At 72.8% G+C, this 115,343-nt stretch carries 84 protein-coding genes, 1 tRNA gene, 1 rRNA gene, 2 pseudogenes and 1 riboswitch; of the genes and pseudogenes, 61 read left to right on the top strand and 27 right to left on the bottom strand.

What is annotated here, in order from left to right:
• The 3 genes from rrf to ACF09K_RS23720 form a co-directional block, all read left to right on the top strand.
• Positions 1-92: ribosomal RNA gene (gene rrf / locus ACF09K_RS23710) — 5S ribosomal RNA — on the top strand; the annotation flags it as partial.
• Positions 93-206: 114 nt separating this feature from the next.
• Entirely contained in the window at positions 207-869 is a 663-nt protein-coding gene (locus ACF09K_RS23715; protein WP_392246765.1) for a DegT/DnrJ/EryC1/StrS family aminotransferase, read from the top strand.
• Positions 870-944: 75 nt separating this feature from the next.
• A tRNA-Thr gene (locus ACF09K_RS23720) sits at positions 945-1,020 on the top strand.
• A gap of 72 nt (positions 1,021-1,092) precedes the next feature.
• Here the strand turns inward: ACF09K_RS23720 and ACF09K_RS23725 are convergent.
• Positions 1,093-3,834, bottom strand: coding sequence for a SpoIIE family protein phosphatase (locus ACF09K_RS23725; RefSeq protein ID WP_392246446.1), 2,742 nt, complete (start codon positions 3,832-3,834; stop codon positions 1,093-1,095).
• Positions 3,835-4,161: 327 nt separating this feature from the next.
• Between ACF09K_RS23725 and ACF09K_RS23730 the strand changes: the two genes are divergently transcribed.
• From ACF09K_RS23730 to ACF09K_RS23770, 9 genes are all read left to right on the top strand, one after another.
• A complete protein-coding gene (locus ACF09K_RS23730) occupies positions 4,162-9,627 on the top strand; it encodes a HAMP domain-containing protein (protein ID WP_392246448.1) in 5,466 nt (1,821 codons plus the stop codon).
• A gap of 254 nt (positions 9,628-9,881) precedes the next feature.
• Complete coding sequence (locus ACF09K_RS23735; RefSeq protein ID WP_392246450.1) at positions 9,882-10,568, top strand: two-component system response regulator; 687 nt, start codon at positions 9,882-9,884, stop codon at positions 10,566-10,568.
• A 154-nt stretch (positions 10,569-10,722) separates the two neighbouring features.
• Complete coding sequence (locus tag ACF09K_RS23740) at positions 10,723-13,440, top strand: DNA translocase FtsK (RefSeq protein ID WP_392246452.1); 2,718 nt, start codon at positions 10,723-10,725, stop codon at positions 13,438-13,440.
• A gap of 256 nt (positions 13,441-13,696) precedes the next feature.
• Complete coding sequence (locus ACF09K_RS23745; protein ID WP_392246454.1) at positions 13,697-14,527, top strand: helix-turn-helix domain-containing protein; 831 nt, start codon at positions 13,697-13,699, stop codon at positions 14,525-14,527.
• Positions 14,528-14,650: 123 nt separating this feature from the next.
• A complete protein-coding gene (gene rimO / locus ACF09K_RS23750) occupies positions 14,651-16,123 on the top strand; it encodes a 30S ribosomal protein S12 methylthiotransferase RimO (protein ID WP_392246456.1) in 1,473 nt (490 codons plus the stop codon).
• Entirely contained in the window at positions 16,120-16,911 is a 792-nt protein-coding gene (gene pgsA / locus ACF09K_RS23755) for a CDP-diacylglycerol--glycerol-3-phosphate 3-phosphatidyltransferase (RefSeq protein WP_392246458.1), read from the top strand. The genes rimO and pgsA overlap by 4 nt, the downstream gene beginning before the upstream one ends.
• Positions 16,908-17,453: a CinA family protein gene (locus tag ACF09K_RS23760; protein ID WP_392246459.1), complete on the top strand. Its 546-nt coding sequence runs from the start codon at positions 16,908-16,910 to the stop codon at positions 17,451-17,453. Before pgsA ends, ACF09K_RS23760 begins: the two co-directional genes overlap by 4 nt.
• A 109-nt stretch (positions 17,454-17,562) precedes the next feature.
• Positions 17,563-17,943 carry a helix-turn-helix domain-containing protein gene (locus ACF09K_RS23765; RefSeq protein ID WP_073497352.1) on the top strand — a complete coding sequence of 127 codons (381 nt, stop codon included), beginning with the start codon at positions 17,563-17,565 and terminating at the stop codon, positions 17,941-17,943.
• 406 nt (positions 17,944-18,349) lie between these two features.
• Positions 18,350-18,637, top strand: coding sequence for a hypothetical protein (locus tag ACF09K_RS23770; RefSeq protein ID WP_392246461.1), 288 nt, complete (start codon positions 18,350-18,352; stop codon positions 18,635-18,637).
• 285 nt (positions 18,638-18,922) lie between these two features.
• On the opposite strand, the gene ACF09K_RS23775 is transcribed toward ACF09K_RS23770, so the two are convergent.
• Positions 18,923-19,777: an Fpg/Nei family DNA glycosylase gene (locus ACF09K_RS23775; RefSeq protein ID WP_392246463.1), complete on the bottom strand. Its 855-nt coding sequence runs from the start codon at positions 19,775-19,777 to the stop codon at positions 18,923-18,925.
• 51 nt (positions 19,778-19,828) lie between these two features.
• A complete protein-coding gene (locus ACF09K_RS23780) occupies positions 19,829-24,817 on the bottom strand; it encodes an ATP-dependent helicase (RefSeq protein ID WP_392246465.1) in 4,989 nt (1,662 codons plus the stop codon).
• Positions 24,818-25,028: 211 nt separating this feature from the next.
• On the opposite strand from ACF09K_RS23780, the gene ACF09K_RS23785 reads away from it, so the two are divergent.
• Genes ACF09K_RS23785 through ACF09K_RS23795 form a run of 3 tightly spaced genes read left to right on the top strand, consistent with a single transcriptional unit; the run spans position 25,029 to position 26,946 of the window.
• On the top strand, positions 25,029-26,021 hold the full coding sequence (locus ACF09K_RS23785) for an AraC family ligand binding domain-containing protein (protein ID WP_392246467.1): 993 nt from the start codon (positions 25,029-25,031) through the stop codon (positions 26,019-26,021).
• Positions 25,919-26,641 (top strand): AzlC family ABC transporter permease, encoded by a 723-nt coding sequence (locus ACF09K_RS23790; RefSeq protein ID WP_392246766.1) that lies wholly within the window; start codon positions 25,919-25,921, stop codon positions 26,639-26,641. The genes ACF09K_RS23785 and ACF09K_RS23790 overlap by 103 nt, the downstream gene beginning before the upstream one ends.
• A complete protein-coding gene (locus ACF09K_RS23795; protein ID WP_392246468.1) occupies positions 26,638-26,946 on the top strand; it encodes an AzlD domain-containing protein in 309 nt (102 codons plus the stop codon). Before ACF09K_RS23790 ends, ACF09K_RS23795 begins: the two co-directional genes overlap by 4 nt.
• 80 nt (positions 26,947-27,026) lie before the next feature.
• Here the strand turns inward: ACF09K_RS23795 and ACF09K_RS23800 are convergent, their stop codons facing one another.
• Positions 27,027-27,971 (bottom strand): hypothetical protein, encoded by a 945-nt coding sequence (locus tag ACF09K_RS23800; RefSeq protein ID WP_392246470.1) that lies wholly within the window; start codon positions 27,969-27,971, stop codon positions 27,027-27,029.
• Positions 27,972-28,050: 79 nt separating this feature from the next.
• Here ACF09K_RS23800 and ACF09K_RS23805 point away from each other — a divergent pair, with 79 nt between their 5' ends.
• The 4 genes from ACF09K_RS23805 to recX all read left to right on the top strand — a co-directional run bounded on the left by ACF09K_RS23805 (position 28,051) and on the right by recX (position 31,811).
• Entirely contained in the window at positions 28,051-28,245 is a 195-nt protein-coding gene (locus ACF09K_RS23805; RefSeq protein WP_366061110.1) for a DUF3046 domain-containing protein, read from the top strand.
• Positions 28,246-28,304: 59 nt separating this feature from the next.
• Positions 28,305-29,561 (top strand): AI-2E family transporter, encoded by a 1,257-nt coding sequence (locus tag ACF09K_RS23810; RefSeq protein WP_392246472.1) that lies wholly within the window; start codon positions 28,305-28,307, stop codon positions 29,559-29,561.
• A 322-nt stretch (positions 29,562-29,883) separates the two neighbouring features.
• Entirely contained in the window at positions 29,884-31,014 is a 1,131-nt protein-coding gene (gene recA, locus ACF09K_RS23815; protein ID WP_392246474.1) for a recombinase RecA, read from the top strand.
• Between the two features lie 8 nt (positions 31,015-31,022).
• Entirely contained in the window at positions 31,023-31,811 is a 789-nt protein-coding gene (gene recX, locus ACF09K_RS23820) for a recombination regulator RecX (RefSeq protein WP_392246476.1), read from the top strand.
• Between the two features lie 506 nt (positions 31,812-32,317).
• Here the strand turns inward: recX and ACF09K_RS23825 are convergent.
• The 8 genes from ACF09K_RS23825 to ACF09K_RS23860 all read right to left on the bottom strand — a co-directional run bounded on the left by ACF09K_RS23825 (position 32,318) and on the right by ACF09K_RS23860 (position 39,094).
• Complete coding sequence (locus ACF09K_RS23825; protein ID WP_392246478.1) at positions 32,318-32,758, bottom strand: rhodanese-like domain-containing protein; 441 nt, start codon at positions 32,756-32,758, stop codon at positions 32,318-32,320.
• Entirely contained in the window at positions 32,755-33,294 is a 540-nt protein-coding gene (locus ACF09K_RS23830; protein ID WP_392246480.1) for a cysteine dioxygenase, read from the bottom strand. The genes ACF09K_RS23825 and ACF09K_RS23830 overlap by 4 nt, the downstream gene beginning before the upstream one ends.
• 84 nt (positions 33,295-33,378) lie before the next feature.
• Entirely contained in the window at positions 33,379-33,465 is an 87-nt protein-coding gene (locus ACF09K_RS23835; protein ID WP_313960178.1) for a putative leader peptide, read from the bottom strand.
• Positions 33,466-33,906: 441 nt separating this feature from the next.
• Positions 33,907-35,508, bottom strand: a complete 1,602-nt coding sequence (locus ACF09K_RS23840; RefSeq protein ID WP_392246767.1) for an FAD-dependent monooxygenase — start codon at positions 35,506-35,508, stop codon at positions 33,907-33,909.
• 175 nt (positions 35,509-35,683) lie between these two features.
• Positions 35,684-36,583 (bottom strand): amino acid ABC transporter permease, encoded by a 900-nt coding sequence (locus ACF09K_RS23845; protein ID WP_392246482.1) that lies wholly within the window; start codon positions 36,581-36,583, stop codon positions 35,684-35,686.
• Complete coding sequence (locus ACF09K_RS23850) at positions 36,580-37,248, bottom strand: amino acid ABC transporter permease (protein ID WP_392246484.1); 669 nt, start codon at positions 37,246-37,248, stop codon at positions 36,580-36,582. The genes ACF09K_RS23845 and ACF09K_RS23850 overlap by 4 nt, the downstream gene beginning before the upstream one ends.
• 132 nt (positions 37,249-37,380) lie before the next feature.
• Entirely contained in the window at positions 37,381-38,223 is an 843-nt protein-coding gene (locus ACF09K_RS23855; RefSeq protein ID WP_392246486.1) for a glutamate ABC transporter substrate-binding protein, read from the bottom strand.
• A gap of 94 nt (positions 38,224-38,317) precedes the next feature.
• Positions 38,318-39,094: an amino acid ABC transporter ATP-binding protein gene (locus ACF09K_RS23860; protein WP_392246488.1), complete on the bottom strand. Its 777-nt coding sequence runs from the start codon at positions 39,092-39,094 to the stop codon at positions 38,318-38,320.
• Positions 39,095-39,418: 324 nt separating this feature from the next.
• Between ACF09K_RS23860 and ACF09K_RS23865 the strand changes: the two genes are divergently transcribed.
• Together ACF09K_RS23865 and ACF09K_RS23870 are read left to right on the top strand one after the other, a co-directional pair.
• The gene (locus ACF09K_RS23865) at positions 39,419-40,102 is read left to right on the top strand and encodes a response regulator transcription factor (RefSeq protein ID WP_392246490.1); all 684 of its coding nucleotides are present in this window, start codon (positions 39,419-39,421) and stop codon (positions 40,100-40,102) included.
• A 9-nt stretch (positions 40,103-40,111) separates the two neighbouring features.
• Positions 40,112-41,524, top strand: a complete 1,413-nt coding sequence (locus ACF09K_RS23870) for an ATP-binding protein (protein ID WP_392246492.1) — start codon at positions 40,112-40,114, stop codon at positions 41,522-41,524.
• Positions 41,525-41,736: 212 nt separating this feature from the next.
• Here the strand turns inward: ACF09K_RS23870 and ACF09K_RS23875 are convergent, their stop codons facing one another.
• Positions 41,737-42,735 carry a TAXI family TRAP transporter solute-binding subunit gene (locus ACF09K_RS23875; RefSeq protein ID WP_392246494.1) on the bottom strand — a complete coding sequence of 333 codons (999 nt, stop codon included), beginning with the start codon at positions 42,733-42,735 and terminating at the stop codon, positions 41,737-41,739.
• Between the two features lie 100 nt (positions 42,736-42,835).
• Between ACF09K_RS23875 and ACF09K_RS23880 the strand changes: the two genes are divergently transcribed.
• Complete coding sequence (locus tag ACF09K_RS23880) at positions 42,836-43,243, top strand: MazG nucleotide pyrophosphohydrolase domain-containing protein (RefSeq protein WP_392246496.1); 408 nt, start codon at positions 42,836-42,838, stop codon at positions 43,241-43,243.
• Positions 43,244-43,454: 211 nt separating this feature from the next.
• On the opposite strand, the gene ACF09K_RS23885 is transcribed toward ACF09K_RS23880, so the two are convergent.
• Positions 43,455-44,681 carry a cation:proton antiporter gene (locus tag ACF09K_RS23885; protein ID WP_392246498.1) on the bottom strand — a complete coding sequence of 409 codons (1,227 nt, stop codon included), beginning with the start codon at positions 44,679-44,681 and terminating at the stop codon, positions 43,455-43,457.
• Positions 44,682-44,685: 4 nt separating this feature from the next.
• On the bottom strand, positions 44,686-45,171 hold the full coding sequence (locus ACF09K_RS23890; RefSeq protein ID WP_392246500.1) for a cation:proton antiporter regulatory subunit: 486 nt from the start codon (positions 45,169-45,171) through the stop codon (positions 44,686-44,688).
• A gap of 334 nt (positions 45,172-45,505) precedes the next feature.
• Between ACF09K_RS23890 and ACF09K_RS23895 the strand changes: the two genes are divergently transcribed.
• The 6 genes from ACF09K_RS23895 (at position 45,506) to ACF09K_RS23920 (ending at position 52,538) form a co-directional block, all read left to right on the top strand.
• Positions 45,506-46,528, top strand: a complete 1,023-nt coding sequence (locus ACF09K_RS23895) for a sensor histidine kinase (protein WP_392246502.1) — start codon at positions 45,506-45,508, stop codon at positions 46,526-46,528.
• A gap of 76 nt (positions 46,529-46,604) precedes the next feature.
• On the top strand, positions 46,605-47,285 hold the full coding sequence (locus ACF09K_RS23900) for a response regulator (protein ID WP_392246504.1): 681 nt from the start codon (positions 46,605-46,607) through the stop codon (positions 47,283-47,285).
• Between the two features lie 301 nt (positions 47,286-47,586).
• Positions 47,587-47,880 carry a hypothetical protein gene (locus ACF09K_RS23905; protein WP_392246506.1) on the top strand — a complete coding sequence of 98 codons (294 nt, stop codon included), beginning with the start codon at positions 47,587-47,589 and terminating at the stop codon, positions 47,878-47,880.
• 144 nt (positions 47,881-48,024) lie between these two features.
• Entirely contained in the window at positions 48,025-49,806 is a 1,782-nt protein-coding gene (locus ACF09K_RS23910) for a M28 family peptidase (protein ID WP_392246508.1), read from the top strand.
• A 363-nt stretch (positions 49,807-50,169) separates the two neighbouring features.
• The gene (gene miaB / locus ACF09K_RS23915) at positions 50,170-51,699 is read left to right on the top strand and encodes a tRNA (N6-isopentenyl adenosine(37)-C2)-methylthiotransferase MiaB (RefSeq protein WP_392246510.1); all 1,530 of its coding nucleotides are present in this window, start codon (positions 50,170-50,172) and stop codon (positions 51,697-51,699) included.
• Between the two features lie 122 nt (positions 51,700-51,821).
• Complete coding sequence (locus tag ACF09K_RS23920; protein ID WP_392246512.1) at positions 51,822-52,538, top strand: class III extradiol dioxygenase subunit B-like domain-containing protein; 717 nt, start codon at positions 51,822-51,824, stop codon at positions 52,536-52,538.
• A gap of 135 nt (positions 52,539-52,673) precedes the next feature.
• On the opposite strand, the gene ACF09K_RS23925 is transcribed toward ACF09K_RS23920, so the two are convergent.
• The gene (locus ACF09K_RS23925) at positions 52,674-52,955 is read right to left on the bottom strand and encodes an antitoxin (RefSeq protein WP_392246513.1); all 282 of its coding nucleotides are present in this window, start codon (positions 52,953-52,955) and stop codon (positions 52,674-52,676) included.
• 24 nt (positions 52,956-52,979) lie between these two features.
• Positions 52,980-53,267: a hypothetical protein gene (locus ACF09K_RS23930; RefSeq protein WP_392246515.1), complete on the bottom strand. Its 288-nt coding sequence runs from the start codon at positions 53,265-53,267 to the stop codon at positions 52,980-52,982.
• Positions 53,268-53,458: 191 nt separating this feature from the next.
• Here ACF09K_RS23930 and miaA point away from each other — a divergent pair, with 191 nt between their 5' ends.
• From miaA to hflX, 6 genes are all read left to right on the top strand, one after another.
• Positions 53,459-54,397: a tRNA (adenosine(37)-N6)-dimethylallyltransferase MiaA gene (gene miaA, locus ACF09K_RS23935; protein ID WP_392246517.1), complete on the top strand. Its 939-nt coding sequence runs from the start codon at positions 53,459-53,461 to the stop codon at positions 54,395-54,397.
• A 108-nt stretch (positions 54,398-54,505) separates the two neighbouring features.
• Positions 54,506-55,144, top strand: a complete 639-nt coding sequence (locus ACF09K_RS23940; RefSeq protein WP_392246768.1) for a hypothetical protein — start codon at positions 54,506-54,508, stop codon at positions 55,142-55,144.
• 128 nt (positions 55,145-55,272) lie between these two features.
• Positions 55,273-56,142 carry a diaminopimelate epimerase gene (gene dapF / locus ACF09K_RS23945; protein WP_392246519.1) on the top strand — a complete coding sequence of 290 codons (870 nt, stop codon included), beginning with the start codon at positions 55,273-55,275 and terminating at the stop codon, positions 56,140-56,142.
• 300 nt (positions 56,143-56,442) lie between these two features.
• Positions 56,443-58,650: a RelA/SpoT family protein gene (locus ACF09K_RS23950; RefSeq protein WP_392246520.1), complete on the top strand. Its 2,208-nt coding sequence runs from the start codon at positions 56,443-56,445 to the stop codon at positions 58,648-58,650.
• 128 nt (positions 58,651-58,778) lie between these two features.
• Positions 58,779-60,362, top strand: a complete 1,584-nt coding sequence (locus ACF09K_RS23955) for a M1 family metallopeptidase (protein WP_392246522.1) — start codon at positions 58,779-58,781, stop codon at positions 60,360-60,362.
• A 134-nt stretch (positions 60,363-60,496) separates the two neighbouring features.
• Entirely contained in the window at positions 60,497-61,990 is a 1,494-nt protein-coding gene (gene hflX / locus ACF09K_RS23960) for a GTPase HflX (protein ID WP_392246524.1), read from the top strand.
• A 73-nt stretch (positions 61,991-62,063) separates the two neighbouring features.
• On the opposite strand, the gene ACF09K_RS23965 is transcribed toward hflX, so the two are convergent.
• A complete protein-coding gene (locus ACF09K_RS23965; protein ID WP_392246526.1) occupies positions 62,064-63,287 on the bottom strand; it encodes a trypsin-like serine peptidase in 1,224 nt (407 codons plus the stop codon).
• A gap of 466 nt (positions 63,288-63,753) precedes the next feature.
• Here ACF09K_RS23965 and ACF09K_RS23970 point away from each other — a divergent pair.
• From ACF09K_RS23970 to ACF09K_RS23980, 3 genes and pseudogenes are all read left to right on the top strand, one after another.
• Positions 63,754-65,125 (top strand): annotated as a pseudogene (locus ACF09K_RS23970) (aminotransferase class III-fold pyridoxal phosphate-dependent enzyme).
• Positions 65,126-65,151: 26 nt separating this feature from the next.
• Entirely contained in the window at positions 65,152-67,122 is a 1,971-nt protein-coding gene (locus tag ACF09K_RS23975) for an IucA/IucC family protein (protein ID WP_392246770.1), read from the top strand.
• A gap of 326 nt (positions 67,123-67,448) precedes the next feature.
• Positions 67,449-69,422: an ATP-dependent DNA helicase gene (locus ACF09K_RS23980; RefSeq protein WP_392246528.1), complete on the top strand. Its 1,974-nt coding sequence runs from the start codon at positions 67,449-67,451 to the stop codon at positions 69,420-69,422.
• 263 nt (positions 69,423-69,685) lie between these two features.
• On the opposite strand, the gene lexA is transcribed toward ACF09K_RS23980, so the two are convergent.
• A complete protein-coding gene (lexA, locus tag ACF09K_RS23985) occupies positions 69,686-70,465 on the bottom strand; it encodes a transcriptional repressor LexA (protein ID WP_392246530.1) in 780 nt (259 codons plus the stop codon).
• A gap of 644 nt (positions 70,466-71,109) precedes the next feature.
• On the opposite strand from lexA, the gene nrdR reads away from it, so the two are divergent.
• Together nrdR and ACF09K_RS23995 are read left to right on the top strand one after the other, a co-directional pair.
• On the top strand, positions 71,110-71,676 hold the full coding sequence (nrdR, locus tag ACF09K_RS23990) for a transcriptional regulator NrdR (RefSeq protein ID WP_392246533.1): 567 nt from the start codon (positions 71,110-71,112) through the stop codon (positions 71,674-71,676).
• Positions 71,677-71,837: 161 nt separating this feature from the next.
• Positions 71,838-74,741 carry a vitamin B12-dependent ribonucleotide reductase gene (locus ACF09K_RS23995; RefSeq protein WP_392246535.1) on the top strand — a complete coding sequence of 968 codons (2,904 nt, stop codon included), beginning with the start codon at positions 71,838-71,840 and terminating at the stop codon, positions 74,739-74,741.
• 91 nt (positions 74,742-74,832) lie between these two features.
• On the opposite strand, the gene ACF09K_RS24000 is transcribed toward ACF09K_RS23995, so the two are convergent.
• Positions 74,833-75,366, bottom strand: coding sequence for a TerD family protein (locus ACF09K_RS24000; protein ID WP_392246537.1), 534 nt, complete (start codon positions 75,364-75,366; stop codon positions 74,833-74,835).
• Between the two features lie 167 nt (positions 75,367-75,533).
• Between ACF09K_RS24000 and ACF09K_RS24005 the strand changes: the two genes are divergently transcribed.
• The 5 genes from ACF09K_RS24005 (at position 75,534) to ACF09K_RS24025 (ending at position 80,129) form a co-directional block, all read left to right on the top strand.
• Positions 75,534-76,139 (top strand): YdbC family protein, encoded by a 606-nt coding sequence (locus tag ACF09K_RS24005; protein WP_392246538.1) that lies wholly within the window; start codon positions 75,534-75,536, stop codon positions 76,137-76,139.
• Positions 76,140-76,256: 117 nt separating this feature from the next.
• Complete coding sequence (locus ACF09K_RS24010) at positions 76,257-76,937, top strand: histidine phosphatase family protein (protein WP_392246540.1); 681 nt, start codon at positions 76,257-76,259, stop codon at positions 76,935-76,937.
• Positions 76,927-77,832: an ADP-ribosylglycohydrolase family protein gene (locus tag ACF09K_RS24015; protein WP_392246542.1), complete on the top strand. Its 906-nt coding sequence runs from the start codon at positions 76,927-76,929 to the stop codon at positions 77,830-77,832. Before ACF09K_RS24010 ends, ACF09K_RS24015 begins: the two co-directional genes overlap by 11 nt.
• An 888-nt stretch (positions 77,833-78,720) precedes the next feature.
• Complete coding sequence (locus ACF09K_RS24020) at positions 78,721-79,422, top strand: ribonuclease HII (protein ID WP_392246543.1); 702 nt, start codon at positions 78,721-78,723, stop codon at positions 79,420-79,422.
• Positions 79,423-79,490: 68 nt separating this feature from the next.
• Positions 79,491-80,129, top strand: coding sequence for a hypothetical protein (locus ACF09K_RS24025; RefSeq protein ID WP_392246545.1), 639 nt, complete (start codon positions 79,491-79,493; stop codon positions 80,127-80,129).
• Positions 80,130-80,548: 419 nt separating this feature from the next.
• On the opposite strand, the gene ACF09K_RS24030 is transcribed toward ACF09K_RS24025, so the two are convergent.
• Positions 80,549-81,163, bottom strand: a complete 615-nt coding sequence (locus ACF09K_RS24030) for a hypothetical protein (RefSeq protein ID WP_392246547.1) — start codon at positions 81,161-81,163, stop codon at positions 80,549-80,551.
• Positions 81,164-81,594: 431 nt separating this feature from the next.
• On the opposite strand from ACF09K_RS24030, the gene ACF09K_RS24035 reads away from it, so the two are divergent.
• From ACF09K_RS24035 to ACF09K_RS24070, 8 genes are all read left to right on the top strand, one after another.
• A complete protein-coding gene (locus tag ACF09K_RS24035) occupies positions 81,595-83,748 on the top strand; it encodes a RecQ family ATP-dependent DNA helicase (RefSeq protein WP_392246549.1) in 2,154 nt (717 codons plus the stop codon).
• 161 nt (positions 83,749-83,909) lie between these two features.
• Positions 83,910-85,838: a DUF4192 domain-containing protein gene (locus tag ACF09K_RS24040; protein ID WP_392246551.1), complete on the top strand. Its 1,929-nt coding sequence runs from the start codon at positions 83,910-83,912 to the stop codon at positions 85,836-85,838.
• Positions 85,839-86,265: 427 nt separating this feature from the next.
• The gene (locus tag ACF09K_RS24045; protein ID WP_392246772.1) at positions 86,266-88,185 is read left to right on the top strand and encodes a glycogen debranching N-terminal domain-containing protein; all 1,920 of its coding nucleotides are present in this window, start codon (positions 86,266-86,268) and stop codon (positions 88,183-88,185) included.
• Positions 88,186-88,314: 129 nt separating this feature from the next.
• Positions 88,315-89,073 (top strand): NUDIX domain-containing protein, encoded by a 759-nt coding sequence (locus ACF09K_RS24050; protein ID WP_392246553.1) that lies wholly within the window; start codon positions 88,315-88,317, stop codon positions 89,071-89,073.
• A 212-nt stretch (positions 89,074-89,285) separates the two neighbouring features.
• A complete protein-coding gene (locus ACF09K_RS24055) occupies positions 89,286-91,427 on the top strand; it encodes an ATP-binding cassette domain-containing protein (RefSeq protein ID WP_392246554.1) in 2,142 nt (713 codons plus the stop codon).
• A 162-nt stretch (positions 91,428-91,589) separates the two neighbouring features.
• Complete coding sequence (locus ACF09K_RS24060; protein ID WP_392246556.1) at positions 91,590-92,477, top strand: FadR/GntR family transcriptional regulator; 888 nt, start codon at positions 91,590-91,592, stop codon at positions 92,475-92,477.
• A gap of 435 nt (positions 92,478-92,912) precedes the next feature.
• Positions 92,913-94,454, top strand: a complete 1,542-nt coding sequence (locus tag ACF09K_RS24065; RefSeq protein WP_392246558.1) for an RNA polymerase sigma factor — start codon at positions 92,913-92,915, stop codon at positions 94,452-94,454.
• Positions 94,455-94,586: 132 nt separating this feature from the next.
• Positions 94,587-95,474, top strand: coding sequence for a S1 family peptidase (locus tag ACF09K_RS24070; RefSeq protein WP_392246560.1), 888 nt, complete (start codon positions 94,587-94,589; stop codon positions 95,472-95,474).
• A gap of 101 nt (positions 95,475-95,575) precedes the next feature.
• On the opposite strand, the gene ACF09K_RS24075 is transcribed toward ACF09K_RS24070, so the two are convergent.
• Entirely contained in the window at positions 95,576-95,800 is a 225-nt protein-coding gene (locus ACF09K_RS24075; RefSeq protein ID WP_073492764.1) for a hypothetical protein, read from the bottom strand.
• 443 nt (positions 95,801-96,243) lie between these two features.
• Between ACF09K_RS24075 and ACF09K_RS24080 the strand changes: the two genes are divergently transcribed.
• The 4 genes and pseudogenes from ACF09K_RS24080 (at position 96,244) to ACF09K_RS24095 (ending at position 100,803) form a co-directional block, all read left to right on the top strand.
• Positions 96,244-98,367: a type IIA DNA topoisomerase subunit B gene (locus ACF09K_RS24080; protein WP_392246562.1), complete on the top strand. Its 2,124-nt coding sequence runs from the start codon at positions 96,244-96,246 to the stop codon at positions 98,365-98,367.
• A gap of 76 nt (positions 98,368-98,443) precedes the next feature.
• Positions 98,444-98,569: pseudogene (locus ACF09K_RS24085) on the top strand (DNA-binding response regulator); the annotation flags it as partial.
• A gap of 81 nt (positions 98,570-98,650) precedes the next feature.
• Complete coding sequence (locus ACF09K_RS24090; RefSeq protein ID WP_392246563.1) at positions 98,651-99,214, top strand: DUF485 domain-containing protein; 564 nt, start codon at positions 98,651-98,653, stop codon at positions 99,212-99,214.
• Complete coding sequence (locus ACF09K_RS24095; protein ID WP_392246565.1) at positions 99,211-100,803, top strand: cation acetate symporter; 1,593 nt, start codon at positions 99,211-99,213, stop codon at positions 100,801-100,803. Before ACF09K_RS24090 ends, ACF09K_RS24095 begins: the two co-directional genes overlap by 4 nt.
• Before the next feature lie 77 nt (positions 100,804-100,880).
• Here ACF09K_RS24095 and ACF09K_RS24100 read toward each other — a convergent pair whose 3' ends face one another.
• From ACF09K_RS24100 to ACF09K_RS24115, 4 genes are all read right to left on the bottom strand, one after another.
• Complete coding sequence (locus ACF09K_RS24100) at positions 100,881-101,561, bottom strand: response regulator (protein WP_392246567.1); 681 nt, start codon at positions 101,559-101,561, stop codon at positions 100,881-100,883.
• Positions 101,558-103,240: an ATP-binding protein gene (locus ACF09K_RS24105; RefSeq protein WP_392246569.1), complete on the bottom strand. Its 1,683-nt coding sequence runs from the start codon at positions 103,238-103,240 to the stop codon at positions 101,558-101,560. The genes ACF09K_RS24100 and ACF09K_RS24105 overlap by 4 nt, the downstream gene beginning before the upstream one ends.
• A gap of 128 nt (positions 103,241-103,368) precedes the next feature.
• Positions 103,369-104,310 (bottom strand): sucrase ferredoxin, encoded by a 942-nt coding sequence (locus ACF09K_RS24110; RefSeq protein ID WP_392246571.1) that lies wholly within the window; start codon positions 104,308-104,310, stop codon positions 103,369-103,371.
• Between the two features lie 126 nt (positions 104,311-104,436).
• On the bottom strand, positions 104,437-105,693 hold the full coding sequence (locus ACF09K_RS24115; RefSeq protein WP_392246573.1) for a citrate synthase: 1,257 nt from the start codon (positions 105,691-105,693) through the stop codon (positions 104,437-104,439).
• Between the two features lie 98 nt (positions 105,694-105,791).
• On the opposite strand from ACF09K_RS24115, the gene ACF09K_RS24120 reads away from it, so the two are divergent.
• Both ACF09K_RS24120 and ACF09K_RS24125 read left to right on the top strand, forming a co-directional pair.
• Positions 105,792-106,949: a citrate synthase/methylcitrate synthase gene (locus ACF09K_RS24120; RefSeq protein ID WP_392246774.1), complete on the top strand. Its 1,158-nt coding sequence runs from the start codon at positions 105,792-105,794 to the stop codon at positions 106,947-106,949.
• A 474-nt stretch (positions 106,950-107,423) separates the two neighbouring features.
• Complete coding sequence (locus ACF09K_RS24125; RefSeq protein ID WP_392246575.1) at positions 107,424-108,548, top strand: CobW family GTP-binding protein; 1,125 nt, start codon at positions 107,424-107,426, stop codon at positions 108,546-108,548.
• Here the strand turns inward: ACF09K_RS24125 and ACF09K_RS24130 are convergent.
• On the bottom strand, positions 108,545-111,001 hold the full coding sequence (locus ACF09K_RS24130) for a DNA topoisomerase (ATP-hydrolyzing) subunit A (RefSeq protein ID WP_392246577.1): 2,457 nt from the start codon (positions 110,999-111,001) through the stop codon (positions 108,545-108,547). The genes ACF09K_RS24125 and ACF09K_RS24130 overlap by 4 nt on opposite strands.
• Before the next feature lie 364 nt (positions 111,002-111,365).
• Here ACF09K_RS24130 and ACF09K_RS24135 point away from each other — a divergent pair, with 364 nt between their 5' ends.
• From ACF09K_RS24135 to ACF09K_RS24145, 3 genes are all read left to right on the top strand, one after another.
• The gene (locus tag ACF09K_RS24135) at positions 111,366-112,736 is read left to right on the top strand and encodes a M16 family metallopeptidase (protein ID WP_392246578.1); all 1,371 of its coding nucleotides are present in this window, start codon (positions 111,366-111,368) and stop codon (positions 112,734-112,736) included.
• Complete coding sequence (locus ACF09K_RS24140; RefSeq protein ID WP_392246580.1) at positions 112,733-114,121, top strand: M16 family metallopeptidase; 1,389 nt, start codon at positions 112,733-112,735, stop codon at positions 114,119-114,121. Before ACF09K_RS24135 ends, ACF09K_RS24140 begins: the two co-directional genes overlap by 4 nt.
• 212 nt (positions 114,122-114,333) lie before the next feature.
• Positions 114,334-114,501: riboswitch (cyclic di-AMP (ydaO/yuaA leader) on the top strand.
• Between the two features lie 13 nt (positions 114,502-114,514).
• The gene (locus tag ACF09K_RS24145) at positions 114,515-115,270 is read left to right on the top strand and encodes a M23 family metallopeptidase (RefSeq protein ID WP_392246581.1); all 756 of its coding nucleotides are present in this window, start codon (positions 114,515-114,517) and stop codon (positions 115,268-115,270) included.
• Positions 115,271-115,343: the final 73 nt, after the last annotated feature.

The raw sequence follows: 115,343 nt of genomic DNA on the forward strand, positions 1-115,343 counted from the left end.
CGCCCGGTCACATTCCGAACCCGGAAGCTAAGCCTCACAGCGCCGATGGTACTGCAGGGGGGACCCTGTGGGAGAGTAGGACGCCGCCGAACAATTTTTCAAAGGGTTGGGCCCTGAACTTCGGTTCGGAGCCCAACCCTTTTTTGTTTTCGGTCACTTGACGTTCATGTCCGGCGCCCAGCATCCACGGCATGGGTACTGCCGAAATGCTCAGGGCCGCAGGTGTCGGAGCCGGTGACGAGGTCGTCGTGCCGGCGTTCGGCAACCTCGAAGTCGCCGAAGCCGTCATCCGGGCCGGTGCGCTGCCCGCCTTCGCCGACGTGGACCCGGTGACCTACTGCCTGGACACGGTCTCCCTCGAAGCAGCCATGACTCCGCGGACGGCGGCCGTCGTTGCCGTACACCGGTTCGGCCGGCCGGCCGACGTCGGCCGGCTGCGCGAGGTGGGACAGCGGTACGGGCTGCTGGTGCTGGAACAGGCGGAGTCCGACGCGCCGTACGACGAGGTGGCGCAGCGGCGGGAGCGGGCCGCCTACCTCGACGCGCGGTTGCGCGGGGTGCGCACGCCCGACGGCGGGGACGGCCACACCTATCAGCAGTACGTCGTGCGGGTACCGGGGAACGGGCGACCCGATCGGGACGCGTTCGCACGGGCCCTGCGGACCAGGGGAGTTGACTGCCGGGTGCCGGTGAGGACTCCGCTGCACCGGCTGGCCGGCTTCCGCCGCCACGTGTCGCTCCCGCAGAGCGAGCTGGCCGCCGACGAGACGCTGGCGCTGCCGGTCGACGCCTCGCTGACGAAACGGGACATGCAGCGGATCGTGTCCGCCTGCAACGCGCTCGGGGGACTGCTTCAACCCGCCTTCTGAGCGAGTTTGGGAACAGGGCTCCGTTCGGGGTATGATCTATTCCGTTGCCGCGGGGGAAACCCCGACAAGTGACTGGCCCCCTTAGCTCAGTCGGCAGAGCGTCTCCATGGTAAGGAGAAGGTCAACGGTTCGATTCCGTTAGGGGGCTCCACGGAAGAGAAATCCCCCCGCCCTTTCGGGCGGGGGGATTCTTTCGTTCCCGGGCTTCGTCACGCCACGCGCGTCACGCCACGCGCATCGCGAGGATGGCCATGTCGTCCGACGGGGCGTCCGACGCGAAGCGCTCGACCGCGCGCATGATGCGGGCCGCGACCGCGCCCGCCGTCAGACCCGTGCAGGTGGTGAGCACGTCGGCGAGACCGTCGTCCCCCAGCATGCGGGTGCCCTCACGGCGCTCGGTGACGCCGTCGGTGACACAGAGCAGGACGTCGCCCGGATCGAGGGTGACGGTCTCCTCGTACAGCTCCAGGTCCTCCATGACGCCGAGGAGCGGCTGGGGTTCGGCCGCCGGCTCGACCGTGCCGTCCTGGCGCAGCCGCAGGGGGAGGGGATGGCCGGCGCAGACCACCTTCAGCTCCGCGCTGCCGTCGGCCTGCGGGCGCATCTCGCCGTACAGGAGGGTCAGGAAGCGGCTGCGGGCGCCCTCGTCGAGGATCGCGGAGTTGAGGCGCTCCAGGACCGCCGGGCCGCTGAGGCCCTCCCTCGCCAGCAGGCGCAGGGCGTGGCGGGCGAGGCCCGTCACCGCCGCCGCGTTCGGGCCGGTGCCGCAGACGTCGCCGATGGCGAAGCCGTAGGCCCCGTCGCTGATCGGGAAGAGGTCGTAGAAGTCGCCGCCGACCTCGTTGCCCTCGCCCGCCGCGCGGTAGATGACCTCCACCTCGACGCCGTCGATGTCGGGGAGTTCCGGGGGCAGGAGGCTGCGCTGGAGGGACTGGCTGATCGCCGTGCGCTCGGAGTAGAGACGGGCGTTGTCGAGGGCGAGGGCCGCCCTGCGGCTGAGGTCCTCGGCCAGCTCCAGGATCTCCTGGCGGAAGTGCTCGTCGGTGGGCTTGCCCAGGGTCAGCATGCCGATGACGCGGTTGCGGGCGACCAGGGGGAGGACGACGGTCTCGCCGCCCACCGCGGAGGCGGTGGCCAGGGTGGGGCCGATGCCCGAGGACATCTGGTGGGCCGGCCCGCCGGACAGGCCCAGGCTGCGCATCGAACTGCGCAGGGCCGCGTCGTGCGCCGCCTGGCCGGGGGCCGGCCAGACGCGGGCGCCCGGGGTGGGGACCGGGTCCGGCGGGGAGATCTTCGAGAGCAGCGACTTGATGCCGTCGATGAGTTCCTCGTCCTCGTGCAGGACGTACGACAGGTACGGCTCGGAGGCCTGGTCGGCGATCGTGTAGACCGCGCACCAGGTGGCCAGCGTCGGGACCGTCATCTGCGCCATCAGGGCCAGGGTCTGGTCGCGGTCGAGGGTGCCGGCCAGCAGGTCGGAGGCCTCCACGAGGAAACTGAGGGAGCCGCGGCGCAGCCGCTCCAGCTCGCCCAGGCGGGCCGACTCGACGGCCAGCGCGATGCGGTCCGCGGCGAACTGGAGGCGCAGGGCCTCCTCGTTGGAGTAGCGGCCGGGGCCCTCGGCCGCGACGCCCAGGGAACCGGTGAGGCGGCCCTCGACCTTCAGCGGGACCGTGACGACCGAGCGCATGCCGGTGCCGTCGAGGAGGGGGACCGCGCCGGGGACGGCGAGGAGGTCCTCGTGGACGGCCGGCATGCGGGCGGAGCCGTACCGGCCGGGGCCGGCCTCGACGGGGACGCGGGCGAAGCGCTGGCGGGCGGAGGGCAGGCCCGTGGAGGCACGGACCTCCAGCTCCGTCTCGTCGTCGGTCGCGAGGAGGAGGAAGGCGGAGTCGCCGTCGAGCATGTCGCGGGCGCGTTCCACCGTGCGCTGGAGGAGGCCGTCGAGGTCGTCGGGCGCGGGCGAGCCGATGAAGACCTCGAAGGGGTCCGTGCTCTGGCCGTCCGAGGGGCCGGTGTCGGTGGCGGGGACGCGCGTCGGTGACTGCAGGACGGCGCGTTCGTGATCGCGGACGAGGAGGCAGACGGTGGAGGGGGCGCCGCCGGTGTCGCGGACCCGCAGGTGGGAGGCGTAGACCGGGATCACGCGGCCGTCGGCGCCGCGGATGCCGTAACTGCCCTCCCAGCGGGAGAGTTGGAGGGCCTCGGCGATGCCGGTGCTGGTGCCGGGGGTGTGCGGCCAGGCCGCGAGGTCGGTGAGGGGCTTGCCGACGACCAGGTCGGCGGCGTAGCCGAAGAGTTCCTCGGCGTCCTCGTTCCAGGCCGAGACGGCGCCGGTGCGGTCGATCTGGACGACCGCGACGCGGACCCGGCTGTCGGCCAGCGGCAGCAGGTCGGCGGGCAGCGCCGGGCCCGCCGAGCGGGTCCCCACCGGGCGGTCGGGCAGGTCGAGCCGGAACCAGACGGTCTTGTGGGTGGGGGTGTACTCGACGCCCCAGCGGGCGGCGATGGCCGCGCACAGCTGGAGGCCGCGGCCGCCCTCGCGGTCGGGGCTGCCCATGGTGGTGGGGGAGCCCTGGAGCGGGATCTCGCGTTCCGGGTAGCGGTCGGCCACCTCGATGCGGACGGCGTCCTCGTGGCGCAGGCAGAGGAGGTCCGCGTGGGTGCCCGCGTGGACGACCGCGTTCGTCACCAGTTCGCTCGTCAGCACGACGGCGTCGTCGATGATGTCGGCGAAGCCCCAGCCCTGGAGGGTGTCGCGGACGAATCCGCGGGCGGTCGCGACGGATCGCCCGACGGGCTCGAAACTGGCAGCCGCGCGCGCGGTGATCACAGAACTCCTCGGCCGGTCGTCGACGTGCTTGGCATGTTCCCGGCTGTCCTGCTCGCGTCGCTGCCGGGGCGGAAGCGCGCTCGTCGGCCGGGGGTCCGGGGGCTGTCCCCCCGGGATCAGTCCGGTGGTCATGTGTGCGGCCGCCCCTCCGATGCCCGCTCGTGCTCGTGCCACCGCCCAGACCGGACGGGCCGGCGTGGCTGGACAGCCGCATGCAAGGTTACTTACCTTCCCCGTCCCCGCGGGTGCCGGTCAGTGGTCTTTCCGCCTCGGCGTGTGCGGACGGTGTGCGAAAGCTGCCGAACTGTTATGGCCGGGTTCGGCCGGGGTGAAACACTGGGCAGGTTTCTTGTGAAGGTCCGGCAGACTGGGTGTCTTGTGTGTTCGCCGGGCAGCAGCTTCTTGGGCCTGCCTGATTACATCGGCAGTACGACGGTCGACCCCTCCGGGAGGGACAACGTGGAGTCTGGCGCAGCGACGCGGGGCACGAAGGCGCGCGCGAAAGGCGGACAGACCCTGAGCGGGCAGCGATCACCCCGAAGGGGGACCACGACGGTGGACACCGCGGCCCTGAACCGGCTGCTGGCCGCCCTGGTCTCGATGCGGGAGGGGAACTTCCGCAAGCGGCTCACGGTGTCCGGCGACGGCGTGATGTCGGAGATCGCGGCCGTCTTCAACGAGGTGGCCGACCGCAATCTGCACCTCACGGGTGAACTGTCGCGCGTACGACGCATGGTCGGGCGTGAGGGCAAGCTCACCGAGCGGCTGGAGACGGGGGCCTGCGAGGGTTCCTGGGCGGCCGCCATCGACAACTCGAACGCGTTGGTCGACGACCTCGTGCGGCCGGTCTCCGAGGTCGGGCGGGTGCTGTCGGCGGTCGCCGAGGGTGACCTGTCGCCGCGCATGGAGCTGCGGACGCACACCCCCGAAGGGGCGGGGCACCCGCTGCGCGGGGAGTTCCTGAAGGTCGGGCGGACGGTCAACAACCTGGTCGACCAGCTGTCGACGTTCACCGACGAGGTCACGCGCGTGGCCAGTGAGGTGGGCACCGAGGGCAAGCTGGGCGGGCAGGCCCAGGTGCGCGGCATGTCGGGTTCCTGGAAGGACCTGACGGAGTCCGTCAACACGATGGCCGAGCGGCTGACGGCCCAGGTGCGCGACATCGCGCTGGTGACGACGGCGGTGGCCAAGGGCGACCTGTCGCGCAAGGTCACCGTGCACGTCGAGGGCGAGATGCTGGAGCTGAAGAACACCGTCAACACGATGGTGGACCAGCTCTCGGCGTTCTCGTCCGAGGTGACGCGGGTGGCCCGGGAGGTGGGCACCGAGGGCATCCTGGGCGGTCAGGCGCGGGTGTCCGGCGTCGACGGTGTGTGGAAGGAACTCACCGATTCCGTGAACACCATGGCCGGGAACCTCACGGCCCAGGTGCGCGGGATCGCCGAGGTCACGACGGCGGTCGCCAACGGCGACCTGTCGCGGAAGGTGACGGTGCCGGCGCGCGGTGAGGTCGCCCAGCTCGCCGAGACGATCAACCAGATGACGGAGACGCTGCGGATCTTCGCGGACGAGGTCACGCGCGTCGCCAACGAGGTCGGTGCGGCGGGACAGCTGGGCGGCCAGGCGAACGTGCCGGGCGCGGCCGGCACGTGGAAGGACCTCACCGACTCGGTCAACACCGTGTTCCGCAACCTCACGACACAGGTGCGGGACATCGCCGCGGTGACGACGGCGGTGGCCAACGGCGACCTGTCGCAGAAGGTCACCGTGGACGTGGCCGGCGAGATGCTGGAGCTGAAGAACACCGTCAACGGGATGGTCGACCAGCTGTCGGCCTTCGGTGCCGAGGTCACGCGCGTGGCGCGCGAGATCGGTGTCGAGGGCGAGCTGGGCGGTCAGGCGCAGGTGTCGGGCGCGGCCGGGACGTGGAAGGACCTGACGGACTCCGTCAACACGGCGTTCCGGAATCTCACCGGACAGGTGAGGAACATCGCCCAGGTGACGACGGCGGTGGCCAACGGCGACCTGTCGCAGAAGGTCACCGTGGACGTGTCGGGTGAGATGGCCCAGCTGAAGAACACCGTGAACACGATGGTGGACCAGCTGTCGTCGTTCGCCGACCAGGTGACGCGGATGGCGCGGGACGTGGGCACGGAGGGCCGGCTCGGCGGGCAGGCCCGCGTGGACGGCGTGTCCGGCACGTGGAAGGAGCTCACCGACTCCGTCAACTCGATGGCGGGGAACCTGACGTCGCAGGTGCGCAACATCGCGCAGGTGACGACGGCCGTGGCCCGGGGCGACCTGTCGCAGAAGATCGACGTCGACGCGCGCGGGGAGATCCTGGAGCTGAAGAACACCATCAACACGATGGTCGACCAGCTCTCCGCGTTCGCCGACCAGGTGACGCGGGTGGCGCGCGAGGTGGGCACCGCCGGGCAGCTCGGCGGGCAGGCGCAGGTGCCGGGCGTCGCCGGTGTGTGGCGGGACCTGACGGACTCCGTGAACGGCATGGCCGGCAACCTCACCGCGCAGGTGCGCAACATCGCGCAGGTCGCCACCGCCGTGGCCCGCGGTGACCTGTCCCAGAAGATCACCGTGGACGCGCGCGGGGAGATCCTGGAGCTGAAGAACACCCTGAACACGATGGTGGACCAGCTGTCGTCGTTCGCCCAGGAGGTCACGCGCGTGGCCCGTGAGGTGGGTACGGAGGGGCAGCTCGGCGGGCAGGCCGAGGTGCAGGGGGTCTCCGGCACCTGGAAGGACCTCACCCAGTCCGTGAACTTCATGGCGAACAACCTGACCATCCAGGTGCGTCAGATCGCCGAGGTCACGACCGCGGTCGCCAAGGGCGACCTGTCGAAGAAGATCACCGTCGACGCCAAGGGCGAGATCCTCGAACTCGTCACCACCGTCAACACGATGGTGGACCAGCTCTCGTCGTTCGCCGAGCAGGTGACGCGGGTGGCCCGTGAGGTGGGCACCGAGGGCATCCTGGGCGGCCAGGCGCACGTGCCGGGCGTCACGGGCATCTGGAAGGACCTCAGCGGCAACGTCAACCTGATGGCCAAGAACCTGACCATGCAGGTGCGCAACATCTCCCAGGTCGCGGCGGCCGTGGCCAACGGCGACCTGACGCGGCAGGTGACCATCGAGGCGCGCGGCGAGGTGCAGCAGCTCGCCGACACCTTCAACACCATGGTGAGGACGCTGAGTTCGTTCGCCGAGCAGGTCACCAAGGTGGCCCGGGAGGTGGGCACGGACGGGATCCTGGGCGGTCAGGCGCACGTGCCGGGTGTGGCGGGCACGTGGAAGGACCTCACCGACTCGGTGAACGGCATGGCGTCCAACCTGACCGGCCAGGTGCGCAACATCGCCATGGTCACGACGGCCATCGCCAAGGGCGACCTGACGAAGAAGATCGACATCGACGCGCGCGGGGAGATCCTGGAGCTGAAGACGACCATCAACACGATGGTCGACCAGCTGTCCTCGTTCGCCGAGGAGGTCACCCGCGTCGCCCGTGAGGTGGGCACCGAGGGGCAGCTCGGCGGTCAGGCACGCGTGCGTGACGTGGACGGCACCTGGCGCGACCTCACCGAGTCGGTGAACGAGATGGCCGGGAACCTGACCCGGCAGGTGCGGGCCATCGCGCGGGTGGCGACCGCGGTGACGCGCGGCGACCTGAACCTGAAGATCGACGTGGACGCGTCCGGCGAGATCCAGGAACTCCAGGACTACATCAACAAGATGATCGCCAACCTGCGCGACACCACGATCGCCAACAAGGAGCAGGACTGGCTCAAGGGCAACCTCGCGCGCGTGTCCGCGTTGATGCAGGGCCGGCGCGACCTGGAGGACGTGGCCTCGCTGATCATGAGCGAGCTGCCGCCGCTGGTGGCCGCGCAGCACGGGGCGTTCTTCCTGGCGATGCCGACGGCCGACGGCGCGGACGACCGGTACGAGCTGCGGATGCTGGGCTCGTACGGCTACTCGATGGGGTCGATGCCGACCTCGTTCCGGCCGGGTGAGGCGCTGGTGGGCACGGCGGCCGAGGAGAAGCGGACGATCATCGTCTCCAACGCGCCGAGCGGCTACCTGAAGATCTCCTCGGGGCTCGGGGAGGCGCCCCCGGCGCAGGTGATCGTGCTGCCGGTGCTGTTCGAGGGCAAGGTGCTCGGGGTGATCGAGCTCGCCTCCTTCACGTTGTTCACGCAGATCCAGAAGGACTTCCTCAACCAGCTCGCCGAGATGATCGCGACCAGCGTCAACACCATCTCCGTCAACACCAAGACGGAGCAGCTGCTGAAGCAGTCGCAGGAGCTGACCGAGCAACTGCGCGAGCGGTCGGCGGAGTTGGAGCAGCGGCAGAAGGCCCTCCAGGCGTCCAACGCCGAACTGGAGGAGAAGGCGGAGCTGTTGGCCCGGCAGAACCGGGACATCGAGGTGAAGAACACCGAGATCGAGGAGGCGCGGCAGGTCCTGGAGGAGCGGGCCGAGCAGCTCGCGGTGTCGATGCGCTACAAGAGCGAGTTCCTCGCCAACATGTCGCACGAGCTGCGCACGCCGCTCAACTCGCTGCTGATCCTGGCCAAGCTGCTCGCCGACAACGCCGAGGGGAACCTCTCGCCGAAGCAGGTCGAGTTCGCCGAGACGATCCACGGGGCCGGTTCCGACCTGCTCCAGCTGATCAACGACATCCTCGACCTGTCGAAGGTCGAGGCGGGCAAGATGGACGTCTCCCCGACGCGCATCGCGCTCGTGCAGCTCGTGGACTACGTGGAGGCCACCTTCCGGCCGCTCACCGCGGAGAAGGGCCTGGACCTGTCCGTGCGGGTGTCGCCGGAGCTGCCGGCCACGCTGCACACGGACGAGCAGCGGCTGCTCCAGGTGCTGCGCAACCTGCTGTCCAACGCGGTGAAGTTCACCGACTCCGGCTCGGTGGAGCTGGTCATCCGGCCGGCCGGGACGGACGTGCCGGTGGCGATCCGGGAGCAGTTGCTGGAGGCCGGTTCGCTGGCCGACGCGGACGCGCCGCTGATCGCGTTCTCGGTGACCGACACGGGCATCGGGATCGCGGCCGGCAAGATGCGGGTGATCTTCGAGGCGTTCAAGCAGGCCGACGGCACCACGAGCCGCAAGTACGGCGGCACGGGCCTGGGGCTGTCGATCTCGCGGGAGATCGCGCAGCTGCTCGGCGGCGAGATCTACGCCCAGAGCGAGCCGGGACGCGGCTCGACGTTCACGCTGTACCTGCCGCTGCACCCGAGCGAGCTGCCGCCGCAGGGCTACCAGCAGCCCGTGCCCCAGCTGGAGGCCGGCGACCTGGTGGCGTCCGAGAGCGGAACGCGGGAGCGCTCGGAGCTGTCCGGGCAGCAGATCCAGACGCCGGCCGAGGTGCGGTCGTACCAGGACACGCAGAACGGTCCGGCGGCGCTGTTCCGGCGCCGGCGCCGCTCGGTGGCCGGGGGCGAGCCGCAGGTCGGGCGGCCCGAGCAGTGGGCGCCCGTGCGGCAGGAGGCGGCGCCGCAGGAGTCCCGGGGCATCCGGTTCGGCGGCGAGAAGGTGCTGATCGTCGACGACGACATCCGTAACGTGTTCGCGCTGACGAGCGTCCTGGAGCAGCACGGGCTGTCGGTGCTGTACGCGGAGAACGGCCGCGAGGGCATCGAGGTCCTGGAGCAGCACGAGGACGTGGCGGTCGTCCTGATGGACATCATGATGCCGGAGATGGACGGGTACGCGACGACCACGGCGATCCGCCGGATGCCGCAGTTCTCCGGCCTGCCGATCATCGCGCTCACCGCGAAGGCGATGAAGGGCGACCGGGAGAAGGCGATCGAGTCGGGCGCGTCCGACTACGTCACCAAGCCGGTGGACCCCGACCACCTGCTGACGGTGATGGAGCAGTGGATGCGCGCCGAGTGACGGGAATCGTGCGGGGACGGGGGAAAACGGGGGAAGCTGTCGACTCCTGGTGTCCGAGGGCGTGTAGAGGAGTGGGATCCCGGGAACCTTCTGGTCCGCCGCCCCGTTCCCGCTACGTGCACAGTGACATCACGGTGACAGGGTGTGGCGACGGTCGGGGTGCGGCTACCATGACCGGCACAAGGAAGGGCGGCGCAAAGGAGTCGTCCCCAGGGGCGGCGCCCGGTGCACTGCCGGGGCGAGGAGGGCGGGCCATGGTGCAGAAGGCCAAGATCCTCCTGGTCGATGACCGGCCGGAGAATCTGCTGGCGCTGGAGGCGATCCTCTCGGCGCTCGATCAGACGCTGGTGCGGGCATCGTCCGGGGAAGAAGCGCTCAAAGCGCTGCTGACGGACGACTTCGCGGTCATTCTGCTGGACGTTCAGATGCCGGGAATGGACGGTTTCGAGACGGCTGCGCACATCAAGCGGCGGGAGCGGACCCGGGACATCCCGATCATCTTCCTCACGGCGATCAACCACGGTCCGCACCACACCTTCCGCGGGTACGCGGCGGGGGCGGTGGACTACATCTCCAAGCCGTTCGACCCGTGGGTGCTGCGCGCGAAGGTCTCCGTGTTCGTCGAGCTGTACATGAAGAACTGCCAGCTGCGGGAGCAGGCGGCCCTGCTGCGGCTCCAGTTGGAGGGTGGCGGCGGCAAGGCGGCGGCCGGTGACGTCAAGGAGTCGGCCGGGCTGCTGGCCGAGCTGTCCGCGCGGCTCGCGGCCGTCGAGGAGCAGGCCGAGGCGCTGTCCAAGCAGCTCGACGACGAGTCGGCGGACGCGGCGGCAGTGGCCACGGCGGCGCATCTGGAGCGCAAACTCACCGGTCTGCGTCGGGCGCTGGACGCGCTGGAGCCCGGCACCGGAGGCGGCCCGCCTCCCGTGACGTCGCAGGGCTGAACCGGAACGGGCACGGGCCGTGCCGCAGTTGTGCGTGAGCGGATGTCAGCCGGACAGGGCCGCGCGTCAGTTCCGCGCCTCTCCGGGAGCGACACGAACGGGTGAAGCAGCGGTCACGCGTGTCCCCTGCCGTCTCCCCCGGTAACCTCACACCATGGCCTCACGTCCCTCCGCAGCCAAGAAGCAGCCCGCCAAGAAGGCGGTCGCTCCCGCGAAGGCTCCGGCGAGGAAGGCCGCCGCCAGGAAGGCCCCGGCGAAGAAGGCGCCCGTCCGCAGGGTCGCGGCCAAGAAGCCCGCGCCCCGGCCGGCCCCCAGTCCCACCGGGGGCGTCTACCGGATCGTCCGCGCCGTCTGGCTGGGCCTGGCGCACGCCGTCGGCGCGGTCTTCCGCGGCATAGGGAGCGGAGCCAGGAACCTCGACCCCGCCCACCGCAAGGACGGCGTCGCGCTGCTGCTGCTCGGCGTCGCGCTGATCGTCGCCGCGGGCACCTGGGCCGATCTGCGCGGTCCGGTCGGCGACCTCGTCGAGATCCTGGTGACCGGCTCCTTCGGCCGGCTCGACCTGCTCGTGCCGATCCTGCTCGCCGTCGTCGCCGTACGGTTCATCCGGCATCCGGAGAAACCCGAGGCCAACGGCCGCATCATGATCGGACTGTCGGCGCTGCTCGTCGGCGTGCTCGGGCAGGTCCACATCGCCTGTGGCTCGCCCGCCCGCAGCGCCGGCATGCAGGCGATAAGGGACGCCGGCGGCCTCATCGGCTGGTCCGCCGCGACCCCGCTGACGTACGCCATGGGCGAGGTCCTCGCCGTACCGCTGCTCGTGCTGCTCACCGTCTTCGGGCTGCTGGTCGTCACCGCCACGCCCGTCAACGCCGTCCCGCAGCGGCTGCGGCAGCTCGGGGTGCGCCTCGGTGTGCTGCACGAGGCGGCGGCCGAGGAGTACGACGAGTTCGGCGACGACGAGCGGTACGACGAGCAGTGGCGCGAGGCGCTGCCCGCACGCCCCCGGCGCCGCTCCGGCGCCCCCGAGGCGTACGACCCCGGGAGCGCGGAGCAGGAGGCCCTCGGCCGGCGCCGCGGGCGGCCCCGGCGCTCGGCGGTGCCGCAGCCCGCGATGGACCGGCAGAGGGACGCCGTCGACATCGCGGCGTCCGCCGCGGCCGATCTCGACGGGGCCGTGCTGCACGGCATGCCGCCCTCCCGGATCGTCGCCGACCTCACCCAGGGCGTGAGCGCCGGCGACCGCGAGCCCACCACGCCGACGCCCGTGCCGGCCCCCGCCGCCCGCCCCCGGCCGGACAAGCCCGCGGCCGGCATCGTCCCCGACCTGACCAAGGCCGCTCCCGAGGCCCCGCGCGAGCTGCCGCCGCGCGCCGAGCAGCTCCAGCTGTCCGGTGACATCACCTACGCGCTGCCCTCGCTCGACCTCCTCACGCGCGGCGGCCCGGGCAAGGTGCGCAGCGCGGCCAACGACGCGGTGGTCGCCTCGCTCACCAACGTCTTCTCGGAGTTCAAGGTCGACGCCGCCGTCACCGGTTTCACCCGCGGCCCGACGGTCACGCGCTACGAGGTCGAACTCGGCCCCGCCGTGAAGGTCGAGCGGATCACCGCCCTGACGAAGAACATCGCCTACGCCGTCGCCAGTCCGGACGTGCGGATCATCTCCCCGATCCCGGGCAAGTCGGCGGTCGGCATCGAGATCCCCAACACCGACCGCGAGATGGTCAACCTGGGCGACGTGCTCCGGCTGGCCGAGTCCGCCGAGGACGACGATCCGATGCTGGTCGCCTTCGGCAAGGACGTCGAGGGCGGCTACGTCATGCACTCGCTGGCGAAGATGCCGCACATACTCGTCGCCGGCGCCACCGGTTCCGGCAAGTCGTCGTGCATCAACTGCCTGATCACCTCGGTCATGATCCGGGCGACCCCCGAGGACGTCCGGATGATCCTGGTCGACCCCAAGCGCGTCGAGCTGACCGCCTACGAGGGCATCCCGCACCTGATCACGCCGATCATCACCAACCCGAAGCGGGCCGCCGAGGCGCTCCAGTGGGTCGTGCGCGAGATGGACCTGCGGTACGACGACCTCGCCGCGTACGGCTACCGGCACATCGACGACTTCAACCGCGCCGTGCGGGAGGGGACCGTCAAGAAGCCCGAGGGCAGTGAGCGCGAGCTCCAGCCGTACCCCTACCTGCTGGTGATCGTCGACGAGCTGGCCGACCTGATGATGGTCGCGCCGCGGGACGTCGAGGACTCGATCGTGCGGATCACGCAGCTCGCGCGTGCGGCCGGCATCCACCTGGTGCTGGCCACCCAGCGGCCGTCGGTGGACGTCGTGACCGGCCTGATCAAGGCGAACGTCCCGTCGCGGCTGGCGTTCGCCACCTCCTCGCTCGCCGACTCGCGGGTCATCCTCGACCAGCCGGGGGCCGAGAAGCTGATCGGCAAGGGCGACGGGCTGTTCCTGCCGATGGGCGCGAACAAACCGACGCGCATGCAGGGCGCGTTCGTCACCGAGGCCGAGGTCGCCCTGGTCGTGCAGCACTGCAAGGACCAGATGGCGCCCGTCTTCCGGGACGACGTCACCGTCGGGACCAAGCAGAAGAAGGAGATCGACGAGGACATCGGCGACGACCTGGACCTGCTGTGCCAGGCGGCCGAGCTGGTCGTGTCCACCCAGTTCGGGTCGACCTCGATGCTCCAGCGCAAGCTGCGCGTCGGCTTCGCCAAGGCCGGACGGCTGATGGACCTGATGGAGTCGCGGAACATCGTCGGCCCGAGCGAGGGATCCAAGGCACGTGACGTTCTGGTGAAACCCGATGAGCTGGACGGAGTGCTCGCCGTGATCCGCGGGGAGTCCGAAGGGTAGACGTCCGGACAGGGGGAAGGCGGGCGTCCGTGACCCACCCGTTAGACAGGGCCGGGCAACCGTTTTCCCTCGTCGTACGTCAAGTTGAGCGAGAACACGGGTACGGGTCCCGCAGGGGAGCCGTACCCGCCCGTCATCGGCGTGTCCGGCCATACCGATGGCGTACAAAGTCCTACCGCCCGGTTGCCCCTCCCTTTCGTACCCCCCCTAGACTGAACCTCCAGCACAGGTGGCTACACGCTCGAAAGGCGCCCCCGTGTCCATCGGCAACTCCCCTGAAGACGAGCGTCCGTTCGAAGACGTTTCCGAGCCGGCCCACCCCTCCATCGGCCGAGCCATCCAGCAGGCCCGCATCGCGGTCGGGCTCACCGTCGACGACGTCAGCACCGCCACCCGGGTCCGCATCGCCATCGTGCACGCCATCGAGGCGGACGACTTCGCGCCCTGCGGCGGCGACGTCTACGCGCGCGGTCACATCCGGACCCTGGCCAGGGCCGTCCGACTCGATCCCGCCCCGCTGATCGAGCAGTACGACGCCGCGCACGGCGGCCGCCCGGCGCCGACCCCGGCGGCACCCATGTTCGAGGCGGAGCGCATCCGTCCCGAACGGCGCGGCCCGAACTGGACCGCGGCCATGGTCGCCGCGATCGTCGCCGTGGTCGGGTTCGTCGGGTTCACCGCGTTCAAGGGCGGCGACGGCACCACCGACGTCGCCGACGGCACCGCCCCGACGAGCAGCGCGCCCGCCACCCCGACGCCGAAGACCGAGAAGCCCGTCGACGAGAAGCCGGAACCCTCCGACAGCGCCATCGCCGCGGCTCCGCAGGACAAGGTGACCGTCCAGGTCACGGCCACCGACGGCAAGAGCTGGATCTCCGCGAAGGACCACAACGGCCGGCTGCTCTTCGACGGCCTGCTCAAGCAGGGCGAGTCCCAGACCTTCCAGGACAGCGAGAAGGTCAACCTCGTCCTCGGCGACGCCGGCGCGATCCAGCTGTACGTCAACGGCAAGAAGATCGACGACGACTTCAAGCCGGGAGCCGTGGAGCGCCTGACGTACACGAAGGGCGACCCGCAGGCCGGGTGAGGCGGGCGGTGCCCGGTGCGCACAGGGGTCGGCGGTGATCGCCGGCCCCTTCGCCGTGCCCTCCCCGAAGGTCGCCAACCCCGTCGGCAGGGGGTGTCGGCCAGACAAAGTAGTCTTGAGCCCATGCCTGAACGCCGTACCGTCGCACTCGTCACCCTTGGCTGCGCCCGTAACGAGGTGGACTCGGAGGAGCTCGCAGGCCGTTTGGAGGCGGACGGCTGGCAGCTCGTGGAGGACGCCGAGGACGCGGACGTCGCCGTCGTCAACACCTGCGGCTTCGTCGACGCCGCCAAGAAGGACTCCGTCGACGCCCTCCTGGAGGCCAACGACCTCAAGGGCCATGGCAGGACCCAGGCCGTCGTGGCGGTGGGCTGCATGGCCGAGCGCTACGGCAAGGACCTCGCCGAGGCCCTCCCGGAGGCCGACGGCGTCCTCGGCTTCGACGACTACGCCGACATCTCCGACCGCCTCCAGACCATCCTCAACGGCGGCATCCACGCCTCCCACACCCCGCGCGACCGACGCAAGCTGCTGCCGATCAGCCCCGCGCAGCGGCAGGAGTCGGCCGGCTCGGTGGCCCTTCCCGGACACGCTCCGGCGGACCTCCCCGACGGGCTCGCACCGGCCTCCGGGCCCCGCGCGCCCTTGCGCCGCAGGCTCGACGGCAACCCGGTCGCCTCGGTCAAGCTCGCCTCCGGCTGCGACCGGCGCTGCTCCTTCTGCGCCATCCCCTCCTTCCGCGGCTCCTTCATCTCCCGCCGCCCCAGCGACGTGCTGAACGAGACGCGGTGGCTGGCCGAGCAGGGCGTCAAGGAGATCATGCTGGTCTCCGAGAACAACACCTCCTACGGCAAGGACCTCGGCGACATCCGGCTCCTGGAGTCGCTGCTGCCCGAACTGGCGGAGGTCGACGGCCTCGAGCGGGTGCGGGTCAGCTACCTCCAGCCGGCCGAGATGCGGCCCGGCCTGATCGACGTGCTGACCTCCACGCCGAAGGTCGCCCCCTACTTCGACCTGTCCTTCCAGCACTCCGCGCCCGGCGTGCTGCGCGCGATGCGCCGCTTCGGCGACACCGACCGCTTCCTCGAACTCCTCGACACCATCCGGAGCAAGGCGCCCGAGGCGGGTGTGCGCTCCAACTTCATCGTCGGCTTCCCCGGCGAGTCCGAGGCCGACCTGGCCGAGCTGGAGCGGTTCCTGAACCACGCGCGCCTGGACGCCATCGGTGTCTTCGGGTACTCCGACGAGGAGGGCACCGAGGCCGCGACGTACGAGGACAAGCTCCACGAGGACGTCGTCGCCGACCGGCTCGCGCGGATCTCCCGGCTCGCCGAGGAACTCGTCTCGCAGCGCGCCGAGGAGCGGCTGGGCGAGACCCTGCACGTGCTGGTGGAGTCGGTGGACCCCGCCGACGGCGTGTACGGCCGCGCCGCCCACCAGGCGCCCGAGACGGACGGCCAGGTGCTGCTCACGAGCGGCGAGGGCCTGAGCGCCGGTCGTATGGTCGAGGCGAAGGTGGTCGGCACCGAAGGCGTCGACCTGGTGGCCGAGCCCCTCCAGGGCTCGATCGGGTGTAGTGAGGAGGCGGACAGATGACGGGTGTCCCGGCATCGGCCGCGGGAGGCTCCGCGCGGGCCAAGGGGGCCGCCACGAGCCCCGCCCCCGGTGCTCCCGCCCCCGCCGACGCGCCCGGGGCGGTCCCGGAGATGGGCACCGACGTCACCGGCGCCACCCCGGACGAGCAGGGGACCCTCAGGCCCGCGCGGGGCGGGAGGATCGCGGCCGCGGCCGTCAACCAGGCCAGCGTCTGGAACGTGGCCAACCTGCTGACGATGCTCCGGCTCCTCCTGGTGCCCGGCTTCGTCGCCCTCATGCTGGCCGACGGCGGGTACGACCCGGCCTGGCGCGCGTTCGCCTGGGCGGCCTTCGCCGTCGCCATGATCACCGACCTGTTCGACGGGCATCTGGCGCGGACCTACAACCTCGTCACCGACTTCGGGAAGATCGCCGACCCGATCGCCGACAAGGCGATCATGGGAGCGGCCCTGATCTGCCTCTCCGCCCTCGGCGACCTGCCGTGGTGGGTGACGGGCGTCATCCTCGGCCGGGAACTCGGCATCACCCTGCTGCGTTTTCTGGTCATCCGGTACGGCGTCATCCCGGCGAGCCGGGGCGGCAAGCTGAAGACGCTCACCCAGGGCGTCGCCGTCGGGATGTACGTCCTGGCGCTGACGGGCTGGCTGGCCACCCTGCGCTGGTGGGTGATGGCCGCCGCGGTCGTCCTCACCGTGGTGACCGGGCTCGACTACGTGAGACAGGCCGTCGTGCTGCGCCGGCAGGGCATCGCCGAGCGCCGGGCGGCCGCGGAGGAGACACGAGCGTGAATTCCCCGGCCGCCGACGTGGTGCGACTACTGACAGTGAGGGGCGAGACGCTCGCCGTCGCCGAGTCGCTGACGGGTGGCCTGGTCGCGGCGGAGATCACCTCCGTCCCCGGGGCGTCCCGGGTCTTCCGGGGATCGGTCACGGCGTACGCGACGCCGCTCAAGCACGAGCTGCTCGGCGTGGACGCGGGCCTGCTGGCCGCGCGCGGAGCGGTGGACCCGCAGGTCGCGGCGCAGATGGCGGCCGGTGTGCGCAGGGCGTTGGGCGCCGACTGGGGCGTCGCCACCACCGGAGTCGCCGGCCCGGACGCGCAGGACGGCCGGCCCGTGGGGACGGTCTTCGTCGCGGCGGAGGGGCCCTCGGGGCCCGGTTCCGGTTCCGCCTCTGGCGGAAAAGTGGAGGCCCTGCGGTTGAACGGCAGCCGGGCGGAAATTCGTAGAGAGAGTGTACGGAGCGTACTCGCCATGCTTCTGAGAGAGCTGGCGGGCGAACAGACCGGGAATGAGCGGGCACAGGATACGGAACAGAACGGGGGGTTTTGATGTTTGCAGCCCTGAGTGAACACGACATCGCTCCCCGCACGGCCGCAGCGCAAGGCGGTACGGTGGGGCGTGAAGGATGCGGCTACGCGGTCCGAGGAGGGAGCCACCGATGATTCTGCTCCGTCGCCTGCTGGGTGACGTGCTGCGTCGGCAGCGCCAGCGCCAGGGCCGTACTCTGCGCGAAGTCTCCTCGTCCGCCCGAGTCTCACTCGGCTATCTCTCCGAGGTGGAGCGGGGGCAGAAGGAGGCTTCCTCCGAGCTGCTCGCCGCCATCTGCGACGCGCTGGACGTACGGATGTCCGAGCTCATGCGGGAAGTGAGCGACGAACTCGCCCTCGCCGAGCTGGCCCAGTCGGCTGCGGCCACCCCCAGCGGTCCTGTACCGGCGTCGGTTCGCCCGATGCTGGGTTCCGTGTCGGTGACCGGTGTGCCACCGGAGCGGGTGACCATCAAGGCGCCCGCCGAGGCGGTGGACGTGGTCGCCGCGTGACGTGCCCCTGGCCGGGTGTGTCGACCGACGACGAGTACGTGCGTGAGCGAGTACGTGTGTAGGGACGGGTGCGAGTACGTGTAGGCGTACGGCAGCCGTGAGGCCCCGGCCGGGGCCTCTCCGGGAGATCCGGAGGGGTGCGGTCGGGGTTTTTGCGTGGGTGCTCCGCGTCCGTTTGCCGCGGTTGCGGGCTGCTGTCATCGTGGAGGGTCAGGGCGGGTGTGATCGACCCGGAGGTGCGGATGTACGCCGTGAAGAGTCGCCCGGCGGACGCGGCGGACGCGGACCCGCCGCGTCCGCCGTGCCCGGCCTCCGGCGTGCCACGGCTGCCCGGCGTCGTACGTGTGTCCGGTGCCGGCGTGGGTGCGGGCGGTGGGCCGACGGGGGACCCGGTGGTGGGCCGTAGGTGACGGCCGGGGCGGGACCGATAGTGCGCCGGGGGGCCGTGCTCGGGCTCGGGGCGGTGTGGTGGTGGGCCGCGGTGCGTCTCGCCCTCGTGCCCGACGCCGGGGTGCTGGAAGGGGCCGTCGCGGCCGGTGGCTGGGGGCTGAGTCTGCTGCCGGTGCACTGCGTCGCCGAGTCGCGGGCCGCGGGGGCCCTCGCGGCGGGGCGGTGGAGGGGTGCTTGGCGGGGGCAGCGAGCGAGGGCAAGGCAGGGGCGGGGAGAGCTGGGGGGCGGGGCTGAGGCCCCGTGAGCGGGTTCCGCGCGGGTCGGGCGGGAGAACGGGCCGGTCGCCGACGCGGGTGAGGGACGCAGGACGGCCGGGTGCCGTGGGTTCGGTGGCGGGTGGCCGCCCGGGTTGTGGGCGGCGTCCTCGGTTCGCCGGCCCGGTCGGCCCTGCCGGCGGGGACAGGTGGGGACGGGCGGGGCATGCGGGGCTCGGTGTGCGGCTGCGCGCCCGTGCGTCACGCCGCTGCGGGACGTGCGGCTGTGCGCCGGCACAAGGGGCTGCTCCGACACGAGGGCTTCCGGCGGGCCGTCAATCCGTGGTCCGGGGGCGGGGCCGGGTGCGGACGCGGCGCGTGGCGGGGGAGCCCGGTGCCGGGACCGGGCCCGACTGGCAGGCGGGGCACCAGTACGTGGGGCGCTCGCGGGAGCCGTCGCCCTGGTCGGCCACGCGGACCGGGGTCCCGCAGCGCAGGCAGGGGCGGCCCGCGCGGCCGTAGACGAACAGGGCCTGGCCGCTGCGGCCTGTGGTGACGCGGACCGGGCGGTCGCGGTTGGCCTCGAGGAGCCTCTTCGCGAAGGCCGGCAGCGCGGCGGTGCGGTCCGCGGGAAGGGCGCCCACGGGCAGCCAGGGGGTGACACCCAGGAGGAAGCAGAGTTCGCTCTTGTAGATGTTGCCGATGCCGGCGAGGTTGCGCTGGTCGAGGAGGGCCTCGCCGAGGGCTCGGGCCGGGTCGGCGAGGAGGTTGGCGAGGGCCTGGTCGGGATCCCAGTCGGGGCCGAGCAGGTCGGGCCCGAGGTGGCCGACCACGCGTTCCTCGTCGGGGGTGCGCAGCAGTTCGAGCACGGGGAGGCGGTAGCCGACGGCCGTGCGGTCGTGGGTGCCGAGGACGGCGCGGATCTGGTGGGCCGGTCCACCGGTCCAGCGTTGACCGTTCGTGAAGACCTTCCAGGCCCCCTCCATCCGCAGGTGCGAGTGGAGGGTGAGACCGCCCTCGACGCGGGTGAGGAGATGCTTGCCGCGCGCGGTGACGTCGAGGACGACGCGACCGGTGAGGTCGGCGGTGGCGTGCTGGGGAACGCGCAGGTCGGAGCGGGTCAGCACCTTGCCCGCGAGGGCACCGTGCAGCCGTTTCGCGGCCTGCCAGACCGTGTCGCCTTCAGGCATGAGTCAAGGGTGGCACGACGGGAGCGGGGCCTGCGGCCGTCCGGTGGTTCGTCATGCCCGCAGCCTCAGACCGCGGGGCGTCGCGATGAAGCCCGCTCCTTCCAGGACGGCGCCGAAGGGGGAGGTCAGGGCCGAGGCGCCGTTGACGCGCTCCACCGTGACCGTGCCGAGCGATCCCGCACGGGCGGCCGCGGCGAGGGACTCCGCCGCCGCGGGCAGCCGCGGGTCGTCGGCGGGTGAGTCGGCGTGGTCCGCGGCGGCGGGCCAGGCCAGCAGGGTCTTGCCGCCGCGCTCCATGTAGAGCGTCAGCTCGCCGTCCACGAGCACCACGAGGGAGCCCGCCTTGCGGCCCGGCTTGTGTCCGGCGCCGGTCGGCGTCTCGGGCCAGGGCAGGGCGGCGCCGTACGCGTTCGCCGGGTCGGCCGCGGCGAGGACGACGGCACGGGAGGCGGGCGACGGGGTGCGCGGGCGACGGCCGGCGAAGCCGGGCGCGTACGGGGAGCCGCTGCCGCCCCGGGGGCCGCCGGGGCCGGGATGCGCGAAGTCGCGCGGTGAGACCCACTCGCCCGGAGCCGGCGGGGCGCCGGCGGCGCCGCCGAGGCCGGGGAAGTCCCAGTCGATGTCGGCCGGGGGGAATCCGCCGGGGATGCCGAAGGGGTCGTCGGCGCCGGGCCCGGCGTGGGCGCCGTCCGGTCCGTCGCCGCCGCCGGTTCCGTCGGGCCGCTCCGGACCGGTCGGCCGGGACGGGACCGTACCGGGGCCCCACGCGTCCTGGGCGCCGGCCGGGCCCGGCGACGGCTCGCCGCGGTCACGGGCGCCTGCCACCGCGCGGACGCGGTCCACGGCGCCGTCCATCGCGAACTGCGCGGCGCCGAGCCCCTCCACGACATAACCGCGCCGGGCCTGGCCGCTGTCCTCGAAGGCGGACAGGATGCGGTACGTCGCCGAGAAGCCGCCCTCCAGGCCCTCGGCCGCGACCGCGCCCCGGGTCACCACGCCGTGCCGGTCGAGGAGCGTACGGGCGAGCGCGTGGGCGCGGACGGTGGGGTCGGGCTCGTGGGCCGGCAGGAGGGACCAGCGGCCGGCGACGGTCGGGGGGCCGCCACGGGACGCGGAGCGGCCGGCGGGGGAGCCGTACCGCCCGCGGGGGACCGCGCGCTTGGCGCGGTGGGCGGTGGAGCCGGCCGTACGGCCCGAGCCCAGCAGGGCGCGCATCGGCGCCAGCGTGTCGTTGGTGAGGCGGCCGGACCACGCCAGGTCCCAGACGATGTCGGCCAGCTGGGGGTCGCCGGCCTCGGGGTGGGTGGTGGCACGGACCTGGTCGGCGATCTGGCGGAAGAACAGGCCGTAGCCCCCGGCGAGGGCGTCCAGGACGGACTGGTGCAGTGCCGTCAGCTCCAGGGGGTGCGGCGGGGCCAGGAGCAGCGGTGCCGCGTCCGCCAGGTACAGGGACACCCAGCCGTCCTTGCCGGGCAGGGCGCCCGCGCCGACCCAGAGGACCTCCCCCGCGGCGGTGAGTTCGTCGAGCATCGCCGGCGTGTAGCCCCTGACGCGGGACGGGATGACGAGCCTCTCCAGGGCGGAGGCGGGCACGGAAGCGCCCTGGAGCTGCTCGATCGCGCGCACCAGGCCGTCGACGCCGCGCAGGGAGTGGCCCGCGCCGATGTGCTGCCACTGGGGCAGGAACTGGGCGAGCGCGGCGGGCGGGACCGGTTCGAGCTCCTGCCGCAGGGCGGCCAGGGAGCGGCGGCGCAGCCTGCGCAGGACGGTCGCGTCGCACCACTCCTGGCCGATGCCGGCCGGGTGGAACTCGCCCTGCACGACGCGGCCGCCCGCCGCGAGCCGCTGGAGGGCGCCCTCGGTGACCGCGACGCCTAGACCGAAGCGGGCGGCGGCGTCGGCCGAGGTGAACGGGCCGTGGGTGCGTGCGTGACGGGCGAGGAGGTCGCCGAGCGGGTCCTTGACCGGTTCGGTGAAGGCCTCCGGCACACCGACGGGCAGTGCCGTGCCCAGGGCGTCGCGCAGGCGGCCCGCGTCCTCGACGGCCGCCCAGTGGTCGACACCGGCGATGCGGACCGCGATGGCGCGGCGGGCCGCGGCCAGATCGCGCGCCCAGTGCGGTTCGGCGCCCCGTTCGGCCAGTTCCGCGTCGGTGAGCGGGCCGAGCACGCGCAGGAGGTCCGCGACGCCCTCGGCGTCCTTCACCCTGCGGTCCTCGGACAGCCACTGGAGTTCCCGCTCCAGTTCGGTGAGCACCTCGGCGTCGAGGAGTTCGCGCAGCTCCGCCTGGCCGAGCAGCTCGGCCAGCAGCCGTGAGTCCAGCGACAGGGCGGCGGCGCGGCGTTCGGCGAGGGGGGAGTCGCCCTCGTAGAGGAACTGGGCGACGTAACCGAACAGCAGGGAGCGGGCGAAGGGGGACGGCTCCGGGGTGGTGACCTCGACCAGGCGCACCCTGCGGGACTCGAGGTCGCCCATCAGCTCGACGAGCCCGGGGACGTCGAAGACGTCCTGGAGGCACTCGCGGACCGCTTCCAGGACGATCGGGAACGAGCCGAACTCGCTCGCCACCTGGAGCAGCTGGGAGGCGCGCTGGCGCTGCTGCCACAGCGGGGTGCGCTTGCCGGGGTTGCGGCGCGGCAGCAGCAGCGCGCGGGCGGCGCACTCGCGGAAGCGGGCGGCGAACAGGGCCGAGCCGCCCACCTGGTCGGTGACGACCTGGTCGACGTCGCCCTTGTCGAGGACGACGTCCGCCGCGCCGATCGGGGCCCGGTCGGCGTCGTACTCCGTGCCGGCTTGCGGGGGCGGCTGGTCGAGCAGGTCCAGGCCCATGAGATCGGCGTCGGGCAGCCGCAGGACGATGCCGTCGTCGGCGTGCATCACCTGGGCGTCCATGCCGTACCGCTCGGACAGCCTGGCGCCGAGGGCGAGCGCCCAGGGGGCGTGCACCTGGGCGCCGAAGGGGGAGTGCACGACGACCCGCCAGTCGCCCAGCTCGTCGCGGAAACGCTCCACGACGATGGTGCGGTCGTCGGGGACGTGGCCGCAGGCCTGGCGCTGTTCGTCCAGGTAGGAGAGGACGTTGTCGGCGGCCCGGGCGTCCAGGCCGGCGGTGAGCAGGCGCCGCCGGGCGTCCTCCCCGGGCAGCGAGCCGATCTCGCGCAGGAACGCGCCGACCGCGCGGCCCAGTTCCAGCGGGCGGCCCAGCTGGTCGCCCTTCCAGAACGGCAGGCGGCCCGGCACGCCCGGGGCGGGCGAGACCAGGACGCGGTCGCGGGTGATGTCCTCGATGCGCCAGGAACTGGTGCCCAGGGTGAAGACATCACCGACGCGGGACTCGTAGACCATCTCCTCGTCCAGCTCGCCGACCCGGCCGCCGCCCTTCTTGGGATCGGCGCCCGCGAGGAACACGCCGAACAGACCGCGGTCCGGGATGGTGCCGCCGGAGGTCACGGCGAGCCGCTGGGCGCCGGGACGGCCGGTGATCGTGCCGGCCACGCGGTCCCACACCACGCGCGGGCGCAGCTCGGCGAAGGCGTCGGACGGGTACCGGCCGGCGAGCATGTCCAGGACCGCCGTGAAGGCCGACTCGGGGAGGGACGCGAAGGGCGCGGCGCGGCGGACGAGGGCGAGCAGGTCGTCCAGCTGCCAGGTGTCCATCGCGGTCATCGCGACGAGCTGCTGGGCCAGCACGTCCAGCGGGTTCGCCGGGATCCTCAGGGACTCGATGGAGCCCGTGCGCATGCGCTCGGTGACCACCGCGGCCTGGACCAGGTCGCCCCGGTACTTCGGGAAGACCACACCGGTGGAGACCGCTCCGACCTGGTGGCCCGCGCGGCCCACGCGCTGGAGGCCGGAGGCCACCGACGGCGGGGACTCGACCTGGACGACCAGGTCGACCGCGCCCATGTCGATGCCCAGCTCCAGACTGGAGGTGGCGACCACCGCGGGCAGGCGACCGGCCTTGAGGTCCTCCTCCACCAGGGCGCGCTGCTCCTTGGAGACCGAGCCGTGGTGGGCGCGCGCGATGACCGCGGGGGCGCCCCGGGCCGCCCCCGAGCCGCCCATCAGGTCGGCCGGGGCGTGGTGCTCGCCGAGGGGCTCCCCGGTGGCCCGCTCGTGGGCGATCTCGTTGAGCCGGTTGCACAGGCGCTCCGCCAGGCGGCGGGAGTTCGCGAACACGATCGTGGAGCGGTGGGCCTGGACCAGGTCGGTGATGCGCTCCTCGACGTGCGGCCAGATCGACGGGCGCTCCGCGCCCGCGGAGCCGTCGGCGACCGGGGAGCCGCCCAGCTCGCCCAGGTCCTCCACCGGGACGACCACCGAGAGGTCGAACTCCTTGCCCGACTCGGGCTGCACGATCTCGACCTTGCGGCGCGGGGAGAGGTAACGGGCCACCTCGTCGACCGGACGGACCGTGGCCGAGAGGCCGATACGGCGGGCCGGCCTCGGCAGGAGCTCGTCCAGGCGCTCCAGGGAGAGGGCGAGGTGGGCGCCGCGCTTGGTGCTCGCCACGGCGTGGACCTCGTCGAGGATCACCGTCTCGATGCCGGTCAGCGCGTCGCGGGCCGCCGACGTCAGCATCAGGAACAGGGACTCCGGGGTGGTGATCAGGATGTCCGGAGGGCGCGTGGAGAGCGCGCGGCGCTCGGCGGGCGGCGTGTCACCGGAGCGGATGCCGACCTTGACCTCGGGCTCGGGCAGGCCCAGGCGCACGGACTCCTGGCGGATGCCGGTGAGGGGGCTGCGCAGGTTGCGCTCGACGTCGACCGCGAGGGCCTTGAGCGGTGACACGTACAACACGCGGCAGCGCTTCTTCGGGTCGGCCGGCGGGGGCGTCGAGGCGAGCTGGTCCAGGGCCGCCAGGAACGCGGCCAGTGTCTTGCCGGAGCCGGTCGGGGCCACCACCAGGACGTCCGACCCCTCTCCGATGGCCTGCCACGCGCCCGCCTGGGCGGCGGTGGGCGCGGAGAACGCCCCCGTGAACCAGGCGCGGGTCGCGGGGGAGAAGCCGTCCAGGGCTCGGTGTGTGTCGCCGACCATGGGTCCATCCTGCACCCGAGCACCGACAATGCGTCTGACCTGCGACTTCGCGTCGCGATCCGGGCCGGAGGCGCGGATGCCGGCGCGGGACGGTCCGAAACGGCGGTGGGCCGCGAGTCCGGCGAGGGCGGCCCGGGTGGGCGGGGTGGGCGGGGTGGGCGGGGCGGCCCGGGCCGGAGGTCTCCGGTCCGCTTCGCGGAGAATGGGGAATGTGGCGGGAACTCGTGAGGTGGCGCGGCACTGGCAGTACGCGGAACTGCCCGGTGTGGACCTGCTGCGGGCCCGGTACGTGCGGAAGAGCTTCGTGCGGCACACGCACGAGCACTTCGTGATCGCCGGGATCGCGGAGGGACTGGAGGTCTTCCAGCACCGGGGCGGGGACCAGTACGCGGGCGCGGGATCGCTCGCTCTGGTCAATCCCGACACCCCGCACACCGGACGGGCCGGCGTGCCCGAGGGCTGGCGGTACGGCGCGGTGTACCCGTCGCCCGAACTGGTGGCCGGGATCGCCGCCGAGACGACGGCCCTGCGGGGCGCTCCGGGTTTCGTCAGCCCCGTGCTCGACGATCCGTACGCCGTCACGCTCGTGCACCAGGTGCTGCGGGCCGCCGACGAGGGCAACGCGCTCGCCGCCGACACCCTGCTGCGGGTCGCCGTGACGCGGCTGCTGCGGCTGAACGGCGGGACGCTGCCCGACCGGCAGGTGCGCACGGCCGGGGCGCGCACGGCGGCACGCGCGCGTGCCGTGCTGGAGGAGCGGCTCGCCGACCCGCCGGCCCTGGAGCGGCTCGCGGGCGACCTCGGGACGAGCCCCTTCGCCCTGCTGCGGGCGTTCCGGGACGCCTACGGGATGCCGCCGCACACCTGGCTCACCGACGCCCGGGTCAGGCGGGCGCGGCGCCTGCTGGACGCCGGGACCGCCCCGGCGGAGGCGGCGCTCGCCGTGGGTTTCACCGACCAGCCGCACCTCAACCGTCACTTCGCCAGGATCGTGGGCGTGCCGCCGGGGGCGTACCAGCGAGAGCGCAAGAACGTACAAGACGCGCGGCGGCGGCCCCTCGTACCGTTCGACGGGTGGCAGAACAGACAGCTCTCGCAGACATACGGGACCACGACCGGGAAGGCAGGCCGGACACTGCCGTCGTCCGCGACGCCCTCGGGGTCGGGATCGCCGTCGGACTCTCCGGGTTCGCGTTCGGGGTGACCTCGGCGGGCGGCGGACTCACGGTGTGGCAGACCTGCGCGCTCAGCCTCCTGGTGTTCACCGGCGCGTCCCAGTTCGCGCTCGTCGGGGCGCTCGCGGCGGGCGGCAATCCGCTCACGGCGGCCGCCGGCGCCTTCTTCCTCGGCGTACGCAACGCCTTCTACGGGCTGCGGCTGTCGCAGCTGCTGGCCCTCCCGCGCGCGGTGCGCCCGTTCGCCGCGCAGTGGGTGATCGACGAGACCACGGCCGTCTCGCTGGCGCAACGCGATCGACGGGGCGCGCGCATCGGGTTCGCCGTGACCGGACTCAGCCTGTACGTGCTGTGGAACCTGACCACCCTGCTGGGCGCCCTCGGCGCGGAAGCCATCGGGGACACCGACGCGTGGGGGCTCGACGCGGCCGGCCCGGCCGTCTTCCTCGCGCTGCTCGCGCCCATGCTGAAGTCCACCACCGAGCGGGCCGCCGCGGCGCTCGCGGTCCTGCTGGGCCTCGGTCTGCTGCCCGTCCTGCCCGGCGGCGTGCCCGTCCTGGTGGCCGCTCTGGCCGCGCCCCTCGCCCTGTGGGCCGAGGGCCGGCGCCAGGGCCGCGTGCGGAGCGCGGCGGAGGGGGAGGGCCGGTGAACGTCTGGATCGCGATCGGCGTGACCGCCCTCGGCTGCTACGCCGTCAAGCTCACCGGCCTGCTCGTGCCCGCCGGGGTGCTCGAACGGCCCCTCGTCCGGCGGCTCGCCGCCCTGCTCCCCGTCGCCCTGCTGGCCGCCCTCACGGCCCAGCAGACCTTCGCCGACGGCCGGTCCCTCGTGCTCGACGCCAAGGCCGCCGGGCTCGCCGCGGCCGCCGTGGCGCTCGTCCTGCGAGCGCCGTTCCTGCTCGTCGTCGCGGCGGCCGTGGCGGTCACGGCGGGGGTACGGGCCCTGGGCGGCTGAGGCGGCTGAGGCGAGTGTGCCGGTCGGGCCGGTCGGGGCGGGTGTCCTCGTGAGGCCCCGCCCCGGGCCGGCGCGCCGGGTCAGCCGATGGCGCGGCCGTACGACCGGAGGGTGCTCAGCGCTTCGATCGTCACCACCGGGCGGGACTCCAGCTCCGTGCCCGGCGCCCACCGGCGCCACCGGACCGGCCAGCCGCCGTCCTCCCGCTGCTCGCCGGCGAGGAAGTCCAGGGCGCCCGCCATCTCGGCGTCGGTGAACCACGCGCGCGCGAGCGAACCCGGTGTCCTCGCGTAGTCGTACGGGAAGTGGTGCTCGCCGGGCGCGTAGCCGGGGGCGACGGGGTACGCGTCCCGGCGGTCCGGGTCGAGCACGGCGAGCCGCTGCTCGCGCACCAGGCGGCCCAGGCGGTCGGCGGCCGCCTCCGCGCGCGGGCGGTCCGGGGCGGAGTCCAGAAAGGCCACGGCGGCCTGGATCTCGTACGGGTGGGACGTCTCCAGGGCGTCGACCGCCTGCCAGCAGAAGTCCGTGGCCCTGAACAGCCAGGCGTGCCAGACCCCGTTGCGGTGCAGCAGACCGACCACCGGGCCGGTCGCCAGCAGCTCGCCGGGAGGATCGTCCACGACCGGGACGAACGGGGCGGTGGGGTAGCCGCGCTGGCTGGGGAGGACCGCCGGGAGCGCCCCGTCGGCCGTGGAGACCGAGGTGAGGTAGCGGCACACCCGTTCCGCGCGCTGCCCGCCGCAGCGGCCGAGCGAGTCCAGCACGTGCAGCGCGCGGGCGGTGTGCAGGGGCTGGCTGACGGGGCCGCGGAGATCGGGTTCGAGCGCGTGGCCGTATCCGCCGTCCTCGTTGCGGTACGCGTCGAGCGCCGTCTCCACGGGGTCGGCGGCGCCACGGAGGAAGTGGTGGGCGAAGAGGCGCTGTTCCAGCACGCGCGCGGTGAGCCAGACGAAGTGCTCGGCACGGAAGAGCGGGGAACGCGCCGACGGCGCCGGGGGGAGTGGGGATGCTCCGGGTTCGACCATGCGTCAGACCGTAGGCCGCGAAGCGGTCCCCGCAGGCGGTCCCGGCCGCGGCCACCCCCGGGGGCGGGATACTGGTGGCATGCGGTTGACGGTCTTCTGGCAGCGGATGGCGGAGCACTTCGGCACGGGGTACGCCGAGACCTTCGCGCGCGATCACGTGATGACGGAACTCGGCGGGCGCACCGTGCACGAGGCGTTGGCGGCCGGCTGGGACGCCAAGGACGTCTGGCGCGTGGTGTGCGCGGTGATGAACGTTCCGCGGGAGAGGCACTGATCCGAGGAGAAGACCGCAGGGGGTCACCGATTGTCCGTGGCGTGGGCGAGACTTGGTCCGTGGCACCCATTGACGAGACCGGGCACGTCGGCCCGCAGGCACCCCCGTCGGGCCCGACGACACCCACTCGGCCACCGTCCGGCCCCGACACCGCGCCGGGCGCGCGCATGCCGCGCTGGCTCCCGCGCGCGATGCTGCTCGCACTCGCCCTGGTCGGCGCGTTCCAGCTGGGCACCTGGGCCTTCCACCAGGTCATCGGCCTGCTGACCAACATCCTCATCGCGTTCTTCCTCGCCCTCGCCGTCGAACCGGCGGTGAGCCGCATGGCGGCGCGCGGCATACGCAGGGGGCTCGCCACCTTCCTCGTCTTCTTCGGTCTGCTGATCGTGTTCGCGGGCTTCTTCACGCTGCTCGGCTCGATGCTCGCCGGGCAGATCATCAAGATGATCGAGGGCTTCCCGCAGTACCTCGACTCGGTGATCAACTGGGTCAACACCACGTTCCGCACCGACCTCAGGCGGGTCGACATCCAGGAGGGACTGCTCCACTCCGACTGGCTGAGGAAGTACGCGCAGAACAGCGCGGCCGGCGTCCTGGACGTCTCCACGCAGGTCCTCGGCGGGCTCTTCCAGCTCCTGACCATCGGACTGTTCTCGTTCTACTTCGCCGCCGACGGGCCCCGGCTGCGGCGCGCCCTGTGTTCCGTCCTGCCGCCCACCCGGCAGGCCGAGGTGCTGCGCGCGTGGGAGATCGCCGTCGACAAGACCGGCGGCTACCTGTACTCGCGCGGCCTGATGGCCCTGATCTCCGGCGTGGCGCACTACGTGCTGCTCCAGATCCTCGGCATCCCGTACGCGCCCGTGCTCGGCGTGTGGGTCGGCGTCGTCTCGCAGTTCATCCCCACCATCGGCACCTATCTCGCGGGCGCGCTGCCCATGCTGATCGCCTTCACGGTCGATCCCTGGTACGCGCTGTGGGTACTGGTCTTCGTCGTGGTCTACCAGCAGTTCGAGAACTACGTGCTGCAGCCGAAGCTCACCTCGAAGACCGTCGACATCCACCCCGCCGTGGCCTTCGGCTCGGTCATCGCCGGCACCGCGCTGCTCGGCGCGGTCGGCGCACTGATCTCCATCCCCGCGGTCGCCACGCTCCAGGCGTTCCTCGGCGCCTACGTGAAGCGCTACGACGTCACGGACGATCCCCGCGTGCACGGCCACCGGAGACGGGGTGAGGGGCCGAACCCGCTCACGCGCGCACGGCAGCTGTGGACGAGGGCGCGGGAGCGGACGTCCGGCCCGGGGGAAGGGACTCGCTGACACCCGGCGCGGGCCCCCGACGGGGCCCGTCGTGACGAGGGTCCCCCGTGCGGGGGCCGGGGCGAGGTCCGGGGTGGGGTCCGGGGCGTTGCGGAGGCGCGGACGCAGGCTCGGGGGTGCCGCGTGGCGCGCTTGACACGAAAATCGAACATCCATTCTGATGGAAGTTCCAGTGAGGCTCTCGGTGGGTACTTTGCCCCGATTTCAAGGAGTAAATGCCCGAGTTGTCCACAGGCTGGACCGGCGTCGGGGCGCGTTGTCAGTGGCAGGCGTTAGCGTCTTTGACGTGAAGCGATCGACTCAAGCAAATCGGGTGGAACCCATGGCAGGCACCGACCGCGAGAAGGCGCTGGACGCCGCACTCGCACAGATTGAACGACAATTCGGCAAGGGCGCGGTCATGCGCATGGGTGACCGCTCGAAGGAGCCCATCGAGGTCATCCCGACCGGGTCGACCGCGCTCGACGTGGCCCTCGGCGTCGGCGGTCTGCCGCGCGGCCGTGTCATCGAGGTCTACGGACCCGAGTCCTCCGGCAAGACGACCCTGACCCTGCACGCGGTGGCGAACGCCCAGAGGGCCGGCGGCCAGGTGGCGTTCGTGGACGCCGAGCACGCCCTCGACCCCGAGTACGCGCAGAAGCTCGGCGTGGACATCGACAACCTGATCCTGTCCCAGCCGGACAACGGCGAGCAGGCCCTGGAGATCGTGGACATGCTCGTCCGCTCCGGCGCCCTGGACCTGATCGTCATCGACTCCGTCGCCGCGCTCGTCCCGCGTGCGGAGATCGAGGGCGAGATGGGCGACAGCCACGTGGGTCTGCAGGCCCGTCTGATGAGCCAGGCCCTGCGGAAGATCACCAGCGCGCTCAACCAGTCCAAGACCACCGCGATCTTCATCAACCAGCTCCGCGAGAAGATCGGTGTGATGTTCGGCTCCCCGGAGACCACGACCGGTGGCCGCGCGCTGAAGTTCTACGCCTCCGTGCGGCTCGACATCCGCCGCATCGAGACGCTGAAGGACGGCACCGACGCGGTCGGCAACCGCACCCGCGTCAAGGTCGTCAAGAACAAGGTCGCGCCGCCCTTCAAGCAGGCCGAGTTCGACATCCTCTACGGGCAGGGCATCAGCCGCGAGGGCGGCCTGATCGACATGGGCGTGGAGCACGGCTTCGTCCGCAAGGCCGGCGCCTGGTACACGTACGAGGGCGACCAGCTCGGCCAGGGCAAGGAGAACGCCCGCAACTTCCTCAAGGACAACCCCGACCTCGCCAACGAGATCGAGAGGAAGATCAAGGAGAAGCTGGGCGTGGGCGTGCGTCCCGAGCAGCCCGCCGAGGCCACGGACGCGGATGCCCCGGCCGCCCCGGGCGCACCGGCGGCCGACGCGGCCAAGCCGGTTCCCGCTGCCGCGGTCAAGGCCACCAAGACCAAGGCCGCGACCGCCAAGAGCTGAGCCGACCCGTGACACGACGAACGGACTGGGCCGAGTACGACGCCCACCCCGGCCCCTCCCGCCTGCCGGGGAGCGGGGACGGCGGCGGCCTGGCCCGGGGCGGTGAGGACCGGCCGGGCGGCGGATCCCGCGGGGACGACGGAGCGGCCGGCGCAGGCAGGCCCCGTGGCCGCCGCGGGGGACGCGGCGGCGAGGACGGTCCGCGGGGCGCGCGCCGCCGCCGCGGCTTCGGAGAACCGTCCACCGAGGACGAAGACGCCTCTGCCTCGTCGAGGGCCGAGAAGGGGGAGTCTTCAGGGGACCCGGCTGAGCGGGCACGGGCGATCTGCCTGCGCCTGCTCACCGGGACCCCGCGCACCCGCAAACAGCTCGCCGACGCCCTGAGCAAGCGGCAGATCCCGGACGACGTGGCGGAGGAGGTGCTCTCGCGGTTCGAGGAGGTCGGACTGATCGACGACAGCGCCTTCGCGGACGCCTGGGTGGAGTCCCGGCACCACGGCCGCGGTCTGGCCCGGCGGGCCCTCGCGCAGGAACTGCGCACCAAGGGCGTCGACCCGACCCTGATCGGTGAGGCGGTCGCCCGGCTCGACTCCGAGCAGGAGGAGACCACCGCCCGCGAACTGGTCGCCCGCAAGCTGCGCTCGACCCGCGGCCTCGACCGGGACAAGCGGCTGCGCCGTCTCGCCGGCATGCTCGCGCGCAAGGGCTATCCCCAGGGCATGGCCCTGCGAGTGGTCCGGCAGGCGCTCGAGGAGGAGGGCGAGGACACGGAATTCCTGGAGGACGGGGACTTCTGACCCCCTGCTCCCGTCGCCCCTTCCTGACGATCCGTCAGGTCAGGTGGCCGTGCCGTGCCTCGCCGGCTTTCCCGCAGGGCGGGGCAGCCCCCGTGAAGGCGTCCCCCCGGCCGTCGGAGCCTCCGACGACGCCAGGGGCTCGCGTGACGGGTGAGGCCCTCGGACGCGCGGGGTCGCCTCGCGGTCCCGGAGGGTTGCTCCCGTTCGGGCCGCGAATGCCGTCTGCTGCCACCCGCGGATCCCTCCCCGTACGGGCGTCGTCTCCCCGTGCCGCCACGGGAAGGCCGACAGGCAGGACCGACAAGACCCGGGTGCGGTGGGTGGCCAAGGACGACGCGGACACCGCCCCGCCGCACTGCCCACCCGAGGACTGCTCCTCACACGCGCGTGCCGCGCCCCTCCGCGCCCCTCCGAGCTCCGAGGAGTTTCCCTGAGGCCCCCGGGGAGGGCCCTGAGAGGAACCCCGGGAGGACCTGCTCGAGGCGGTCGTTCCCGAGGCGCCCGCTCTACCGGGTCACCGGCAGCCCCGCGGACCGCCACGCCTGGAAGCCGCCGATCAGGTCGGTGGCCCGGCCGAGTCCCAGCTGGTGCAGGGAGGCGGCCGCCAGGCTCGACGCGTAGCCCTCGTTGCAGATCACGACGATCCGCAGGTCGTGACCGGTGGCCTCGGGGACACGGTGGCTGCCCCGGGGATCGAGCCGCCACTCCAGTTCGTTGCGCTCGACGACCAGGGCGCCGGGGATCAGCCCGTCGCGCTCGCGCAGGGCCGCGTACCGGATGTCCACGAGGAGTGCCTCGCCCGCGCGGGCGGCCTCGTGAGCCTCCCGCGCCTCCACGCGCGTGTACCCGGCGCGGACCCGCTCCAGCAACTCGTCGATTCCCACGGGCCGTTCGTCCTTCCTCGCGGCACCCTTCACCACGTCACCGCCCGCCGTGCCGCCGCTCACTGCCAGTCCTCGGGGCGCTCGACCTGCTCCAGGCGCAGCACCTGGTCCGTGCGGCTGTACCGCCGGATCCGCGGCAGGGGCGGATAGTAGGCGTGCACGGAGACCGCGTGCTCGTCGAGGGACTCGTTGAGGACCTCGTGGACGTGGTGGCGTCCGAAGGAGCGGCCCCTGCCGGCCGGCAGTCGGCGTTCCCGGTCCACGCCCTCCGACAGTTCCAGGGTCTTCCAGCCGTCCGTGGGCAGCCGCGCGGCGAGCGCGTTCTCCTTCAGCTCGCCGCGGGCGGTGAGGAAGGCGCCCACCGAGTCGGCGTGGTCGTGCCAGCCGGTGCCGGCGCCGGGCGTCCAGCCGATCAGCCAGGCCTCGCTGCCGCCGGGCCCCTCGAGACGCACCCAGGTGCGGCCTTCCGGGTCGAGGGGGAGCGAGGCGATCAGCGCGGTGTCGGCGGCCGTACGCCGTGCGAAGTCGAGGAGGGCCGCCTGCGTGGGCGGGGCGGCTGATGCGGACAGAGCGGGGGAAGCGGAGGGGAAGACAGACACGGGTACCGTCCTGGGGCGTTCGCGGGAGCGCCCGGCCGCACGAGAGCGCGGCGGTGCGCGCCGGGGGTGAAGGGGGGTGCGAATTCAGCAGGACGGACGACACACGCAGCCCGCATAGCGGACGAGGTCCATATGGACCCTCCGCCACAGGCGCACACAGGTGTCGGTCACGATCGGGAGTAGACCATGCCGGGGTGAGCCGGTCAACCGACCGCCACCCTGTGGACCGCGGTGCGCCGGTCGGGCGGATCAGCCGATCACCGCACCGGACGGGACCGCCCGGCACCGCACCGGACGGGACGGGACCGCCCGGCACCGCGTCGGTGGCACCGTCCGCCCCAGGCCCTCCCGGTCACGTCACCCGACCTCGACCCCGGCTTTCCCGGCCCGGCGCCTCACCTGGCCCCGGCTCCTCGGCCCGACCTCGACCCCCGCTTTCCCGGCCCGGCGCCTGACCTGGCCCCGGCTCCTCGGCCCGACCTCGCCCCCAGCCCCGGCCTCGACTCCGGTCCCCGACCCTCACTCACCTGGCCCTGGCCCCGGTTCCCGGCCTCGGCCTTGGTTCCGGCCTCGACTCTGGTCCCGGCCCCCGCTCCGGTCCTCGCTCCTCACTCACCTGACCCCGGCTCCCGCCTCCGCCCCCGCTTCCGCGGTGCCTCCCACGGCCGCCTCCGCCGCCGCGTACAGATCGGCCGGGCGCACCCCGCTCAGCGCGGTGACCAGGTGGCCGTCGGGCCGGATCAGCAGGACGGTGTGGGCGGCCGCGCCCGGATAGCTCTCGGCGACCAGCAGCTCGGCCGGGCTCGGCAGCGCCGTCACCGCGGCGGCGAGCCGGGGCATGATCCCGGCGCCCACCCAGTGCCGGCGCTCCCAGACACCGGTGCCCGGCGCGATCAGCAGGACGATCAGGGCTCCCCGGCCGAACCGGTCCCGCAGACGCACGAAGGAGCCGTCCTCGTCGGTGACGCGGACGTCCGTGACCGGTGCGCCGGGGAGCGTGTCCACCGGCGCCTCCGCCTCCAGGCTCCGGGGCGCGAGCGGGGAGCCGGCGTACGAGCCCGGCGCGCCCAGCCGGCCGCGCCCCAGGTGGCCGTCGGCGAGCAGGGCGTCGTGGGCGCGGGTGGCGCCGGGGACGTACGCCCTTATGCCGGGGCCGCCGCGGAGTACCGGCAGGATCTGGTCGGCGGCGCGCAGCCGGGCGGCGACGACCGCCCGCCGCTCCGCCTGGTAGCTGTCGAGCAGCGCCTCGTGCGGCCCGTGGTGCCAGGCCAGGGCCAGCTTCCAGGCGAGGTTGTCGGCGTCCCGCAGGCCCTCGTCCAGCCCCTGGGTGCCGAAGGCGCCGAGGAGGTGGGCGGCGTCCCCGGCGAGGAAGACCCGTCCGGCGCGCCAGCGGCGGGCCAGCCGGTGGTGGACGGTGTGCACACCGGTGTCGAGCAGCTCGTACGCCGGCGCGGTGCCGCCGTTCCAGCCCGCGAGGGTCTCGCGGACGCGGGCGACCAGCAGCTCGGGGGTGACGAGGTCCTTGCCGGGCGGCAGCAGCCAGTCCAGGCGCCAGACGCCTTCCGGCAGGGGACGTCCGGTGATCTCCCCGGCGGAGGGCCCCGAGGTCCGCCACGGCGGTGCCCGGTGGAGCAACGCCCGGTCGGGCCAGGGGAGTTCCGTGCGCAGCGCGGCGACGGCGTGCCGCTCCACCGCCGTACGGCCGGGGAAGCGGATGTCGAGGAGCTTGCGGACCGTGGAGCGGGGGCCGTCGCAGCCCACCAGGTGACTGCCGCGCCACCAGGTGCCCTTGGGGCCGCGGGTGCGGGCCGTGACGCCGGAAGGTTCCTGCTCGATCCCGTCCAGGCGGCTGTCCACGACGACGCGGACGAGCCGCTCGCCGGCCAGGGCCGCGCGCAGGGCGTCGGTCAGCAGGTGCTGGGGGAGGTGCAGCGGAGCCGGATCGGCGTCGTCGAACGTGATCTCCTGCGTCACCTGCTTGCGCCGCATCGACCGCCAGCCGGCCCAGCGGACGCCCGCCCCGGCGAGCGGGGTGCCGGTGAGCCGTTCCATCAGGGCGGTGGTGTCCTCGCGGAGCACGACCGTGCGCGCGAGCCGCGGCTCGTCCTTGCCCGGCCCCTCGTCGAGGACGACCGAGGGCACCTCCTGACGCGCCAGCGCCAGGGCGAGCGTGAGCCCCACGGGCCCCGCTCCGACGATGATCACCGGGTCCACGAGGTGGCGCCCCCTGCCCGTGACGGTGTCCTGAGGGACGTAGGTGAACAAGGGGTAGGAGCAGGGTGCACGATCACAGAACGTATGCAACCCATTGCCACAGCCCGCGTCAAGTGACGGAGGCAGCGGCGCGCACGCCACTGCCTCCGTACAGGTCACGCCGGGTGGGCGGGCGTCAGACGGCCTGGCCCGTTCCGTGGGTGCCGGCGATCGCGGCGGGGTTGTCCTCGACCTCGTCCGGGTCGAGCACCGCGCCCGTGCCGCGCTTGCTGCGGCGCAGCCGGGCCTCCAGCCAGGAGGCGAAGGAGGTGAGGACGAAGTTGACGACGATGTAGATGAGCGCCACGACGACGAAGCTGGGGACGACGTTGGCGTAGTTCGCCGCGAGCGTGCTGCGGGCGTTGAGCAGCTCGGTGAACCCGAGCAGCACGCCGCCGAGCGCGGTGTCCTTCACGATGACCACGAGCTGGCTGACGATGGCCGGCAGCATCGCCGTGACGGCCTGCGGCAGCAGGATGCTGGTCATCGTCTGGCCCTTGCGCAGGCCGATCGCGTACGCGGCCTCCGTCTGGCCCCTGGGCAGGGAGAGGATGCCGGCCCGGACGACCTCGGCGAGGACCGAGGCGTTGTAGAGCACGAGGCCGGTGACGACCGCGTACAGCGGACGGTCCTCGCTGGTGATGTCCGAGGAGCGGACGTACAGCTCGTTGGCGAACAGCATCAGCAGCAGCACCGGGATGGCCCGGAAGAACTCGACCACCGCGCCGGCCGGGACGCGCACCCAGCGGTGGTCGGACATCCGCAGGATGCCGAGGAGCGCGCCCAGGGGAAGGGCGATGACCATGGCGAGCGCCGCGGCCTTCATGGTGTCGGCGAGGCCCGGCAGCAGGTAGGTCGTCCAGGCCTGGGACGTGGTGAACGGCTCCCACAGGGCCCATTCGAGCTGCTTCTTGTCGTCCATCTTCTGCCACACCCACCACAGGACCAGGGCGAGGAGGACGAAGAAGACGACGGAGAGGACCAGGTTGCGCCGTTTGGCGCGGGGCCCGGGGGCGTCGTAGAGGACCGAGCTCATCGCTTCACCGCCAGTCGCTTGCCGAGCCAGCCGAGCAGCAGGCCGGTGGGAAGGGTAAGGACCACGAAACCGAAGGCGAAGACCGCGCCGATGGCCAGTGTCTGGGCCTCGTTCTCAATCATTTCCTTCATCAGGAAGGCGGCTTCGGCCACGCTGATGGCGGCCGCCACGGTGGTGTTCTTGGTCAGGGCGATCAGGACGTTGGTCAGCGGGCCGATGACCGAGCGGAACGCCTGCGGCAGGATGACCAGCCGCAGCGTCTGGCTGAAGCTCAGCCCGATCGCGCGTGCCGCCTCGGCCTGGCCGAGGGGCACGGTGTTGATGCCGGACCGGATCGACTCGCAGACGAAGGCCGCGGTGTAGGCGACCAGACCGAGCACCGCGAGGCGGAAGCCCTGGAGGGCGAAGTCGTCGGAGGCGCCCATCGTCATGCCGAAGATGTCGGCGAGACCGAGCGAGGTGAAGACGATGATGACCGTCAGAGGGATGTTCCGGACGATGTTGACGTAAGCGGTGCCGAACCCGCGCATCAGCGGGACCGGGCTGACGCGCATCGCGGCCAGCAGGGTGCCCCAGACCAGGGAGCCGACGGCGGAGAAGACGGTGAGTTTGACCGTCATCCAGAACGCCGCGAGGACGTCGTAGCCTTCAAGAAAGTCGAACACGATCTCCCGCGCTTCCGGGTGTGTGGCGTACGTGGAGGGCGTGGCGCGCCGTCCGCCGTGATCGCGACGACGGACGGCGCGCCCGCGGAACCCCACGCCGGGCGCGGGATTCCTGAGGCGGCGGGTGCCGGGTTACTTGACGATGACGCCGATCTTCGGGGCCGGCTCGTTCTTGTACTCGGCCGGGCCGAAGTTCTCCTGGACGGCCTTGTCCCACGAGCCGTCGCTGACCATCTTCTCCAGCGCGGCGTTGATCTTGTCGACGGTGGCTTTGTCGCCCTTCTTGACGCCGATGCCGTAGTTCTCGTTCGAGAGCTTCTCGCCCACGAGCTTGAACTGGCCCTTGTACTTCTCCTGCGCGGCGAAGCCCGCGAGGATCGAGTCGTCGGTGGTCAGCGCGTCGACGGAACCGCTCTGGAGAGCGGAGATGCACTCCGAGTAACCGCCGAGCTGCTTCAGGTTGGCCTTCGGGGCGATCTTGTCCCGGACGTTCTGCGCCGACGTCGAACCGGTCACCGAACACAGGTTCTTGCCGTTGAGGTCCGCGCCCTTGGCGATCTTGGAGTCCTTCTTCACCAGCAGGTCCTGGTGGGCCAGCAGGTACGGGCCGGCGAAGTCGACCTTCTTGGCGCGCTCGTCGTTGATCGAGTAGGTCGCCGTGATGAACTTGACGTCGCCGCGGGAGAGGGCGTTCTCGCGGTCGGCGCTCTTGGTCTCGACGAACTGGATCTGGTCGGGCTTGTAGCCGAGCTCCTTGGCCACGTAGGTCGCCACGTCCACGTCGAAGCCGGAGAAGGAGCCGTCGGGCTCCTTCAGGCCGAGACCCGGCTGGTCGTACTTGATGCCGATCTTGATCTTGTCGCCGCCGCCGGAGCCGCTGCTCGTGTCGTCCTTGTCGTCGGAGCCGCAGGCGGTGGCGGCGAGGGCGAGGGCGAGGACGGCGGCCGAGGCGGCGGAGGCCTTGCGAAGCTTCATGATCAACTTCCTTTGGGAGATGCCTTCGGTGAAGAAGGGGACGTGCGAGCCGTCGGGAGGCGGGTGACGTGGGTCGCGGGCGCGCGGGGCGCGGTCAGTGATGCAGGATCTTGGACAGGAAGTCCTTGGCGCGGTCGCTGCGCGGATTGCTGAAGAACTGGTCCGGCGAAGCCTGCTCGACGATGCGGCCGTCCGCCATGAACACCACGCGGTTCGCGGCCGATCGTGCGAAGCCCATCTCGTGGGTGACGACGATCATGGTCATGCCGTCCCGGGCGAGCTGCTGCATGACCTCCAGCACCTCGTTGATCATCTCCGGGTCCAGGGCGGAGGTCGGCTCGTCGAAGAGCATCACCTTGGGGTTCATGGCCAGGGCGCGCGCGATGGCGACGCGCTGCTGCTGGCCGCCGGAGAGCTGGGCGGGGTACTTGTCGGCCTGGCTGGCCACGCCGACGCGGTCGAGCAGGGCGCGCGCGTTCTCCTCGGCCTTCTTCTTGTCGGCCTTGCGGACCTTGACCTGGCCCAGCATCACGTTCTGCAGCACGGTCTTGTGCGCGAACAGGTTGAACGACTGGAAGACCATGCCGACGTCGGCGCGCAGCCGGGCCAGCTCCCTGCCCTCCTGGGGCAGCGGCTTCCCGTCGATCGTGATCGCGCCCTCGTCGATCGTCTCCAGGCGGTTGATGGTGCGGCACAGCGTGGACTTACCGGACCCGGAGGGTCCGATGACCACGACGACCTCACCGCGCTCGACGGTCAGATCGATGTCCTGGAGAACGTGCAACGCGCCGAAATGCTTGTTGACGCTCTTCAGGACGACCAGTTCGCCGGGTGCGGCCGCGTCCACCTTGGCCACCGATACTTCGGTCATCGCTTTCGGGCTCCGTCCTCCTCGGTTTCGGAGGACAGTAGTGACCACGCGCGACCAGCGTCATTACATCTGAGGGGAATCTGAGCATCACGATCCGATAGCAATCGGACACGTGTCGTAGCGCGGGGGCCCGGGACCGTATCGGGCGGATAACGGAAGTCCCGCGCAACCGGAACCCTCTTGACGTCGTCCTCGTCCATCAGCGTGACTGCCATCGTGCACGCGCGCGTGCGCCGCGCTTTTCACCCACCGACACCGTACGCCTGGGTCGTACGACTTTGTACAGAACCAGAGGGTACGCCCGATGAACCGGAGGAGGCCGGGATGAGACTGCTGCTCGTCGAGGACGACAACCACGTCGCCGCCGCGCTGTCCGCGGTCCTGAGGCGGCACGGTTTCGACGTCACCCACGCGCGCAGCGGCGAGGAGGCCCTCCAGGCGCTCGTCCCGGAGGGGCCCGGATTCGGGGTCGTCCTGCTCGACCTGGGCCTGCCCGACCAGGACGGCTACGAGGTCTGCGGCAAGATCCGCAAGCGCACCGCCACCCCCGTGATCATGGTGACGGCCCGCTCCGACGTGCGCTCCCGCATCCACGGCCTCAACCTGGGCGCCGACGACTACGTGGTGAAGCCGTACGACACCGGTGAGCTGCTCGCCCGCATCCACGCCGTCAGCCGGCGCACCGTCCCCGAGGACGCGGCGGCCGCGGGGGACGGCGAACTGCTGCTCGGGCCCGTGCACATCGAACTGCCCACCCGGCGCGTCACCGTCGAGGGCGCCGTCGTCCAGCTGACCCGCAAGGAGTTCGACCTGCTGGCGCTGCTCGCCCAGCGTCCCGGCGTGGTCTTCCGGCGGGAGCAGATCATCAGCGAGGTGTGGCGCACCAGCTGGGAGGGGACCGGACGGACCCTGGAGGTGCACGTGGCCTCCCTGCGCGCCAAGCTGCGCATGCCGGCCCTGATCGAGACCGTGCGCGGCGTCGGCTACCGGCTCGTGGCCCCGGCCTAGCGGGGACCGTTGCGCACACGTCTCCTGCCGCTGCTCATCGTCCTGATGGCGGCCGTGCTGCTCGCGCTGGGCGTGCCGCTGGCGGTCAGCGTGGCCGGCGCCGAGCAACAGGACGTGGTCGTCGACCGCATCGACGACACGGCACGCTTCGCCGCCCTCGCCCAGTTCGTCACCGTCCCGGCCGGTCCCTCCGACCCGGTCTCCACGACCACCGACGAGCGGCGCGCGACCCTGATCCGCGAGCTGGCCAACTACTACGACGTCTACGGCATCCGTGCCGGTGTCTTCTACGGCAGCGACACCCCCATGGCCCACGCGCCGAGGGACTGGTACCTCCCCGAGAAGGGCGAGGTGCGGGACGCGTTCGAGGAGGCGCTGCTGAGCCGGCGCAGCCACGACCCCCGGCAGGTGTGGCCCTGGCAGCGCAACCGGCTCGTGGTGGCGTCCCCGGTGATCCGGGACGGCGACGTCGTCGCGGTCGTCGTCACCGACTCGCCCACCGGGGCGATGCGTTCGCGCATCCTGCACGGCTGGCTGGTCGTCGGCGCCGGCGAGATCGCGGCGATGCTGCTCGCCATCGGGGCGGCCCTGCGCCTGACCGGCTGGGTGCTCAGGCCCGTGCGGGTCCTGGACGCCACCACCCACGACATCGCCACCGGCCGCCTGAAGTCCCGGGTCGCGGTCGCGAGCGGTCCGCCGGAACTCAGGAGGCTCGCCCGGTCGTTCAACGAGATGGCGGACAACGTCGAGGACGTGCTGGAACAGCAGCGCGCCTTCGTCGCCGACGCCTCGCACCAGCTGCGCAACCCGCTCGCGGCCCTGCTGCTGCGCATCGAACTGCTCGGTTACGAACTTCCGGAGGGCAACGAGGAGATCGCGTCCGTGCAGAACGAGGGCAGACGCCTCGCCCAGGTCCTGGACGACCTGCTCGACCTGGCCCTGGCCGAACACACCCAGGCCGACCTGCGGGTCACCGACATCGGCGCGCTGACCGCCGAGCGCGTCGCCGCCTGGGCACCCACCGCCGAGGCCAAGGGCGTCCGCCTGACCGGCGACTGCCCGCCCACCACGGCCTGGGCCGACCCGGTCACGCTCTCCAGCGCCCTGGACGCGGTGATCGACAACGCGGTCAAGTTCACGCCGGAGGGCGAGGGCGTCGAGGTGACGGTCGCCGTCGTCGGCGAGACCTCGACCGTCGTCGTCACCGACCACGGTCCCGGCCTCACCGACGAGGAACTCCAGCGCGTCGGCGACCGCTTCTGGCGCAGCGGCCGGCACCAGAACATCAAGGGCTCCGGCCTCGGCCTGTCCATCTCCCGCGCCCTCCTCGCGGCCGGCGGCGGCACGATCGCGTACGACCACCACGAGCCCACCGGGCTGAAGGTGACGGTGTCCGTGCCCAGGACGAGGCCGGTGGGCTGAGACCGGCCCCGCCGGTGGCGGTGGAGCGGTGTCGCTCCCGTGGCCGCTCCCGTGGCCGTGGTGCCGGCCCTCGTGGCGGTGGCGTCCGGTTCCGGTGCCGGTCGCCGCGGCGGCCGGCTGCGGTGCCGGCCGGTTCGGTGCCGGTCCCCGCGGCGGTGGCGGCCGGCCGTGGGGACCGGCACCGCGTCTCCGGCACGGTCCGCGGACGGGCCCTACGGCTTGACGGAGCGGTAATAGCGCCGGGCGCCCTCGTGCAGGGGGAGGGGGTCGGTGTAGATGGCCGTGCGCAGGTCGACCAGCTGGGCGGAGTGCACGTGCCGTCCGATCCCGTCGCGGCTCTTGATCACGGTCCGGGTCAGCCACTCGGTGAGCCTGGGGTCCACGTCCGTGCGGGTCACCAGCAGGTTGGACACCGCGATCGTCGGCACCGTGGAGCCGTTCTGGATGATCGGGTAGGCGGACTCGGGCATGTTGGTGGCCCGGTAGTAGCCCGTCGCGTCGTCCTGCCGGTGCATCTCGGCCACCAGCGCGGCGTCGATCGGCACGAACCGGAAGGTGAAGCCGTCGGCCAGCTTCTCCAGTCCGGCCGTCGGCACCCCGCCGGACCAGAAGAACGCGTCGATCTTCCGCTGCTTCAGCCGCTCCGGGCCGGTGTCGATGCCCTCCGACACGGCCCTGATGTCCTTCGCCGGATCCACGCCCGCGGCCCTGAGGACCCGCTCCGCGATCAGCCGCACCCCCGAACGGGGCAGCCCGGTCGCGACCGTCCGCCCCTTGAGGTCGGCCACGGTCCGCACGTCCGAGTCGCGCGGCACGACCAGCTGCACGTAGTCGTCGTACAGCCGGGCCACCCCGCGCAGCCGGGCGACCGCGTCGGGGTGTTCCCGCTCGTACGTCTCCACCGCGTCGGCCGCGGCGATGGCGAAGTCGGCCTGCCCGGTCGCCACGCGCGCGACGTTCTCCTGCGAACCGTTGCTGGCGGTCAGGTTCACGTCCAGGTCGGGCATGTCCTCGGCCAGCTCGGTGCGCAGTCGGCTGCCGTACTCGTAGTAGACGCCGCTCGTGGTGCCCGTGCTGAGGGTGATGGTGCCGCTCGGCGGGTCCTCGCCCAGGGGCAGCAGCCACCACAGCAGCAGCCCGAGGGCGACGACGGCGGCGGCCGCGCCCTGCACGGCGCGGCGCCTGCCGACGGGAGGGAACACCTTGGACATGCGCGCGATCCTGCCAGGTGGGACGGCGAACTGGCCAGGGCGGGGCACGCCGCGGCGGTGCCGGGCGGGGCGGTCGCCGGTCGTCGTTACAGTCGGTCGCATGAGTTCCTCCCCCGCCGACCTGGTCCGTCAGTTCCACCTCGCCTTCGGCCTCGACGTGCGCGACACGCCCACGCAGGTGTCGGCCGGCCTCGCCGCGCACCGCGGGGAACTGCTCGCCGAAGAGGCCGCCGAGGTGGCCGAGGTGTCGGTGGACGGGCCCTTGGACCGCCTCGCGCACGAACTGGCCGACGTCGTCTACGTGGCGTACGGCACGGCTCTGGTGCACGGGATCGACCTCGACGCGGTGATGGCGGAGGTCCACCGCTCCAACATGACCAAGCTCGGCCCCGACGGGCAGGTCGCCCGCCGGGCGGACGGCAAGGTCCTCAAGGGCGAGCACTACGAGGCACCGGACGTGTCGGCGGTGCTGCGCCGCCAGGGATGGGTCCCCGGCGGCGCCGCCTGACGGCCCCGGGAGGCCGTGGGGCGTCGTCGGCCGGCGGGGCCCCACCGGCCGGCGGGCGGCGGGCACGCCCCGCGGCCGGACGCCGAGGGGCGGTCCTCCGCCCGGCGCCGGGGAGCGCCCTCATGCGGGAACTCCCACGTGAGAGCGGTCGGCGCCCCGCCGCCCGGGTGCCCGGGGCGCGTGCGTGCCCCCGCGCGTGCCGTCCCGCCCCTCAGTCGCCCACCGGCGCCTCCGCCCGCGCCTCGGCCGCCGGCTCCGGCGACGGGAGCCGGCGTGCCTCGCGCAGGCGGGTCCAGCGGGTCGCCAGGGGTTCCGTGTAGCGGGCGGTGAGCGGGCCCACGACGACCAGGATCAGGACGTACGCCGTCGCCAGCGGGCCCAGGGACGGTTCGATGCCGGCGGTGACCGCCAGCCCCGCGATGACGATGGAGAACTCCCCGCGGGCCACCAGGGCGCCGCCCGCGCGCCAGCGGCCCTTGACCGAGATGCCGGCCCGCCGCGCCGCCCAGTGCCCGGTCGCGATCTTCGTCGCGGCGGTCACGACGGCCAGCACCAGGGCGGGCAGCAGCACCGGGGGAATGCTGGCGGGATCGGTGTGCAGCCCGAAGAACACGAAGAACACGGCCGCGAACAGGTCCCGCAGGGGACTCAGCAGGGTGTGCGCGCCCTCCGCCACCTCACCGGACAGCGCGATGCCGACCAGGAACGCGCCGACCGCCGCCGACACCTGGAGCTGCTGCGCCACCCCGGCGACCAGGATCGTCAGCCCCAGGACCACGAGCAGCAGTTTCTCCGGGTCGTCGCTCGAGACGAAACGGGAGATGATCCGGCCGTAGCGCACCGCCGCGAACAGGACGAGTCCCGCCGCGCCCAGCGCGATCGCCAGGGTCACGCTGCCGGCCGCCAGTCCCACGCCGGCCACCAGCGCGGTGACGATCGGCAGGTAGACCGCCATGGCCAGGTCCTCCAGCACCAGGACGCTGAGGATCACCGGCGTCTCCCGGTTGCCGACCCGGCCCAGGTCCCCCAGCACCTTGGCGATCACCCCGGACGAGGAGATCCAGGTGACGCCCGCCAGCACCACCGCCGCCACCGGGCCCCAGCCCAGCAGCAGCGCGGCGGCGGCGCCCGGCAGCGCGTTGAGGGTGAAGTCCACCAGACCGGAGGGGTAGTGCGCCTTGAGGTTGGAGACCAGGTCGCTGGCCGTGTACTCCAGGCCGAGCATGAGCAGCAGCAGGATGACGCCGATCTCGGCGCCGGTGGCCACGAACTCCTCGCTCGCGCCCAGCGGCAGCAGCCCGCCCTCGCCGAAGGCCAGGCCGGCGAGCAGGTAGAGGGGGATCGGCGAGAACCGGAAGCGGGCGGCGAACCGGCCGAGCAGTCCGAGGGCCAGGATGATGGAACCGAACTCGATCAGCAGGACCGCGGAGGAGTGCACCGGTTCACTCCCGACCGAGGATCGCCGCGGCCGCGTCCACGCCCTCGCGGGTGCCGATCACGATGAGGGTGTCGCCGCCCGCCAGCCGGAAGTCCGGCGTCGGCGAGGGGATCGCCTCGGCCCGCCGCAGCACCGCCACGATCGACGCGCCGGTCTCCGTGCGCATCCGGGTGTCGCCCAGCAGCCGCCCGTTCCAGCGGGACGTGGCGGCCACCTCGATGCGCTCGGCGACCAGCCCGAGGCCGGTGGTGTACAGCAGGTTCGCGCTGTGGTGGGACGGCTTCAGCGCGTCGATCAGCGAGCCGGCCTCGGCGCCGGACAGGCGCAGCGACTGGGCGCAGGAGTCCGGGTCGTCGGCCTGGTACACGCTCACCGTCCGGGTCCCGTCGCGGTGGGCCACCACGGACAGGTGGCGCTGCTCCCGCGTCACGAGGTCGTACTGGACGCCGATGCCTGGCAACGGCGTCGTCCGGAGGCGTGGAGCGGACACGGTTTCTTCCCCTTGAGGTCGTGGACGGCGAACGGCGGCGCCGCCGCGGGTGCGGATGTGGCTGCTCCGCGGCACCGTACCGGTGCCGGAAGTGCGCCGATGCGCGGTGCCGGACCGGTCCTCGGGACCGTCGGTCAGCAGTGCGCCGACGCGTCATGCTGCCATCCCGCCGTACGGTGACGACATGGGTGTCGTTACGGATGGACAGGGCCGGCGCAGGACGGAGATGCTGGTCAGGGCGGTGCCATGGGCCCGGACGGGCCGGCCGGACGCGGCCCGGCAGCCGCGGGAGGCCCGGCCGACGACGAGGACCGGGGGAGGAGGAGGCGCGCACGTGTCGTTGTTCTGGCGGATCTTCGCCCTCAACGCCGTCGGCCTGGTGGTGGCCACCGCGCTGCTCCTGGGCCCGGTCACCGTCTCCACGCCCGTCCTGCCGGCCGAGGCGTTCGTCGTCGTGGCGGGACTGGCCTCGCTGCTGGCCGTCAACGCGGTCGTGCTGCGCGTCGGACTGGCCCCGCTCGGGCGGCTGGGCCGGGCCATGGGCGACGTCGACCTGCTGCACCCCGGTGCCCGCGCCGTCGTCTCCGGCCCGGTCGAGACGGCCGAGCTGATCACGACGTACAACGCCATGCTCGACCGGCTGGAATCGGAGCGGGCGACCAGTGCCGCCCGCGCCCTGTCCGCGCAGGAACGCGAGCGCCACCGCATCGCCCGCGAACTGCACGACGAGGTCGGCCAGACCCTCACCGCCGTACTCCTCCAGCTCAAGCGCGTCGCCGACCGGGCCCCCGACGACCTGCGTGACGAGGTGGGACAGGCGCAGGAGGCCACGCGCGCGGGGCTGGACGAGATCCGCCGGATCGCCCGCCGGCTGCGCCCCGGTGTCCTGGACGAGCTCGGACTGGTCAGCGCGCTGCGCTCGCTCGCCGCCGAGTTCACCACCCACGGGCTGACGGTCCGCCCCGACCTGCGGCCCGGCCTGCCCCCGCTGACCGAGGAAACCGAACTGGTGCTCTACCGGGTCGCCCAGGAAGCCCTGACCAACACCGCCCGGCACGCCGGTGCCGACCGCGCCGAACTCCGTCTCCGTCCCGTCGCCGACGGCGTCGAACTCCTCGTACGGGACAACGGCCGGGGACCGGGGCCGACCGCGGGGGAGGGGGCCGGGGTCCTGGGGATGCGGGAGCGGGCGCTGCTGATCGGAGCGACGTTCGGCTTCGGGCCCGGCCTCGGCGGCGGGACCGCCGTCCGCCTGCGGACCACGCCGTCCGCCGCCGCTGTTCCGCCGGTCACCGCGCCGTCCGGCACCGCCGAACCGCCCGCCGCCGTGCCGCCCGCGGGGGGCGGCCTCCGGTGACCGGGGTCCGTCCGTCCCGGCGCGGGGCGTCGCCGCCCAGCCGGCACTCCCGCCCCACCGTCCCCGGAGGCCGCCGATGACCGACGAGTCCGCACCGACCCGACCGACCCGCGTGCTCCTCGCCGACGACCACACTCTCGTGCGCCGCGGAGTGCGGCTCATCCTGGACGGCGAACCCGACCTGACGGTCGTGGCGGAGGCGGGCGACGGGGCCGAGGCGGTCGAGCGGGCCCGCGCGGGGGACATCGACCTGGCCGTCCTGGACGTGGCCATGCCGAGGATGACCGGCCTCCAGGCGGCTCGCGAACTCTCCCGGCGGCTGCCCGGCCTGCGCATCCTGATCCTCACCATGTACGACAACGAGCAGTACTTCTTCGAGGCCCTCAAGGCCGGCGCGGGCGGATACGTGCTGAAGTCCGTCGCCGACCGGGACCTCGTCGAGGCGTGCCGGGCGGCCGTGCGCGACGAGCCGTTCATCTACCCGGGCGCGGAGCGCGCGCTCGTGCGGTCGTACCTCGAACGGCTGCACCGCGGCGCCGGCGTGGACGGCCTGCCCGACCGTCCCATCACCGAGCGCGAGGAGGAGATCCTCAAGCTCGTCGCCGAGGGGCACACCTCCAAGGAGATCGGCGCGCTCCTCTTCATCAGCGCCAAGACCGTCGAACGGCACCGAGCCAACCTCCTCCAGAAGCTCGGCATGCGCGACCGCCTCGAACTCACGCGCTACGCCATCCGGGCGGGCCTGATCGACCCGTGAGCCCGCCCCGGCTCCGACCTCCTGGTTGCGGTTCCGGTTGCGGTCCTGCCCCGGCTCCGATCTCCCGGTTCCGTACCGGCTCCGGCTCCGGCCCCGCCCCGCGTGGGTACGCGCGCTCACGCACCCGCGTGCACGTATAGAAATTGACATGTCCCTAACCAATTGGACGGGGACTCGTACTCGGCCGCAACGATCCGCCTCCCCGCCGCGAACGGAGCACGGCGTTGCGTCCGGCCGGAGCCGCCGTCGCCGCCGCTGCTGCTGTCGTTGCCGCGTCGCTGTCGCCGTCGCCGTCGCCGTGGTGGTCCTGGAGCTCTCGGCGAGCCCCGCGGTCGCCCTCACCCTCGCCGTTCCCGCCGCCGCGGTCCGGGGTGTCGAGCCGCTTCCGGGGCGCGGCGGGCCCCTCGCTCCCGCCGCCGGCGAGGCCGTGACCGGTGGCTCCGGTGAACTGCGGCGCGGCGCCCGCGAAGCCCTCGTCCGCGCGACGGTCATCCCGTTCCCGTTCCCGTTCCCGTTCCCGATCGCGAAACGGATGACCGACTTCCGCCGCCCCGCGCCCCGCATGGCCAACTCCTGCCGAACCGCACCCCATTGACGCGACCCCGCGGCTGCTGCGACCGTCCCCACGACAGGCATGGTCATGTCATAAAAACCGGCTTTCTCTTCCCCGGGAGGAGCCAAAGGCGGCACCCCGTCAGGCCCGCGCCACCTCCCCACCTCCACCACACAAGGAGCCCCGGTGCTACGAAGACTCAGCCTCGCCGGCCTTTCCCTGGCCGTTACCCTGGGACTGGCGTCCCTGCCCGCCGCGTCAGCGGCCGCCTCGTCGTCGGCGAGCGGCCCGACGGCCCGGCTCGACACCGCCGGCACAGCGGCCGGCGCGGCGGCCGCCGGGCTCGCCGCGGCCGCGCCCGACATCGACGTCTCCAAGGTCCAGGCGCACCTGGCCGAGTTCAGCCGCATAGCCACCGCCAACGGCGGCAACCGGCGCTCGACCGGCCAGGGCTACCGCGACTCCCTCGCGTATGTGAAGGGCAAGCTCCAGGGGGCCGGTTACACGGTCACCGAGCAGCCCTGCACCTCGGGCTGCACCACCAACGCCGGACCGAACCTCATCGCCGAGTGGCCGGGCGGCGACGCCTCGAAGGTGTACATGTTCGGCGCCCACCTGGACAGCGTCTCGGCCGGGCCCGGCATCAACGACAACGGGTCCGGCAGCGCCGCGATCCTGGAGACGGCGCTGACCCTCGCCGCGAACAACCCGCAGATGACCAACCGGGTCCGCTTCGCCTGGTGGACCGACGAGGAGCAGGGCCTCAACGGCTCGGACTTCTACGTCCGTTCGCTGACCTCGACGCAGCGCGCGACGATCAAGGCGTACTACAACTTCGACATGATCGCCTCCACCAACGGCGGCTACTTCATCAACCACATCACCTCCACGGCCGCCCAGCCGATGAAGGCCTACTGGGACTCGCTGAACCTCCAGCCGGAGGAGAACACCGAGGGCGCGGGCCGCTCCGACGACTACCCGTTCGAGCAGTACTCCATCCCGACCTCGGGCTACGCGATGGGCGCGAGCGCCCGCAAGACCTCCGCGCAGGCGGCCAAGTGGGGTGGCACGGCGGGCTCCGCGTACGACCCCTGCTACCACCGGTCCTGCGACACCGTCAACAACATCAACGCGACCGGGCTCAACCGTGCCGCGGACGGCATCGCCCACACCCTGTGGACGGCCGCCGTCTCCCAGCAGACGCCGGTCGACGACTTCTCCGTCGCGGCGAGTCCGGCCTCCGGCACCGCCGACCAGGGCACCTCGGTGACCGCCACCGTCGCCACGGCCACCACCAACGGCTCGCCGCAGACGGTGAACCTCTCGGCCTCCGGCGCACCGTCCGGCGTGAACGTCTCCTTCAGCCCGGCCTCGCTCACCTCGGGCCAGTCGTCCACGGCGACGTTCACGGTGGGCTCGTCGGTCGCCCCGGGCACGTACCCGATCACCCTCACCGGCAGCGGTGCCGTCACCCGCACCGCCACGTACACGCTGACGGTCAGGGGCACCGGCACCTGCCAGCCCGGCCAGCTCGTGGGCAACGGCGGCTTCGAGAGCGGGACCTCGCCGTGGACCGGTGACACCGGGGCGATCGGCGCCCACTCCGGCCAGTCCGCGCACAGCGGCACGCGCTTCGCCTGGCTGGGCGGTTACGGCAGCACCGGGTCCGACAGCCTGAGCCAGACGGTGACGGTGCCCTCCGGGTGCGCCAAGGCCACCCTGACGTACTGGCTGCACATCGACACGGACGAATCCGGCAGCACGGTCTACGACCGGTTCACGGTCAAGGCGGGCACCACCACGCTGGCCACCCTGTCCAACGCCGACGCGGCGAGCGGCTACGTCCAGCGGACCCTGGACCTGAGCCCCTACGTGGGCCGGCAGGTCACGCTGTCGTTCACCTCGACCGAGGACGCCAGCCTCCAGACCAGTTTCGTGCTGGACGACGTGAGCGTGCAGACCGGCTGACACCGGGCCGTCCGGCACCGGGCTGGCTGACACGGGGACCGTCGGGCACCGGGCCGTCGGGCACCGGGCCGTCGGGCACCGTCGGCGGGAGCGTACGGGCCTTCGGGTCCGCCCGCCCCGCCGTGGTGCCGGACGGTGCCGGGAGACGGCGGCCCCGCCGGTGAGGCGCCGTCCTCCTCGCTCCGGGCCAGTTCCCCGGGAACCGCCGTCCGCCACGGCCGTGCCACGAGGCGCCCCGCGTCCGGATCAGGCACGGTCACGGTGCCGCCGCCAGGAGGGGCGTCCGAGGACGGCGACCGGTGCGCCCGGCCCGCGCAGGAGCGCCGGGCGAGGCGCACCGCGGGGCCGTCTAACCTTGAAGGCATGACCAGCAGCAGCGACCGGAGCCTCGCAGTGGACGTTCCCGCACCCAAGAGCTACGAGATCCGCACCTACGGGTGCCAGATGAACGTCCACGACTCCGAGCGGTTGTCCGGGCTGCTCGAGGACGCCGGCTACGTGCGCGCCCCCGAGGGGTCGGACGGCGACGCGGACGTCGTCGTCTTCAACACGTGCGCCGTACGCGAGAACGCCGACAACCGGCTGTACGGCAACCTCGGCCGCCTCGCGCCGCGGAAGGCCTCGCGGCCCGGCATGCAGATCGCGGTCGGCGGCTGCCTGGCCCAGAAGGACCGCGACACCATCGTGAAGAAGGCCCCCTGGGTCGACGTCGTCTTCGGCACCCACAACATCGGCAAGCTCCCTGTCCTGCTGGAACGCGCGCGCGTGCAGGAGGAGGCGCAGGTCGAGATCGCCGAGTCCCTGGAGGCGTTCCCCTCGACGCTGCCCACGCGCCGTGAGAGCGCGTACGCCGCATGGGTGTCCATCTCCGTCGGCTGCAACAACACCTGCACGTTCTGCATCGTCCCGGCCCTGCGCGGCAAGGAGAAGGACCGCCGCACCGGCGACATCCTCGCCGAGATCGACGCCCTGGTGGGCGAGGGCGTCAGCGAGATCACGCTGCTCGGCCAGAACGTCAACGCCTACGGTTCCGACATCGGCGACCGGGAGGCCTTCAGCAAGCTGCTGCGCGCGTGCGGGACGGTCGAGGGCCTCGAACGCGTGCGGTTCACCTCGCCGCACCCGCGCGACTTCACCGACGACGTCATCGCCGCCATGGCCGAGACGCCGAACGTGATGCCGCAGCTGCACATGCCGCTCCAGTCCGGCTCGGACACCGTCCTGAAGGCGATGCGCCGCTCCTACCGCCAGGAGCGCTACCTCGGGATCATCGAGAAGGTCCGCGCGGCCATCCCGCACGCCGCGATCACCACCGACATCATCGTGGGCTTCCCCGGCGAGACCGAGGAGGACTTCGAGGAGACCCTGCACGTGGTGCGCGAGGCCCGGTTCGCCCAGGCCTTCACCTTTCAGTACTCCAAGCGGCCCGGCACCCCGGCCGCCACCATGGAGGACCAGATCCCCAAGGAGGTCGTCCAGGCGCGCTACGAGCGTCTCGTCGCCCTCCAGGAGGAGATCTCCTGGGAGGAGAACAAGAAGCAGGTCGGCCGCACCCTGGAGCTGATGGTCGCCGAGGGTGAGGGCCGCAAGGACGGCGCCACCCACCGCCTCTCCGGCCGCGCCCCCGACAACCGCCTGGTCCACTTCACCAAGCCCGACCGGGAGGTCCGCCCCGGCGACGTCGTCACGGTCGAGATCACCTACGCCGCCCCGCACCACCTCCTCGCCGAGGGCGCCGTCCTCGACGTGCGCCGCACGCGCGCGGGTGACGCCTGGGAGAAGCGCACCGCGGAGAAGGCGGCCGCGCCGGCCGGCGTCATGCTGGGCCTGCCGAAGGTCGGCGCCCCCGCGCCGCTCCCGGTGGCGAGCGGCAGCGGCTGCGGCTGCGACTGACCGGCACCGGCACAGGCCCCGGCACCGGCCTCGCCCCATAGACCCGCCCGCCCCGCACCCCGCGCGCGTACGCCGATACCGGCGCGCGCGGGGCCGGCGGCTCGGGGGTTACCCTGCCGATCATGCTTGTCGCCGCCGCAGTCTGCCCCTGTCCGCCCCTGCTCGTGCCCGAGGTGGCCGCGGGCGCCGCACCCGAGCTGGACGCCGCGCGCACCGCCTGCTCGGACGCGCTGTCGGTGCTCGCCGCCGCCCGGCCCGACCGCCTCGTGGTGATCGGCCCCGCGGGGGAGGACGGGCAGGGCGCGTACCCCGCGGGCACGCCGGGCTCCTTCCGCGGCTTCGGCGTGGATCTCGCCGTACGGCTCGGCGGGGCCGGCACGGAGGCGGCGGCCGAGCGCGACCTGCCGCCCTCCCTCGCCGTGGGCGCCTGGCTGCTGCAGCGGGCCGGCTGGTCGGGCACCCCGGTCGAGGGGCTCGGCGTGGGGGAGTCCCTCACGCCCGGCCGATGCGCCGGGACCGGCCGGGAGATCGCCGCCCGGCCCGGCCGGACCGCGCTGCTCGTGATGGGCGACGCGAGCGCCTGCCGCACGCTGAAGGCGCCGGGCTACCTCGACGAGCGGGCGGCCCCTTTCGACGCCGAGGCCGGGCGGGCGCTCGGCGCCGCCGACGTCGCGGCCCTGGAGGCCCTCGACGCCGGACTGGCCCGTGAGCTGAAGGCGGCCGGACGGGCCCCGTGGCAGGTGCTCGCGGGCGCGGCGCGGGACGCCGGCCTGTCCGGCACCCTGCTCTACGAGGACGCGCCGTACGGCGTCGGGTACGTGGTCGCGGCCTGGTCGTAGCCCCGGCCGCGACCGGCGCCGGCGTCCGGGGAACGGCGGACGGCCGGGTGCGCGCACGCGGATGCGCGCGTGGACCGCGACCGTCCGTCCGCCTGCGCGTCCGTCCGTCTTCGCCGTGCCGCCGCCGACCGTCGTTCAGGACGTCGGCGGGGGCGTCGGTGGAGGCGTGCCGGGGGGCGTGAACGTGTCGCCGCCCGCCCCCGGCTCGTCCTTGTGGGCGAGCCGGTCCACCGCGCCCTTGGCCTTGCCGGTGCCCGACTGGATCTTGCCCGAGTACTTGCCCTTCGTCTTCTCGTCGACGACGTGGGCGGCCTTGTCGATCCCGTGATGAATCCTGTCCCCGTGCTGGTGCGCGAGGCCGGACACCTTGTCCTTGGCAGGGCTGAGCCTGGCCTTCAGGTGGTGCAAAAGACCCATGGGTCACCTTCTCTGGCGGGTCCGTCAGGTGCGGGCGCTCTCGCCGGCCTCACGGTCGGCGGCCTCGCCGGACGACTGCTGTCGCGGGATACCGGCAGCGTCCTCGGCGGATTTCTCCGCCCCGGTGCCGCCCCCGGACGAACCGGCCGGTGCGCCGGCGGCCGCCGTCTCCCGCGCGGCCGTCTCCCGCGCGGTCGCTTCCTTCGTGACGGTCTCTTCCGCGGCCGTCTCCTCCTCGGCCGTCCCGTCCGTGACCGCTTCCTCCGCGGCCGCCTGCCGTGCGGCCTTCGACCTACGGAAAAGCCGTGCCATAACGCCCATATTCACTCCATACGGTACTCGTGCGAGCGAAATCCCGCGTCGCCCGGTGCGTCCGTTCGCGTCACCGGGTCGCGCCGCCCCGTGAACGGGCGACGGGAATCCCGCAACGGGCAACGACCCGGGGCGAGTCCTGTCACCTCACTCGTTCGAGGGCACGGGGTGACGTTTGGGAGACTGGTGCGGTGAGCAGCGCACCCCCCACCCCCCGGGTCATCGCCGTCGTCGGACCGACCGCGGCCGGAAAGTCCGATCTGGGCGTCTTTCTGGCTCGACGGCTCGGAGGCGAGGTCGTCAACGCCGACTCCATGCAGCTGTACCGAGGGATGGACATCGGCACCGCCAAACTGACGCCCGAGGAGCGCGGCGGCGTCCCGCACCACCTCCTCGACATCTGGGACGTCACCGTCACCGCCTCGGTCGCCGAGTACCAGCGCCTGGCACGGGCCCGCATCGACGCCCTGCTCGCCGAGGGGCGCTGGCCGGTCCTCGTCGGCGGCTCCGGGCTGTACGTCCGCGGCGCCGTCGACAACCTGGAGTTCCCCGGCACCGACCCCGAGGTGCGGGCCCGGCTGGAGGAGGAGCTGACGCTGCGCGGCTCCGGCGCCCTGCACGCCCGCCTGGCGGCCGCCGACCCGGGGGCGGCGCAGGCGATCCTGCCGAGCAACGGCCGCCGCATCGTCCGCGCCCTCGAAGTGATCGAGATCACCGGGAAGCCCTTCACGGCCAATCTGCCGGGGCACGACTCCGTCTACGACACGATCCAGATCGGTGTCGACGTCACCCGGCCCGAACTCGACGAGCGCATCGCCCGACGGGTCGACCGGATGTGGGACGCGGGGCTCGTGGACGAGGTGCGCGCGCTGGAGGCGCGAGGCCTGCGCGAGGGGCGCACGGCCTCCCGCGCGCTCGGCTACCAGCAGATCCTCGCGGCACTGGCCGGCGAGTGCACCGAGGACGAGGCGCGAGCGGAGACGATCCGCGCCACCAAACGCTTCGCGCGCCGTCAGGATTCCTGGTTCAGGCGCGATCCACGGGTGCACTGGCTGAGTGGGGCCGCGGCGGACCTCGCGGAACTTCCGCGGCTCGCGTCGGCGTTGGTCGAACGACCGGTCACAGCCTGATCACGTCATGGCATCGGGACGCTCAGGCCGTCATCCGGGCCTCCGGCACCGTGCCATCATCGAGCTTCGATCGACCAAGTGGAGTCCGAGTGGGGAGGGCGCGTGGCGATGGAGGCCGGCCCTCGTGACACCGCACAAGGCACCGGGCACGTCACCGGCGAGCACGGCGAACCGGAGCCGGTGGACGGCCGTCCGGGTCCCGTGGGACCGGACGGTGCCGACCACTCGGACAGCGACGCCGGCACGGACGGCGCCGACGGCTCGAACGACATGGGCGACATCGGCGTCGACGGCATCCAGGACGTCGACGGCATCCACGGCATCCACGACGTCGACGACGACACGGACGAGGTCGAGGACGGCGTGACCGCCGACGGCCCCGAGCCGGAGGAGATGTTCGCCGGCGGCCCGGAGGTCGAGGTCGAGCTGCGCCCCCAGCGCAGGCTGCGGATCTGGCAGCTCGCCCCCATCGTCGCCCTGGCCGCGACGGGCTCCCTGATGTTCGCCTTCCCGCTCGCCTTCGACTTCGGCGACAGCGGCGCCGTGATCGCCATGCTGGGCCTGCTGATCTGCTCCTGCGCGGCGGGCTGGGGGATGATGGCCGCCCGCCGCGTCGGACACACCTGGCCCGGTCTGCCGCAGCGCGGCTCCGGCCGCCGCCCCGACTGGCGCGTCGTCCTCGCCTACGTCGTCCTCGTCGCCGCGGTCGTGGTCCTGGCCGTCTGGCGGGTCGCACGCCTGCGGTAGACCCCGCCGGACCGGATCCGCCCGCCCGGATCCGCCCCCTTCCCTCCCCGTCCCGTCCCGTCCCGCCCGGACCCGCGCCGCCGTCGCCGCCGCGCGGGACCGCCGTAACCACCCCGTACGATCGGGGGATGAGCACGCGGATCGCCTTCCTCAAGGGACACGGCACCGAGAACGACTTCGTGATCGTCCCGGACCCCGAGAACGCCATCGACCTCTCCCCGGCCGCCGTCGCCGCCCTGTGCGACCGCCGCGCGGGCATCGGCGGCGACGGACTGCTGCACGTCGTGCGCTCCGCCGCGCACCCCGAGGCGAAGGACCTGGCGGCCGGGGCCGAGTGGTTCATGGACTACCGCAACGGCGACGGCTCGATCGCCGAGATGTGCGGCAACGGCGTCCGGGTCTTCGCCCGCTACCTCCGGCACGCCGGCCTCGTCCCCGAGGGCGACCTCGCGATCGCCACGCGTGCGGGCGTGAAGAGCGTGCACCTCGCCAAGGACGGCGACGTCACCGTCGGCATGGGCCGGGCGCGCCTCCCCGAGGGCGACGTCACGGTCGGCGTCGGCGAGCGCGGCTGGCCCGCACGGAACGTGAACATGGGCAACCCGCACGCCGTCGCCTTCGTCGACGACCTCGCGCACGCGGGCGACCTGCACGCCCCGCCCTCCTTCAGCCCCGCCTCCGCCTACCCGGACGGGGTCAACGTCGAGTTCGTCGTCGACCGCGGCCCGCGGCACGTCGCGCTGCGCGTGCACGAGCGCGGCTCCGGCGAGACCCGCTCCTGCGGCACGGGCGCGTGCGCCGTCGCCGTGGCGGCCGCCCGCAGGGACGGTGCCGACCCGGCCGTCACCGGTGTACCGGTGACGTACACCGTGGACGTCCCCGGCGGGCGGCTCGTGATCACCGAGCGGCCGGACGGCGAGATCGAGATGACCGGTCCCGCGGTGATCGTCGCCGAAGGCGAGATCGACTCCGCGTGGCTGGAAAACGCCGCCCGCTGAGGAGGGGGGCGGCTTGGCATCGGAGGCGGCGGCGACCCGGCACGCGCAAGGAGTGCCGCCGGGCCCGTGGCTGTGAGTTCGAAATCAAGACCGGCCCGGTGCCGTGCGGCGCGAAACCGTAAACCTCAAAGGCTTCGCTCGAATGGGTGATCCGTTTCACGCTCGGCGAGAGGCGGTCGGTCGGGCGTGATGGGCTCGGTAGCATCAAGCACCGGCCCGGACGGGGGACCGTCGCCAGCCCCCTGAGCCGTGTCCGCCCTGGGGCACCCCGTCCGCCGGTCCACGCAGCCGGAGGTGCCCATGAGTGCGGAGGCCACGAACCCCGCGACCCCAGGCCCGGTAGTGCCTGCCGCGCCCCGCAGGCGCAGCCGCCCCCGGATCGACCTGCGCCGTCTGGGCCGGGCGGCCCTGCTCGGCCCCGCCTCCCGGGGCAGGCTGCCCGACGCGATCGGCCACGTGGTCGAGGCCCACCGCTTCCACCACCCGGACGCCGACCTCGAACCACTGCGCCGCGCCTACGTGCTCGCGGAGTCCTCCCACCGCGGCCAGATGCGCAAGAGCGGCGAGCCGTACATCACGCACCCGCTGGCCGTGACGCTGATCCTGGCCGAACTCGGCGCCGAGACCACCACGTTGACGGCCTCACTGCTCCACGACACCGTGGAGGACACCGATGTGACGCTCGATCAGGTCGGCGACGAGTTCGGCGCCGAGGTGCGCTACCTCGTCGACGGCGTGACGAAGCTGGAGAAGGTGGACTACGGCGCCGCCGCCGAACCCGAGACGTTCCGCAAGATGCTCGTGGCCACCGGCAACGACGTCCGCGTGATGTCCATCAAACTCGCCGACCGGCTGCACAACATGCGCACCCTCGGCGTGATGCGCCCCGAGAAGCAGGAACGCATCGCCAAGGTGACCCGCGACGTCCTCATCCCGCTCGCCGAACGCCTCGGCGTCCAGGCGCTGAAGACCGAGCTGGAGGACATGGTCTTCGCCATCCTGCACCCCGAGGAGTACGAGCAGACGCGCAGGCTGATCGCCGACAACGCCGCGCGCGCGGACGACCCCCTCGCCGAGTTCGCCGACGCGACGCGAGCGGTGCTGCGCGACGCCGACATCCAGGCCGAAGTCCTCATCCGGCCACGGCACTTCGTCTCCCTGCACCGCACCGCCCGCAAACGCGGACGCCTGCGCGGCTCCGACTTCGGCCGCCTGCTCGTCCTCGTCAACGAGGACGCCGACTGCTACGCGGTCCTCGGCGAACTGCACACCTGCATGACGCCCGTGGTCTCGGAGTTCAAGGACTTCATCGCCGTCCCCAAGTTCAACCTCTACCAGTCGCTGCACACCGCCGTCGCCCTCCCCGGGACCCGGACGGACCCGCCCGCGGGCGCCCCCGCCGACGTCCAGGTCGCCGAAGTCCTCATCCGCACCCACCAGATGCACAAGGTCGCCGAGGCCGGGGTCGTCGCGCTCGGCAACCCCTACGCCCCGCCGGCGGAGGAGCAGGGCACGCCCGAGGGCGAGCGCGTCGACCCCACCCGCCCCGGCTGGCTCTCCCGCCTCCTCGACTGGCAGGAGGCGGCCCCCGACCCGGACACCTTCTGGTCCACCCTGCGCGAGGACCTCGCCCAGGACCGCGAGATCACCGTCTTCCGCCCTGACGGCGGCACCCTGGGCCTGCCCGAGGGCGCCACCTGCGTGGACGCCGCGTACGCGCAGTACGGCGAGGACGCCCACGCCTGCCTCGGCGCCCGCGTCAACGGCCGCCTGGCGACCCTGAGCACCGTGCTGCGGGACGGCGACAGCGTCCAGCTCCTCATGGGCCAGGACCCCGCCTCCGAACCCTCCAGGGAGTGGCTGGAGCACGCCCACACGCCCGCCGCGCGCATCGCCATCCAGCGGTGGCTCGCGGCGCACCCGGGTACGGACGGCGCGCCCGCCGAGGCCGACGGCACGAAGGCCGGCCCGGTCCGGCCCCCCTCCGACGGCGCCCCGGCCCGCCCCGCCCCGGACGCTCCCGCGCCCGAGGCACCCGCACCACGCCCCGGCGCCGGGGCGATCACCGTCGTCGACCGCCCCGGCGCCGGAGTGCGGCTCGCCGGGTGCTGCACGCCCGTACCGGCCGACGAGGTCACCGGCTTCGCCGTACGCGGCGGCGTGGTGACCGTGCACCGCGTGGAGTGCGCCGCAGTGGCGCGCATGGCACAGGCGGGGCGCGCGGCGGTCGACGTGCGCTGGGGGGACACCACCGAGTGCCGGGTCACCCTGTTCGCCGAGTCGTTCGGCCGTCCCCACCTGCTCGCCGACCTCACCGAGGCGATGGCCCTGGAGGGCGCCGAGATCGTCTCCGCGACCGTGGAACCGCCCAGCCGGCAGCGGGTCCGCCACACCTACACCGTCCAGCTCCCCGACGCGGGCCGGCTGCCCACCCTCATCCGCGCCATGCGCGACGTCCCCGGCGTGTACGACGTGGGGCGCGCGCACCACCGGACGCCGTTCTCCTGATCCCCCCCAGGCACGGTCCGGGGCCTTCCCGCCCCGTCCGTCACCGCACGCGCGCGTGCGCAACCCGTTCGGGTGGGCCGGTCGCGCGTCGGCGCCGCCCGGGCGGGACGCGCTGGTAGCCGTGGTCCATGCTGCTCTCCCCCCGCGCCCAGGCCCACCGGGTCGGCACCGGCACCGGCCGGCCCCGCACCACCCGCTCCCGCCGCCTCGCCCTCGCCCTCCTCGCCCCGGCCGTCTCGGTCTGCCTCGTCGCCGCGGGCGCCCCGCCCGTCCCGCTCGGCGTCGGCGACCGCCTCTACCCCCACCTGGGCAACCCCGGCTACGACGTGGCCTCGTACGACCTGGCCCTCACGTACTCCGGAAGCAACGACAAGCCGCTCCAGGCGGTCACGACGATCGACGGCTGGACCACCGGCGCCCTGGACCGGATCAACCTGGACTTCGCCCACGGCGAGGTCCGGTCCGTCGAGGTCGACGGGGAGCCCGCCGGTTTCGCCACCGCCGGCGAGGACCTGGTGATCACGCCGGCGCGCCCGCTGCCCCGCGGCGACTGGATGCGCGTCACCGTGCGTCACACCAGCGATCCGGTGAGCCCCGGCGACCGGGACGGCGGCTGGGTGCGGACCGCGGACGGGCTCGCCATGGCCAACCAGGCCGACGCCGCGCACCTGGTGTTCCCGTGCAACGACCACCCCTCCGACAAGGCCATGTTCACCGTCCGCGTCACCGCGCCCGACGGCTACACGGCGGTCGCCAACGGGTTGCCCACCGACGTCGACCGGGCGGCCCGCGCGACGACCTGGACGTACCGCACCCTGCACCCGATGGCCACCGAACTCGCCCAGGTCTCCATCGGCCGCTCCGCCGTCCTGCACCGCGAGGGACCGCGCGGACTGCCCGTGCGCGACGTCGTCCCCGCCAAGGACCGCGAGGCCCTCGAACCCTGGCTGCGCAAGACCCCCGACCAGATCGCCTGGATGGAGAGCAAGGTCGGCCCCTACCCCTTCGAGACGTACGGCGTGCTCGTCGCCGACACCGCCACCGGCTTCGAACTGGAGACGCAGACCCTCTCCCTCTTCGAGAAGGGCCTGTTCACCGAGCCCGCCTACCCCGCGTGGTACGTCGAGTCGATCATGGTGCACGAGCTGGCCCACCAGTGGTTCGGCGACAGCGTCAGCCCGCGCACGTGGTCCGACCTCTGGCTCAACGAGGGCCACGCCACCTGGTACGAGGCCCTGTACGCGCAGGAGAAGGCCGACCGCACCCTGGAGGCCCGCATGAAGGCGGCGTACGGCGCCTCCGACCGCTGGCGCACGGCCGGCGGCCCGCCCGGCGCCCCCAAGCCGCCGAAGCCCGGGCAGAAGATCGGCATCTTCCGCTCCAACGTCTACGACGGTGCGGCCCTGGTGCTCTTCGCCCTGCGCCAGGAGATCGGCCAGGAGGCCTTCGACCGGCTGGAACGGAGCTGGCTGGACGGCCACCGCGACGCCACCGCGGGCACGGCCGACTTCGTCCGCCTCGCCGCCCGGATCTCCGGCCGTGACCTCGGGAGCTTCTTCCAGCACTGGCTGTACGACGAGAAGACCCCGCCGATGCCCGGACACCCGGAGTGGAAGCCGGTCGCACCCGCGGCCAGGGCCCCCGCCTCCGCGGCCAAGACCCCCGCATCCGTCGCCAAGGCCTCCCGACCCGCCGCCGAGGCCTCCGAATAAGGCGATGACGAGACGGGCCGTACCGTGCGACCATCGACGGGTCGGCAGGACACGGGACGCGGGAATCTCCCGGACCCCTCGTGCGTTGTGCACTATGACCGCCGAACCGGCATCCCCAACGACGTAAGGACCCAATGACCTCCTCTTCTTCCCCTTCCCAGGACACCCAGCGCCTCGCGCACGCCTACCCCGAAGGTCTTCGGGCCGATGCCCTGATGGAAGAGGACGTCGCCTGGAGCCTCGACACCGACGGAGACCGGGACGGCGACCAGTTCGACCGCTCCGAGCGGGCGGCCCTGCGCCGCGTCGCCGGTCTCTCCACCGAACTCGAGGACGTCACCGAGGTCGAGTACCGTCAGCTCCGCCTGGAGCGGGTCGTACTCGTCGGCGTCTGGACCTCGGGGACCGCACAGGACGCGGACAACTCCCTCGCCGAGCTGGCCGCCCTCGCGGAGACCGCGGGCGCGCTCGTGCTCGACGGCGTGATCCAGCGCCGCGACAAGCCCGACGCGGCCACCTACATCGGCTCCGGCAAGGCCACCGAACTGCGGGACATCGTCCTGGAGACCGGCGCCGACACCGTGATCTGCGACGGTGAGCTGAGCCCGGGCCAGCTGATCCACCTCGAGGACGTCGTCAAGGTCAAGGTCATCGACCGCACGGCCCTGATCCTCGACATCTTCGCCCAGCACGCCAAGTCCCGAGAGGGCAAGGCACAGGTCGCGCTCGCGCAGATGCAGTACATGCTGCCGCGACTGCGCGGCTGGGGTCAGTCGCTGTCCCGTCAGATGGGCGGCGGCAAGGGCGGCGGCCTCGCCACCCGCGGTCCCGGTGAGACCAAGATCGAGACGGACCGGCGCCGGATCCGCGAGAAGATGGCGAAGATGCGCCGGGAGATCGCGGAGATGAAGACCGGCCGCGAGATCAAGCGCCAGGAGCGCAAGCGCCACAAGGTGCCCTCCGTCGCCATCGCGGGCTACACCAACGCCGGCAAGTCCTCGCTGCTCAACCGCCTCACCGGCGCGGGCGTGCTGGTCGAGAACGCCCTGTTCGCGACCCTCGACCCGACCGTGCGCCGGGCCGAGACCCCGAGCGGCCGGCTCTACACGCTGGTGGACACCGTCGGTTTCGTCCGCCACCTCCCGCACCACCTGGTCGAGGCGTTCCGCTCCACCATGGAGGAGGTCGGCGAGTCCGACCTGATCCTGCACGTGGTGGACGGCTCGCACCCGGCCCCGGAGGAGCAGCTCGCCGCCGTGCGCGAGGTGATCAGGGACGTCGGCGCCACCGGCGTGCCCGAGATCGTCGTGATCAACAAGGCCGACGCGGCCGACCCGCTCACGCTCCAGCGGCTCCTGCGCAACGAGAAGCACTCCATCGCCGTCTCGGCCCGCACGGGCCAGGGCATCGGCGAACTGCTGGCGCTCATCGACGACGAGCTGCCCAGGCCGTCCGTCGAGGTCGAGGCGCTCGTGCCGTACACCCACGGCAAGCTGGTCGCGCGCGCCCACGCCGAGGGCGAGGTGATCTCCGAGGAGCACACGGCGGAGGGCACCCTGCTGAAGGCACGGGTGCACGAGGAACTCGCGGCGGATCTCGCGCCGTACGTTCCCGCGCCGCTCGCCTGACGCACCGGTCCGCCCGAAGGCCCGCCCCCCGCTCGTCGCGGTGGGGCCGGGCCTTCGCCGTGCGCGGGCGGACCTACCGGCCGGCGAACTTCCCGCTCACCGAGTCGTACACGCCCTCGGCCACCTTGCCCAGCCGCGGCCCCGCGAGCCAGCCGGCGTCCACCGGGCCGATCGAGGTGTTGGACACCAGCGCGGGCTTGCCGTCCGAGCCCGTGGCGACCCAGCCGCCGCCGGACGAACCGCCGGTCATCGTGCACCCGATGCGGTACATCGTCGGGTCGGTGCCGTTGAGCGACAACCGCCCGGGCTTGTCCTGGCACTGGTACAGCGTCTGCCCGTCGTACGGCGCCGCCGCCGGGTAGCCGGTCGCGGTGACGCTCCTCACCTTGGTCGCCGCCGGGGCCGCGAAGTCCACCGGCAGTGCCGAACCGACCGTCTCCTCCAGCGACTTGCCGGAGCCGCCCTCCTCGGGCGTCACATGGATGACGGCGAAGTCGTACGAGGCGCCGTCGCCGCCGGTCTGCCCGCCCTGCGCGATCCACTGGTCGGACGTCTGGGCCCAGTCGCCCCACCAGACCCCGTACGGCGCGACCTCTTCCTTGGCCGCCGTCTTCAGCTTCGCGGCCGACATGCCCGAGTCGTTGTACGACGGCACGAAGGCGATGTTGCGGTACCAGCCGCCCTTCTTGCCGGCGTGCACGCAGTGGCCCGCCGTCCACACCAGGTTGGACTTGCCCGGGTGGGCCGGGTCCCGCACGACCGTGGCCGAGCAGACCATCGTGCCCTCGGGGGAGTCGAAGAACACCTTGCCCGCCTCGGGGGCGTTGGCGTGGTAAGCGGCCGGCACGGCCGCCGCGTCCACCGCCGCCGGCTCCGGGTCGGTCACACCCTGGTCGTCGGAGAGGTCGTTCTCGTCGACGCTGCGGTCCGGGTCCTCCGCCTCACGCATCCGGTCCGGGTCCCACAGGCCCGCGATGATCGGGTTGACGTAGTCCTGTGCCTCGCGCAGCCAGTCGTCCCTGTCCCAGTTCTTCCAGGCGCCGTTCTTCCACTTGTCCAGATCGATCCCGTGCTCCTTGAGCCGGTCCTTGATGTCGTCCGGGATCGTGATCTTCCCGTCGCCCGAGCCCGCGGCCGAGGCGGAGGCGTCGGCCTGGGCGTCGGCGCCGCCCGAGTCGCAGGCGGTCGCGGTGAGGGCGAGCACCGAGGCCAGGGCGACGGCACCCAGCGCGGGGGAGATCCTGCGTGAGGCGTTCCTCCCCCGCCGGGCGCTGAAGGACGGCCGTATGGATCGCATGGTGTGACTCCCCGTGGTGTCAAGGAACTTGGCGCGGCGGCCGTGCGCACCGCGGGAACCCGGCGTCCTCGCGTGCCTGGTTCGGGCGGGTCCCACGGCCGGGTGGGACGGCATCACACGATATGCGTTCGCTGTGGGGGAGCGCCGACGGAACAGCAACGGTTCCGTCACGGCAAGGATCTTGGAGCAACCCGTAACCCGCGGGACCGTCGGCGGTTGGTAGCCGTGGGGCGGCGGTCCGTGCGCGGCCCTTCGAGCGGGAATCCCCCGAGGCCGCGGCGCCGCCGCCCTCGGCCGGGCGCGCCGGCGGGGGCCCCGCGGCGCACCGACTCGCCTGTGGACAGCGGGAGGACAGGAAATCGTGGTCGTGACGCAGCCGGTGCCGGGGAAGACGTCCGCGGGACGCGACGGCGGCGGGGGACCCGCTGTGGGGGCCCCGGCGTGCGGGAGCCCGGCCGGTGCGGAGATCCCCGTGCCGGGCACCCCCGCGCGCGCACGCCCCGGCCGGGACCTCCCGCGCGGGCGGTCGGCACGCGAACCGGCGGCGCGGGGCCGCGCCCGGGCCCTGCCGATCGTGCCGGTCCGGGCCCGGGGGCTGACCATCGAGGGGGGCCGACGGCCGCCGCTACCTCGACTGCGTCTCGGGCGCCGGGACCCTCGCCCTCGGCCACAACCACCCCGTCGTCCTGGAGGCGGTCCGCGAGGTCCTCGACTCGGGCGCCCCGCTGCACGTCGCCAGTCTCGCCACGCCGCTCGAGGAGGCCTTCGTCACCGAGCTGCTGCACACCCTGCCGCCGGGACTGGCCGGCCACGCGCGCGTGCGGTTCTGCGAACCGGCCGGCCCGGACGCCGTGGCAGCCGCACTCGCGCTGGTCCGGGCCGCCACGGGCCGCACCGGAGTCCTGGCGTTCACCGGCGCCCGCCACGGAACGACCCCGGGTCCCCCCGAAGCCCCGGGCGGCGATCCGGACGTGCGGGTGACCCGGCTGCCGTACCCCCAGGACTACCGCTGCCCCTTCGGCGTCGGTGGCGAGCGGGGCGCCGAACTCGCCGCCCACCGGGCCGAGTCGGCCCTCGGCGCCCCAGGGTCGGGGGCGCGCCCGCCGGCCGGGCTGATCCTCGAACCCGTCCAGGGCGAGGGAGGTGTGATCCCCGCCCCGGACGCCTGGACGCGCCGCGTGCGCCGCCTCACCGCCGACCGCTCGATCCCCCTGATCGCCGACGAGACCGAGACGGGCGTCGGGCGGACCGGTGCCTTCTGGGCCGTCGACCACAGTGGCATCACCCCCGACGTGATGGTCCTGTCCCAGGCCGTCGGCGGCGGTCTGCCCCTGGCCGTGATCGTCCACCGGGACGACCTCGACGTCCGGGAGCCCGGCGCCCCCGCGGGCACGTTCCGCGGCAACCAGCTCGCCATGGCCGCCGGCAGGGCCACCCTCGCCCACGTCCGCGCCCACGGCCTCGCCGGACGCGCGGCCACCCTGGGCGACCGCCTCCTGCGCCGGCTCCGCGGCCTGGCGGACGACTTCCCGTGCGTCGGGGACGTACGGGGGCGCGGCCTGATGATCGGGGTGGAGATGGTGCACCCGGAGGGGATGCCGGGCGGACGGGGCGCCGCCGCCCGGGGGACCCCTCCCGCGTCGCCCGAACTGGCCGCGGCCGTCCGGCGGGAGTGCCTCAGCCGCGGCCTGCTCGTCGAACTGGCCGGACGCCGGCCGGGCGTCGTACGCCTGCTGCCGCCCCTGACGGTCACCGACGAGCAGGCGGCGGCCGTACTCGACCGATTCTCGGACGCGGTGCACGCCGTGGCCCGCACGCGAGCAAAGGAACGACCGTGAACACCCCGCCCCCGCCGCCGTCACCCATGTCGGTCCTCCCGGCCCCCCGCGGACAGCAGGGCACCGCTGCCGACCCGCTGCACCACCCCGACCCCCGTCGGGCGGCCCGGGCGGCGACCGTGGAGAACCTGCTGCGCTGCTGGGTCCGCGAGAGCGGCCTGTCCGCCCCCGACGACGGTGTCCTGCGCATCCCGCTGCCCGCCACCGGCACCGCGCTCCTCGTCCCGGTGCGCTACTGGTCACCCACCGGCTGGCACCGTTTCGGGCCGCCGCGCCCGGCCGGCGCCCCCGCCCGTTCCACGCCCGTGGACGCGGTCACGGTCGCGGCCCTGCTCAGCCGTGAGGCGTCCGCCGGGCCCGGCAAAACGCCCGGGGCCGCACCCGGCGGAGTCCTCCGCGAGGAGGACGCCGTGCCCCCGGGCGCGGCACGGGACGACGACCTCGTCGTCCGGGTCGCCGACTCCGTCCGCCGCACGGCCGCCTTCATCGACGCGTACCGAGAACGCCGCGCGCACCGGGAAGCCCCCGCCGACCGGCAGCGCCCCGCGGAGCGAACGGACCTCTTCCTCTCGGCAGAGCAGGCCCTCACCCTCGGGCATCCGCTGCATCCGGCTCCCAAGAGCCGCGAGGGCCTCTCCGACGCGGAAGCCCGGCTGTACTCACCCGAGGCGCACGGCTCCTTCCCCCTTCACTGGCTGGCGGTCGCGCCCCGGGCGCTGGCCGCCGGCTCCGCCTGGACCGAGCGCGGCCGTCCCGTCCCCGCCCCCGCGCTGACGGCCCGGCTCGCCGCCGCCCCGCTGCCGCTGCCCGACGGGTACGCCGCCCTGCCCGTGCACCCCTGGCAGCTCCGCGAGGTCCGCCGCCGCCCCGAGGTCGCGGCCCTGCTCGACGCCGGCCTGCTCCGGGACCTCGGCGCCCACGGCCCCTCGTGGCACCCGACCTCCTCCGTGCGCACGGTTCACCGCTCCGGCGCACCGGCGATGCTCAAGCTCTCCCTGGGACTGCGCATCACCGACTCCCTCCGCGAGAACCTCCGCAAGGAACTGCACCGGGGGGTCGAGGTCCACCGCCTGCTGCGCACCGGCCTCGGCGGGCGGTGGCGGGCGGCCCACCCGGGCTTCGACATCGTCCGGGACCCCGCCTGGCTCGCCGTGGACGGACCGGACGGCCGTCCGGTGGCGGGGCTCGACGTGGTGATCCGGCACAACCCGTTCGCCCCGGCCGACGACGTCTCCTGCCTCGCCGGACTCGTCGCCCCCCGCCCCGACCCCCACCGGGCCGAGGACGGCGGCCCCGCGCCCTCCCGGCTCGCGGCGCTCGTCGGGCGGCTCGCCGCCGTGACGGGCCGGCCGCGCGAGACCGTGGCCGCCGAGTGGTTCCTGCGCTACCTGGAGCGGGTCGTCCGCCCCGTGCTGTGGCTCGACGGTGCGGCGGGGATCGCGCTGGAGGCGCACCAGCAGAACACGCTGGTGCTGCTCGACCCCGACGGCTGGCCGAGCGGCGGCCGTTACCGCGACAACCAGGGCTGCTGCTTCCGCGAGTCCCGCCGCGCGGACCTGGACGCCCGGCTGCCCGGCATCGGCGAGGCCGGCGAGACCTTCGTCCCGGACCAGGTCGCCGACGAGCGCTTCGCCTACCACCTCGGCATCAACAACGTGCTGGGACTCGTCGGGGCCTTCGGCTCCCAGCGGCTCGCCGACGAACACATGCTGCTCGCCGCCTTCCGGCGCTTCCTCACCACTGCCGACGCGGATGCGGACGCGGATGCCGAGGCCGGCGCGGACGCCCACGCCGGCTCCCGTACCGGTCCCGGCCCGCGCCCCCGCACCGGTGCCGGCCGCCGGACACGGAGTTTGCTGCCCGCCCGGCTGCTCGACTCACCGCATCTGCGCTGCAAGGCCAACCTCCTCACCCGCCTGCACGGCCTGGACGAACTCGTCGGCCCGGTCGACACCCAGTCCGTCTACGTCACCATCGCCAATCCCCTGTACCGCTGAACCCCGCTTCCCGAGAGGAGGGGAACCGTGCCCGCCGCCGATGCCCGGGACGCCGCGGAGCCACGTCCGCCCGACGGCCCCCACTTCGCGCACCTCACCGGGGGAGGGCGCGAGCAGGACGCCACCCGCACCCGCACCCGCCGCGTCCGGTACGGCCGTCCCGCGCCCTGGACCAGGCCCCACCGGCCCGGGGGCCCCGATCGGTCGCTCACGCGCCGAAACCGGCGCCCCGTACCGCCCACCGGGAGGCCCACCGTCTTGATCGCGTCGCTCCCGTCCCCCGTGACCACACGTTTGTCAGTGCCGCCCCGTAGGGTGGTCGCGCTATGACGAAGCCCTCACTCCCCGAACTCCTGCACGCCGCCGTCGCCGCCGTCGGCGGCACGGAGCGCCCCGGCCAGGTGGCCATGGCCGAAGCCGTCGCGGAGGCGATCGACGACGGATCCCATCTGCTGGTCCAGGCCGGCACCGGCACCGGTAAGTCGCTGGGGTACCTCGTGCCCGCACTCGCGCACGGCGACCGGGTCGTCGTGGCGACCGCCACGCTGGCGCTGCAACGCCAGCTCGTGGAGCGCGACCTGCCGCGCACGGTCGACGCCCTGCATCCGCTGCTGCGCCGCCGCCCGGAGTTCGCGATGCTCAAGGGCCGGTCGAACTACCTGTGCCTGCACCGGCTGCACGAGGGCATGCCCCAGGACGAGGAGGAAGGCCTCTTCGACCAGTTCGAGGCCGCCGCGCCCACCAGCAAGCTGGGCCAGGACCTGCTGAGGCTGCGCGACTGGGCCGACGAGACGGAGGACGGCGACCGGGACGACCTGACCCCCGGCGTCTCCGACCGCGCCTGGGGCCAGGTCTCGGTCTCGTCCCGCGAGTGCCTCGGCGCCACGAAGTGCGCGTACGGCGCCGAGTGTTTCGCGGAGATGGCCCGCGAGCGGGCCAAGCTGGCCGAGGTCGTCGTCACCAACCACGCCCTGCTGGCCATCGACGCCATCGAGGGCGCTCCCGTCCTCCCCCAGCACGAGGTCCTGATCGTCGACGAGGCCCACGAGCTGGTCTCGCGGGTCACCGGCGTCGCCACCGGCGAGCTGACCGCGGGCCAGGTCAACCGGGCCGTACGCCGCGCCGCGAAGCTCGTCGACGAGAAGGCGGCCGATCAGCTCCAGACCGCCGCCGAGGGCTTCGAGCGGCTGATGGAGCTGGCCCTTCCGGGCCGCCTGGAAGAGATCCCGGAGGACCTCGGGTACGCCCTCATGGCGCTGCGCGACGCCGCCCGCACGGTGATCTCCGCCATCGGCGCGACCCGCGACAAGTCCGTCCAGGACGAGGACTCGGTCCGCAAGCAGGCACTGGCCTCGGTGGAGAGCGTCCACGACGTGGCGGAGCGCCTCGTGAACGGCTCCGAGTACGACGTCGTCTGGTACGAGCGGCACGACCGCTTCGGCGCCTCCCTGCGCGTCGCCCCCATGAGCGTCTCCGGCCTCCTGCGCGAGAAGCTCTTCGCGGACCGCTCCGTGGTCCTGGCCTCGGCGACCCTGAAGCTGGGCGGCGACTTCAACGGGGTGGGCGCCTCGATGGGGCTCGCCCCGGAGGGCACCCAGGGCGAGGACGTCCCCCAGTGGAAGGGCATCGACGTCGGCTCCCCCTTCGACTATCCCAAGCAGGGCATCCTGTACGTCGCCAAGCACCTGGCCCGCCCCGCGCGCGACGGTGACCGCGCGGACATGCTGGACGAGCTGACGGAGCTGATCCAGGCGGCCGGCGGACGCACCCTCGGTCTCTTCTCCTCGATGCGCGCCGCCCAGCTGGCCGCGGAGGAACTGCGCTCCCGCATTCCCGAGTTCCCGATCCTGTTGCAGGGCGAGGAGACGCTCGGGGAGCTGATCAAGAACTTCGCGGCGGACCCCGAGACCTGCCTCTTCGGCACGCTGTCGCTCTGGCAGGGGGTGGACGTGCCCGGCCCGAACTGCCAGCTGGTGGTGATGGACAAGATCCCCTTCCCGCGCCCCGACGACCCCTTGATGAGCGCTCGCCAGAAGGCGGTCGAGGAGGCCGGCGGGAACGGCTTCATGGCGGTCGCCGCGACCCATGCCGCGCTGCTGATGGCCCAGGGCGCGGGCCGGCTCGTCCGCGCGTCGGGCGACCGCGGAGTCGTCGCCGTGCTGGACCAGCGGCTCGCCACGGCCCGCTACGGCAGCTACCTGAAGGCCTCGATGCCCGATTTCTGGTTCACGACGGACCCCCAGCAGGTCCGCAGGTCGCTGGCGGCGATCGACGCGGCCGCGAAGAAGGCCGACACGTAGGGCCGGGGCCACGGGGAAAGGGGACCGCCTCCTCGAGGACCGGTCCCCTTTCCGTGCCGTCGGATCCGACGGATTCGTCAGGTCCGTCGGCGGCAGGACCGCCTCACCGCACAGGCCTCACCGCACAGGACCGCCCGGCGTCCCGACCGCCCGGCGCCCCCCGACCGCCCGGTACCCGGACAGCACAGGGCCCCGGAACCGGCGCAGGGATCCCGGGGCCCAGTCAGGGGGGGGCGGTCGAGGAGGCCCGTCCGCCGCCGCACTCAGACGCGGCGCAGAACGGCCACCACCTTGCCGAGGATGGTCGCGTCGTCACCGGGGATCGGCTCGTACGCCGCGTTGTGCGGGAGCAGCCAGACATGGCCGTCCTCGCGCCGGAAGCGCTTCACGGTCGCCTCACCCTCCAGCATGGCGGCGACGATGTCGCCGTTCTCCGCGACCGGCTGGCGGCGGACGGTGACCCAGTCGCCGTCGCAGATCGCGGCCTCGATCATCGAGTCGCCGACGACCTTGAGCACGAACAGCTCACCGTCGCCGACGAGCTGCCGGGGGAGCGGGAAGACGTCCTCCACCGACTCCTCGGCCAGGATCGGGCCGCCGGCGGCGATCCGGCCGACCAGCGGGACGTACGACGCGGCGGGCTTGCCCGCGGTGTCCGTGGGCTGCACCGCCGAGGCCTGGTCGGACCCGCGCACCTCGTACGCGCGCGGGCGGTGCGGGTCACGGCGCAGGAAGCCCTTGCGCTCCAGTGCCATCAGCTGGTGTGCGACCGACGAGGTGCTGGACAGGCCGACGGCCTGGCCGATCTCCCGCATCGACGGCGGGTATCCGCGCCGCTGCACGGAGTCCCGGATGACCTCGATCACCCGCCGCTGACGGTCGGTGAGTCCCGAGCTGTCCGCCCGGATACCTGGAGGTCGGCCCGGCAGGGAGCGCTTGTGCCCCTCCGGGTTCACGGGTTCGTTCATCGCGCGCACCGGCTCGAGTCGGCCCTGGGAGCGGTCCTGGGCAGTGATGGTGGCACTGTCTGCGGTGGTGGTCACGTCGGCCCCTCTCGGTTGTCTCCCTGCTGGACAACGGTAGTTGCTTTCGAAAGGTTGCGCCAAACACACGTTCGAGTGAAAAAGCGTGGATAGCCTGACTTGATCACGTCTTGAGGTGTATAGCTGACGCGCTGCCCGTCGGACGCGAGAGCCGTTTGTTGTACTCTTCGCCGCCGGGGCCGATCACCTTGTGGGGTGGCCCCAGTCTGTCATTCGCGCCCCGGCGTGCCGGGGGTCCGGCCCGGCCCTGTGCGAGAGTCCCACCTCTCCTCCTTCCGGCGCTCACGGTATCCCCGCGCGCGGCCCGGCGACCCGGCCGTGCGGCCGCGCGCGGGACGGCCGCACCGCCGTACGCGCGCGACGGCATGTCCGTACGCGCGCGTGCGCAGTGACTCCCGCACGGCAGCTTCCGTGTGCTCGCCGTGACCGCCGGAACGCGCCCTGTGAGGGCCGTCGGCGCGACACGCGACACGGCCTGGGTGAATGAGGCAAGCCCTACATCTAGTGGTTGGATGTCCTTCGCGGCCCACAAGTTGTGTTCCCCCGGGACTTAGCACCCTCTGGAATCGCCTATGCTGAGGGCTGCTTCGAGGGGCCCGTGAGGCCCGCGAGGCCATGGAGACCGCCGTGAGGAGGGATGGATCGTGCACTGCCCCTTCTGCAGGCACCCCGACAGCCGTGTCGTCGACAGCCGTACGACCGACGACGGCACGTCGATCCGCAGGCGCCGCCAGTGCCCTGACTGCTCCCGTCGTTTCACGACCGTGGAGACGTGCTCGCTCATGGTGGTCAAGCGGTCCGGGGTCACCGAGCCCTTCAGCCGCACCAAGGTCATCAACGGCGTGCGCAAGGCCTGCCAGGGGCGGCCCGTCACGGAGGACGCCCTCGCCCAGCTCGGTCAGCGGGTCGAGGAAGCCGTGCGGGCCACCGGGAGCGCCGAGCTGACCACCCACGACGTGGGGCTGGCCATACTCGGCCCGTTGCAGGAGCTGGACCTCGTCGCCTATCTGCGATTCGCCTCCGTCTACCGGGCGTTCGACTCGCTCGACGACTTCGAGGCCGCGATCGCGGAACTCAGGCGGGCGCGGCACCCCGACGCGGACGACGGTGACCGCGAGGACGCGGCGGACACCGCCGCGAGGGGCCGGGAGGACGACGGCGGGCGCGGAGGGACCGTGCAGGTCCCCGAGCCCGCCCACTCCGCCGACTGACCGCGGGCCGGCACCGGAGCGCAGGCTCCGGACCGGGCCGGGCGGTGGCGGACGAGACCTGCTGCGGGTGTGGCGAGTGGTGCCCGCAGCACAAGACAGAACACCGTGTCACGGGAACAACGTGGCATTTCAGGGCGTTTTCGCCCGTACAGGGAGGCGGCATGACAGAGACGGCGAGCGGTCCGGCACGGGGTTCCCGAGCCAAGGGCGCCAAGGCGACCAAGGGCCTGCGTATCGAGCGCATCCACACGACCCCCGGCGTGCACCCGTATGACGAGGTGGCCTGGGAGCGCCGGGACGTCGTCATGACCAACTGGCGCGACGGCTCGGTCAACTTCGAGCAGCGTGGCGTCGAGTTCCCCGACTTCTGGTCGGTGAACGCGGTCAACATCGTCACCAGCAAGTACTTCCGGGGCGCCGTCGGCACCCCGCAGCGCGAAGTCAGCCTCAAGCAGCTGATCGACCGCATCGTGAAGACCTACCGGAAGGCCGGCGAGGACCACAAGTACTTCGCGTCGCCCGCCGACGCCGAGATCTTCGAGCACGAGCTGGCGTACGCCCTCCTGCACCAGATCTTCAGCTTCAACAGCCCCGTCTGGTTCAACGTCGGCACGCCGCAGCCCCAGCAGGTCTCCGCCTGCTTCATCCTGTCCGTCGACGACTCCATGGAGTCGATCCTCGACTGGTACAAGGAAGAGGGCATGATCTTCAAGGGCGGCTCCGGCGCCGGCCTGAACCTCTCCCGCATCCGCTCCTCCAAGGAACTGCTCTCCTCCGGCGGCAACGCCTCCGGCCCGGTCTCCTTCATGCGCGGCGCCGACGCCTCCGCCGGCACCATCAAGTCCGGTGGCGCCACCCGCCGCGCCGCCAAGATGGTCGTGCTCGACGTCGATCACCCCGACATCGAGGACTTCATCCAGACGAAGGTCAGCGAGGAGGAGAAGATCCGCGTCCTGCGCGACGCGGGCTTCGACATGGACCTGGGCGGCGACGACATCACGTCCGTCCAGTACCAGAACGCCAACAACTCCGTCCGCGTCAACGACGAGTTCATGAAGGCCGTCGAGCAGGGCGGTAAGTTCGGCCTGCGCGCGCGGATGACCGGCGACGTGATCGAGGAGGTCGACGCCAAGTCGCTCTTCCGTAAGATCGCCGAGGCCGCCTGGGCCTGCGCCGACCCGGGCATCCAGTACGACGACACCATCAACACCTGGCACACCTGCCCGGAGTCCGGCCGGATCACCGCGTCGAACCCGTGCAGCGAGTACATGCACCTGGACAACACGTCCTGCAACCTCGCCTCGCTGAACCTGATGAAGTTCCTGAAGGACGACGGCCAGGGCCACCAGTCCTTCGAGGCCGACCGCTTCCAGAAGGTCGTCGAGCTGGTCATCACCGCGATGGACATCTCCATCTGCTTCGCGGACTTCCCGACCCAGAAGATCGGCGAGAACACCCGCGCGTTCCGCCAGCTCGGCATCGGCTACGCCAACCTCGGCGCCCTGCTGATGGCGACCGGCCACGCGTACGACTCGGACGGCGGCCGCTCGCTGGCCGGTGCCATCACCTCTCTGATGACGGGCACGGCCTACCGCCGCTCCTCCGAGCTGGCCGCGGTCGTCGGCCCCTACGACGGCTACGCCCGCAACGCCGACGCCCACAACCGCGTCATGAAGCAGCACTCCGACGCCAACCGGAAGGCCGTCGGCATCGACGACCTGGACAGCCCCGTCTGGGCCGCCGCCACCGAGGCCTGGCAGGACGTGCTGGACCTCGGCGAGAAGAACGGCTTCCGCAACTCCCAGGCGTCCGTGCTCGCCCCGACCGGCACCATCGGTCTGGCGATGTCCTGCGACACCACCGGTGTCGAGCCCGACCTCGCCCTGGTCAAGTTCAAGAAGCTGGTCGGCGGCGGCTCGATGCAGATCGTCAACGGCACCGTGCCGCAGGCCCTGCGCCGCCTGGGTTACCAGGAGGAGCAGATCGAGGCGATCGTCGCCCACATCGCCGAGCACGGCAATGTGATCGACGCCCCCGGCCTCAAGCACGAGCACTACGAGGTGTTCGACTGCGCCATGGGCGAGCGCGCCATCTCCCCGATGGGCCACGTCCGCATGATGGCCGCGATCCAGCCGTGGATCTCCGGCGCCATCTCCAAGACGGTCAACATGCCGGAGACGGCGACCGTCGAGGAGGTCGAGGAGATCTACTTCGAGGCCTGGAAGCTCGGCGTCAAGGCGCTCGCGATCTACCGCGACAACTGCAAGGTCGGCCAGCCCCTCTCCGCCAAGAAGAAGGACACCAAGGAGCAGGAGAAGGCCGAGATCACCGAGAGGGCCGAGGACGCCATCCGCACCGCGGTCGAGAAGGTGGTCGAGTACCGCCCGGTCCGCAAGCGTCTGCCCAAGGGCCGTCCCGGCATCACGACGTCGTTCACCGTCGGCGGCGCCGAGGGCTACATGACCGCCAACTCCTACCCGGACGACGGTCTCGGCGAGGTCTTCCTGAAGATGTCCAAGCAGGGCTCGACGCTCGCCGGCATGATGGACGCCTTCTCCATCGCGGTCTCCGTCGGCCTCCAGTACGGGGTGCCGCTGGAGACGTACGTCGCGAAGTTCACCAACATGCGCTTCGAGCCGGCCGGTATGACGGACGACCCCGACGTGCGGATGGCCCAGTCGATCGTCGACTACATCTTCCGCCGCCTGGCGCTCGACTTCCTGCCCTTCGAGACGCGCTCCGCGCTCGGCATCCACTCCGCCGATGAGCGTCAGCGCCACCTGGAGACGGGTTCGTACGAGCCGTCCGACGAGGACGTCGACGTCGAGGGGCTGGCCCAGTCGGCCCCGCGCGCCCAGGACCTCAAGGCCGTGGCCACGCCGAAGGCCGAGGTGGAGGCCGCCAAGCCGGCCCCGCAGCAGGCCCACACCAGCGCCGAGCTGGTGGAGATGCAGCTGGGCATCCACGCCGACGCCCCGCTGTGCTTCTCCTGCGGCACGAAGATGCAGCGCGCCGGTTCCTGCTACATCTGCGAGGGCTGCGGCTCGACCAGCGGTTGCAGCTGATACCGGGCGATCCCGGGCGGTAGGGCCCGTCAGGGGTGAACGACCTGGTGGGAGCGGTGGAGCCGGTTTCCGGTTCCACCGCTCCCGGCGTTCAGGAGCGGCGCAGCCCGCCCATGATCCTGGTGAAGGCCGCCGGGTCCTCCTCGTAGCCCTGCACGCCGTCGCGGAGGGACCAGCCGTCGGCCGGGTCGCGCACGAACTCCGCGACCGTGGCCGCCGTCGCGCCGAGCACGGTGCCGAAGTCGTCCTCGGCCAGCACGGTGTAGCCCTCGCGTATCCGGAAGGCCGGGTTGCGCACGCTGACGAAGGTCCGCTCCGCGGGACGCTGCTGGATGACGACGCCGACCAGCACGCGCCCGTACCGGGCGTCCAGCCGGTCGAGTTCGAGCGTCATGACCTCGTCCCAGCCGAAGCCCCTGCCGTCCGTGCTGTCGCGGTGGAGCGTGATGGTGCCGTCGGGGGAGCGGCTGTCGAAGTGCACCACGTAGGCGGGCTCCCCCCGCGGGTCGTCCGCGAGGTAGGTGCCGGCCACTATGTCCAGGTCGGTGGGCGGCTCACCCGCCGGACTCGGGTCCCACCTCAGCGCCATCTCGACCTTGCGGATCCCCTTGTTGAGGCCGTTCACCGGTCTTCCCCTCCCCGTCCCCGTCTGCTGTCGCGGTCTGCTGTCGCGCTGAACTGGCCGCTCGTCAGGGCCGGTTGTCCATCCTGCCACGCGCGTGCGGCGGCCCGCACGAGTGCCGGGTGCCCAAGGGCGACCTACGTCACGCCCTTCGGCCGTACCATGGCGCGGTGCTGGTCAAGTGGATTCGCTGCACCGTGGTGGACCGTCGCGGGTTCGAGCGGGGGCAGCGGAAGTGGGCGGGGCTCCCGGGGGAGCCGGGGTTCCGGGGACAGGGCGGGGGCTGGAGCAGGACACGGCCCTCGGTCGCGCACGTCTTCGCCTTCTGGGAGAGCCGCGCCTTCTACGACTCCTTCATGGCGCGTTCCCACGACCGGCTCGCGACCGCCCAGGCGGGCACCTTCAAGGACGCCCAGGTCCGTCTGTTCGACTACCGCTTCGACGTGAAGACGGGCTTCGAACCCCGCTTCACCGACTGCGACCTCGTACGGGTGGCCCTGTGCCGGGTCCACGAGGAACGCGCCGAGCACTTCACCCTGATGCAGGAGAAGGTGTGGAACCCGGCCATGGCCGGATCACCCGGCATGATCCGCGGCCTGTTCGCGGAGGCGCCGGGACACGAGTTCCTGGTCCTGTCGATGTGGCGCTCGCAGGCCGAGCACGGCAAGTACCGCACCGAGCGGGTGGAACGGCTCGCCCTGCGCGCCCAGACGGAGGCGGACGTCTCGGCCATGACCGGCGACATCGTGGAGCTGGAGCCCACCTGGACGGTGTGAGGGGCCGCGGCCCCGCACCGCGCGCCGACGCGCCCCCGGGCGCGGATCCGTGTGACCTACGCCGTATGCGGGCCTCACGAGTGCTCGATCGGCCGCCACTCGATCTAGTGTTTTCGCATGGCAAGACCACGGCGCATCGTCCTTGTCCGGCACGGGGAGTCAACGGGCAATGTTGATGACACCGTCTACGAGCGTGAACCCGACCACGCGCTGGCCCTGACCGAGCGGGGCCGGCACCAGGCGGAGGAGACGGGCAGGAGACTGCGGGAGGTGTTCGGCGACGAGCAGGTCAGCGTGTACGTCTCGCCCTACCGGCGCACCCACGAGACCCTCCGCGCCTTCCACCTGGACCCCGACCGCATACGCGTGCGGGAGGAACCCCGGCTGCGCGAGCAGGACTGGGGGAACTGGCAGGACCGCGACGACGTCCGCCTCCAGAAGGCCTACCGCGACGCCTACGGGCACTTCTTCTACCGCTTCGCCCAGGGCGAGAGCGGGGCGGACGTCTACGACCGGGTCGGCGGCTTCCTGGAGAGCCTGTTCCGCAGTTTCGAGGCCCCCGACCACCCGCCGAACGTGCTGATCGTGACGCACGGCCTGGCCATGCGGTTGTTCTGCATGCGCTGGTTCCACTGGACGGTCGCCGAGTTCGAGTCCCTGTCGAATCCCGGGAACGCCGAGATGCGGATGCTCGTTCTCGGGGACGACGGCAAGTACGCCCTCGACCGGCCGTTCGACCGGTGGCGCGTTCCGGAGCCGTACGGGATCACTGGAGAGTGGCAGAGCGATGACCGTTGACTCCTCCCCCGAGGGGCGCCTGGGGCGCGCCCTGGCAGCGCTGCGCGGACTCGCGGTGGGGGACGCGCTGGGTTCGCAGTTCTTCGTGCCGGCGAACTACCCGCTGCTGAAGCACCGCGAACTGCCGCCGGGACCCTGGCAGTGGACGGACGACACCGAGATGGCCTGCTCCGTCGTCGCCGTCCTGGCCGCCCACCAGCGCATCGACCAGGACGCCCTGGCCCACTCCTTCGCCGCGCACCACGACTTCGACCGTGGTTACGGTCCCGCCGTCAACCGGATGCTGAGACTGGTCCGGGAAGGCGGTGACTGGCGCGAACTCGCAGCGGCCCTGTTCAACGGCCAGGGCTCCTGGGGCAACGGCGCCGCCATGCGGATCGCCCCCCTGGGCGCCTGGTACGCCGGCGATCCCGAGCAGGCCACCCACCAGGCGGAGATCTCCGCCTACCCCACGCACCAGCACCGGGAGGCCGTGGTGGGCGCCATGGCCGTCGCCGCGGCCGCCGCGCTGGCCGGTGCGCCGGGAGGTCCGCCCGGCGCCGACGCCCTCCTGGAGGGCGTCATCGGCCTCATGCCCAGAAGTGCTGTGACGGCGGGGCTGCGCCGTGCCCGGGACATGCTCGACTACGACGACGCCGGCACCGTCGCGGCGGTGCTGGGCTGCGGACGGCGTACGACGGCCCACGACACCGTGCCGTTCGCGCTCTGGTCCGCCGCCCGCTCCCTCGGCGACTACGAGAAGGCCTTCTGGACCACCGCCCAGGCCGGCGGGGACGTGGACACGACCTGCGCCATCGTCGGCGGCGTCCTCGCCTCCGGGAAGGCCGGGGCGCCCCCCGCCACCTGGGCGGAGCAGGTGGAGGCACTGCCGGCCTGGGTGCCCTCCGCGTCCTGAGCGTCGCCCCGTACCGCCGCCCCCCTGTCGTCGGGTGGTTTCCGCCTCCGTCCGCCGCCGACCCGGGCGAACGCTGCGTGTTCACCGGGAACTCTGCGTGATCGGCCGTCCGTTGTCCGTACAGCCGCCCCGCGATCGGTGGGGCCGGGAGCGAGGCGACGGCCGAGCGGCTGGACGGAGGCGTGGTGAGCATGGGGTTCGCGGTAGGGGTGGTCGTGATGGTGGCCGCCGTCGCCTGCGGGGTGTTCGGCGGGCGGGACCACGTCGGACGGGAACGCGATGGGTGGGAGCGCGTCGGCCGGGGCGGGGTGAGGCGCAGGGCGAGCGGCCGCGGACGCGCACCCATGAGGTGCGTCGGTGTCCGTGGGCACTGCGGCGAAGCCTCCGAAGGCCCGGTTCCGTTCCGGCCCTCGCGGAAGGTGGTGGTGATGAGCGCCGACGAGGTCGGCGGGGTGATGGCGCCTCCGAGGCCCCGGGGGGTGCCGCGTACTCCGGGCCGGTTTTCGCGCCGCGCTCGATCGTCCACGAGTGCGATCCGAATAGGCGGAGCGCTTCCGTGCCCTGATCCTCGAAGGGGTCGTCGGGTCGACCGTGCAGCTTCTGTGTGAGGTCGTCAGGCGTGGGATCGAGAGAGGTGAGACGCGTGCCGGCGCGATGAACGGCCGTGTGCTGGATGCCGTTCCGGCCATGATGACGTACCGCTCCGAGGTGTGCGGCAGCGAATGGGGCGATCGAGGGAGCGAGGAGGCGACCGACCGGTTCATGCTGCCGCCGCTGCGGCCGGAGGCGGGCTGGGCGAGCCGCCGGCGGGTCCTTCGGCGATCACGCGCGAGGTCATGCCGACCGGGGTGTCGCAAGGGGATCCGGGCGGCGTAGGCTAAGGCCGCCATGCCGTACGAACCACCCACTCACACCGTCGAGCGCTCCCTGCGCGCCACGACCGGAGCCAAGGTCGTCGCCGGTGTCGACGAAGTGGGCCGCGGTGCGTGGGCCGGTCCCGTCACCGTCTGCGCGGCGGTCACCGGACTGCGCCGGCCCCTCGTCGGCCTCACCGACTCCAAGCTCCTCTCCGTCAAGCGTCGCAACGAGCTTGCCGTGGAACTGGAGGAGTGGGTGACCTCGTACGCCCTCGGGCACGCCTCCCCGGAGGAGATCGACGACCTGGGGATGACCGCCGCTCTGCGGCTCGCCGCGGTGCGCGCCCTGGACGCCCTGCCGGTGCGCCCCGAGGCGGTGATCCTCGACGGCAAGCACGACTACCTCGGCGACCCCTGGAGGGTCCGCACGGTGATCAAAGGCGATCAGTCGTGCGTGGCCGTCGCGGCGGCCTCGGTGCTCGCCAAGGTGCAGCGCGACAAAATGATGGCCGAACTGGGTATCGACCATGCAGACTTCGGTTTTGCGGACAACGCCGGGTATCCGTCGCCCGTCCACAAGGCCGCACTGGAGGAGCGGGGCCCCACCCCGTACCACCGGTTGTCGTGGGCGTATCTTGATGCGCTGCCCCAGTGGCGGCACCTCAAGAAGGCCCGCAGCTGGGCGAACGGAAGCGCGCCGAAGATCGAGGGCCAGCTCGGCTTCGACTTCTGACGATTCCGCTCGCACTGATGTGCCACCCGCTGGCGCGAGCCGCACCACCGTTTGATAGACATCAGCCCATGCCTCTCATTCCCGAGGAGCCTCAGATTCACGAGAGTGCCCAGGGTCCCCGCGCCACTCCGGCCAGTGGCCGCACCGCGCCGACCCCTCGACCCGTACCCGGTCCCCGTCCCGCGGCTCCGTCGCGTCCCGGTCGGCCTGGTCCTGTCCGGCCCACGCCGCCCGTGCAGCGCACGCCGCGCGATGTGGCCCCCGTGCCCGGGCCTTCGGTCCCGGTCACCCCTGCCGCTTCCCCTTCCGTACCCGCTTCGGGGGCCCCTCAAATCCAGCTGATCCCGGCCTCGGCCGCGGGTGCGCTGGACGCCGCCGAGGAGGCCGTCGACCTGCTGCTCGAGTCGGGCCGCTCCCCGGGTGAGGTGCTGGTGGTCACCACCGGCGAACAGCACCCGTGGGCCGCGCACGAACTGTCCTTCGGTGAAGCGTCCTACTGGGCGCAGCACGACTCGGGGGACGACGTCTTCTACGCCGATGCCTCCGCGTTGGAGCGGGCGGCGGTGCGGCCCGTGGTCGTCGTCGCGGTCAACGGGGGTACCGGTGCAGCCACCGCCCTTCCGGCGGCCCACGCCCGGGCCGGTGCCCTGCTGATCGTCTGCGGTGACCCGCAGCAGATCAACTCGGTGCTCGGCGCGGGCATCTGAACCCGCTCCCGGTCGTCCGGGGGAACACCCGGGGGTGGGGAGGGGCCGTTCCGCGGCACCTCCCCGACGGTCTTCGGACGCGCGGACCCGGAAGTCCGGGTGCGCCCCTCGGCGTGCGCGCGGCCGCGGACTCGCCGGGCCCTGCCTCGCGCGGCGCGGACGAGCCGGGACGCGGCGTCGTTCGCGGACGTCATGAAGCGTTGCGCGCGACACCGTGGCGCGCCGACGCGTGACGTGCGGTGCCGGCACGCGATGTGCCGTGCCGACACGTGACACTCGGCGCCGGCACGCGACACACGACGCCGGCGTCCGGTGTCACGCGGTACGACGCGGCATCACGCGGTCGGCTCCTCGTGACCACCCCCCGATGGAGGCGGATCGTTTCTGCTCTGCCGACCCGGCGGGGGAGTCGGCGGCCCTCAGCGCGCGGCCGCGCGGCGCAGCACCTCCGAGGCTGCGCCGCCGGTCCGCGGCAACGGCGGCGCCTCGGACAGCGCGAAGGGCTCGGGCGGCGAACCCGCGTGGGGGCGACGGCCTCCGCGGCCCTCGCCGAGCACCTGCCAGCCGTCCCGGGTCAGCGTGATGTACGCCCCGCAGCGCAGCCCGTGCAAGGTGCAGGCGTCGCGCAGACCCCACATCCAGGCACCGTCCTCCTCCGTCCAGCGCGCGTCGCCCTCGCGGCAGTAGAGCAGCACGGCGGTGCGCACCGGCGTGCGGCGCCGCAGGTCGTGCGGGATGACCCGGCGCAGCTGGGCGAGCAGCGCGTTGCGGAACATCCAGCCGTCGGCCTGCGCCTGGCGCCGCGTGAACGAGGCACTGGCCAGCAGCCGTTCGTCCGGATCGAGCACCGCCACGATCGCGGTGGCCGGCTTCGGCAGATGGCGCGCGTGGAGGCCGCTGACGACCTCCCGCGGGTTGCGCAGCAGCGGAATGCCGGCCGAAGCCCACTCCGCGGGTTCGAGCAAGCGGTTGGCGGAAGCGGCGGACGTGGACGTCGACAGCGATGCCGACGACGGAGCGAATCCGAGGGTCACGAGCCTCCCTTCGGCTACGGCCCACACCTGCGGGCGGGTCGGATTCGGGGGCACGCACACCGCAGCAGAGCCCTGCCGGACCACGGGCGAGCCGTGCGGGGAGCGGAACTCAATTCTTCCTGTCGAACTTGGATGCGGCAACGAGCAATTGGGGCCACCGACCCTTATGTGGCGGAGAGTGTCTTATATCCTTACCCCATGAACGCAGGGTGACGCGTGTGCCGGCCGTACACCGTCGGTTCACCTGTCCGAGGGGCAGTGTTCTCCGGCCGTCGCGCGCGAGGCCTCCCCCGGTCGACGCGCAGGCCGTGCCGACGGACGCGTGCGCCGTGCCGCCCCTCGCTCCGCGATTCCGCACGTACGGACGTGCCACGTTCGCTCACGCAGGGTGAGGTGGCCGATTGTCAGTGCCATCGGGTTGCATGGGGGGCATGGACAACCTGGAGCTCCGCACCGAAGCAGACGCCATCCTCGCCGAACTGGTCGGTGTGCCGGGGGCGCGGCTTCGGGAGGACCAGTGGCAGGCGGTGGCGGCCCTCGTCGAGGAGCGCCGACGGGCCCTGGTGGTGCAGCGCACCGGCTGGGGCAAGTCGGCGGTGTACTTCGTCGCCACCGCGTTGCTGCGCCGTCGCGGTTCCGGGCCGACGGTGATCGTCTCGCCGCTGCTGGCGCTGATGCGCAACCAGGTCGAGGCCGCGGAGCGGGCGGGCATCCAGGCGCGCACCATCAACTCGGCCAATCCGGAGGAGTGGGCCGCGATCTACCAGGAGGTCGAGCGCGGCGACACCGACGTCCTCCTCGTCAGTCCGGAGCGCCTCAACTCCGTCGACTTCCGGGACCAGGTGCTCCCCAAGCTGGCGGCCACGACCGGTCTGCTGGTGGTCGACGAGGCGCACTGCATCTCCGACTGGGGCCACGACTTCCGCCCCGACTACCGCCGGCTGCGGGCCATGCTCGGCGACCTCGCTCCCGGCGTGCCGGTCCTCGCCACCACCGCGACCGCCAACGCGCGCGTCACGGCCGACGTGGCCGAGCAGCTCGGGACCGGCGCCGGCGAGGCCCTGGTGCTGCGCGGCCCGCTGGAGAGGGAAAGCCTCCGCCTCGGAGTCGTCCGGCTGCCGGACGCCGCGCACCGCCTGGCCTGGCTCGCCGAGCACCTGGACGAACTGCCGGGCTCCGGGATCGTCTACGCGCTGACGGTCGCCGCGGCCGAGGAGGCCACCGCCTTCCTGCGGCAGCGCGGCTACACGGTGGACTCGTACACGGGCCGCACGGAGAACGCCGACCGGCTCCAGGCCGAGACCGACCTCCAGGAGAACAGGGTCAAGGCGCTCGTGGCCACTTCCGCGCTGGGCATGGGATTCGACAAGCCGGACCTGGGATTCGTCGTCCATCTCGGCTCGCCCTCCTCGCCGATCGCCTACTACCAGCAGGTGGGCCGCGCGGGCCGAGGCGTGGAGCACGCCGAGGTGCTGCTGCTGCCGGGCAAGGAGGACGAGGCCATCTGGCGCTACTTCGCCGACACCGCCTTCCCGCCCGAGACGCAGGTGCGCCAGACCCTCTCGGCTCTCGCCGACGCGGGGCGGCCGCTGTCCGTGCCCGCCCTGGAGGCGATGGTGGACCTGCGGCGCACCAGGCTGGAGACGATGCTGAAGGTCCTCGACGTGGACGGGGCCGTCAAGCGGGTCAAGGGCGGCTGGGAGAGCACGGGGCGGCCCTGGACGTACGACACCGAGCGCTACTCCTGGGTTGCCCGGCAGCGGGCCGTCGAGCAGCAGGCCATGCGCGACTACGTGAACACGACCGCGTGCCGGATGGAGTTCCTGCGCCGGCAGCTGGACGACGAGGGCGCGGCCCCGTGCGGCCGTTGTGACAACTGCGCCGGCGCCTGGATCGCTTCCTCGGTCTCGGCCGAGGTCCTCACCGGGGCGGCGAAGGAACTGGACCGCCCGGGGGTGGAGGTCGAGCCGCGCCGCATGTGGCCGACGGGCATGGCCGCCCTCGGCGTCGACCTCAAGGGGCGCATCCCCGTTCGCGAGCAGTGTTCCACCGGGCGTGCCCTGGGCCGCCTCTCGGACATCGGCTGGGGCAACCGCCTGCGCCCCCTGCTGGCCGAGAACGCATCCGACGGACCCGTCCCCGACGAGGTCCTCAAAGCCGCGGTGGCCGTCCTGGCCGACTGGGCGCGCTCCCCGGGCGGCTGGGCCACCGACGCCCCGGACGCCTCGGCCCGGCCGGTGGGCGTCGTCGCGGTCCCGTCCCTGTCCCGCCCGCAGCTGGTCGGCTCCCTCGCCCAGGGCATTGCGGCCGTCGGACGCCTCCCCTTCCTGGGTACCCTGACGTACACCGGCCAGGGCGGTGCCCACGCGGTGCGCCGCAGCAACTCCGCCCAGCGCCTCAGGGCGCTCTCGGAGGCCCTCACGGTCCCGGAGGAGCTGGCCGCCGCCCTGGCGGCCGCTCCGGGCCCCGTGCTGCTCGTGGACGACTTCACCGACTCCGGCTGGACCCTGGCGGTAGCCGCCCGCCTCCTTCGCCGGGCAGGCGGCGAGGCGGTCCTTCCGCTGGTCCTCGCCGCGGCGGGCTGAGCGTCCCCGGCGACCGCTCCCGCGCACATCCCCTCCGAACGGCTCCCGCCCGCGCGGAGGGGCGTCCGGCGGGCAGCCGGACCTCGCGTCGATGACGTGTCCCTGGCCAGACTTATCCACAGGCCCAACCGGAATTCCACGGTCCGCGAGATCGTCGACTCATGACGAACCACAGCGAAGCGACCGGATCCTCCGGAAACAGCGACATCACCGGACGCGGGGGACGCACCGGTCCCCGAGCACACGAGGACCGGAGCGCGCACGACCACGGGACGGCCTGCGGCCGTGGGGCCTCGTACGACCACGAGGCCCCACCCGCTCACAAGGCCTCACCCGCCCATGAGACGGAGTACGAGGGTGAGACCGAGTACGACCGCGAAGCCGCCTACGAAGGTCACGTCCCGTACGGCGGGCGCCCCGCCCACAGCGGCGGCACCCTCTCCCACCAGGTCACCCTGCGCACCCCGGCCGAGCTGGCCGACGCCCTGCCCTACCTGCTCGGATACCGGCCCGAGGACAGCATCGTTCTTGTCGCCCTCCACGACCAGGGCGGCCGGGGCAGGTTCGGCGGCCGGGCCCGCCTCGGCATCCCGGCCCACCCGGAGGACTGGCCCGCGGTGGCCCGGCAACTGGCCCAGGGGCTCGTGGCCGGCAGCGAACGCAGGGGAACCCGCCCCGCACAGATCGTCGCCTACCTCTGCCAGGAACCGGCGGCGGACGAGACGGGCGATCGGGTCAGGGAGCGACTCCAGCCGCTCGCGCACGCGCTCCGTGTCGAATGCGGCCGGCTCGACATCCCGGTGATCGAGGCGCTGTGCATCTCGGGCGGCCGCTTCTGGTCGTACTGCTGCTCCGGCGAGGGCTGCTGCCCGGTCGAGGGGGTGCCGATGGGCCTGCCGGGCACATCCGTGCTGGCCGCGGCGGCCACCTATGCCGGCATCCAGGTCCGCGGCACGCTGAGGGAGCTGAGGGCCCGGCTGCTTCCGCTGGAGACGGGTGTCGCCGTGGAGCAGGAGTTGGCCCTCGACACGGCGGGCATGGACCTGCTTCCCCGGATGATCCGCGACACGAGCCGCGCGGCCGTCGCGGAGGAGACCATCGCGCTGGCCGCACGGGTGATGCGCAGGCTCTCCGCAGCGCCCTCGGTGACGGGCGCCCTCCCCGCGGACCGCCGCGACGACGAGCTCGTGGCTTCCGACGAAGCCGCTGCCCTCATTCTGGGCCTCCAGGACCGGGTGACCCGTGACCGCGCCGCCGAGTGGATGGAGGGGGACGAAGCGGCCCCCGCCCTGCGGCTCTGGCGAGCGCTGGCCCGCCGCTGTGTCGGTCCCTACGGCGAGCACGCGGCGGCCCCGCTCACTCTCGCCGGTTGGGTCGCCTGGTCCAGCGGCGACGAACTGGAGGCCCGTGAGGCCCTCGCCATGGCCCTGGGCGCGGACCCCGGCTACCTCTTCGCCCGCCTCCTGCACCATGCCTGCAACGAGGGTCTGGACCCCGAATCGGTCCGCCGCTGCCTGCGCACCGAGCGCGAGGCGCGTGAACAGCGGGTCGGAGGAGGAACCGAGCGTCCGGCCGAGACCGGGGCCGGGGCCGGGGCTGGGCCCGGAGCCCGGGACGGGGCCGTGTCCGGGACTGGTGACCGCGGCCGGGCCGCTGCTCGAGCCCATGCGGGGACGCGGGCCCGGGCAGGCGCGCGGGCCGTCCGGACCGGCGCCGAGAGTCACGAAAGCGGTGCCGAGCGGACCGCCGACGGGGGCGCGGGCCGGACCGACGCGGCATCGGACGCCGACGGCACGACCGGTTCCGCTCCGGTACCGGGACGGTCCTCCTCCCCGAGCGTCGGCCGACGCCGACGCCGTGCGCGTTCCGCCGGTCCCGTCGGCTCCCCCGCGAGGACGACAGCGGCGACGGCGGGGGAACGGGGAGCGAAGGTCCCCGGCGCCCGTGCGGCCGGCTCGACGCGCCCCACCGCTTCCGGGCCGACCGGGACGCGCTCGCGCACCCGCACTTCCGGCGAGGCCGCCGCACTGCGGCGGAGCGGCTGCGTCGACGGCGACACCGACGGCGGCGAGAGCGACGGGCAGAGGTGAGCCGGCACCCACGCGGAGCACGGAGACAGGAGGCTCCCGGCCGTTCGCCGTACCGGGCCGGCCGGGAGACCGCTCACGGCCGGGCATCCGCGGGAGCGGCCGCTCGCCGCACCAGCGCCGTTCGACGGGCCGCCGCCCGCACGGGCGTGACCTGGTGGAGCCCGGTTCCGTTCCCTGTGTGGCGGCGCAGCCCGCCCGGGTGGCGCCGCCGCGCCCTGCCGGGGACGGCCGTCGACCACGCCCGAGGCGTCCAGAGAGCAGAGGAAGTCACCTCATGCGTCAGCCGACTCCGCCCTCCGCCACCGACGAGCGCCGCCCGGTGCTCCCGCCGCCCGGTCCGGCACCTCGGCCGACGCGACGGGAGACGTCACCGGCTCGGGGCGCGCCCCCGCGCCGCCCCGCCGATCTGCCACCCGTCCACAAGGCGATGATCTGCGTCTCCCTGCCCGGTCTCGCCATCTCCACCGACGAGGGACAGCTGACCGGCCGCGGACTGGAGGGGTTCTACCGGGCGGGCCGGCGCGTCCTGTCCCGCTGCCAGGTGCGGGTCGCCGGACACGAACCGCTCGTCGTCCAGGCACGGATGACATCGGCCGACCGGGCCCGTTTCGTCGGAACCCTGCGGGCCACGCCCCACGGGGGACCTGACCCGGACGTCGTCGTCGAACGGACCCGCTCCGCGGACGGCGTCGAGCGGATCACGTTGCGCAGCGCCGCCACGCGCCCCCTGCGCCTGCCGGTGGAGGTGACCCTCGGCACGGACCTGGCCGACCTGGGCGCCGTCGCGGCCGGCACCGCCGGGCCCGAGCTGCCCGCCGGCGTGCACGAATCCGGCCTGCGCTGGACCGGCCCCACCGGGAACGCCTGCGTCACGGCCGACCCGCCACCCACCGACGCGCTCGCCTCCGCGGGGCTCCTGCGCTGGGAGTTCGACGTGCCTCCCGGCGGCAGCGTGACCGTCGAGCTGAGAGTCCGGCTGGAAGGCGCGGGGCCGGTACGGGCCGTGGGCCGGACTGCGACGAACCTCTTGGCCGCCGCGCGGGCGACCGGCGACGACCCCCGGCTCCGTCCGTTCCTGGACACGAGCATCGAGGACCTGCGGGCCCTCCTCGTGCGGGACCCCGCCCACCCCATGGACGTCCAGCTCGCCGCCGGAGCACCGTGGCGTTGCGGACCGGCGCCCGCCGAGGCCCTGACCGCGGCCCGCATGGCACTGCCTCTCGGCACGCGGCTCGCCGCCGGCACACTGCGCGCCCTCGCCCGTACCCAGGTCAGGGGCGAAGGACCACGGACGGGCATGATCCCGGGACCCCGGCGTGACGCGGGCGCACACCTGCCCCCGGCCTGCACCGGGACGGAGGCGACGCTGCTCTTCCCCGTACTCCTGGCGGAAGCCCGCCGGTGGGGGCTTCCCGATCGGGAGACGGAGGAACTGCTGCCGACGGCCGAGCGCTGTCTGGCCTGGCTGCGGGCCGCGGTGGGGGAGGGCCCGTACCTGTGCGATCCCCGGCCCGGCGGGCCCGTCCGGTGCGAGACGCAGGCCCGGGCCCACCGCGCGGCACTGCTCGGCGCCGACCTGCTCGACGCCCTGGGCAGACCGGGCGGCAACGGACTGCGGGAATGGGCGCGGGCCCTGCGGGCCGCGTTCCGCGAGGACTTCTGGATCGACGATCCGGCAGGCGGTCGCCCCGCCGCCGCCCGAACCCCGGACGGCCGCCCGGTGCTCCCTCTGGGAGCGACTACCGTCCACCTCCTGGACACCGGCCTGCTGGGCGGCGGGGAGTGCGCCCCGGGGCTCCTCGACAAGGTGCGCACCGAACAGCTCGCCCGGCTCCTCGGCAGCCCGGGCATGGACTGCGGCTGGGGGCTGCGCGGACTCGGCGTGAGAGAGACCGGCCACAACCCCTTCGGTCATCGCGGGGGCGCCGTACGGGTCTCCGAGACGGCGACCGCCGTCTCGGGGCTGGCGGCGGCGGGGTACGAGAAGGAGGCGGGGTCCCTGCTGCGGGGCGTGCTGGCCGCGGCCGAGGCCTTCGGCCACAGGCTCCCCGAGATGTACGGCGGGGAGCAGCGAACCGAGGGGAGTGCTCCGCTGCCCCACCCGGCGGCCTGCCGCCCCGCCGCCACCGCGGCCGCCGCCGGGGTCCTCCTCGTCACCACGGTGGCGGGCGTCCGGCCCGACGTCCCCGCCGGGACCGTGACCCTGCGTCCGCTGCGCGGCGCACCCCTGGGCGAGGTCGGTCTGACGGGTCTGCGGGTCTCCGGTGCCCCCTTCTCCGTACGGGTCAGCCGGCTCGGACCGGTCATGGTCGAGGAGGCGGCCGACGGGCTGCGACTGGGCACGTGACCTGGCGGGACGGGGAACGCACCGACGACCCCGGGTGTGAGGGCGGCGGCGCGGGACCGCGGTGGACCAGCCGCCGATGCGGCGGGCGAAGGGCGTGTTTATCGTCAGGAAGACGACTATGATCGCCGCATGCCCTACGACCCGTCAGCGTTTCCGCCCTTCGCCGTCACCGTGGACCTGGTCGTGCTGACCGTGCGCCGCCATGCCCTGTGCGCGCTGGCGGTGCGCAGGGGCGAGCCGCCGTTCCAGGGACGGTGGGCCCTTCCGGGCGGCTTCGTGCGGGAAGACGAGGACCTCTCCCGGGCCGCGGCACGCGAACTGGCCGAGGAGACCGGACTGCGCGCCCACGGTCCCGCCGCTCCCGACCAGGACAACGGCGCTCACCTGGAACAGCTCGCCACCTACGGCGATCCCGAGCGCGATCCCCGGATGCGCGTGGTCAGCGTCGCTCACCTCGCCCTCGCCCCCGACCTGCCGGCACCGCGCGCCGGCGGCGACGCGAGCAACGCGCGCTGGGCCCCGGTCGAGGAACTGCTGCAGCAGGGCGGTCACGGCCGTGACGGCGAACCGATGGCGCCCCTCGCCTTCGACCACACGCGGATCCTTGCCGACGGGGTGGAGCGAGCCCGCTCCAAGATCGAGTACTCCTCGCTGGCGACCGCGTTCTGCCCCACCGAGTTCACCGTCGGCGAGCTGCGGCGGGTGTACGAGGCGGTGTGGGGCGTGGCGCTGGACCCGCGGAACTTCCACCGCAAGGTGACGGGCACGCCGGGCTTCCTGGTGCCCACCGGTGGCACCACCACCCGCCAGGGCGGCCGCCCCGCGCAGCTCTTCCGCGCCGGTGGCGCGACCCTGCTCAACCCGCCGATGCTGCGTCCCGAGGTGTGATCCCGGCGCACGTACCAGGACGTGCCGGCCGGGCCGTGACCGCTCCCGGGGCGCCGCCCGCCCGCCCGGTGCTCACTTCGCGCCTTCCTCGGACCGGGTGTCCGTGCCGATCGCCGTGCCGGTCGGGGTGGTTGGCGCACCACGACGATCGGGATTCCACGGCCAGCCGTGCTGCCCCGCAAAACGGGACATAGCGCGCTATCTTGCTGCGGGTGATCCAGGCCTTCGGACTGACCAGCAATCCCCGCAAGGGCCTCCCGCTCGCGCTCGACGACGTCTCCTTCGAGGCGCGCGCGGGACACGTCACCGTGCTGCTCGGAGCGCCGGGCGCGGGTAAGACCACGGCACTGAGACTCATGCTCGAACTCCAACAGGGCCGTGGCCTGACCTACTTCAGAGGCCGCCCCCTGCACCGCATCGCCCATCCGTCCCGGGAGGTCGGTGTCCTCCTGGGCGATGTGCCGGGGCATCCGGCCCGCACCGTCCGCGGCCATCTGCGCATGTTGTGCGCGGCCGCCGGTGTCCCGGTCCGACGGGCCGACGAAGTCCTGGAGGCGGTCGGCCTGGTCAGCCTGCGCGACGAACGCCTGGGCACCCTCTCCCGCGGCATGGACCGCCGGCTCGGCCTCGCCTGCGCCCTCCTCGCCGATCCGCACACCCTCGTGCTCGATCACCCGGCCGACGGGCTCTCCGAGCGTGAAAGCCGGTGGCTGCACGGTCTGCTGCGCGCGCACGCGGCCCAGGGCGGCACCGTGCTCTCGACCACGACCGACCCCAAGGAGGCCGCCCGCACGGCCGACCGGGTCGTCACCCTGGACCGGGGCAGGCTCGTCGCCGACCAGGAGGCCCCACGCTTCGCCCGCACCCGGCTGCGGCCCCGTGTCGCCGTCCGCAGCCCGCACGCCACGCGCCTGGCGGCCACGCTCGCCAAGGAAGCCCGTACCGCTCGCCGCTCCGTCGAGGTCGTGCAGGAGGACGGCAACCGCCTCTCCGTGTACGGCAGCACCTGTGCCGATGTCGGGGAGGCCGCGTTCCGGCACCGCATCCTCGTCCACCAACTCGCGGACGAAGTCGGCGACATGGGCCCCGGAGCCGACGGCGGCGACGTGGACCCGACACGCGCCGGGCAGGAGATCGGCGGTCAGGAGGATGAGCCCGGCCCGGCCCACGCCCGCGACGGTCGGCCGTCCGGCGACGCACCCCACGAGGAGCAACCCACCGCAGCGGCCGACACCCCCTCCCCGCAACCGGCCCCCCCGACCCCGGACCCGCCCTCCACCTCCACCCCCCTCCGCACCGGAACCGCTCCGGGCCCGGCCGCTCCGGGCCCGGCCGCTCCGGGCCCGGCCGCTCCGGGCCCGGCCGCCCCGGACCCGGCCACCCCAGGCCCAGCCGCCCCGGGCCCGGTCGTCGCAGCCGCGACGGCGCCCCCCGTGCGCCCGGCCCCGCCGGAAGGCGTCACCGACGGCTCCACGGTCCCCGCCGCTCGATCCGCCCGCACCCCGGTCAGGGGCCCCTCGGGCCCCTCCCGCGCTCTCGAGGGCGCCCTGCCGGCCCTGCCGCCCCCCATCGCCGTCCGTTCCGCCCCCAGCCCGCTGCGTCCCCTCCGCTACGAACTGCGCCGCGCCGCCGGTGTCAGCACCGGCTTCGTCACCGGCGGCGTCGTCCTGCTCGTCTCCGCCCTCACCTCGCTCGTCCTGGCCCGTGTCGGCCACACCTCGCAGGCACGCCTGCTGGCCGCCTGGCCCGTGCAGATGCCGTTGCCCCCGGCGGCGCTCGGCGCGGGACTGCTCGGCGCGCTCGCCTTCGGGGACGAGTTCCGCCACCCGGCCCTGGCGGCGGACCGCGGGAGCGTGCCGCGCAGACTGGGCCTGCTCGTCGCCAAGCTCCTGGTCTCCGCTCTCACCGCGCTGATGCTCGCCTTCCTCACCGCGGGCTGTGACGCCGAAGCGCTCTATCTTTTCTACGGAAGGGAGTTCACGCAGGTTCCCGCCGACTGGTTGCAGCTGGGCGTGGGTTGGCTCGCGCTCACGGTCGGCTGCGCCTGGGCCGGCGTCCTGGCCGCGGGCGTCTTCCGGTCCACCACGGCCGGACTCGCGGCGGTGGTCGCCGTACCGGTGGCCGTCGTACCGCTCGTACAGAAGGCCGTGGAGAGCGCATCCGTGCGGACCGCCGCCGGATTCCCGGTGCGGCTGCGTGAGGTACTGCTGTCGCAATGGCCCTTCGGCGGAGACCGCTATGTGGCGGCCGTGCTGCGCGTGATCACTCAACCCGTGGGTGGAGCTTTGACGTTGTCGCTGAGCGGTCTGCTCTGCGCGTATCTGCTCACAACCCTGCGCAGTCGTGCCCGATGACGACCGCCGGGTCCCGTCTGGGAGTGGATTGTGCGCAACTCCCCGCAGAACGTCCATTTCTTTCCGATAAGGCGTCAATTGCGACGGGGTGAGCGATCACCCTTTCGTGTGCTTTTCACCAAAGACCTCAAGGCAGTTGGAGACGGCGCCGACAAAAGATGCGTGAGTACCCTTGCGCACACCATGATGACCACCGCCCGCTCCGCCGACTCCGGTCTGACCGGCCCGGGCGAACTCGACCGCTACCCCTTCGGGGAGGGTTCCGTCGCCGATCGCGTCGGCGCCCCCGTCTGGGAGGGCGCGGATCCCGAGCTGGGCCGTGTGGGCCGGCGCGGCGCGGGCAGCCGCGGACGCGGGCTGCACGGTCAACTCGTCCAGCAGCTCGGCCAGATGATCGTCTCCGGCGACCTGGGTGCGGACCGTCCGCTCGTGCCGGAGGAGATCGGTCAGCGCTTCGAGGTCTCCCGCACCGTCGTCCGCGAGTCGCTCCGGGTCCTGGAGGCCAAGGGGCTCGTCAGCGCCCGCCCGAACGTCGGTACGCGCGTGCGTCCCGTGAGCGACTGGAACCTTCTCGACCCGGACATCATCGAGTGGCGCGCCTTCGGCCCGCAGCGCGACAACCAGCGGCGCGAGCTGAGCGAGCTGCGCTGGACGATCGAGCCGCTCGCCGCCCGCCTCGCCGCCGGGCACGGGCGCGAGGACGTCCAGCAGCGCCTGTCGGACATGGTCGAGATCATGGGGCACGCCATGGGGCAGGGGGACGCGCTCACCTATTCCCGGGCCGACGCCGAGTTCCACTCGCTGCTCATCCAGGTGGCGGGGAACCGCATGCTGGAGCACCTCTCCGGCATCGTGTCCTCCGCGCTCCAGGTGTCCGGCGGTCCGGTCACGGGCTGTGACCGGCCGACCGAGGCGTCGCTGGGCCACCACGGCAGGATCGCCGACGCCCTCGCCGCGGGTGACGGAGCCGGTGCCGAAGCGGCCATGCGTCAGCTGCTCACCGTCCACCCCGAGGTGGAGCGGGTCGTCCCGGCGCCCCGCGAGCACTGACCGCACATCGCGGTCGGCGCGGCCGGGGATGTCCGCCCCCTCTTCCTCCTCCCGTGTCGTGCCCCGCCTTCCCACCCTCCCGTCGGACCCCGCACGACCCGGACCCGGGTCTGCGGGGTCCGATCGTGCGTCGGGGCCGATTGACTCGCAACGGTGTGGGTAGACACTGCGAGTGACCTTATCTGCCCGCGTCTGACCGCCTTTGAGCGCTTACGGGGTGTGACTCGGGCCACGAAGATTGGGCGTAACGCTCAGGGAAGCAACGCGATGACCTAAGAGGTGGCAGCCGCGGAGGGAATACGGACGCCAGAGAAGGCGCTGTGCAACTTCCCGGCCCCCACCCGCCCCGTCGGCCCACCCCCAAGGCCGGTGGTCGGCTCCTGTCCGTCGTGGACGGGGCCGGAAGCCGTTTTCCAACGTTCCGAGAGGTTGTTCGTGTCGGCCAGCACATCCCGTACGCTCCCGCCGGAGATCGCCGAGTCCGTCTCTGTCATGGCGCTCATTGAGCGGGGAAAGGCTGAGGGGCAGATCGCCGGCGACGATGTGCGTCGGGCCTTCGAAGCTGACCAGATTCCGGCCACTCAGTGGAAGAACGTACTGCGCAGCCTCAACCAGATCCTCGAGGAAGAGGGTGTGACGCTGATGGTCAGTGCCGCGGAGCCCAAGCGCACCCGAAAGAGCGTCGCAGCGAAGAGCCCGGCCAAGCGCACCGCCACCAAGACGGTCGCGGCGAAGACGGTGACCACCAGGAAGGCCACCGCCACCTCCCCCGCCGCTCCGGCCGCCCCCGCTGTGGACGACCCCACAGACGAAGCCGCCACCGCCAAGAAGGCGGCTGCCAAGAAGACCACCGCCAAGAAGGCGACCGCGAAGAAGGCCGCCCCCGCCAAGAAGACGGCGGCGAAGAAGACCGCCGGCAAGAAGGACGACGCCGAGCTGGTCGAGGACGAGGTCCTCGAGGACACCCCCAAGACGGGCGACGAGCCCGAGGGCACCGAGAGCGCCGGATTCGTCCTCTCCGACGAGGACGAGGACGACGCGCCGGCCCAGCAGGTCGCCGCCGCCGGCGCCACCGCCGACCCGGTCAAGGACTACCTCAAGCAGATCGGCAAGGTCCCGCTGCTCAACGCCGAGCAGGAGGTCGAGCTCGCCAAGCGCATCGAGGCCGGTCTGTTCGCCGAGGACAAGCTGGCCAACGCCGACAAGCTCGCCCCCAAGCTCAAGCGCGAGCTGGAGATCATCGCCGAGGACGGCCGCCGCGCCAAGAACCACCTCCTGGAGGCCAACCTCCGTCTGGTGGTCTCCCTCGCCAAGCGCTACACCGGCCGCGGCATGCTCTTCCTGGACCTCATCCAGGAGGGCAACCTCGGTCTGATCCGCGCGGTCGAGAAATTCGACTACACCAAGGGCTACAAGTTCTCCACGTACGCCACCTGGTGGATCCGTCAGGCGATCACCCGCGCCATGGCCGACCAGGCCCGCACCATCCGCATCCCGGTGCACATGGTCGAGGTCATCAACAAGCTCGCGCGTGTGCAGCGCCAGATGCTCCAGGACCTGGGACGCGAGCCCACCCCGGAGGAACTGGCCAAGGAACTCGACATGACCCCGGAAAAGGTCATCGAGGTCCAGAAGTATGGCCGCGAGCCCATCTCGCTGCACACTCCGCTGGGCGAGGACGGCGACAGCGAGTTCGGTGACCTCATCGAGGACTCCGAGGCCGTCGTCCCGGCCGACGCGGTCAGCTTCACGCTCCTCCAGGAACAGCTGCACTCGGTCCTCGACACCCTGTCCGAGCGCGAGGCCGGTGTGGTCTCCATGCGCTTCGGTCTCACCGACGGTCAGCCGAAGACCCTCGACGAGATCGGCAAGGTGTACGGCGTGACGCGCGAGCGCATCCGTCAGATCGAGTCCAAGACGATGTCGAAGCTGCGCCACCCGTCGCGTTCCCAGGTGCTGCGCGACTACCTCGACTGAGTCGACTCCGTACGACACCGAAGGCCCGGCCCCCCGCGGGGAGCCGGGCCTTCGCCCTGGCGTCCGGGTGCGCGGCGCCGGGAGCTGGATCACTCTGGGTGTTCCTTGATCACTCCAGAGTGAGGAGCGCGCATGCGTCGTCCCCTGGTCCGGGTGCTGACCCGGCCGCTGGTCCTGGCGGCCGCGGCCATGGCCATACCCCTGGCCTCCACCGCCGCCTCTGCGGTCCCGGGGGGCCCTGGGACCCCCGACGGTGTCGTCGTGGGCGGCTTCCCGGTCGACGTGTCGGACAGCCCCTGGACCGTCGCCCTGTCCAGCCGTGACCGGTTCGGAGGTATGCGGTCCGGGCAGTTCTGCGGGGGAGTGGCCGTCGGCCCGACCACGGTGCTCACCGCCGCCCACTGCATGGGTGAGGAAGCCCTGGGGAGCCCCCCGGACCGGGCGCACGACCTGAAGGTCGTCGCGGGCCGCACGGACCTCCGCTCGGACGCGGGCCGGGAGATCGCCGTGAGCGAGATCTGGGTGAACCCCGCCTATGACCCCTACGGCAACTCGGGTGACTTCGCCGTGCTCGGCCTGGCCGAGCCGCTGCCGCGGACTTCGGTCGTCGCGATGGCCGGCGCCGGCGATCCGGCGTACGAGCCGGGAACCGAGGCCATGGTCTACGGCTGGGGGGACACCACGGGGGGCGGCTCCTACGCCCATGGTCTGCGGGCCGCCCGCCTGCACGTGCTGCGGGACAGCGTCTGCGCGAACGCCTACCCGGGGCCGGCCGACGGCACCTACCGGGCGCAGACCATGCTGTGCGCGGGGGAGGCCCAGGGGGGTCGCGACTCGTGTCAGGGGGACAGCGGCGGGCCGCTGGTCGCCCAGGGCCGGCTGATCGGTCTGGTGTCCTGGGGGGACGGATGCGGGCGGGCCGGGAGCCCCGGCGTCTACACGCGGGTGTCCGACATCGTCAGCACACTGCGCTGGGAGGCCGCACTGCCGGGCGCCGCCCGGACGCCGGGCAAGGGCTGAACCGGGACGACGAACGAGTGCGGGCGGCCGCCCCTGGGACGCAGGGGCGACCGCCCGCTACCAGCCTGTGCCGGTCTTGGCTCGTCGTCGAACGCGATCTGTCAGCGCTCTTCTTCTGAGGCGGGAACGGCGGTCAGTCGCTCCGTCTCGTCCTGTATCTCAGCGGCGATCTTCTTGAGTTCCGGCTCGAACTTGCGACCGTGGTGGGCGCAGAAGAGCAGTTCTCCGCCGCTGAGCAGGACGACGCGCACGTACGCCTGGGCGCCGCAGCGGTCGCAGCGGTCAGCGGCCGTCATCGGGCTCGCGGGGGTCAGAACAGTAGTCACGTCGCCTCTTCTCTAGCTCGACGAGCTGTCGTACCAGGGTCAACATCCAACCAGCCCCAAACGTTCCCGCTCGTGGCTTCTCCTCGAAAAAATCTTCCGAGGCGGCCGGCTGCTGCCGGTCTGGCGGCGAATGTGCCGTATTACGTGTCTGTCGTGTCGTACGGTTTCGCGCTGTCGGTCATGGTCCCGTCCTCCCGGCTGGATTGCCGGTTCGTTCATGAGGACGTGCCCGGAGCCTAAATGGTTCATGCCCCGAAGGGAACGTGATATGTACTTCACTCCATCGAGGGATCGAACATGCATGCGACGCTGGACTAGTGTGAGTTCCGGGGCAGGGTGGCGTGACAACGGCTCTACCAGGCCTCGGTACCCTCTTTGCGGCGACCGAAGCCGCGCCCTTACCCCGTGAGGGCCCATCTGAAATTCAGCGAGGAGCGAACCGCGTGACCGCCGATACGTCCGTGCCGTCCACAGCGCTGCTGGCAGGAGCAGACCGGGACGGTTCCAACTACACCGCGCGGCACCTGCTCGTCCTCGAAGGCCTCGAGGCCGTGCGCAAGCGCCCGGGTATGTACATCGGGTCCACCGACAGCCGTGGCCTCATGCACTGCCTCTGGGAGATCATCGACAACTCCGTCGACGAGGCCCTCGGGAGCTACGGCGACCACATTGAGGTGATCCTCCACGACGACGGCTCCGTCGAGGTGCGGGACAACGGCCGGGGCATCCCCGTCGACGTCGAGCCCAAGACCGGTCTGTCCGGTGTCGAGGTCGTCATGACCAAGCTGCACGCCGGCGGCAAGTTCGGCGGCGGCTCGTACGCCGCCTCCGGCGGTCTGCACGGTGTCGGCGCCTCGGTGGTGAACGCCCTGTCCGCCCGGCTCGACGTCGAGGTCGACCGCGGTGGACACACCCATGCGATCAGCTTCCGCCGCGGCGTCCCCGGGGCGTTCGCCGGCGCCGGGCCCGACGCGAAGTTCGAGCCCGCGAGCGGGCTGCGCAAGACCAAGCGGATCCCCAAGACCCGCAGCGGCACGCGCGTGCGCTACTGGGCCGACCGGCAGATCTTCCTCAAGGACGCCAAGCTCTCCCTGGAGCACCTCCACCAGCGCGCCCGCCAGACCGCTTTCCTGGTGCCCGGCCTGACGATCGTCGTGCGCGACGAATACGGGCTGGGCGACGGCGGCAGCAAGGGCGAGGAGTCCTTCCGCTTCGACGGCGGCATCAGCGAGTTCTGCGAGTACCTCGCCTCCGACAGGCCCGTCTGCGACGTCCTCCGCTTCACCGGGCAGGGCTCCTTCAAGGAGACGGTGCCCGTCCTCGACGACCACGGCCAGATGACGCCGACGGAGGTCACCCGCGAGCTGGGCGTCGACGTCGCGCTGCGCTGGGGCACCGGGTACGACACCACCCTCCGGTCCTTCGTCAACATCATCGCCACCCCCAAGGGCGGCACCCACGTGGCGGGCTTCGAGCAGGCCGTCGCCAAGACGATGAACGAGGTGCTGCGCACCAAGAAGCTGCTGCGCGTCGCCGAGGACGACATCGTCAAGGACGACGCCCTGGAGGGCCTGACCGCCGTCGTCACGGTCCGGCTCGCCGAGCCGCAGTTCGAGGGCCAGACCAAGGAGGTCCTCGGCACCTCGGCGGCCCGCCGCATCGTGAACACCGTGGTCTCCCGGGAGCTCAAGGCGTTCCTGACCTCCACCAAGCGGGACGCGGCGGCCCAGGCGCGGGTCGTCATGGAGAAGGCCGTCGCCGCCGCCCGCACGCGTATCGCGGCCCGGCAGCACAAGGACGCCCAGCGCCGCAAGACGGCTCTGGAGTCCTCCTCCCTGCCCGCCAAGCTCGCGGACTGCCGCAGCGACGACGTCGACCGCAGCGAGCTGTTCATCGTCGAGGGCGACTCGGCGCTCGGTACGGCGAAGCTCGCGCGGAACTCCGAGTTCCAGGCCCTTCTGCCGATCCGGGGCAAGATCCTCAACGTTCAGAAGTCGTCCGTGACCGACATGCTCAAGAACGCCGAGTGCGGTGCGATCATCCAGGTCATAGGGGCGGGCTCCGGGCGGACCTTCGACATCGACGCGGCCCGTTACGGCAAGATCATCATGATGACCGACGCCGATGTGGACGGCTCCCACATCCGGTGCCTGCTGCTGACGCTGTTCCAGCGGTACATGCGGCCCATGGTGGAAGCGGGCCGGGTGTTCGCGGCGGTGCCGCCGCTGCACCGCATCGAGCTCGTCCAGCCCAAGAAGGGGCAGGAGAAGTACGTGTACACGTACTCGGACCGCGAGCTGCGGGACAAGCTCATGGAGTTCCAGAGCAAGGGGGTCCGGTACAAGGACTCCATCCAGCGCTACAAGGGTCTCGGCGAGATGGACGCCGATCAGCTGGCCGAGACCACGATGGATCCGCGGCACCGCACCCTGCGGCGGATCAACCTCTCCGACCTGGAGGCGGCCGAACAGGTGTTCGACTTGCTGATGGGGAACGACGTGGCACCGCGCAAGGAGTTCATCTCCAGCTCGGCGGCGACGCTGGACCGGTCGCGGATCGACGCGTAACGGCTGACGCCGGGCCGGACGGCCCACCGGGCGGGGCCGACCCGGCGTGCGGGTCGGCCCCGCCCGGCGTTCCGGTCACTCGCGGTCGGCGACGGTGAAGACCCACATCGACAACATGTTCACCAAAACGGGGCCCAAGGACCGTGCGCAGGCGGTGCGTTACGCGTTCAGGAAGGGACTGGTGCGGCCGCCGACCGCGTAAACGGGGCTTTTCGTCACCTGATGGGGTGAAGGGGAAAGGGAAGGAGAGTCGGGGATCTTCCCGTTCTGTCCATCCTTGGGCATGCAGTCAAGCAACGGCCGTGCCCGCGGCAGTGAGCAGGGTTTCGAGAGTCCGGGCGACCGATGGCAAGGCGCGGGCCTGGCATCCGTCGAGGCACCCGGAGAGGTGCGGTACGACGACCCCTGGTACGACGCTCTGGCCTCCGGCTGGGGCGAGTCGGGCACCATGAGCCCGCCCGCGACCGAGGCTCCGGCAGCCCGCCGCCGGCGGCGTACGGACGGGGCCGACGCAGCGGCTCTCGTGTACGTCGAGGTGCAGCGGAGCGAAGCGTTCCAGGAGGTCCGCAGCCGGTATCGACGGTTCGTCGTTCCCGCGGTCATCGGATTCTTCCTCTGGTACGTCACCTACGTCGTGGCGGCGACGACCGCGCCCGCGGTCATGGCCCGCCCCGTGTGGGGCGCGGTGAACGTGGCGCTCGTGGCGGGACTCGGGCAGTTCCTCAGCACGTTCCTGCTCACCTGGGCCTACTCCCGGCACGCGCGGCTGCGCAGGGACCGTGCGGCCCTCGAACTGCGCTGGGACACCCAGGAACTGACGCGTGAGGCTCGAGGCGGTGCGGCGTGACCGGTGACCACCAGACGCTGGCGTTGCTGCTGTTCAGTGTCTTCGTCGCGATCACCCTGGGAATCACGACGTGGGTGAGCCGCAGCCGGCACGGTTCGGCGGAGGAGTTCTACGCGGGCGGGCGGTTGTTCTCGCCCATGGAAAACGGTTTCGCCATCGCGGGCGACTACATGTCGGCCGCCTCCTTCCTGGGCATCTCCGGGCTCATCGCCCTCTTCGGCTACGACGGGCTGCTGTACTCGGTGGGCTTCCTCGTGGCCTGGCTCGTCGTGCTGTTCCTCGTGGCCGAACTGGTGCGCAACTGCGGGCGCTTCACGCTCGCCGACGTCATCGCCGCGCGGATGAGGGAACGCCCCGTGCGGATCGCGTCGGGAACGGCCTCGGTCACCGTGTCGATCCTCTACCTGGTCGCGCAGATGGTGGGCGCGGGCAGCCTGGTCGCGCTCCTGCTCGGCGACACGGGCGAGGCCGCCCGGGCGTGGGCGGTGATCGGGGTCGGCGCGCTCATGGTGATCTACGTGTCGCTGGGAGGGATGCGGGCCACCACCTGGATCCAGATCGTGAAGGCGGTCCTGCTGCTCGGCGGCACGATCGTGCTCACCGTGCTCGTCCTGGTGCACTTCCACGGGGATTTCGACCGGCTGCTGCGCACGGCGGCCGAGCGCAGCGGGCACGGGGCCGCGTTCCTGGCACCCGGACTGAAGTACGGCGGGGACTGGGTCGCACGATTCGACTTCATCAGTCTGGGGCTCGCACTGGTACTGGGGACGGCGGGCCTGCCGCACATCCTGTCCCGCTTCTACACCGTGCCGACGGCGCGGGCCGCCCGGCGTTCCGTCGTCTGGTCGATCGGACTCATCGGCGGCTTCTACCTGATGACGATCGTCCTCGGCTTCGGCGCGGCGGCGATCGTCGGCCCGGACGCCGTACGCGGCTCCCATGCCTCCGGCAACACGGCCGTACCGCTCCTGGCCCTCGACCTGGGCGGCGGAGCCGGCTCCACGGGCGGGACGGTGCTGTTCGCGGTCGTGGCGGCCGTCGCCTTCGCCACGATCCTCGCCGTGGTCGCGGGGATCACGCTCGCCTCCTCGGCGTCGGTGGCCCACGACCTGTACGCCTCCCTGTGCCGCAGGCGCGGCGCGCCGCGCGGCGAGGTGACGGTGGCCCGGACCGCCGCGGTCGGCATCGGTGCGACCGCGATCGGCCTCGGCCTGCTGGCCCGCGACCTCAACGTCGCGTTCCTGGTGGGGCTCGCCTTCGCCGTCGCCGCGTCGGCGAACCTGCCGGTCCTGCTCTACTCGCTGTTCTGGCGGGGCTTCACCACCCGCGGTGCCGTCTGGGCGATCTACGGCGGGCTGGTTCCGTCCCTGGTGCTCGTCGCGCTGTCGCCGGTGGTCTCGGGCAACCCCCAGGCGCTCTTCCCGGACGCCGACTTCCAGGTCTTCCCGCTCGAGAACCCGGGGCTGGTCTCGATCCCGCTGGGCTTCCTCGCCGGCTGGCTCGGCACGGCCACCTCGGCCGAGGCGCCCGACGGGGCCAAGCACGCGGAGACCGAGGTCCGGTCCCTGACGGGTGCGGGGGCCGTCTGAGGACTTGCCCCGAACCGCCGCGGCCGTCCCGGACGAGAAGGCCCCGGGCTGCCGTACGCCGTCCACGGGCCGCTTCCTCAGGCGCGGGTCGCCCACACGTAACGGTGTTCGGGGCGGCCCGCGTCGCCGTACTTCAGGGTGAGCCGGGCTCTGCCGGTGCGTTCCAGGAGCTTCAGATAACGCTGCGCGGTCTGGCGGCTCACCCCGGTGCGCTCGGCGATCTCCAGGGCGGACAGGGGCCCCTCGGCGCTCATCAGGGACTGGCGCACGAGTTCCGCCGTGGTGGGGGAGTGTCCTTTCGGCAGCCCCGGCTCCGAGGGCGCGGACAGGGCCCCGAAGATGCGGTCGACGTCGGCCTGTTCGGCCTCGACGCGGCTGTCGAGCGTACGGCGCAGCTCCGCGTACGCCTCCAGTTTGCCGCGCAGGCCCGCGAAGCTGAACGGCTTGACCAGGTACTGCAGGGCGCCCTGCCGCATCGCTGCCTGCACCGTCGTGACGTCCCGGGCGGCCGTGACCATGATCACGTCGGTCTGGCGTCCGCGTCCGCGTATCTCCCGGACGACCTCCAGGCCCGTCCCGTCGGGAAGGTGGTGGTCGAGCAGGATCAGGTCGAGCCGCGGCAACCGCTCCACCTGGCGGAGCGCCTCGGCCGCACCGTGCGCCACGCCGGCGACGTGGAAGCCCGGCACCTTCCCGACGTAGGCGGCGTTGACCCGGGCGACCCCGGTGTCGTCGTCCACGACCAGGACCTCGATCATCGCGTCTCCTCCTCGACAGTGCTCCGCCTGGACGCGGCCGGGGCGGGTCCGGCCCCGGCCCCGGCCGGCGACCCGGCCAACGCCTCGGGCAGTACGACGGTGAACTCGGCGCCCCCGCCGCGCGCGTCGCTCACGGATGCACGCCCGCCCTGCCGTTCGGCGAGCCTGCGCACCAGGGAGAGGCCGATGCCGCGCTTGCCGTGGGCCGGCGGTCTCTTCGTGGACCAGCCCTCCGTGAAGATCAACTCACGTTGTTCGGGCGGGACTCCCGGCCCCGTGTCCCGTACGCGCAGAACGGCGGTGCGGCCCTCGGCGAGCAACTCGACCTCCACGCGCGCGTGGACGGTGCCCGCCACGGCGTCCAGGGCGTTGTCCACCAGGTTTCCCACGACCGTCACCAGCCCGCGCGGGTCGACCAGCCGGTCGGGCAGCCGCGTGCCGTCCGAGATCCGCAGCGCCACGCCGCGTTCGGCCGCGACGGTCGCCTTGCCGACCAGCAGGGCGGCGAGCAGCGGATCCCCGATCTTCTCCGTCACCTGCTCGGCCGTCGCCCGGTGGTCGCCGACGACCTCGCCGACGAAATCCACGGCGTCGTCGTACATCTCCAGTTCGAGCAGCCCCAGGAGCGTGTGCATGCGGTTGGCGTGCTCGTGGTCCTGGGCCCGCAGGGCGTCGATCAGCCCGTGCGTGGAGTCGAGCTCCCGGCCCAGCTGCTCCAGCTCGGTGCGGTCGCGCAGGGTGGCCACGGCGCCGCCGTCGTCGGTGGGCATCCGGTTGACGACCAGTACGCGCTGCCCGCGGACGGCGATCAGGTCCGTGCCGGTCACCCGGCCGGCCAGGACGTCGGACGTGCGGCCCTCGCCCAGCGCTTCGTCCGGTGACCGGCCCACCGCCTCGTCCCCGATGCCCAGGAGGCGCTGTGCCTCGTCGTTCAGGAGGCGGACGCGGCCGGTCCGGTCCAGTGCCACGACGCCCTCCCGGATGCCGTGCAGCATCGCCTCACGCTCGGCGAGCAGCGCCGAGATGTCGGAGAACGCCAGGTCCCTGGTCTGTCGCTGAACCCGCCGGGAGATCAGCCAGGCGGCCAGCGCCCCCACGGCGAGCGCGCCTCCCGCGTAGGCGAGCAGCCCCGGGATGGCGTGGACCAGCCGGGCGCGCACGCTGTCGTACTCGATGCCGACCGAGACCGCCCCGACGATCCGGCCCGTGCTGTCGCGCAGGGGCACCTTGCCGCGGGCCGAGCGGCCCAGAGTGCCGTCGTCGATCTCCATGACCTCCCGGCCGGCCAGGGCCTCGCTGGGATCCGTCGAGACGTGGCCGCCGACCTCCTGGGGCTCGGTGTGGGACCAGCGCACGCCACGGAGGTCCATCACCACCACGTACTCGGCCCCGCTCGCCGCACGGATCCGTTCCGCCTCGCGCTGCACCGGACCGTCGGCCGTCGGCCGTGTGCGCCGCAGGTCCTCGGCGATCTGGGGTACGGCGGCGGTGGTCTGCGCGATGGCGAGCGCGCGGCGCATGGCCTGGTCGTCCAACTGCTCGCCGAGCGGTGCCAGGAACAGCCCGGTCGCGAGCACGGCGACCCCCGCGGCGATCGCCAGCTGCATGAGCAGGACCTGCGAGAAGACGCGCCGGGGCATGCCGAGGCGCAGGCGGCGGACGGGGGAAGCGGGACTCATACCCACGACGGTACGTGGGCGGTCCCGCGGAGCCGTAGGGGTGTGCGGTGCGGATCTCTTGATCCACTCAAGAGGAGACGGTTCGACGGCCGGCTCGCGGCGTGAGCCGGCCGGCACGGACCGGCCGCTCAGCCGACCAGTACCGCGGGCCTCAGTTCGCGCACCGCCACCACGTCCATCCGCGCGGGTGATCCCAGGACCGCCGCTCCGCAGCTCTCCGGGCGGGGCGGCAGGGACTCGCCCCGGGCCACGGCGACCCGCCAGTGCCGGCCGTCGGCGTGGGCGACGGTCACCTCCCAGCGCGGGGCCTCGCCCTGTGTGCGCACGACGGTGAGGGCCTCGGCCGCGTACTCGCCGGTCGCCCTGCGTACGGCCAGCTCCGCCGCCTGGGCGGGCCGTTCCCAGGCCGAGCTCCCGCGGCAGCCGTCCACGACGATGCGGCCCTCCCGGGCGCCGCGCAGCACCTCCTTGACGGAGTCGGCCCGAGCGCGGCCGTAGGCGTAGCCGTACGGCAGGACGAGCACGGTCGGCGAGAACCGGTGACCGCCCAGGTGGGTGACCTCCCAGACGCCGTCCGCGCCCGACGCCGCGAGTTCGGCGGCGAGGGGGCGGCCGAGAAGGGCGCAGCAGCGGTCGCGCTTGCCGTTGGTGCAGACGAGGGCGAGCGGGTCGCCGGTGTGGGGGGTGCCGCCGAGCGCGGTGCCGAAGGTCCGGTGGTCGCCCCGGCCGAGCGCGGCGAAGTCGAGGTCCAGCAGCCGGCCCGGGTCGTCGGTCCCGGCGCCGTGCAGCCACGCCCCGCCGGGCACGGTGTGGGCCGCGTACACCTGGCGCAGGGGGGAGGTGCCGAGGTCGGCGTGAGGTCCGGGACGGCGGATGAGCGCGACACGCACGCCGGTGCCCTGCGCGGCGGACTCCAGGGCGCGGCCCAGCGAGGGGTCCAGGTGGCTCGACGTGAGCGCCCTGGCACCCCAGGGGCCGGGCTGTTCCAGCAGCAGCCAGGTGGTCGCCGTGGCCGCGGTCCCCGGCATGGGCTCGTCGAGGTCCCGCGAGACGGTCGTGCACGTACTCACAGAGGTGAGCCTAACCTGACTTGGCGTCCGACGGTCTCCGGAGGGGCGCGTGTCCCGCGGCACGGCACGCGCACGTGCCGCTCGGTTTCCCGCGCCGCCGGGCCGCGGCCGTCCGGCGCGGTGGGCCTACTCGGGGACCGGCCGGGGAGGCTCCGGGCCCACGTAGACCCCGCTGGGACGCATGCGCAGGGGGCGTTCGCCGTACTCCTCCAGGGCGTGCGCGATCCAGCCCGCCGTCCGGGCGACGGCGAAGACCGTCTCGCCGGCCGACGGCTCCATGCCGCAGGACGCCGTCAGGACCGCCAGCGCGAGGTCGACGTTGGCGTGCAGCGGGGTGTGGCGGGCGGTCGTGTCCACGATGTCGCGGGCGGCGGCCAGCGCCGGAGCCGCCTCGGGGATCTCCGACAGGAGGGCGAAGAGGACGCGCGCGCGGGGGTCCTCCTGCGCGTAGAGCCGGTGTCCCAGGCCGGGGATGCGGCGGCCGGCCCGCAGTTCCTCCGCGATCACGGGGCCCGCCGAGCCCCGGTCGAGGACGTCGAGCACCAGCCGGTGCGCGAGCCCGCTCGCCGCGCCGTGCAGGGGGCCCTCGATCACTCCGAGCCCCGCGGTGACGGCCGCGTACGGGTGTGCGCGGGCGCCCGCCGCGGCCCGCACCGCGAGTGTCGAGACGGCCAGGTCGTGGTCGGCGAGCAGGGCGAGCGCGGTGTCCAGGACGTGCAGGGGCGCTTCCGCCGCGGGCTGCCGACTGAGCCTCCCCCACAGTTGCTGGGCCAGCGAACCGCCGTCCCGGTGGGTGGACGTCTTCGGCGGCAGGGCGGCGACGAGGGTCGGGAGGAGGCCGCGGGCGGCGCCGAGCACCGTGTCCGTGGACAGGTCGAAGCGGAGCGGGTCCGCCACCGCGGCGGCGATCGCGGCGACGCGCAGGCGGTCGGTGGGGCCGGCGTGTCCGGGCAGGGCGCCGGCCGCGTGGCGGGCGGCCTCCACCGCGGCCCGGGGCGCGACGAAGGCGGCTCCGTGCCGCATCCGGCCGGTCCAGAGCCATTCGGCGACCTCTTCGTACGAGTGCCGGGTGGCCAGCTCGGTCGCGTCGACGCCCCGGTAGTAGTACCGGTCCTCGCGGATCAGGGTGAGACGGGTGCGTACGGCCTGCTCGCCGCCGCTGCCCGGACTCCCGCTGCCCTCCCGCCTGTTGCGCCGCGCGAGCGCCTCGACCTCCTGGGCGTCGAAGGTGCTGCCCCGGCCGCCGGGCACGCGCCGGCTGCCCAGCCGGCCGCGGCTGACGTAGGCGTACACGGTCTCGGGCTTCACACCGAGCAGCTCGGCGGCCTCCTTGGTGGTCAGCCGCCGTTCCGGGTGGCCGGGACCGGGTTCCTGATCGCGCATGGGATCACCGTATCCACAAGACATGTCTATTGATTCGATCAACATTGACACTTCACAAGTCAAGCATGGACAGTCGAATCAAGTTCGAGGAGGAAACCATGTCCGTCAACAGGTACGCAGCCACACCCGTCGAGGTGCCGCGAGGGCTCGCCGGTGTCGTCGTCGCCGACACCGAGGTCGGTGACGTCCGAGGACGCGAGGGCTTCTACCACTACCGGCAGTACTCGGCCGTCGACCTCGCCCGCAGCCGCCCGTTCGAGGACGTCTGGCACCTCCTCGTCCACGGCCACCTGCCGGACGCGCGCCGCGCCGCCGCCTTCGCCGCGGGGACCGCCGCTCTGCGAAGGCTCCCCGACCCCGTGGCGGCCGCCCTGCCGGCCGTCGCGGCGGCGGGTGCCGACCCGCTGGCCGGCCTGCGGACGGCCCTGTCGCTGCTGGGTGCCGCGAAGGGCTTCCGGCCGGTGTACGACATCGACGCCGACCGGCGCCGGGAGGACACCCTCGCCGCGGCGGCCGCCGTGCCCACCCTGCTCACCGCGCTCCACCGGCTGGGCAGGGGCCTCGAGCCCGTCGAGCCGCGCGAGGACCTCTCGTACGCGGCGAACTACCTGTACATGTTGACGGGCACCGAGCCCGATCCGGAGCGGACGCGGGCCGTCGAGCAGTACCTGATCTCCACCATCGACCACGGGTTCAACGCGTCCACCTTCACCGCCCGGGTCGTCACCTCGACGGGCGCGGACGTGGCCGCCTGCCTGGTCGCCGCCGTGGGCGCGCTGTCGGGGCCCCTGCACGGCGGCGCCCCCAGCCGTGCGCTGGACACCCTGGACGCGATCGGCACTCCCGACCGCATCGATCCGTGGATCCGTGAGCGGGTTCTCGCGGGTGATCGCATCATGGGTTTCGGCCATGCCGTCTACCGGACCGAGGACCCGCGTTCGCGCATGCTCCGCGAGATCGCCCAGGGCTTCGGGGGGCCGCGCGTGGACTTCGCCGTGGAGGTCGAACGGCAGGTGGAGGCGATCCTCGCCGAGCTGAAGCCGGGCCGGGAACTGCACACGAACGTGGAGTTCTACGCGGGCGTGGTCATGGAGCTGTGCGGGTTGCCCCGCGAGATGTTCACCCCCACCTTCGCGGCGGCCCGCGTCGTGGGCTGGAGCGCCAACATCCTCGAGCAGGCGGAGGACAAGAAGATCATCCGGCCCGCGGCCCGCTACGTGGGCCCCCGGGCGCCCGTGCCCGTATCGGCCGCCTGAGCCGGGGCGCGACCGTCCCGGCGGTGCCCGGTGCCCGGTGCCGCGGTGACCGACGCCGCGATGCCCGACTCCGGGGGTGACCGCCCGCAGGGCGGCCGGAGAACGCGTGCGGCCCGGTGCCGTTCCGGCGCCAGGCCCCCTCGGTGGTGATCGGGCAGGGACGGGGTGCCGAGCGGCTCTGATCGGCGGGGGAGGCGGAGAAGAGGCGCACGGAGGGAAGCGAGGGTCGCACACTCCGGCGCCCGGCCCGACGTCCGCCCCGCGAGCACTGCTGACAACCGCTCGCTTCGCGGTGATTCCTCCGGCTCGTATCCTGACTGCGCATTCGATTTCCGACCGTGCGCCGGGCCGTGAGCCGGTGCACGCGTAGGGCATGGCGTTCGGACCAGGGCGCAGGACACCGGCGGTGCCCCGCGCCCCCGTGTCCGCGGCGTGATCCGGACGACAGGCCCCAGGTGCCAGAGAGGTCGCACGTTGACGCAGAGCCGCACTCCGCAGCAGATCCCGGTCGTCGTACTCGCCGGATTCCTGGGTTCCGGCAAGACGACACTGCTCAATCACCTCCTCCACCGCAGCGGAGGCAGCCGTATCGGCGCGATCGTGAACGACTTCGGCTCCATCGAGATCGACGCCATGGCCGTGGCGGGCGCCCTCGGCGACTCGACCGTCTCCCTCGGCAACGGCTGCCTGTGCTGCGCCGTCGACGCCGGTGAGCTGGACGGGTACCTCGAACGCCTCGCACGCCCCTCCACCGGCATCGACGTCATCGTCATCGAGGCCAGCGGGCTCGCCGAGCCGCAGGAACTCGTCCGGATGGTCCTCGCCAGCGAGCACCCGGGGATCGTGTACGGCGGTCTCGTCGAGGTCGTCGACGCCGCCGAGTTCGACGAGACCCGCACCCGGCACCCGGAGATCGACCGGCACCTCGCCCTCGCCGACCTCGTCGTGGTGAACAAGGCCGACCGGACGCCCGACGCCGGCCGTGTCCTGGACCTCGTCCGCTCCCTCACCGACCGGACCGCCGTCGTCCCCGCGACCTACGGCCGCATCGACCCAGAGCTCCTCTTCGACTGCCGGCCGGACGAGGAGCGCGTGGGGCAGCTCTCCTTCGACGACCTGCACCGGCAGGAGGGCCCCGACGGGCCGGAAGACCACGGCGATCACGCCGGCCACCTGCACACCGCCTACGACAGCGTGTCCTTCGTCTCCGAAGTCCCGCTGGATCCGCGCCGGTTGACGCCGTTCCTCGACAGCCGTCCCGAAGGGCTGTACCGCATCAAGGGGTACGTCGACTTCGGACCGCACGACCCTGTCAACCGCTATGCCGTGCACGCAGTCGGGCGCTTCCTGCGCTTCTACCCGGAGCCCTGGGGGCCCGCCGAGGAGCGCCGCACCCAGCTCGTCCTCATCGGTTCCGGCATCGACGCCGCCACCCTCGCCAAGGAACTGCGGGCCTGCGAGGACGACGCCCCGCACGCCGACGAGCGCGGCATGTGGGGCGTCCTCCGGTACGTCCAGGATCCCGACGGCGGAACGGCCGACGAGGCCTGGACCGGACCGGCCGAGGAGTCCTGGACCGGACCGGCCGGGGAGTCCTAGACCGGACCGGCCACGACCGACACCGGCTTGCCCAGCGACACGCCCGAGCCGTCCCGGCGCGGGTCGATCTCCGGCAGGTCGACCGGGGTGCCGTTCTTCTGGGCGGCCCGCACCGGGACGGCACCCGCCCAGGCCAGGGACAGGCAGTCCTCGCCCTTCAGGAACCGCTGGCAGCGCACGCCGCCGGTGGCCCGCCCCTTGCGCGGGTACTGGTCGAACGGGGTCAGCTTGGCGGTCGTCTGGACGGAGTCGTCGAGGGTGCCGCGCGAGCCCGCGACCGTGAAGACCATCGCGTCCACCGCCGGGTCCACGGCGGTGAAGGAGATCACCTTCGCGCCGTCCGTGAGCTTGATGCCCGTCATGCCGCCTGCCGGGCGGCCCTGCGGGCGGACCTGCGAGGCCTGGTACCGCAACAGCTGGGCGTCGTCCGTGATGAAGACCAGGTCCTCCTCGCCGGTGCGCAGCTCGACCGCGCCGACGATCCGGTCCCCCTCCTTGAGGGTGATGACCTCCAGCTCGTCCTTGTTGCCCGGATAGTCGGGCACCACACGCTTGACGACGCCCTGCTCCGTGCCGAGCGCGATACCGGGGGAGGACTCGTCGAGCGTGGTCAGGCAGACCACCGTCTCGTCACCCTCCAGCGAGACGAACTCCGCCAGCGGCGCGCCGCCCGAGAGGTTCGGCGCGGACGCCGTGTCCGGCAGCTGCGGCAGGTCGACGACGTTGACGCGCAGCAGCCTGCCCGCCGAGGTGACCGCGCCGATCTCCCCGCGCGCGGTGGCCGGCACGGCCGACACGATCACGTCGTGCCTGGTCCGCCGGGCGTCCGCGTCCTCGGCGAAGGGCTCGGCGTTCGCCGTACGGGCCAGCAGACCCGTCGAGGAGAGCAGCACCCGGCACGGGTCGTCGGCCACCTGGAGCGGCACGGCGGAGGCCTGCGTGCCCGCCGACTCCAGCAGGACCGTACGACGCTCGGTGCCGAACTTCTTCGCCACCACGGCCAGTTCGGCCGAGACCAGCTTGCGCAGCTCCGCGTCCGACTCCAGGATCCGGGTCAGCTCGGCGATCTCCTCGTTGAGCTTCTCCTGCTCCGCCTCCAGCTCGATCCGGTCGTACCTGGTCAGCCGGCGCAGCGGTGTGTCGAGGATGTACTGCGTCTGGATCTCCGACAGGGAGAAGCGCTCGATCAGGCGCTCCTTGGCCTGCGCGCTGTTGTCGCTGGAGCGGATCAGCCGGATGACCTCGTCGATGTCGACGAGCGCCGTGAGCAGGCCCTCGACCAGGTGCAGGCGGTCGCGGCGCTTGGTCCGGCGGAACTCGCTGCGCCGCCGGACGACCTCGAAGCGGTGGTCGAGATAGACCTCGAGCAGCTCCTTCAGACCGAGCGTGAGCGGCTGGCCGTCCACCAGCGCCACGTTGTTGATGCCGAAGGACTCCTCCATGGGCGTCAGCTTGTACAGCTGCTCCAGGACCGCCTCCGGCACGAAGCCGTTCTTGATCTCGATGACCAGGCGCAGCCCGTGCGCGCGGTCGGTGAGGTCCTTGACGTCGGCGATGCCCTGGATCTTCTTCGAGCCGACCAGGTCCTTGATCTTGGCGATGACCTTCTCGGGGCCGACGGCGAAGGGCAGTTCGGTGACGACGAGGCCCTTGCGGCGGGCCGTCACGGTCTCCACCGACACCGTGGCGCGGATCTTGAAGGTGCCGCGGCCCTTCTCGTAGGCGTCGCGGATCCCCGAGAGGCCGACGATCCGCCCGCCGGTGGGCAGGTCCGGGCCCGGGACGTGCTTCATCAGCGTGTCCAGGTCCGCGTTCGGGAACCGGATCAGGTGACGGGCGGCCGAGATCACCTCGCCCAGGTTGTGCGGCGGCATGTTGGTGGCCATGCCGACCGCGATGCCGGAGGCGCCGTTGACCAGGAGGTTCGGGAACGCGGCGGGCAGCGCCGCCGGCTCCCGCTCCTGACCGTCGTAGTTCGGGTTGAAGTCGACCGTGTCCTCGTCGATGGACTCGGTCATCAGGCTCGTCGCCGCGGTCTGACGGCACTCGGTGTACCGCATGGCGGCCGGCGGGTCGTCGTTGCCCAGCGAGCCGAAGTTGCCGTGGCCGTCGACCAGGGGCACGCGCATGGAGAACGGCTGGGCCATGCGCACCAGGGCGTCGTAGATCGACGTGTCGCCGTGCGGGTGCAGCTTGCCCATGACCTCGCCGACGACGCGCGCGCACTTCACGTAGCCGCGGTCGGGGCGCAGGCCCATCTCGTTCATCTGGTAGACGATCCGGCGGTGGACGGGCTTGAGGCCGTCGCGGGCGTCCGGCAGGGCGCGGGAGTAGATGACCGAGTACGCGTACTCGAGGAAGGAGCCCTGCATCTCGTCGACGACGTCGATGTCGAGGATCCGCTCCTCGTACGAGTCGTCGGGCGGCGGGGTCTTCGTGCTGCGGCGGGCCATCGCTGCCGGCTCCTCCTGTTTCCTGGTCGCTCGCCTGCGGGGCGCTCACGTCGGTGTCGACGCGCGTCCTTCGGCTCACTCTTGCTCTTGCTGAGGCGTGTGACGGGATCTCCGCGGACCATTGTGGACCGTGGCACCGACAGTGCGTCCCGGGGCCCGGGCGTCGGCGACCGGACCGGCCGGAGAGGCACCTCGTCCACGGCTGTCCGCAGGCTACGCGATCTCGCTCTCGGCGTACGCCGCCCGGGAACTCCACCGCCGCTCCGCACGCTTGCATACAGTGGCAGGACCAGCAGGAAAAACCGGCAGGACCGGCAGGAAAAACGCGGTTTCGACGACCGCGCCCGCGATCGGAAGGACGTACATGCCCATGGGTCACACGGCCACAGCCCAGGCAGGCTCCGGGGGCCTGACAGCGACCGAGCACCGCCTGGCCAACGGCCTGCGCGTGGTGCTCTCCGAGGACCACCTGACCCCCGTCGCGGCGGTGTGCCTCTGGTACGACGTGGGATCGCGCCACGAGGTCGAGGGACGCACCGGCCTCGCCCACCTCTTCGAGCACCTGATGTTCCAGGGGTCCGCCCAGGTCAAGGGCAACGGCCACTTCGAGCTGGTCCAGGGCGCGGGCGGCTCGCTCAACGGCACGACCAGCTTCGAGCGCACGAACTACTTCGAGACCATGCCCACGCACCAGCTGGAGCTCGCCCTCTGGCTGGAGGCGGACCGCATGGGCTCGCTGCTGGCCGCGCTGGACGACGAGTCCATGGAGAACCAGCGCGACGTCGTCAAGAACGAACGCCGCCAGCGCTACGACAACGTCCCCTACGGCACGGCGTTCGAGAAGCTGACCGCCCTCGCCTACCCCGAGGGCCACCCCTACCACCACACGCCGATCGGCTCGATGGCCGACCTGGACGCGGCGACCCTGGAGGACGCGCGTGCGTTCTTCCGCACGTACTACGCGCCCAACAACGCCGTGCTGTCGGTCGTCGGCGACATCGACCCGGAGCGGACGCTCGCCTGGGTCGAGAAGTACTTCGGCTCCATCCCCGCCCACGACGGCAAGCCCCAGCCGCGTGACGGCTCCCTGCCCGACGTCCTCGGCGAGCAGGTGCGCGAGGTCGTCGAGGAGGAGGTCCCGGCCCGCGCCCTGATGGCCGCCTACCGTCTGCCCCAGGACGGCACGCGCGCGTGCGACGCGGCCGACCTGGCGCTCACCGTGCTCGGCGGCGGCGAATCCTCCCGCCTCTACAACCGCCTGGTCCGCCGCGACCGTACGGCCGTGGCCGCCGGCTTCGGTCTCCTGCGCCTGGCCGGGGCGCCCTCCCTGGGCTGGCTGGACGTCAAGACGTCCGGCGATGTCGAGGTGCCCGTCATCGAGACGGCCATCGACGAGGAGCTCGCCCGGTTCGCCGAGGAGGGCCCCACCGACGAGGAGATGGAGCGCGCCCAGGCCCAGCTGGAGCGCGAGTGGCTGGACCGTCTCGGCACGGTCGCCGGCCGCGCCGACGAACTGTGCCGGTACGCGGTGCTGTTCGGTGACCCGCAGCTCGCCCTGACCGCCGTCCAGCGGGTGCTGGACATCACCGCGGAGGAGGTCCGGGACATCGCCCGGGCCCGCCTGCGCCCGGACAACCGCGCCGTACTGGTCTACGAGCCCACCGAGCCCACTGAGCCCGCCGAGCCCGCCGAGAACACCGCCGACGAGGACGAGAACGAGGAGGCGGCCCAGTGACCGAGCTCGCCGCGATGGACTTCCACCCCCAGCCCCAGGCGGGCGAGGCCAGGCCCTGGGCGTTCCCCGCCCCCGAGCGCGGGACGCTCGACAACGGCCTGACCGTCCTGCACTGCCACCGTCCCGGACAGCAGGTCGTCGCCGTCGAGGTCATCCTCGACGCCCCCCTGGACGCCGAACCGGCCGGTCTCGACGGCGTCGCCACGATCATGGCGCGGGCCTTCTCCGAGGGCACCGACAAGCACTCCGCCGAGGAGTTCGCCGCCGAGCTGGAGCGCTGCGGCGCCACCCTCGACGCGCACGCCGACCACCCCGGCGTCCGCCTCAGCCTGGAGGTCCCGGCCTCCCGGCTGGCCAAGGCCCTCGGCCTCGTGGCCGATGCCCTGCGGGCGCCCGCGTTCGCCGACAGCGAGGTCGAGCGCCTCGTTCGCAACCGTCTGGACGAGATCCCGCACGAGCTGGCCAACCCCTCCCGGCGTGCCGCCAAGGAGCTCTCCAAGGAGCTGTTCCCGGCGACCGCGCGCATGTCGCGTCCGCGCCAGGGCACCGCGGAGACCGTCGAGAAGATCGACTCCGCCGCCGTACGCGCCTTCTACGAGAAGCACGTCCGCCCCGCCACGGCCACCGCCGTGGTCGTCGGCGATCTCACCGGGATCGACCTCGGCGCGCTCCTGGGCGACACCCTGGGCGCCTGGACGGGCTCCGCGGCCCAGCCGCGACCGGTGCCGCCCGTGACCGCCGACGACGCCGGGCGGGTCGTCATCGTGGACCGTCCCGGCGCCGTCCAGACGCAGCTGCTGATCGGCCGCATCGGCGCCGACCGGCACGCGCGCGTGTGGCCCGCGCAGGTGCTCGGCACGTACTGCCTGGGCGGCACCCTCACCTCCCGGCTGGACCGCGTCCTGCGCGAGGAGAAGGGCTACACCTACGGCGTGCGCTCCTTCGGGCAGGTCCTCAGGTCCGCGCCGGACGGTTCGGGCGCCGCGATGCTCGCCATCAGCGGATCGGTCGACACCCCCAACACCGGTCCCGCGCTGGAGGACCTGTGGAAGGTGCTGCGCACCCTCGCCGAGGGCGGTCTGACCGACGCCGAGCGGGACGTCGCCGTGCAGAACCTCGTCGGGGTGGCACCCCTGAAGTACGAGACGGCCGCCGCCGTGGCGGGCACGCTCGCCGACCAGGTCGAGCAGCACCTGCCGGACGACTACCAGGCCACGCTGTACCGGCAGCTCGCCGCGACCGGCACCGTGGAGGCCACGGCGGCGGTCGTGAGCGCCTTCCCGGTGGACCGTCTGGTGACGGTCCTGGTCGGCGACGCGGCCGCGATCAAGGCACCCGTCGAAGCCCTGGGCATCGGTGAGGTGAAGGTCGTCCCCGCGGAGTAGCGACGCGGACCGGTGACCGCGAGGCCACGCGCGCAGGAGCCCTGGTGGACGGATCCGCCACCAGGGCTCCTCGATGTCCGAATTGAGGGAGAGGCGGCCCGTCTGCCCTGTGGCATGCGCTACAAAAGCCGCGTTCTGTTTGGGGATCGGCCGCCGCCGCGTCTACCTTCAACCGGGCTGTTCGTCAGGCAGTGCGCCGCATCCGCGGCACCGGACAGTCATCGCCGAGTCCCCGCGTGGCGCGAGCCAGGGGAGCCGGGGACCCAACCAGACAGTCCCTGGGGTGAATCGGACGCCCGCGCGCACCGCGAGGGGGTCCGTAGGAGACCTTCCTGCTCCGAACCCGTCAGCTAACCCGGTAGGCGAGAGGGAAGGAAAGGACCGCTCTACTTCATGGCGTCCACTTGCGCCACCGGGAAGCACCGTCGTCCCAGCAGGATGAAGCGCACCACCGCCCGCGCGGCGGGCATCGCGGCGCTCACCACCACCGGCGTCATCGGCACCGTCGCCTCCGGCCCCGCCCTCGCCGCGGAGAAGGCCGTCGAGCAGACCGGCCTCGTCCCGGTCGTCGCCATCGGTGACACGGTCGCCCAGCGGATCGACGACCAGGCCGCCGCGCAGAAGCAGGCCGCCGTGGCGGAGGCCGCGCGCGAGGAGGCCGCCGCCCGGGCCGCGGCGAAGGTCGAGGCGGAACGCGAGGCCCGGGTCCGTGCCGCCCGCGCGGCCGAGCGCGAACGCCTGAACACCTTCGTCTCACCGATCAGCGGCTCCTACGTCTCCACCGGCTACCGGTCCGGCGGTTCGCTGTGGTCCTCCGGCAGCCACACCGGCATCGACTTCCACGCCGCCACCGGCACCCCCGTGCACGCGGTGGGCCTCGGCACCGTCGTCGAGGCCGGCTGGGGCGGCGCCTACGGCAACCAGGTCGTGATCCGGATGAACGACGGCACGTACACCCAGTACGGCCACCTGTCGTCCATCGGCGTCTCCGTGGGCCAGAGGGTGACCCCGGGGCAGCGCATCGCCCTGTCCGGCGCCACCGGCAACGTCACCGGCCCGCACCTGCACTTCGAGGCCCGCACCGGCGTGGAGTACGGCTCGGACATCGATCCGGTCGCCTACCTCCGCAAGCACGGCGTGAACATCTGACAACGTACGGCGACAGATCGTACGGCCCCGGCCCCACGGCCGGGGCTTTCGTCGTTTCCGGGACCGCTCTGTC

The sequence above is a fragment of the Streptomyces sp. NPDC014882 genome (assembly GCF_043081325.1).
Taxonomy (GTDB): Bacteria; Actinomycetota; Actinomycetes; order Streptomycetales; family Streptomycetaceae; genus Streptomyces.

Excerpts from the sequence above, each read along its gene's own strand:
- ACF09K_RS23715 (WP_392246765.1), top strand. The coding sequence starts at position 207 with ATGCTCAGGGCCGCAGGTGTCGGAGCCGGTGACGAGGTCGTCGTGCCG.
- ACF09K_RS23725 (WP_392246446.1), bottom strand. The coding sequence starts at position 3,834 with ATGACCACCGGACTGATCCCGGGGGGACAGCCCCCGGACCCCCGGCCG.
- ACF09K_RS23735 (WP_392246450.1), top strand. The coding sequence starts at position 9,882 with ATGGTGCAGAAGGCCAAGATCCTCCTGGTCGATGACCGGCCGGAGAAT.
- ACF09K_RS23740 (WP_392246452.1), top strand. The coding sequence starts at position 10,723 with ATGGCCTCACGTCCCTCCGCAGCCAAGAAGCAGCCCGCCAAGAAGGCG.
- rimO (WP_392246456.1), top strand. The coding sequence starts at position 14,651 with ATGCCTGAACGCCGTACCGTCGCACTCGTCACCCTTGGCTGCGCCCGT.
- pgsA (WP_392246458.1), top strand. The coding sequence starts at position 16,120 with ATGACGGGTGTCCCGGCATCGGCCGCGGGAGGCTCCGCGCGGGCCAAG.
- ACF09K_RS23765 (WP_073497352.1), top strand. The coding sequence starts at position 17,563 with ATGATTCTGCTCCGTCGCCTGCTGGGTGACGTGCTGCGTCGGCAGCGC.
- ACF09K_RS23775 (WP_392246463.1), bottom strand. The coding sequence starts at position 19,777 with ATGCCTGAAGGCGACACGGTCTGGCAGGCCGCGAAACGGCTGCACGGT.
- ACF09K_RS23780 (WP_392246465.1), bottom strand. The coding sequence starts at position 24,817 with ATGGTCGGCGACACACACCGAGCCCTGGACGGCTTCTCCCCCGCGACC.
- ACF09K_RS23800 (WP_392246470.1), bottom strand. The coding sequence starts at position 27,971 with ATGGTCGAACCCGGAGCATCCCCACTCCCCCCGGCGCCGTCGGCGCGT.
- ACF09K_RS23805 (WP_366061110.1), top strand. The coding sequence starts at position 28,051 with ATGCGGTTGACGGTCTTCTGGCAGCGGATGGCGGAGCACTTCGGCACG.
- recA (WP_392246474.1), top strand. The coding sequence starts at position 29,884 with ATGGCAGGCACCGACCGCGAGAAGGCGCTGGACGCCGCACTCGCACAG.
- ACF09K_RS23845 (WP_392246482.1), bottom strand. The coding sequence starts at position 36,583 with ATGAGCTCGGTCCTCTACGACGCCCCCGGGCCCCGCGCCAAACGGCGC.
- ACF09K_RS23855 (WP_392246486.1), bottom strand. The coding sequence starts at position 38,223 with ATGAAGCTTCGCAAGGCCTCCGCCGCCTCGGCCGCCGTCCTCGCCCTC.
- ACF09K_RS23860 (WP_392246488.1), bottom strand. The coding sequence starts at position 39,094 with ATGACCGAAGTATCGGTGGCCAAGGTGGACGCGGCCGCACCCGGCGAA.
- ACF09K_RS23865 (WP_392246490.1), top strand. The coding sequence starts at position 39,419 with ATGAGACTGCTGCTCGTCGAGGACGACAACCACGTCGCCGCCGCGCTG.
- ACF09K_RS23875 (WP_392246494.1), bottom strand. The coding sequence starts at position 42,735 with ATGTCCAAGGTGTTCCCTCCCGTCGGCAGGCGCCGCGCCGTGCAGGGC.
- ACF09K_RS23880 (WP_392246496.1), top strand. The coding sequence starts at position 42,836 with ATGAGTTCCTCCCCCGCCGACCTGGTCCGTCAGTTCCACCTCGCCTTC.
- ACF09K_RS23900 (WP_392246504.1), top strand. The coding sequence starts at position 46,605 with ATGACCGACGAGTCCGCACCGACCCGACCGACCCGCGTGCTCCTCGCC.
- miaB (WP_392246510.1), top strand. The coding sequence starts at position 50,170 with ATGACCAGCAGCAGCGACCGGAGCCTCGCAGTGGACGTTCCCGCACCC.
- ACF09K_RS23920 (WP_392246512.1), top strand. The coding sequence starts at position 51,822 with ATGCTTGTCGCCGCCGCAGTCTGCCCCTGTCCGCCCCTGCTCGTGCCC.
- ACF09K_RS23925 (WP_392246513.1), bottom strand. The coding sequence starts at position 52,955 with ATGGGTCTTTTGCACCACCTGAAGGCCAGGCTCAGCCCTGCCAAGGAC.
- ACF09K_RS23930 (WP_392246515.1), bottom strand. The coding sequence starts at position 53,267 with ATGGCACGGCTTTTCCGTAGGTCGAAGGCCGCACGGCAGGCGGCCGCG.
- ACF09K_RS23940 (WP_392246768.1), top strand. The coding sequence starts at position 54,506 with ATGGAGGCCGGCCCTCGTGACACCGCACAAGGCACCGGGCACGTCACC.
- dapF (WP_392246519.1), top strand. The coding sequence starts at position 55,273 with ATGAGCACGCGGATCGCCTTCCTCAAGGGACACGGCACCGAGAACGAC.
- ACF09K_RS23950 (WP_392246520.1), top strand. The coding sequence starts at position 56,443 with ATGAGTGCGGAGGCCACGAACCCCGCGACCCCAGGCCCGGTAGTGCCT.
- ACF09K_RS23955 (WP_392246522.1), top strand. The coding sequence starts at position 58,779 with ATGCTGCTCTCCCCCCGCGCCCAGGCCCACCGGGTCGGCACCGGCACC.
- hflX (WP_392246524.1), top strand. The coding sequence starts at position 60,497 with ATGACCTCCTCTTCTTCCCCTTCCCAGGACACCCAGCGCCTCGCGCAC.
- ACF09K_RS23965 (WP_392246526.1), bottom strand. The coding sequence starts at position 63,287 with ATGCGATCCATACGGCCGTCCTTCAGCGCCCGGCGGGGGAGGAACGCC.
- ACF09K_RS23975 (WP_392246770.1), top strand. The coding sequence starts at position 65,152 with ATGTCGGTCCTCCCGGCCCCCCGCGGACAGCAGGGCACCGCTGCCGAC.
- ACF09K_RS23980 (WP_392246528.1), top strand. The coding sequence starts at position 67,449 with ATGACGAAGCCCTCACTCCCCGAACTCCTGCACGCCGCCGTCGCCGCC.
- ACF09K_RS23995 (WP_392246535.1), top strand. The coding sequence starts at position 71,838 with ATGACAGAGACGGCGAGCGGTCCGGCACGGGGTTCCCGAGCCAAGGGC.
- ACF09K_RS24010 (WP_392246540.1), top strand. The coding sequence starts at position 76,257 with ATGGCAAGACCACGGCGCATCGTCCTTGTCCGGCACGGGGAGTCAACG.
- ACF09K_RS24015 (WP_392246542.1), top strand. The coding sequence starts at position 76,927 with ATGACCGTTGACTCCTCCCCCGAGGGGCGCCTGGGGCGCGCCCTGGCA.
- ACF09K_RS24020 (WP_392246543.1), top strand. The coding sequence starts at position 78,721 with ATGCCGTACGAACCACCCACTCACACCGTCGAGCGCTCCCTGCGCGCC.
- ACF09K_RS24025 (WP_392246545.1), top strand. The coding sequence starts at position 79,491 with ATGCCTCTCATTCCCGAGGAGCCTCAGATTCACGAGAGTGCCCAGGGT.
- ACF09K_RS24035 (WP_392246549.1), top strand. The coding sequence starts at position 81,595 with ATGGACAACCTGGAGCTCCGCACCGAAGCAGACGCCATCCTCGCCGAA.
- ACF09K_RS24040 (WP_392246551.1), top strand. The coding sequence starts at position 83,910 with ATGACGAACCACAGCGAAGCGACCGGATCCTCCGGAAACAGCGACATC.
- ACF09K_RS24045 (WP_392246772.1), top strand. The coding sequence starts at position 86,266 with ATGATCTGCGTCTCCCTGCCCGGTCTCGCCATCTCCACCGACGAGGGA.
- ACF09K_RS24050 (WP_392246553.1), top strand. The coding sequence starts at position 88,315 with ATGCCCTACGACCCGTCAGCGTTTCCGCCCTTCGCCGTCACCGTGGAC.
- ACF09K_RS24070 (WP_392246560.1), top strand. The coding sequence starts at position 94,587 with ATGCGTCGTCCCCTGGTCCGGGTGCTGACCCGGCCGCTGGTCCTGGCG.
- ACF09K_RS24090 (WP_392246563.1), top strand. The coding sequence starts at position 98,651 with ATGCAGTCAAGCAACGGCCGTGCCCGCGGCAGTGAGCAGGGTTTCGAG.
- ACF09K_RS24100 (WP_392246567.1), bottom strand. The coding sequence starts at position 101,561 with ATGATCGAGGTCCTGGTCGTGGACGACGACACCGGGGTCGCCCGGGTC.
- ACF09K_RS24105 (WP_392246569.1), bottom strand. The coding sequence starts at position 103,240 with ATGAGTCCCGCTTCCCCCGTCCGCCGCCTGCGCCTCGGCATGCCCCGG.
- ACF09K_RS24115 (WP_392246573.1), bottom strand. The coding sequence starts at position 105,693 with ATGCGCGATCAGGAACCCGGTCCCGGCCACCCGGAACGGCGGCTGACC.
- ACF09K_RS24120 (WP_392246774.1), top strand. The coding sequence starts at position 105,792 with ATGTCCGTCAACAGGTACGCAGCCACACCCGTCGAGGTGCCGCGAGGG.
- ACF09K_RS24130 (WP_392246577.1), bottom strand. The coding sequence starts at position 111,001 with ATGGCCCGCCGCAGCACGAAGACCCCGCCGCCCGACGACTCGTACGAG.
- ACF09K_RS24135 (WP_392246578.1), top strand. The coding sequence starts at position 111,366 with ATGCCCATGGGTCACACGGCCACAGCCCAGGCAGGCTCCGGGGGCCTG.
- ACF09K_RS24145 (WP_392246581.1), top strand. The coding sequence starts at position 114,515 with ATGGCGTCCACTTGCGCCACCGGGAAGCACCGTCGTCCCAGCAGGATG.